The following is a 115,343-nucleotide window of genomic DNA, read 5'->3' on the forward strand; positions in this document are numbered from 1 at the left end:
CGAGATTCAGGGTCTCTTCCATGGTCCGGTTTTCTTCCGGCCCCTGGCCGATATATCTTTCCTCAAATTCCTTTCCGAATTCCAGATATTTCTTATCAATCGGCGACAACTCATCTTCGCCGATGACGGAGGCCAGATTTCTGGCGTCGCCCACCTTTGCGTAGGCGGAGAAAAGCTGATTGGAAAGATCCTGATGATCTTCTCTTGTATACCCCTCTCCGATGCCGTCCTTCATGAGACGGGACAGCGACGGCAGGATATTGATAGGAGGGTAAATGGACTGGCCATTCAGCGGACGATCCAGAACGATCTGTCCCTCGGTGATATATCCGGTCAGGTCGGGAATCGGATGGGTGATATCATCGTTGGGCATGGTGAGAATCGGCAGCTGCGTCACAGAGCCTTCCACTCCCCGCACGATACCTGCACGCTCATAGATGGCCGCCAGCTCGCTGTAAAGATAACCCGGAAAACCTTTCCGGCTCGGGATTTCTCCCTTGGAGGAGGATACCTCACGCATGGCCTCAGCAAAGGAAGTCATATCCGTCAGAATAACAAGTATATGCATATGCTGCTCAAAGGCCAGATATTCCGCCACGGTCAGCGCCACCTTCGGAGTGATGAGACGCTCCACCACCGGATCGTTGGCCAGATTCAGGAACATGGCCACGTGGTCGGCCACGCCGCTCTCCTCAAAGGTATGCCGGAAGAAGTCCGCCACGTCATGCTTGACGCCCATGGCGGCAAAAACGATGGCAAACTCCTCATCAGAGTCCTCGCCCAGAGACGCCTGTTTTACGATCTGGGCGGCCAGTTGATCATGTGGCAGACCGTTGCCGGAGAAAATCGGCAGCTTCTGTCCGCGGATCAGCGTTGTCAATCCGTCGATGGCGGAGATTCCGGTGTGAATATAGTTTCTCGGGTACTCACGGCAGACCGGATTTAACGGCAGGCCGTTGACGTCCCGTTTCAATGTCGATACGATAGGACCCAGATCATCAATGGGCTGACCGATCCCGTTGAAGGTCCGTCCCAGCATATCCGGGGACAGGGCGATTTCCATGGGATGTCCGGTCAGCTTCGTGTGGGTGTTCATAAGCGACATGCTCTCCGTACCCTCAAACACCTGGATGACCGCCTTATCTTCATACAGCTCCACGATACGTCCTATTTTTCTCTCGGAGCCGTCTATGACGAACTCCACGATCTCATCAAAGAAGGCGTCCTGTACGCCTTCCAGAACAACCAGAGGGCCATTAACGCTGCTCAGGCCTAAATATTCAATTGACATATTTCCGGTCCCTCCTTATGCGTTTTTCTCCAGCACCCTCTGATAAAATGCATCGATATCCCGGCGGTACTGCGCAAACATTTCCAGTCGGTCGTTCGGCACATCATATTTGATGGCAATGATCTTATCAAATATTTTCTCTTCCTTAAGCACAGACATCGGGTGTCCCATGGACACAAGGGTGCGGGCAAGTTTATAAAGATACAATATGATATCCATCATCAGGAACTGCTTTTCCATGGATACGCAGGTATCCTCCTGATGAAAGGCATTCTGCTGTAAAAATCCCAGCCGGATGACACGGGCGATCTCAAGCACCAGCTTCTGGTCATCCGGAAGCACGTCGCTTCCGATGAGCTTGACGATTTCGAGAAGACTGCTCTCCTGATTGAGCAGCGCCATGAGGCGGTTGCGGTATTCCACAAACTGCGGGGAAACATTGTCTCTGTACCACGGGCTTAAATCGCCCAGATACTCGCTGTAACTGGTAAGCCAGTGAATAGCCGGAAAATGTCTCGCGTAGGCAAGGCTCTTATCCAGTCCCCAGAAACATCGAACAAAGCGCTTTGTATTCTGAGTGACTGGCTCGGAAAAGTCTCCGCCCTGCGGGGAAACCGCGCCGATGATGGTGACGGAACCGTTAGTTCCGTTGAGGTTATGCATCATGCCGGCTCTCTCATAAAAGGCTGACAGACGAGAAGCCAGATACGCCGGAAAACCTTCCTCTGCCGGCATCTCTTCCAGACGGCCGGACAACTCACGGAGCGCTTCCGCCCAGCGGGAAGTGGAATCCGCCATGATGGCCACATCGTAGCCCATATCCCGGTAATATTCAGCCAAGGTCAGTCCCGTGTATATGCTGGCCTCCCTGGCTGCCACCGGCATATTGGAAGTATTAGCAATGAGTGTCGTCCGGTCCATGAGCGGCTGTCCGCTTCTGGGATCCATCAGTTCACTGAACTCCTCCAGAACCTGCGTCATCTCATTGCCTCGCTCTCCGCATCCGATATAGATTATGATATCCGCATCCGCCCATTTGGCGATCTGGTGCTGCGTCATGGTCTTACCCGTTCCGAAACCTCCCGGAATAGCCGCCGTTCCGCCCTTCGCGATGGGAAACATCGTATCGATGATACGCTGTCCTGTGACCAGAGGCACAGAAACCGGGAACCGGTGATGGCAGGGTCTCGCTGTCCGGATCGGCCAGTGCTGCGTCATGGTCAGCTTCCTTTCCGTCCCGTCAGAGAGCTTCAGCACCACAAGGGGCTCATCAATGGTGTAAGTCCCGTCCGGCACTGTCTCCACGACCGTTCCTTCCACATCGGGAGGAATCATACATTTATGAATGATAGCCCGGGTTTCCGGAACCTCTGCAATAATATCCCCGCCATGGAGATATTGTCCTTTTTCAACCGTAATATGCGCTTTCCATTTTTTCTGGCGATCCAGAGAGTCTACACTGACTCCGCGGGTAATAAATGCTCCTGCCGACTCTGCGATCCGCTCCAGCGGCCGTTCGATACCATCAAAAATGTTGTTGAGAATCCCGGGGGCAAGGGTAACGGAAACGGCGCTGCCGCTTGCCACCACTTCTTCTCCCGGACGCAGGCCCGTAGTCTCTTCGTACACCTGCACGGTGGTTCTATCCTTATCGAGAGCAATGACCTCGCCCACCAGCTTCTGTCTGCCGACATAGACCATCTCCGCCATACGAAATCCTGTATTACCTTTCAGATAGACGACAGGGCCGTTAATTCCATAAATCTTTCCGGTTTTAAGCAACGCCGTCACCTCCTAAAAACAAAAACTTCTCATACTCATCCCGAAGCTGTGTCCGGAAGGAATGGTCGATGAGAATGTTGCGGCTTGAAATCACCGCGCGCACCCCGCCGATGAAGTCCTCCTCACTGACGGTCAGCGAAACGCCGGTCAATTCTTCCAGCTCTTCCCGCTTCGCCTCATCGGACCCGTTGATATATATGATAACCAGGTCATCGCCGGCGTACTCCTCGGCCTGCCTGATACATTTCACAAGAAATTCGTCATACGCTTCTGTCTTCATATACTCTCTGACCAGCTGCTTTGCCTCGTCAAAAATCTTATCCTTAAGCTCCTGCTGCACCTTGCCGCGGATGCGCTTCTGCTCCAGCTGAAACTTCGCTCTCGCCTGATTCAGCTCCAGCTTCGCCCTGGTCTTCTCCTCCATAATCCGAAGCTTGGACTGGTGCATGGATTCTGTCTTGTGATCCGCCAGCTCCTTCTCCAGTCTCTCCCGGTGAGAGTCAATGATGGCATTGCCCTCCGCCCGGGCCTGCTCCATGGACGAGCTCTGCAGGTGCGTGATTTTTTCTTCTAAAGTCAAGAGGAATCCCTCCTTTATGTCATAAAATGTACAGTGATTGTTACCGGTCACCGCATGAACAATGACCAGTGCTTACCTGTCTGCTCCCATCACAGCTTGAGCCCGATGGCCTCTGTGATATAGGAAGTGATAAAATCCTTCTGCCTGCCGGTTCCGTGCCGGTCCGGTATCTCCACCAGCAGGGGCATCTTCCGCTCCAGCCGGAAGGTATCGATGATATCCGGAAACTCCCTGCCGAACTTCTCCGTCAGCAGCACGATACCAATACTTTTATCTTTCAGAACCTTCTCCAGTTCTTCCCTAAGTTCCTCTCTCTCGTGGACGACCACGCCGTCCACCCCGGCCAGGCGCATCCCCGTATAGGTATCCACGTTATCACTGATGAGATACATTTTCATGGATATCGCCTCCTTCGCGTTCCCACTCCTGTATACGGTAACACCACGGATTGCTCCGCGCACTGCGCTCTCGCAATCCTTCCCACATTCGCATTCCCACACTATCGTGCTCCATGCTCATGTGGTGGCGGCTCCCAAAGCCATGCTTCTTCACGCTAGCGTGAAAGCCTGACTTTCTGGAGCCTGGTGTTACAGGTTTCCAAGAATCATGAAGGAGATGATCAATCCATACAGGCAGACACCCTCTGCCAGACCTACGAAGATCAGCGACTTACCAAGAATACTGGAATCTTCACTTAACGCTCCCAGTGCGGCGCTGGCCGCGCTGGCCACGGCGATACCGCCGCCGATACAGGACAGACCGGTTACAAGGGCTGCCGCCAGATAGCCAAGTCCTGTGGCGATGCCGGATGCCGACGCTGCGGCTGTCTCGGCTGCTTCCACATTCTGACCGCTGAACATCACCACGATGGCAACGAGCAATGTGCCGAAGAAAAATACGGTGTTGACGCCCAGTGTCTTTTTATAACGTTTTTTACATTTCTCTCCCAGATAAAAATAACAAAACGGAAGAATAATACTTAAAATTAATGCTGCCATTAAAAGAATCTTGGTTATTACTGTCATGATAGGACCTCCTACTTTTTATTGGTTTTCTTTTTCGTATATGGAGTAAAGGCATGTCCGCTGCCTTTATAAAAACGGCTGAACATTTCATAATATTCCAGTCGAAGCACCTGTATACCGACGATGAGCCCCTCAAATCCGCATACAAAAAGGTTGCCGAGTATCACGCCGATCCAGTTCGGATTTCCACTCTCCGCTCCGGCCAGCTGCAGCACCACTTCCATGATGGCCGCGTGGCTGACTGCAAAGGCTCCAATACGGATAAAGGAAATCGTATTGGAAAAGTAGCTGAGCAATGTCTCAAACATTTCAAAAAAACCTTCCACCAGAAACATCGCCTTGCTCTCCTCCATCTTTCCGCTCTGCTTCCGTATAAGCCTGGTCAGCGGCTCCTTAAACAAAATCAGAAGAAGAGGCACGCCAAACATCACCGCCATAACGATACCCGCAGGAAGCGGATTGCCGGTCAGGAACAAAACAATAGTAACGACAACCGCCGCATAGAACACAAGTCCCGCCGCGCCATTGGCATCAAACCACGCACTGCCGATATCTCTGTCCCGAAGCGCGTTGATGATGTGAAGCACCATGGCAACAATGATCAGGAACATTCCAAAAGCCACCGCAACTACAAAGACCGTATTTAGCTTTCCCAGAAACGGCAGAGTCGTCATATTGTCAATAGGCCGTATCCAAAGGGGTTCCAGTACATTTTCAAACCCAAACACACTTCCGAACACAAAACCAAAAATCGTTGAAAAGAAACCGGCTGTGGAAATGATTCCTGCCAGCGGAGCTTTCTTAAAGTGATAAATAAGCGCTCCTCCGATGAGAAGAAGCAATCCCTGTCCCACATCTCCGAACATGATACCGAAGATCAGGGAGTATGTGATTCCCACAAACAGAGTCGGATCAAGCTCATTATGTGCCGGCAGCCCGTACATCTGCACAAACATCTCAAATGGTTTGAAAAGCTTCGGATTCTCCAGCTTTGTCGGAGGCTCTCCAAAATACGCATCATGGTCATCTTCCACAACTACAAAGACCTTATCGTCATCCTGAATCTCTTTTACAAACTTATCCACATCGTCTTCTGCCATCCAGCCGCAGAGAATATAATAATCTTCTTTATTATCTTCCATTCGTGCGGCCAGCTTACGGACATCAAAGTTATTGGAGAGTTCTTCCAGACGATTTTTGGCTGCGACAAGCTGCGGCGCCCTGTCGGCAAGCATTTTCCCTGCCTCCTTATCCAAATCGCTGAGCTCCCCGGCGATCTTCGCGTCTTCCCGGTCCAGAGAACGATATGCCTGCTCTGGCGTTCCCTCAAACTCATCCTTGAGTTCGATTCTCTCAAAATGGAGAGACCGGAATACAGCGTCCACTTTCTGCGTTTCCGCCGGCGCAACAAAATACGCTCCGTACACGTAGCTTTCGTCCCGCTGCCCTTCCACAAAAATCGCTCCCAGGTCATCCATCAGATATTTCTGCATTTTCTGATAAAATTCAACGGCAATGCGCCCGAAGCGGTAGGTAATATATTTGTAGTGCAGCACCTTATGAAGATTGCAGTCCAGCGGACGGAACGGAGCGATAACGCGCTGTTTTGCGTGAATCTCCTCGCTGCGCTTCTTTAATTTTTCTTTTTTCTCCTGCAGAGACTGATAATCCTCTCCAGCCTGCCGCACCACTGCGAACATATCGTCAAGTCCGAGAGAAGTATCCGGCTCCACCTCATCCGCATCCGGCAGATAACCCACAAACTCCGACGCCTTATTTAAAACATCACGATAAGGATTAATCTCTACAAAAGGCCTCAGATTATCCACGGTCCTGAGTTCTGACAGCGCAGATTCAAGCTGTATCTCATATCTGGACAGATACAGATCCGTCACCCGGTCTATATCGTTCCGGGGTCCGGATATATTGACAAATTTCATTTTTACAATCATTGTGTTCTACCTCCAATGTATGCCAGCGTCTCGCCCGGAGTCAGACTGTACCGTACACATTCCATGGCAGTAGTCAGTTTCTTGATTTCCTCTTCTTTCAGAAAAAGATAGGTATTTACCGCCGCTATAGAATAAGGATTCCGCCGCCGGTCCACAGTGTACAGATAATGCAGACAATCCGCATACATCTGCTCTATGGTCATGTTCTGATGAAAGTCGTAATGACGGGCGTAAGTTGTCCTGTCCACCGCAGCCTGCAGCTCATCAAGTCCCGGCGCTTCCACCATATTTTTGATACTGTCCACAGACAGTTTGTAATGAATCGGAATCAGCAGCAGATAAATATCCGCAGGCTTCATATTATAATACTTTTTTGCCCGGTATATCCACTGCATATTAAGCAGATCGATCTTAGATCCGCAGTCTCTGGTAAACAGCTCCCGGTCCGCCTTCTTCAGTATCTTTCTCTGTTCCTTCCATATAGATGTAAAGTAATAGAGATTCAGTGTCAGGTCGTAATCATAGAGAGTAACATTCTGAGAATCCCTGAGTTTCTTCAGAGGTTCATAATATTCCGTGTCCCTAAGATTCTCCACCAGCTCATCTGTTGTCCGGGATGTAATCAGCCTTTCGATGGATATTTGTGAATAGCGATCAAAAAATGGCTGTTTATACGCCAGATCGAATGGCTGCTTATAATGATTAATGACAATCCGCAGACAGTAATTTATCAGATCTATCTCATAGGATTTCATGATCAGACGCATAAAACGCCGCTGCTTCTGCCCGCAGAATCGGTACAGTTTCGTATAATCATGATACAGCGACTGTATCAGCACCTTTTCAATATTTCCACGGTGAATCTGCTCTTCCTCCAGGGTATCCAGCACATCCACATATGCTGTATTTTTCTTCAGATACTCCACAATTTCCGGCACACTTCCAAGTCCCGCAATAATCTCAAACTGCTGACTGCTCAGCAGCTTCCCTTCCATTGCCCGCGCCTTGGTCACGATCCCGCTGTAAGCTAGTAAATTTCCCATAAGCTACACCTCGGTAATCCGTTTCAAAATATTTTTGACATATTCTGTATGACGTTCGGCGTAGTCCTCCTTCAGCGCCTGAATCTCTTTTCCGCCTGCGCCGTTTTGTCCGTCAAGAATCTCTGAGGTATCCTTATCCAATTTACTCTGGATTGTCTGAATCCGTGCCCGAGTCTTCTCTTCCAGTTCCTCGTCAAAGCGCCTGCGTTTTTCGTCATATTCTTTGTCCAGAACCGCCTTCTGCTCCTCGGCGTGTTCCACAATGGAAGAAGCAGTCTCCTCAATCTCTGTCAATCTATTGATAATTGAGTCCATATCAACCCTCCTGTTTATGACAATATTTTGTTTTTTCATACCCCATTCTATTCACATATAATTTAGAAGTATTTTGTGAATATAAGGTAAAAATAAACAAATTCAGACAAGAAAATATTCCAACTTTCGTTAGTATAGCACAGTCTTTTTGAAATCACAACAGAGGAAATTCTTTCATCACTAAAGATTCGGCTAAGAAAATTTATGGCTGTTCCACCGGAATTTCCTGTAAAAAAACAGGAGGCGTAAAACCTCCTGTTTCTGTTTAATAATTAATATGCTTTTCCGAAGTATACTTCACATTTTGCCGGCTTGCCGCAGTGTACGCACACATCACCGTGTTTCTCCTGCTCAAACGGCATACAGCGGGTAGTAGCGCCGGTCTCTTCTTTGATGGCTTCCTCGCAGGCTCTGTCGCCGCACCACATAGCGCGGATAAAGCCCTGTTTTGTATTTAAGAAATCCTGGAACTCATCCCAGTTATGAGCCACATGGGTGTTAGCGTCCAGATGCGCTTTGGCTCTGTCATACATATCTTTCTGCATTTCTTCCAGAACCTCACCCAGCCTTACCGGCAGCTCATCGATGGATACCACGATCTTCTCGCGGGTATCTCGGCGGACGATCACCGCCTGATTCTTCTCGATATCCTTCGGTCCGATCTCGATACGGGTCGGGATACCCTGAATCTCCTGTTCGCTGAACTTCCATCCCGGAGACTTGTCGGAATCATCTACTTTGACGGAGTAGTCGCCTTTCAGCATGTCGCGGATCTCAAATGCTTTGTCAAGCACACCTTCTTTCTTCTGCTGAATCGGAATGATCATGGTCTGCACCGGTGCAATTCTCGGCGGCAGTACCAGACCGCTGTCATCACCGTGTACCATGATGATGGCGCCGATGATACGGGTGGACATACCCCATGACGTCTCATAAACCGGAGACAGCTTATTCTCTTTATTGGCATACTGAATACCGAAGGCTTCCGCGAAACCGGAACCGAAGTTGTGGCTGGTACCAGACTGAAGAGCCTTTCCGTCGTGCATCAGCGCCTCGATGGTATAGGTAGCCTCTGCGCCGGCAAACTTTTCTTTGTCAGTCTTCTTTCCTTTTACCAGAGGGATTGCCAGAATCTCTTCGCAGAAATCTGCATATACATTGAGCATCTGCTCGGTTCTCTCTTCTGCCTCTTCCGGCGTTGCATGGAAAGTATGTCCTTCCTGCCATAAGAACTCCGCGGAACGAAGGAACGGACGGGTGGTCTTTTCCCAGCGAAGTACGGAACACCACTGATTATATACTACCGGCAGGTCTCTGTGGGAATGGACGATATCTTTCACATGATCGCAGAACAGAGTCTCGGATGTCGGACGGATACAGAGTCTCTCCGCCAGCTTTTCCTCGCCGCCCTGTGTTACCCATGCTACCTCCGGCGCAAATCCTTCCACATGGTCTTTCTCTTTCTGAAGAAGATTCTCCGGAATCAGCATCGGCAGATATACATTTTCCACGCCGGTCTCTTTAAATCTTCTGTCCAGTTCTTTCTGAATATTCTCCCAGATGGCGTAGCCTCTAGGACGGATGATCATACATCCTTTCACATTGGAGTAGGACACCAGCTCCGCCTTAGTCACCACATCGGTATACCACTGGGCGAAATCTTCATCCATTGGGGTAATTGCTTCCACAAGCTTCTTTTCTTTGGCCATAATTTTTTCCTTTCCTGCACTCTCTTTTATTGGTCTCTGCGAAACTGCCGCCGCAGGGCGCACCGCAGAAACCATGGTTAAAACATCTGTCAGATTATCGCATAAATATACCGGTTTATTTTAGAATACACATGGATTTTTGTCAACACAAACTCTGCACGCGCAAAAAAGGAGGCATCAATATGCCTCCACATCCATTTTTTCAAACGCCTCCCCCTGCGGTTCGGTTTTAAATACAAGCTCTTCGCCGGTCACAGGATGACGGAACGCCAGCCTGGTGGAATACAGTCCCAGCTGCATATATTTTTTCTTTGTATTCTGAAATTTCGGATTGTATTTAGTATCACCGTATAGACCAAGGCCACGGGAAGAGAACTGTACCCGGATTTGATGATGCCGTCCTGTATACAGAATGATCAGCACCCAGGACAGTATGCCGTCGCGAGTCTCGATCTGATCGATCAGCTCGTAATCCAGCACCGCATGTTTTCCGCCTTTTGTTCCTTCCGGGACTACCCTGGTGGTGTTGGTCTTTCCGTCCCGAAGCAGGGTATCCTCAAAAGTTCCGAACTCCTCCGGCAGATCGCCGCAGACCACAGCCTGATAGCATTTTTCAAATTCATGATCCTGAATCTGTCTGCTCAGCTCAGCCGCAGCTTCTCTGGTCTTTGCAAAAACCATCAGACCTCCCACCGGACGGTCCAGCCGATGTACGGCTGTAAGATACGGTTCTTCATTTCCCTCCTGCTTTTCAAAAAGATAATGCTTCAAATAGGTTTCCACATCTACATTTCCACTGGTATCCGGCTGTACCGGCATCCCCGCCGGCTTTTCGCATACCAGAACGCTGTCATCCTCGAATACAATCGGAATCTTTTTCTTCCCCAGCATCTTGTCACCTGCTTCCTGTCTTTTCGGCGGAAGCTTCCTTTCTTCTTTGATACATTTTAAAAGTTCTGTACTTTTAGTGTCCCGGACATTTGAAAACGGTATCCGGCTCCCCACACCGTCTCTATCAAACTGGCCGCACCCGCATATTTTTCAAGCTTTTGGCGAATCTTTTTGATATGTACGGTCACTGTCGCCACATCCCCGATGGAATGCATGCCCCATACTTCCCGGAAAAGTTCCTCTTTGGAGAAAACTCTGTTAGGATGGGACGCCAGAAAGACGAGCAGATCAAATTCCTTTGTGGTAAATGTAATCTCCTCGCCGCACACCGTAACCCGTCTCGCTGTTCTGTCAATTCGTACCTGGTCCAGAACGATACAATCATTTTTCTGGCTTCTCTTTTTTACCAGCCGATTATATTGATTCAGGTTTGCCTTCACCCTGGCAATCAGCTCATTGGGAGCAAAAGGTTTGGTCACGTAATCGTCGGCCCCTACTCCCAGCCCCCGCACTTTATCAACCTCGCTGCTTTTTGACGAAACAATAATAATCGGTATATCGCGTCGGCTTCTAAGCTCCCTGCACAGTTCAAATCCATTCAGATCATCCAGATTTAATTCTGTGATAACCAGGTTAATATCATCCTGCAAGGCTCTTTGAAACCCGGATACACCGCTTTTTTCAATTGTCACTTTATAGGAATTTATCTCCAGATAATCGCGCTCCAGCTCTGTTGCGGAAGTATCATTATCGATAACTAAAATATGTTCCATAATATTTCTCCATGCACCTTGCTTTCATTTTTTCATGCAATTCCCGGCAACACAGTATATTATAACATATCATTCTGCTTTTTTCTTCTAATTTTAATAATTTGTTTATGCATTTTCCGCATTAATTGTACTTTTTTGCTATATTTTCCGAAATCACTATATTTTTTTGTGAAATTAAATCAGTATATTTATAAAACAATAAAATTCTGCGCTACACCCTGTCTTTCCGGTACTCCAGAATGCAGGTCAGCAGCTCATGAGCCGCCTCGTCTTTTGACATTAACGGCAGCTGTTTCTCTTCCTTTTCCATAATAATCGTTATAAGATTAGTATCCGTGGCAAATCCGGCCCCGGCATCTTTCAGATTATTGGCTGCGATCATATCAAGATTTTTCTTTTTCAGTTTTTTCCGGGAATTTTCCAGCATATTCTGAGTTTCCATAGAAAAACCGCAGATGACCTGGTCATCCCGGCGGTGCTCAGCCACATATCCAAGAATGTCCTGTGTTCTCTCCAACGGAATGTTCATTTCACCGTCAGACTTCTTTACTTTCTCCTCACTGACCTGAGACGGACGGTAATCAGCCACAGCCGCAGATTTCACCAAAATATCCTGACTCCCCAGATGATCTCTGACCGCCTCAAACATATCCTGCGCGGTGGTCACCGGAACCATATGGACAAACGGAACAGCCGGAAGGGCAACCGGCCCCGACACCAGCGTCACCTCCGCTCCCCGGAGCATGGCATCTCTGGCGATGGCGTATCCCATCTTGCCGGAAGAATGATTGGTGATATAGCGCACCGGATCAATGGCCTCCTGGGTCGGTCCCGCAGTCACAAGAACATGCAGCCCTTTCATATCCTTCTCGCAGGCAAGCTCCCGTAAAATGTACTGATACAGCGTCTCCGGCTCCGGCATCTTTCCGGCTCCCGTATCTCCGCAGGCAAGATAACCCACAGCCGGATCCACAATCTCATATCCATATCTTCTCAGGGTCTCCAGGTTATCCTGAAGAATCGGATTCTCAAACATATGCGTATTCATGGCCGGAGAAAAAATCACCTTTCCGGGACAGGCCATGATCGTCGTGGTCAGCATATCGTCGGCAATGCCGTGAGCCACCTTTCCAATCACGTTGGCGGAGGCAGGCGCGATCATCATCAGATCGGCTTTCTGCGCCAGCGAAACATGTTCCACCTGAAATTCAAAATTCCGGTCAAAGGTATCTACCAGACATTTATGATTCGTCAGTGTTTCAAATGTGATCGGATTGATAAAGTTTGTTGCGTTCTTCGTCATAATAACATGAACATCACAATGTGCCTTCACAAGCATACTTGCCAGATTGGCAATTTTATAGGCGGCGATGCTCCCTGTCACTCCTAATACAACTGTTTTTCCTTTTAACATAGTCTCCACATTCCTTTTCTTCAGGGTCTTATATTCCCATGCGGATATCCCTACTCCATATCGCTGAGACGGCCATGTTTCTCATAGCTGGTAATGCGATGCACCGAGTTCTTATCATCGACAAAAACAACTGTTGGCCTGTGCTCTTTGGCCTCTTCCGGCGTCATATCCGCATAAGCCATAAGAATAATCTTATCGTGAACGCTGACGCATCTTGCTGCCGCTCCGTTTAAGCACATGACCCCGCTGCCCCGTTCTCCGGCAATGGTGTAAGTCTCGAAACGATTTCCATTATTAATATCCACAATCTGTACTTTTTCATATTCTAAAATTCCGGCGGCATCCAGTAAATCTTCATCCACCGTGATACTGCCCACGTAATCAAGTTCCGCCTGTGTTACCGTGGCGCGATGGATCTTTGCTTTTAACATATTGATCTGCATGAATATTCCTTTCCGCCATGCACCTCGATTCGCTCCGCTCATCTCGGTTAGGGCATTCGCCCTATAGTCAGACACAAAAGCGGCCATGGTTTCATGCAAGCATGACCATGTCCTCTTTTGCGCTGACTGCATGGCTCATTATACAATAAAGTTATCTATCAGTCTAGTTTTTCCGATGTAGACGGCAATGGCCGCGAGGGTCGGGGACTGTACGGTGTCCACCGGCTGCATGGAGAGCCCGTCCACGATTTCCACGTAGTCGATGCGGGCGAGGGGCTCGGACTGTATTTTCTCCACCATGGCTGCCTTGATTTTTGCAGCGTCAGTCTCGCCTTCCTGCACCATTTTTTGTCCGAGGAAGATGGACTGGCTGAGTATCAGCGCTGCTTTTCTTTCTTCTTCGTTCAGGTATGTATTTCTGGAGCTCTTGGCCAGTCCGTCTTCTTCCCGGACGATCGGACATCCTACGATCTCAATGTCCATATTGAGGTCGCGGACCATACGGCGTATGATCGCAAGCTGCTGGGCGTCCTTTTGTCCAAAGTAGGCTCTGTCCGGTGTGACAATGTGAAACAGCTTGCTCACCACGGTACAGACTCCCCGGAAATGTATCGGACGGCTTTTGCCGCAGAGGGTTTTGGATAAAACATCCATATCCACCCAGGTACAAAAATCCGGTGCGTACATTTCTTCCGGTTCCGGATGGAAGATCAAATCCACACCCAGGGTCTCACAAAGCTTGCTGTCTTTCTCCATATCTCTCGGATAGGCTTCCAGATCTTCTGTCGGCGCAAACTGCGTCGGATTCACAAATATGCTTGTCACCACCCGGTCGTTATCTTCCACTGCCTTTTTTATCAGGCTGGCGTGACCCTCGTGAAGATATCCCATGGTCGGCACCAGGCCAACGGAGAGTCCCTCTTTTCTCCAGGCTTTTACCTGTTCCCTCACTTCTTTCACTGTATAAGCAATCTGCATAACTTCCTCCTAGTATAATTTTTCAATCACTTCATCATCAATCTTATAGGTGTGCTCTTCCGCCGGGAAAGAGCCATCCTTGACCGCGGCGTCGTAGTCTTTAAACGCCTGGCTCATAATCTCGCCCACATTGGCAAACTTGCGCACAAACTTCGGACAGAAATCAGAAAACATGGCGAGCATGTCGGCATAGACCAGAACCTGTCCGTCACAGCCGTTGCCGGCGCCGATGCCGATGGTCGGGATGGAGACTGCCTCGGAAACCAGCTTGGCAAGCTTGGCCGGCACACACTCCAGCACCACCGCGAATGCTCCCGCGGCTTCCACCGCTTTGGCGTCGTCAATGAGCTTCTGCGCGGCTTCCACCGTCTTTCCCTGTACCTTGAAGCCGCCGAATGCATTGATGGACTGCGGCGTCAGACCCAGATGCGCGCACACCGGAATGGACGCGTCCACAATGGCCTTGATCTGCGGGCAGACCACCGCGCCTCCCTCCAGTTTGACGGCGCCGCAGTGGGTTTCTTTCATAATGCGTCCCGCATTGACCACTGCGTCGTAGACCGAAGTCTGATAGGACATGAACGGCATGTCCACAACAACCAAAGCATTTTTCGCCCCTTTTGCCACCGCCCTGCCGTGATGGATCATATCTTCCACCGTCACAGCGATGGTATCCTCATAGCCAAGCATTACATTTCCCAGAGAATCTCCCACCAGAATAGAGTTCACACCGGCCTCGTCCACCAGCTTCGCTGTGGAATAATCATAGGCCGTCAGCATGGAAATTTTTTCGCCTTTTTCTTTCATCTGCTGAAATGTTGTCACTGTGTTTTTCATGAATTGATACCTCCCAAATTCTTTTCCGCATGTCTCCGGCTCTTGCCGCAGCATTTTTCCTTCCAGTCTGCCGCCGTCACATTTCCCGCAGCAGCGCCTCAAGCCCTCCATAATCCCTGTCGGGATTTTTCCTGCCAGCCACGGAGAGCAGTTTTCGCGACAGAAGCGCATACAGCTTCCTGTCTTCCTCGTCCAGGCAGTCCAGATGTTTCTGCACGGTCCGCACATCGCCTCGTTCCACCGGCCCGGTGAGGCTGGCGGCGCAGCCACTGGCGAGAACCTTGTTTACATTTCCCGAGATCAGCGGCCGGAGGGCTGCAAGAGCGCTCTCCTCATCAAAGCCACAGTCTCCCAGAAGATCAAGGCTCTCCTGGATCAGGGCAATGACCTGGTTGCTGCAGATGGACGCGGCACAATGGTATTTGACCTTATCCTCCGCCTCGATGAGACGGACCGGATTCCCGAAAGACTGAAAAAGGTCTTTCACCTCTTCGAGATGCCGCTTATCTCCTTCAATTGTGAAATATGCGTCTGAAAGCTCTTTGTACGAATGAAACCGGTCGCTGACCGCAAAGAGCGGATGGATAGAATATCCGAAGGCTCCTCTGTCCGCTATGCCCGGAAAGGCATCCTCCGCAGACAGAGCACCGCTGCAATGACAAATATATTTACCTTCAATGGGAAGTTCCCTGATCTGATTCCACACCGTGGTGATCAGACCGTCCGGGACTGTTAAAAACAGAGCATCACTTTTCCTTACCAAATCTTCAAGTTTCTCTTCAAAATCTGTTCCGGCAAAGTCCGCCGCTGTGCTGGCCGCTTTTTTATCGGCATCAAAAAAGCCTGATAAACTCAGGCCATGTAACACAAAATATTTGGCGAGGGAACATCCAACCTTCCCTGCGCCTATAATTCCTGTATGCATTCTTATCACCTTACTTTCGTAAAGTGACGCTCCGAGTCTCATTCCCATGGATATAAGCTCAATATTTATCCGTGCTGCACGCGGTATGGTTTCTTCCGAATACCATCCATGACGCTGCCTTTACACTATACCATCCCCGGAGCGTTTCGTAAATAAAAAGATTGGGATTTTTTGAAAATATTTACAGCAGATACTTCTCGATAGCTTCCGCGCATCCGTCGTGATCACAGTCCGCCACCACCACATCGGCCAGCGCCTTGATGTGATCCGCCGCATTGCCCATGGCAATGGCAAGGCCGGCTGTCTGCAGTACCTCTTTGTCGTTGTCCGCATCGCCCACCACGATGGTCTCTTCCGGAGAAATGTCCAGATGACGGCCGAGCGCTAAAAGGCCGGCTGCCTTGTTAACTCCTTCAGCCGTAATCTCAAGGGAGGTCTCCTCCGCGTGAACCATGACCACCGGAAGTCCTGCCGCCTTTATTTTCTCTTCGGTGACAGTCCGCTCCTCCGGCGTATGGTGATAGATATTGCATTTCTCCATAGGCACCGGATTATCGCTGTAAAACCTGAAGATATCCTCATAGTGATCCGCCTTCGTCTCAAACATCGTCTTATAAATCCCCATGTGATACTCTTCCATCTTCTCCACCTTGTCTTTCTGCACGATGGACCGTTCAGACAGGAAATGTACCATCACATCCTCCTGACTGGCTATCTCCATCAGCTTCTCCATATCGCTGACAGAAATCGTCTGGCGGGCTATCACCTTTTTCTCCTGACAGTCATACACAACGGCTCCGCTGGTACAATCCAGATAACGCACTTCCGGAACCTGTTCCAGATATTCATGCAGTTCCGCCAGCCCTCTCCCGGTGGAAAGCGCCACGATCTTGCCCTCTTCCGCCGCACGGCGGATCATTTTTTTCGTGCCGTCTGTTATCTGCTTTTTGGAATTCAGAAGAGTTCCATCCATATCCAAAGCTATCAATTTGTATTTTCCCATATTCTTAACTCCTGTGAATCTTTTTGCTGACTGGAATTCCCTCAGAATTCCCTCCAACAAAAAAGTACTTCCTGCCGCGGGATCTCTCCAACAGCAGGAAGTTCATTTTCATTGATCAAATTATAATATGTGCCCTCCGGCATCTGCCTTACGCCAGATATGCTTTCAGCATGTCCACCTTGTCCAGCTTCTCCCACGGAAGATCAAGATCATTACGTCCAAAATGTCCGTAAGCGGCTGTCTGTTTGTAGATCGGACGTCTGAGATCAAGCATCTTGATAATGCCTGCCGGACGCAGATCAAAATGCTCGCGAATGATATCCACCAGTTTCTCCTCAGATAATTTTCCGGTTCCAAAGGTATCTACCATGATGGACGTCGGCTGAGCAACGCCGATGGCGTAAGATAACTGAATCTCACATTTGTCAGCCAGACCGGCTGCCACGATGTTCTTTGCCACGTATCTTGCCGCGTACGCCGCGGAACGGTCTACCTTAGTGCAGTCCTTTCCGGAGAAAGCGCCGCCGCCGTGACGGGCGTATCCGCCATAAGTATCTACGATAATCTTACGTCCTGTCAGTCCGCTGTCACCGTGCGGTCCGCCGATAACGAAACGTCCTGTCGGATTAATGAAGTATTTGGTATCCTCGTCCACCATGTCCTGCGGAATGATGGCGTCGAACACATATTTCTTAATGTCCTCATGAATCTGCTCCTGCGTCACATCCGGGTCATGCTGTGTGGAAAGAACCACAGCGTCCAGGCGGGCAGGCTTGCCATTCTCGTCGTACTCAACGGTAACCTGCGTCTTACCGTCCGGACGAAGATATGGCAGAGTACCGTCTTTTCTTACCTTGGTAAGCTGAAGCGCCAGTTTATGGGCAAGAGCGATCGGGTAAGGCATATATTCTTCTGTCTCATTGGTAGCGTAACCAAACATCATACCCTGGTCGCCGGCTCCGATAGCTTCCAGCTCCTCATCGGACATCTTATTCTCCTTCGCCTCCAGCGCTTTGTCAACGCCCATGGCAATATCCGGAGACTGCTCATCAAGGGCAACGATCACGCCGCAGGTATCTGCGTCAAAACCGTATTTACCTCTGGTATATCCAATCTCTTTTACCGTATCACGAACAATCTTCTGAATGTCCACGTACGCATTGGTGGTCACCTCTCCCATGACAAGCACCAGACCTGTCGTCATAGCTGTCTCACAGGCCACACGGCTCATCGGGTCTTTCTCCATCAACGCATCTAAAATCGCATCTGAAACCTGGTCGCACATCTTATCCGGATGTCCTTCTGTCACGGATTCAGAAGTAAACAACACTCTTTCCATTTTCCTTCACTCCTTAGCTGACCGTTCCGGTCTTAAAAATAAACTTATTGGCGTCCTTCTCGGAATCCACTTTTTCAATCATGCCTCCGAGCGCGCGCAATTTCTCATCAAAGCGTTCGTAACCTCTCTGGATATAGCCAATCTGCGTCACCGTCGTATATCCCTCTGCTGCCAGTCCGGCAATCACGAGAGCCGCTCCTGCACGAAGGTCCGGCGTCTCCACAGTAGCTCCTGTGTACTTCTCCACGCCGGAAATAATAGCCGTATTACCGTCAACCACTTTAATGTTGGCGCCCATGCGGCGCATCTCCTCCACGTAGCGGAACCGGTTTTCAAAAATACTTTCCGTAATGATGCTGGTTCCCTTCGACAGTCCCAGAGTCACCGCAATCTGCGGCTGCATATCTGTCGGGAATCCCGGATACGGCAGCGTCTTGATCTGGGTGTGTTTCAGCCTGCGGGTTGCCACAACCCGCACAGCGTCATCAGATTCCTCCACCTCTGCACCGATCTCGCTGAGCTTGGCAGAAATCGCTTCCAGATGTTTCGGAATGACATTCTTGATAAGAACATCTCCTCTTGTCGCCGCTGCTGCCATCATAAAGGTTCCCGCCTCAATCTGGTCCGGGATGATCGAATACTCCGTATCGTGGAACTTCTCCACACCTTTGATACGAATCACATCGGTTCCCGCACCTTTGATGCTGGCGCCCATGCTGTTCAGGAAATTGGCAACATCCACAATATGCGGCTCCTTGGCCGCGTTCTCAATGATGGTGTTGCCATGAGCCAGCGATGCCGCCATCATGATATTGATGGTCGCACCGACAGATACCACATCAAGATAGATGTGGCTGCCCCGCAGCTCCTCCGCGTCAACCATAATGATGCCGTGCTCAATCTTTACCTCGGCGCCCAGCGCACGGAATCCCTTAATATGCTGGTCGATCGGCCGGCTTCCAATCTCACATCCGCCCGGCAGAACGACCTTCGCCTTCTTATACTTGCCCAGAAGGGCACCTATTAAGTAGTAGGACGCCCGGATCTTTCTTATATATTCATTATCCACCAGCAGTTCCCCGCTGGAATCGATATATTTACCGCTGATCAAAACTTCATTGTCACCTTTGCGGACCACTGTGGCCCCGATCTGCTCCATGGCCTGAAGCAGAACATTCGTATCTCTGACATTCGGCATATTGTCGATGAGACACTGCCCGTCTGTCATGATGGCTGCCGCCAAAATTCCCAGTGCTGCGTTCTTGGCACCTCCGATCACCACTTCACCAACTAACGGAGTACCACCCTTAATAATATACTGTTCCATTCTTGCACCTCTATATCTATATCAAACCAAAACTAATTATCAAACTCAAAAAACGCCGGGTAAACCGGCACTGCTCTGCTGCACTCCGGATATGACAATCTGCCCAAACTATGCAGTCAATCCATCAATTCAAAACTCGTCATACGGTCTCTGAGACCGTGGTCATATCCTTCGGCTCTCCTCAGAATAATAAAGCGCTGCTTTATCCTGATCTCTGTACGAATACAGATACAATCAATAACTCATTATATCAAGAATGTTTCTTTTTGTAAATTCATAATTTAGATTTTGTAAAAACAATACATTTATCTTTTTTTCTTTTTTCTCTTTCTGACAGAATATCCAAAAGTACCGATAAAATTGCCAATATCACAATAAATACCATGTGAATAGACCAGCGGATTCGCCCTCTCCAAATGAAACGTACCTTTTTCATCCATATAGCGATCGTCAACGGTCACATGTACCACGTCAGCCAGAAACATATGATGTGATCCCAGCTCCAATACATCTCTGACTCTGCATTCTATGTTCACGGGGCTGTCCTCTATGACCGGCACATTTACTTTGGCAGCGTCTCTCCGGGTCAATCCTGTGACTTCAAACTTATCCACATCTTTTCCGGAACGGACACCGCAGTAATCCACCGCTCTTGCCATATCCGCAGTGGTCAGGTTCACCACAAACTCCCCGCTGTCCTTCAGCGCGTGATAAGAATATCTCTCCGGACGCACAGAAATATAGAGCATGGGCGGATTGGTACACACCGTGCCCACCCAAGCGATGGTGAGCATGTTATCCCTTCCTTCGGCATCCCTCACTGTTACCAGTACCGCCGGAAGCGGGTACAACATATTTCCCGGTTTAAAATCAATCTTTCCCATGCTCTCTTCCTTCTTTCCTTAATTATATGGCTTTTCTGATCGCTGCGCGGATCTCTTCCAGCTGCGCTTCTTCAGATTCATGCGGCGTCCACGCAAGCTGCACTCCGTCATCCTTATAACGAGGAATCAGATGCAGGTGGAAATGAAATACAGTCTGTCCCGCAATCTCCCCGTTATTCTGAACAATATTCAGTCCCTCACATCCCAGCGCGTCTCTCATGGCGCGGGCGATGCAGGTTGCCAGTGAAAACAGTTTTCCGGCTGTTTCCGCATCCAGATCGTAAATGTTATCGAAGTGCTCCTTTGGAATAATCAAACAGTGGCCTTTTGTTGCCGGATTCACATCGAGAATCACTCTGAAATGACTATCCTCATAAACTGTTGCCGACGATATTTTCCCTCTGGCTATTTTGCAAAATAAACAATCATCTTTCATCGTTTCTCACACCTTTCCTTTTTGTCTCACTAAACACTGTGAAATGCAGGACCAAAGCCAAAAATCAACGCGGATTCCGGCGGCAGGGAAACCGTCATGGAATATGGCCTGAAATCGCACGGCTGCCGTGTGACAACCGGCTGCTGACTTACAAAACGTCCTTTGCCCCCGAACTCTGCGGCATCACTGCTGATCAGCAGACTATATCTGCCAAAGGACGGAACGCCAATACGATACGACGGCAGAGTCTCCTTATTAAAATTACAGATGAACAGAAAATGTTCCTCGCTGGAAGAACTCTTTCTGATAAAACTGATCACAGAGGAAACTGCATCCATACCATTGACCCACTCAAAAATCTGCTCCTCCGCGCCGCAGCTATGCAAAGCCGGATATGTACGGTACATTTCCAACAGGCGGTACAGGTACTCTTTTATCTTTACGTCCCTGACAGCGTCCGAGAGAATTTTCTTTCCCGGTATACCCGTCAAAAATGCATAAGACAATTTCGCCTCTGATAACATATCATAATAAACCTCCTCCGACTTGTCAATCGAAGTTTGATGCAGATCGTCCTTATTTTTATAATCCAGCAAAAGCAGCGAGCGTTCCAGTCCCGGTTTCTGCAGCGGCAGCGTCAGCTTAAAATGCGCCCGTTTCCTCCCTGTCTGATCCCTGGACAAATAATGATCCAGACTCCATTTTATATGGTAATTCCAGTAAAAATCAAAAACTTCATCTTTCATGTCCGTGACATCAGAACCCGGCTTACGAAGATTCTGCTCATCAGAAATAATGATCACTCCCGGAGCTTCCTCCCGGATCATTATCATGGCCTGCCTGAGAATTGCCCTGCGGCTCTCATCATCCAGTCCGAACTCTCCGTCTTCCCCGCCCTCTCTCACTTCTATATCATTGAATATGTTATCCCACGGACGGCAGTCGCCGGCAAGGCCGTCAAAAGCAAAACCGTCAATATGGTATTCCTTTGTCCAGAAAAGCAGATTGGACAGCACAAAATCTGCCACCTGCGGCTTCTCAAAAGGAATCGATTCCAGCGAAACCTCCATCAGCACTCCAATCCCTTTTTTATGCGCCCGCTGCACCATTCTCCGGAATTCGTCCGGTTCTCCACCATACGCCGGGGGCACAAAAAAATCTCCGCCGTCTGAATATGGATTATATTGCTGCACTGCGTTTTTTCTTTTCCTGCTCATCAGTACATGCGTAAAAACATCCTCATATACTTCTTCCATCTCTGCCGGATCTCTGTCAGAAATATTATAAATAACCATCGGGCTGTTCCTGACATCTGCCTGACCTCTTTTTTCCATCCAGAGATCATCTTCCCACCGAAAACCATATATATCTAATATTTTCGATATCTTTTCCGACTGACGCGCCGTCCCATAAGGATCCGCCACGCGCATTATCTCTCCCTGCATCGTTTTCACTTCGTACTGATATCCGGTTCCTTCTGTGACCTCAGGAAGAAAAATCTCATAAATATCTGAGTGGCCCATGCGGTTCATATAGCAAAGTCTTCCATCCCAGTGATTAAAATCTCCCACCAGACTGACACGCTGCGCGCGCGGCGCCCAGACCGCGAAATAAATTCCTCTCACGCCGTCAATCTCCATAGGATGGCATCCCATTTTCCGATAAGCGTTTCTCCACCTGCCGCGAAGAAATTCCTGTTCCTCTTCCTCCGTGATCTGACAGGAAAAACTATACGGATCATAGTGGGTAATCTTTTTCCCTCCGCGCAGATATATCTCAAGCTGATAAGAAAATATTTCCCTGTGGGGTAAAAATAATGCAAAAACCGGCTGCCTTTCAACCATATCCATCTCATAGATCTTTCCGCCGCCAGCCAGCAGCCTCATGCGTACCGCATCGGGATGATACGCAGCAATCACTTGCCCTCCGGCAATCAAATGTCTTCCAAGCAGATGCCTGGGCATGGAATATTTCCCGAAAACCAGTTTCATGACCTTGTCCTGTTTTAATACCTGCCCAATCTCATATCTCATTTTTTCACCCCCCGGATCTGTTTCCATGCAAAACAAAGAAAAGCCATGGACAGACTACCTCTCCGGCAGACATCCTGGCTTTTCTCTGTTCGTATTTTATGATCTCAGATACAGCGTCTTCAATCTCACAATATTATCCACATGCAGTTCGACTGCCTTCTGCAGATAGTTATCCACACTGATATAATCCTTTTCAATAGCATCAAAAAATGCTTCTATATAACAGTTCTTCACTCCGAAGATCTTCCGGGCAAGTTCCTGATACTCCCGATTGCCCGGAACCTTTTCCGGGAACAGCTTCTCCAGAATATAATCTACCGTATCCTCCGAGGATTCCTCCACGGACGCATAATAATCAACGATCTGTTCTTTTGGAACACCCAGCGCATATAACAACAGCGCACAGCAAATACCGCTTCTGTCCTTACCTGCCCCGCAATGCCAGAGCACCGCGCCGCCTCTACGGTTCACCAGCAGTGAGAAAAACTGCTTGATCTGTTTCTGAATCACCTGGTTATTCACAAACTTATGATAAATCCTTGCCATGTAAGCATCGGGATCAAACTTCTCCTTCTGAATCATCTCCCGAACCGCTTCCACAGCTGCATTCTCCGTCTCTCCCATCTTCTCCCAGCGATGGTTCAAAATAAACAACGCCTTAAGATGCTTCTCCAGAATCTCCTTCTCTCCAGGAGTAAATACACCGGCCCCCTGAATGTCTTCCTTAAAAATAGGATTCCATATGTTCGCAATCCCTTTTATCTCGGGATCCGGAAACTTTATCCTCTCCATCTGCGTACGCAGATCCACAATCAGCTTCACTCCGTACTGATCCCGCAGAACCTCGATATCCTGCTGCGTCGCCCCGCAAAGCTGTCCGCATTTAATCAGACATCTGTTCCGGATACGCTTTCCATCCGCCGTCTCAATGCCTCCCAGATCTCTGGCATTCTTCACTCCCTGTAAAGGTATCTTTCCCATAATGACCCCCGTTTCTTCTGTCATACAATCTCCGGTAATCCTTCAAACATGTTGTCATGCCAAACCGAAATAACTACAAAATCTATATTGATATTATAGTAATATATTCCTCTAAAGTCAATGAAAAAAGGGTGGAGACATACTCTCAAAAAACGCACCCCAGACTTGCCATTTTCCTCCGTTTGTTATACTATATCAGTATAGGACTTTATTAACACATTGTTTACTGTGATTTTACTTATACACCTCATAAGTCTGCTCCGGTATTCAAATTCATAAGCATAAGACTCCCTTCCGAAAGGAGGATATCCATTGCATAAAAGAAAAAAGAACATCCTAATCGCAGCAACCGCAGCGACGTCCATCGGTTTACTCTGCCTGCTGTCAAAAACACATACTAAACATCCTTCACCGTCATCACAGAACAACGATGAGATTCACTCTCATTTATACGGTACATATCAGAAAAATGCTTTTGATGACGCAGAATACCTTGCCGTAATACCTTCATCTCCTGATGAAGACTCCTCCGGCAAATTTCAATGGTACACCATTGAAGATATTATCCTTAACGAAGGAACCTATCATATTCACGAAAATAAATATGTTGTTTTTTATACAAACGGCAGAAAAATCGCTGTTATCGAAAACAAGGACGGACATTATTTTCTGTCCGACGGCTCTGCTCCGCCGCAGGAGCTCCTGAAAATATCTCCTGAGGCCATAGTCTGTCACCCGGTGAACTGAACATATTTTTCTGCTGCCCTTCCGCACATTGCTGTAGAACTCAAATATCAATGACAGAAACGCCCTGCAGCTTCCGGACAGAAACTGCAGGGCATTCGTCAGACTCTTATCTTATTTTTGCTTTACCGGATAATCCTCTTTTCTTTAAAATCTTCGGATAAGTTTTTTTACATTTCTTAGGAACTTTCACTGTCAGCTTACTGTAGTTTTTGCTTCCAGCTTTTGTAAATGCCTTGGCTCCTACAGTTTTTGTCTTGAGCTTTGTGGTCTTTATGGTGACCTTTTTCAGTTTCTGACAACCGAAGAATGCTTTCTTTCCTATCTTTGTAACATTTCTTCCAATGACCACAGAGGTCAGTTTTTTATTATTTTTAAATGCATTGTTTGCTATGGAAGTCACCTGATAACGAACTCCATCGACCACTACCGTATCCGGAACATTTACGGTCTTTTTATTTGAATTGGCGCTTCCGCGGTACTCTACAGTACGTCCCTGACTGATCACTTTATACGTGTCTCCCGTGGATGGATTTTCAATAACCGCGCCGGCCGGGGCAGCTCCGGATGAAGCCTGCTGTTTACTGTCAGACGTCTGGGACGATCCGCCCGCTGTATTTCCTGATGAAGAGCCGTTTGTTCCGCCATTCACCTGATTACCAGAATCAGATGGACCTGTATTACCTCCCTGCCCTGGATTATTACCCTGTCCGGTATCATCCGTCGGTTTTCCTGTGGCAGGTATACGCTCTGTTCTTTCTGCACCACAATTCTGACAGGTATACGTCATCACACCGTCCGAATCCGCAGTAGCCTCTTTGGTAACTTCTCCATCATCCCACCGGTGCCCGGTGGCAGGAATGACCGTTCCATCTTCCACTTTCTCACCACATACGGTACAATACACATCTCCCGTATATCCATTTTCCGTACATTTCGCTTCTTTCGTATTTCTGATTTCACGCTTACTCTCATCGGTATGCTTGCAGATTATGGAAATAGAAATATACTTCTCCGCTTTATTGTAAGCGGCTGTTTCGGAAGCAGTCACAACAATATTCGTCTTACCGATTCCAACAATGGTGACCTTACCGTCTCCTGATACTGTGACTACATTTTCATCTTCGGAACGATAGCTGAGACTGCCGTCTCCCTGGGTCAGCTGTGCATCCAGGATAAAGTTTTCATCGCCGTACGTTTTCTCATAGGAAGCTGTTCCCGAAATAACCTGCGGCAATTTCTGCGTTCCATCTGCTGTTATGCTGCTGACTTTGAATCCCCATGCAGTTCCTGCATCATCAGAAACAAGCTGGAGCTTCACAGTATTTCCCGGCACATGGATAGTCTGCCCTGCCAGCTTTGTTCCAGTATATTGACCGATTTCTTCACCTGTGGCATTGAAAATATACAGATAATCAAACTTGTCTTCCATCTCCGTCTGTGCATCAAATGTTACACTTAAGCCATCTGCTCCATTCAGTGTATATACCCAGAAATCCGAGCAGTTATTCGCATACGGATGCGTACTTTCCATCTCAGAAACATCTGCTGCCACATGGGCGGTGTTTTTGACGGTCACAGAACAGGTACTGCTCACTCCGCTGCCATCCTGCGCCTTCACAGTGATAGTAGCATTTCCTTTCTTCAATGCAGTAACCAGTCCGTTTTCATCCACAGATGCAATCTTTTCATCGGAAGAACTCCACCGCACACTCTTATCCGCCGCATCAGACGGTGATACTCTTGCCGTCAGCTGATAAGTATCCAGTGCGTCCATTTCCAACGTTTTTTTATCTAAAGATATCGATGTGACTGGCTGCACCACCGTCACGCTGCAGCTGGCAGAAACGTTTCCCACCTGCACTTTCACTGTCGCTTCACCGACAGACTTTGCACTGATTTGTCCGCTGTCATCCACAGTCACCACATCTGGGTCGGATGATTTCCACGTAACTTCGTCTGTAAAATCAGCCGGGGTCACAGTCATGACCAGCTTTCCTTTATCACCCTTGTTCAATTTTAACTCTGACTGGCTCAGAGTAACTTCCTCTGCATTGACCTCCTTATTCACAAACTTCATACCCTGCTCATTGGCAAAGGTCTCCGCATAACTTCCCGCCACGCCGTATACCGTCATCTTTGACGGATAGCTGAAGGCGGTGGCGTCAATGCTCGTTGTGGCACGAGGAATCGTAATCTCCATCAACGCCACACAGTTTTTAAATGCGTTAGCTCCCACTGTGGCTGTTCGATATGGAAGGACAATGGATTGCAGCACATCGCAGTGTTCAAAGGCCGAAGACGGAATGGATGTGATTCCTGTTCCCAGAGTAACATCGGTAAGGGCATCGCAGTCGTAGAAAACTTTTGTTTCAAAAGTCGTTACTGCATTCGGCAAAATTATGTTTGTTAATCCATCACAGTTGGCAAATGCTCCCTCTCTCAATATTGAAATTGTCACTGGCAGTTCAACATCAGCTAATACTTTACAATTTTCAAATGCATAATCATCAATTTCTACTAACTGATTACTTAACGTTATCTTTTTTAAATTCGTACAATCTTTAAATGCACGATTCTGAATTATTGTTACTGTATCTGGTAATACTATTTCTTCTAACGCAGAACAACCGCTAAATATATATGGTGTAATTTTTATAACATTCTTTGGTATATTAATTTTATTCAAAGATGCACAATTAGAAAAGCAATATTTACCTAGATTGTTTGTAGCCGCTGGTATCTTTATTTCTGTAAGTATACTGCACTCTGCAAATGCATATTCTCCTATTTCCAATACATTTTGAGGTATTATAATTTTTGTAAGTCCTGAACATTTTTGAAATGCGGCTGCTTCTATTGTGGTAATACTTTCTGGCAAATCAACTTCCTCTAATGCACTATTTTCATAGAAAAGACGTGCCAAAACTGTAGTCGTTCCTTCTTCCAATGTTGCTTTCTGAATATTACTTCCGTTAAATGGTCCTTCCCGGTCTCCCGGTTGTTCCCACGTATACCCCACCTCCTCTAATGATTTAGGTATTTCTATTTCTGTCACTCCCGTATTTTTATCTAAAATACAGCGTCCGATATATGTTAAACTATTTGGCAATTCTAATGAATCCAGACCTGTATTAGCAAAAGCTGCATCTTCTATTCTTTTCACTGAATCAGGTATTTCTAACTTTCTTAAATTTGTACAGTCTGCAAATGCATTTTCTCCCAACTTTACTACGTCCCGTGGTATTGTTATTTTGATAATACCTGAACACTTTTGAAATGCAGCCCCTTCTATTGTGGTTATACTTTCTGGCAAACTGATTTCTTCTAACGCTCTATTTTCATAGAAAAGGTGCGCTAAAACTGATGTTGCTCCTTCTTCTATTGACGCTTTTTGAATGTTACTTCCGTTAAATGGCCCTTCCCGGTCTCCCGGTTGTTCCCACGTATACCCCACCTCCTCTAATGATTTAGGTATTTCTATTTCTGTCACTCCTGTATTTCCATCTAAAATACAACGTCCAATATATGTTAAGCTATTTGGCAATTTTAATGAATCCAGATTTGTATTAGCAAAAGCTGCATCTTCTATTCTTTTCACCGAATCTGGTATTTCCAACTTTATTAAATTCGTACAGCCTGCAAATGCATATTCACCAAAACTTATCACGTTTGGGGGTATCATTATTTCCGTAACTCCTGTGCATTTCTCAAATGCTGAACCTTCTATCGTAGTAATACTTTCCGGTAAATTAATTTCTTTTAATGCACTATTTTCATAGAAAAGGTGCGCTAAAACTGATGTTGCTCCTTCTTCTATTGACGCTTTTTGAATATTACTTCCATTAAATGGCCCTTCCCGGTCTCCCGGTTGCGCCCAAGTATATCCCACTTCTTCTAATGATTTAGGTATTTCTATTTCTGTTACTCCTATATTTCCATCTAAAATGCAACGTCCAATATATGTCAATTCATCTGATAAATCTAAAAATTGCAAACTTGTCCCTGCAAATGCATAATCACCTATCCTCGTCACCGTATCCGGAATCACCACGGAATACAACTCACCTCTGTTCTCAAAAGCTCTGTTTCCTATCGCCACCACTGTATGTCCATCAATCTCCGATGGTATTACTAACGCTGACGCACACCCGGTGTAACCGGTAATCGTCGCGTTGCCGTCGTCGTCGGTGGTATAGGTGAAGACCGGAACGAGAGTTCCGCTGTCGTCCAGGCCGTAGCCACCCCAGGCGCTTCCGTAGCGGGAATTCCATCTGGTGAAGTAGCCGTTGGCATATTCCCAGTTTCTGGTACATGGATAAGTCAGTTTTCCATCCTCGAAGTGGTAGACCACTCGTACAGGACTGTTCTGCAGATTGTAGATATCGTAGGACTGACTGAACGTTTTCTTCGTAAAACCGAAGTCTAGTCCTGCATTTGCACCAACAGATGCGTACATCCACGAGGAGACAGTCATGCAGGTATTTGGTGTTTTTCCGTCGTTGAAAGTTTTGGATAACATTTGCGTTTTTGCGCCCATTTTGGCGTACAGGTTCCCGCTGACCACCGGAAGTTTGGTGAGACCTACAGATGCGGTGACTCCGGCGGATAATTCTGCCCGAGATTGGATGGTAAAGCTCTTTTTCTGGAAGTTTTTCACCAGGCGGAATCCTCCGCTGTTGGAGTATTGAATTCCGGTTCGAAATCCAGTGGTGTAGGATAACGTCACTTCTCCGCTCACGCTGTAATCGACAGATACTTTAATAACACCAACATAAGCCACAGGGATGTTAACGAGATCTATTGATCCATTTCCCATGGAACCGGTGGACACTGTGCCAGTGAAAGTGGCATCTCCATTGGCTTTTACGTAAGCTTCCCCGTCCGCTATGCTCACCTTATAATCTACAGATACCTCAGACAACGTACAGGTTATTGTAAAGGAAGCGCCAGAACTTAATTTAATGGTTTTGGAAGCTTTTATTGCGTCGATATTTTTTGTTCCTGCGATGCGGGCGCTTTTGTACATTTTCCCGTCTTCGTAGGCCTGTGCTTCTGTACCTCCTTCGATGTAGATGATCTCTGTGTCTCCGATGGCTTCCGCTTCTGACAGATCGCCCTCTTCAGTTCCCTGCGCATCCACATTTTCTACAGCTTCGCTGAAATCCGCTTCCTGTGTGACGATGACTGTATCCGCTCCGCTGACAGTAACTTCCTTCGCTGTATATACCTGTGCGGTTCCATCCACATAGACAGCAAATGTATTTCCCTGAACGATTGTCACCGGACAATCGACGATTGTAACATTTTCTTGTTCATCGATTGCAACCTCTGTTCCTTCCGATACTTCGATTACATTTTCTGCAAATGTATACTCGTTATCATAATCTGCATCAATTACTGTGGAAGCCTGTACACGCTGCACATCCGCTTCCATAGCCTTAATTTCTTCCCCGGTCACAGCCTTATCCGGCACAAAATTGCCGTTTTCCAGAACAAACCAGCCGCGATTGACCGCGATCTGCGCGTCTTCCTGCCAGGTTACTTCGGCAACGTCACCATATGTATAAGTCGTGTCATCCAACTTGTAACCAAGACAATAATTCAGCGTGTGCGCCGCAAATTCTCTCGTGGTCACGGCGTCCGGCTCCACATTTTCTCCCGCTTCAATATCAATGATACCGAACTCCGCCGCCATCATAATATCTTTATAGTAAGCATGATCCGGCGTAACATCGGTAAAATAATCATCGGGCATGTTGTCCTCTTCCACAGTGATATCAAACATCACTGTCAGATTATGCAGCCACTGGGCGCGGGTCAAATTTCCATTGCCGTAAATGACGCCTGCTTCTTCGGTATTTTCCGCCATGACATTTTCATGCGGTACTAAAAACAGCAGCAGAGCGAACATTACTACCCATAAAAAATATTTTCTTTTCATATCTTTTTCTCCTATTTGTTATGTTTTTTCACTGCAAATGTTATATTATTTTTCTTTTTCCCCATTCACCTCCCTGCGATTCACCGTTATTCGATTCTATGCATTTCCTGTTCACATCTCCCCTTTTTGTATCAATTTCTGCTTTTGGCTTATAGCTTTATTATAATTTTTTCTCAATTTATATCAATTCCGTCCGCATAATCACCGGGTTTTGTGTAAGAATTTGCACATTTATTCTAAATAATATTTAGAATAAATGTATACCGGGTTTCATTTGAAAGAGACGCCACCGATATTTTGTCAATTTTCATGGGGTCTGTTGTATTTTAATACAAAATATAGTATACTAAAAGCACTTACCACAAAGGGTTGACCTTTTAACGAAGTTAGAATTACCACTCCGTATTGTGCCAAAGTTTCGGGGTGGTTTTTCTATACTTTCAGAACATTATCGTTTTTGATCATGTCATAAATATATTATCTAGTACATCAAACAACACCGAAAAACGACACATAAAAAAATAAAATATGGTATACTCATAAAATAACAGCAGACAATATTTCCTGAAAGGAGTTATCAATGTATTTAAACACTATCGCTCTTCATAACTTCAGATGCTTCGAAGAATTAAATATACATTTCAATCCTCGTTTATCCGTTATTGTAGGAAATAATGGTTCTGGTAAGTCAACTGTTCTGGAAGCTGCTGCCATCGCCGCCGGCACTTTGACAGCCGCAATGGATGGACTAACAAATTACGGCATAAAAAAAAGCGATGCTCATTATAAATATTTTAATATGGGAAGTGTGATCGACGTCCAGCCTCAATTTCCTGTAAGTATTGAGGCAAACGGCATTATAGATAATAAAAGTATCAGTTGGACAAGGACACTGAATTCCGCCAAAGGCCGCGGCAGTCTGTCCAATGCAAAAGAATTAACTTCCATCGCATTGGAATATCAACAGAGAATGAGGCAGGGTGATTCCCAGTTAATACTTCCTGTTATCTCCTATTATGGAACAGGGCGACTGTGGAACCAGCATCGGGAAAAGAAAAATGATACATTTGAAAAAAATACCCGCACAAACGGATACATTAACAGTCTTGATGGAGCGGCCAATGATAAATTGATGATAAAGTGGTTTCAGAAAATGACCATTCAGCAATACCAACGCCAAACGCCCATACCAGAATTGAATGCCGTCTGCCATGCTATGGAACAATGTTTTCAGGCCATCACCGGATATTCTGATATAAAAATCCAGTTTAATCTAGATACCAATGAAATTGATGTTATCTACACAGATAATATCCAGCAGCCTGTGCGTATCCCATTACTTCAATTGAGCGATGGTTATAAATGTACCATCAGCTTAATTGCTGATATCGCTTATCGCATGGCCATATTGAATCCGCAATTACTGGATAATGTTGTATCAGAAACACCAGGCGTCATCCTGATTGATGAAATTGACCTTCATCTTCATCCCTCATGGCAGCGTAGAATTCTGAACGACCTTACTACTATTTTCCCAAAGGTGCAATTTATTGTCAGTACTCACGCACCTGCGGTCATCAGCTCTATTAAAAGTGAGAGCCTGATTATTTTAAAAGATAACGAAGCAATCAGTGCATCTGATGAGACCTATGGAAAAGACGTGAATACTATTTTTCGTGAAATTATGGAGGTTTCCGAAAGGCCACAACAGATAAAAGTAATGTTTGACCAATTCTATAGTTTCCTTGATGAAAACAGGTATGAAGAAGCCTCAGCAATATTAAATTCTTTAGAATTGGAATTAGGCAGCAATGACGCCGAACTGAATTCCTGCCGTGTAAGACTGGCATTGGAACAATTGTGAGGTGACTGGCATGATTAAAATTACCAAGAAGAGAGAGCCGCGAAAGCTTCTGGAATATCGTCGCTTACCAGGCGCTTCTTATGAAAATATGGACGGACATTTAAAACAGATAATCTTAGAACATTTACTGGAAGAACAAGGTCATCTCTGCGCCTATTGTATGCGACGAATTCCGGAAACAAGAAAACTTCCTGCCGGAGTATCCGGAGCTACAATAGAACATTGGTTTCCGAGAAATCCTGAAAGTAAGGAAGACCACGGACAAGGTCTTGATTATAAAAATATGCTGGCGGTCTGTTCTGGAAATCGTGGTTGCGGAGATAAACGCAATCTCACTTGTGATGCGAAAAGAGGCAATCAACAATTAACTGTCAATCCGTGTAATACCGAAACACTCCGCAGTATTACCTATACATCCAATGGATACATTAAATCTTCCAATCCAATCATTGATCGGGATTTAAATACATATCTTAATCTAAACTGTGAAGCAATTTCATTACCGGAGACTCGAAAACAGGTTTTAAATGCATTAATACAAGACATTAGAAAACATCATCCTACTGGAGATATTAAACAATATTGCCAGCGAAAACTTAACCAAATAAATAATATGGATGATATAAAAATCCCTTTTTCCGGTATCCTAATCTGGTGGCTGGAAAAACATGCTAAAGGCTGAATTTTTACATTCAGCCTTTAGCATATTTTACTTCCAGTTTTAAAACTTCTCCCCCACCCGAAGTCCCAGCTCAAACACAAAATGTTCCGCATCCAGCCGGTATTTCTCCAGCAGTTCCGGACCACAGCTGTTGGAACCGATGCCGCTCTGGGCGTAGTCCAGGCAGAGGACGGTATACGGAGATTTCTCCAGCTCATAATTGTGAGCTTTCGCTGTCAGTTCCTCCTGGGTGTATTCCGATACCTGGAAGGAAAATGTATCTTTTCGCTCGGCGGATTTTCCAGCGATGGCCGGAGCCACAGCCGCAAAGGAGAGACTGTCATTCTCCACGATCACATAGTCGCAGTCATCGTGGGCGCCGTTTTCCTGCGGACGGATATAGTCTTCGTGGAGCGCCTGAACGCTGGTCCCGAAGCGACCGTGCCATCCGGACTGCCGCTTGTCGGCGTAGCTTTCGTTTGGCCCGATACCGCAGTAGGTAACTGCCGTCATGGATTTTGGCAGGAAGAGCCGCAGGCCGAATCGCGGCAGGAACGGGAAGCCCGGTGTGCGTGTCACGTCCAGTCGAACATCAATGCCTCCATCCGGCATGATTGTCCATGTAGCCTGTATATTAAGAATCCGCTGTAAATAGACAGCCGACAGGGAAAGCCGGCTCTCCAGCACGACAGTTCCCGCCGGGAGTTCTTCGTTCATCTGTCCTGCACCATTTAGTTTCTGTCCCGCGCTATTTAGTTTCTGTCCCGCGCCATCTGCCTTTTGGCCCACACAGTATATCTTTGTCTCGTAGGCCCGGCTGACAGTCCGGTCGTATCCCGCCCTGATCCACTGCTTTTTGATGTTGCGGTCGTTGTCCGTCGGCGCCCGCCAGATGTTATATTCCATCGGCTTTTCCAGAAGATTCTGGTTGTGGTATATCATTTCTGAAAATGTACCGGTTCTCTTGTCGTAAACATAGCGCCAGTCCGCCCCCCGAAGAATCACACCTTTGTCGTTTTCTTTGACAGCCACCGGGACAGCCGGATGGATTTGCCGCAATTTTTTCAGAGGGGCTTCCAATGTTCCTGCCGTGATTCCTTCCCGCAGCGCCCGGGCGGTCTGATTCACATTGTCCGCAGTTTCCAGGCAAATCTCATCAAACCCAAGACAGTAATCTGCCGGAAGAATCTCCTGTCGGGAGGCCGCCTCTTCTGTCAGATGGTAAGACAGGAGCAGCGTCGCCTTGCCCCTTTCCGGAACACGCACAGGCAGATACAGGCTGCCGTCGCTGTGAGGAGGAATGTTCAGATCAGCACAGGTTTCCGCCGCTTTCAGTCTGCCAACAGTCCCTTCTTCCACTTCCACTCCGTCGCAGAGCAGTTTCCAGGAAAGGTACAGGTAATCTTTGAGATTCGTAAAATCCATATAATTATGAAGGCACAGCTGACCGCTGCTCTGGTCGTAGGAAACAACCCGTGCCGGACGGTATACGTTTTTGTATTCCAAAAGACCAGTGTGCACCCGGCGGTCCGGATAGACCAGCCCGTCCATGCAGAAGTTTCCGTCGTGCGGGAACTCGCCGCTGTCGCCGCCGTAAGCGTAGACTTTCCGGCCGTCCGGCGTGGTTCCCCGGTCGATGGCATGGTCGCACCACTCCCAGACAAAGCCGCCGCAGACGCCGTCGTACTGCTCCATGAACTGGAAATAATCTTCCAGATCGCCCGGGCCGTTGCCCATGGCGTGACAGTATTCGCATAAAATGTACGGCTTGCGGCCGTCTTCTTCCAGATACTCTTTCATCTCGGCAAGAGACGGGTACATGCGGCTGTACAGATCCAGATTGTCATAATCATATTTTCGGATGCCGGAAACATACCGTGCGCTCTCATAATGCGTCAGCCGTGTATCGTCAAACTGCTTCGTCCAGGCCAGAGCTGCCTCAAAGGTACAGCCATAGGCACATTCGTTGCCCATGGACCAGATGACCACCGAAGGGCGGTTTTTATCCCTCTCCACACAGAGCTGCGCCCGGTCCACCGTTGCCCCGATAAAATCCGGGTTATCGGCGATCACTTCGTTCCAGTGCAAACTCTGGGTATCCCAGTCTTCCGCCTCCATATAGCGTGCGCTGGTGCCATGGCTTTCGTTGTCAGCTTCGTCGATGATATAAAATCCCAGCCGGTCATACAGTTCATAAAAATGCGGTGCATTTGGATAATGGCTGGTACGGATAGCATTTATATTATGTTCCTTCATGAGCCTCAGATCTTTCATGATCTGTTCCTCGCTGATGACAAATCCCGTCACCGGATCACTGTCATGGCGATTGACGCCGCGGAACTTCACCTTCTGTCCGTTGATATACAATACATTTCCTTCTATGTGAATCTCCCGGAAACCGATGTGATCGGTGATCACCTCCCGGGCATTTCCGCAGGCAGTCTCATACACCATGGTATACAGGTACGGCTGCTCGGCGTTCCAGAGGTGCGGATGCTCTACTTCCATGTGCAGGCGTCCATCTTCCGTCTGCTGCTCCGTCACCAGATCGCCAGCAGCATCCAGCAGCCGGCAGCTAACCGGAATTATCTTATCGAAAAATTTGAATGTGATATCAATCTGACCTGCATAATGCTTTTGGCCAGCCGTTGTCTCAGTTGACCCATTACCTTCACCGGCCGATGCCGTCCGCCCGGTTTCTCCCGGCGCCGCTTTCACAAAGTAATCAAAGATTCCCTGCTGCGGCCGCAGCAGCAGATACACATCCCGGAAGATTCCGCTCATGCGGAATTTGTCCTGAGACTCCAGATAGCTGCCGTCGCACCATTTCATCACCAGAACTGCCAGCACATTTTCTCCGTCGCGAAGCTGCTCCGTCACCCGGAACTCGCTGGTACTATGGGACACCTGACTGTAGCCGATGAACTCTCCGTTCATCCACACGTAAAAACAGGAATCCACCCCTTCAAAGTTCAGAAAAGCTTCCGGAGCGTCCGCCTGCCGATGATATTCAAACCGGTAAATGTACGCGCCACAGGGATTATCGTGGGGCACGTACGGCGGGTCCATCGGAAACGGATAGCGGATATTGCTGTACTGATGCCGGTCACATCCATAGTTCTGCCATACGCCGGGCACCGGAACCATTTCAAAGTCCTCCGCCTGGAAACCTTCCTCATAAAATTTTTCTTTCAGATCATAAATGCTCTCGTAATACCTGAACTTCCAGTTTCCGTTCAGCAACAGGAACCGGTCGGAGTTTTGCCTCTTTTCCCCGACCGTATCCACGGAAACCGAAGCCGGGATATAATAAGCCCGGTTCGGCATGGTATTCAGATGAAGCGTCTTCAAATCTTCGTAATAGTTTGGAACAAGCATTTGTCTTCTCCTTCCCCAGTAATATTTTATAAATATATATGAAACACCGTGATTTCCGGCGTCACGCCGAAGCGGGCAGAAATGTGCGTCGTTCCGATGCCGGTGTTGACATACAACTTTGAACTGCCGTCCTCGCTCAGCTCATACATGCCGCCGCTGTACTCGGACGCCAGATTAGTGGCGGATACCGCCATTTTATTGACAAAAGGCAGAAACGGCACATTGATCTGGCCGCCGTGACTGTGTCCGCCCAGTGCGGCCTCATATCCATCATCCGCATAATCCTTTACCGTGTCTGGCTCATGCATCAGCAGAACCTCAAAGTCAGACTCGTATATCTTCGTGTCTTCCGGCATGGACGGCTCACCGAAAATAGAATCGTCCAGACCGGTGAACAACACCTTTCTGCCGTTGTCAGCGGTCACATACCAGTTCTCATTCCTTAGCAGAGTAAATCCCGCCTGTTCCATGATGTTTTCATACTGTCTGGCCGCTCCGCCGCCGTAATCGCGGTTGCCCCAGACGGCAAGCTTGGCTCTGCCCGCTTTTATGTCCGACAATCGCTGGATAACAGCCGCATCGTCATGATACACTGCATAATTATCATACAGATCCCCGGTAAATATCACCACATCCGGGGTCTGTGCATTGATTTTATCCACAACCTTTTTCAGATTTTTCTCCGTGAAATCCTCCTTGATGTGCAGATCAGAAAACTGTACGACCTTTAATTCCGAAGCTTCTTCCTTATCCTCACCAAAGGCATACTCCTTCACCGCCAGCCGAAACGGCTCTATTCTGAATGCATAAAAAATGCACCCGGCCGCCGCCAGAATGAGAATGATTACAAATATAAAAAAACCTTTTATAAATTTCATCAAAACTGCGTCTCCTTACTCTGTATTTCTGTCTGCAAATGTATCACGCCTGCGGCTCTGCAAATGTATTGCGCCTCTGCGTCTCTTCCTCTCCTGCAAACGTATCTCCTACAGCTCGCCCGCCATCATTTTGTCAAGAGCCGCCGCCACCCCGTCCTCTTCATTGGAAAGAGTAATGTAATCGGCGACTGCCTTTAACTCATCCACGGCGTTTTCCATGGCGACGCCAAGACCTGCCGTCCGAATCATCGGGATATCCATCTCCTGGTCGCCGAAGGCGGCTGCCTCTGCCGGAGGAATTCCCAGAGACTTGCAGACTGTTTCCAGGACAGTTCCTTTGTCAATGCCTCTCGGGAAGATCTCCAGAAAAAACGGCGCGGATTTTGCCAAGGAGATATCTTCCCATGCACCCTGCCGGAGTTTTGTCTCCATCTCTTCCTGAATCTCCGTGATGACAGCCGGCTCCGCAGATATGAGAAGCTTGCTGGGGCCGGTATTTTCCTGTTTCCAGCATGCCGCCAATTTCTCTATGTCCACTGTCTGCGGGCGGCAGCCGATGACTTTAATCTCCCTCTCCGCCCGGACATCCATCCCCGTGACATACCAGTCATAATTCCAGTAAATCCACAGATGAAGCCGCCGGGGCTTCATGCACTGTTCATAGATTTCTTCCATGGTTCCGGCGCTGAAATGCTTCTCGCTGATACATTTGCCGCCGTCCAGGATGAATGCGCCACCGTTGCATATCTTAATGCATGGCACGCCCAGTTCCTGCTCGATTGGCTCCACTCCGGCAGGCATTCGGGCAGAATTCAGCACAATACGTGCTCCGCTGTCCACCGCCCGTCCAATGGATTCGCGTACTTTCGGATGGAGTACTTTTCTGTTATCCAGAAGAGTTCCGTCAATGTCCAGACAAATAACTTTATATTTCATGATGATAGTTTCCTTTATCCTGCTTATTGTTTTTCCCGTCTTCGATTTGTACTATGTTTCATTCTTTTTGTCAAGAGCCGGAATACGGAGGTACTTACCTTTCAGGGCCGCCCTGATCTACTGTCCCTTTTCTTCCCCCAGAAACCGGTTAATCTCCCGGTTCCACACAATCAGCTCCATACTGATATTACCGTCGCCTCCGATAATTTCGCTGACCGCCTGACTGACCCGTTCCTCAGCTTCCGGATATCCCGGAAATCGCAGGGAAACGAGAGACTTTTCCACCACCTGACTTAAGATAGATAAGTTCAGGCTTTCCTCACTGCCGGAATCCTCAATAAGGCTCTGCAGAGTCTGCTCCGATTCGGTCACGGAACGCAGCACGGACACACCTTCCGAATAGTCAAAAATCTCCGCCTGAATGGCCGGATCGCTGGTCATGGTCTTAATAAAATCCCAGGCGTTCTCTTCGTTTGCTGTCTTCCTGTTCATGCCGATGAGCAGGCTGTCCAGAGTGGAAATGTTGTCTCCCTGGCTGCCGGCAGGCATGGGAATACAGCCCCACTGAAAACCAGAATATTTTTTCACGCTCAAAGGATATGGCTGGTATGCACGGAATTCAGAAAAAGACATAGGCTGAAAAGCCACATTTCCCAGATCAAAGTCTCTCTCCGAGACGTTATACCCGTCTGACAGCACATCGAGTTTCTCTATGAAATTGATGGACTCCTCCACGCCGGAAGCAGTCAGCCGGCACTCGGTTCCTTCCTGGTCAAAAAGCTGCACTCCATTTGATTCAAATGCTTCTTTCCAGGTATATCCGATCTCTCCAAACTGATCCGTAAGTCCATCGCCATCGGTATCCTTTGTCACCGCCTGACAGATATTATAGAAATCCTCCCAGCTCCAGTCGTTGTCCGGCATGGCAATTCCTTCGTTATCAAGAATCGTCCGGTTGACAAACATCAGCTTCGGCGCACATTCAAAAGGAAGGGCATACTGCTTTCCATCATAGGTACCACAGGCCAGAGCGGAGGAATAAAACGCATCTTTGCGGAAGTCCTCATCCGCTTCCATGAGCGGCGTCAGATTTTTAAGCGCCCCGGCGTCCACAAAACTGCTGAAATCATCTCCCAGAACGAAAAAAACGTCCGGCGCTGTTTCCGCCATAAGCTCTTCCGCCAGCCATTCCGAATAATCCTCTTTCAGGATTCCGCTGGTGTACTCCACGGTCACCCCGGGATGTTCTTCCTCAAAAACTTTGATGGCGTCGTCCACGATACGGTAGGCGTAGCCGTTCTGCACATTCCAGTAGCTGTCCGAGAAGACGCCGATAGTCAGCGTATCTCTGCTCCCGACGCCCAGGAAACGGTCAAAACCGCCCCACAAAACCCACACGACCAAACAGAGCAGGACGCAGAAAATCCCCGGAATCAGATTTCTTCTGCCGTTTACATTTTTATTTCGTCCGTTATCCTTCATACGTTTCCCTTTCTCCCGGTTCGTTTATCTTTCTTCCCGGTTGACCGCCCCCGTCTGTACCGCCCAGATGGCAAGCTGGGTGCGGTCCCGCAGATCAAGCTTGCTCAAAATGGCGCTCAGACTGTTTCGCACACTTCCGTCGGAAAGGCCCAGCTTCCCGGCGATTTCCTTATTGGACATCCCTCTGCCTACCAGGGCGATGATGTTCCACTCCGTGGGTTTGAGACCCGCCGTCTGACGCTCATCCACCTGAATGGCCAGATTGGTCTGAGCCATTCTGGAGAAAAGCTTCAGCACCTTGGAAGCGATATCTTCGTTGATCATGGCTGTGCCATGATACACCTTCCGTATGGCTTCCGCCAGCTCCTGGGTGGAGATCCCCTTAAGCAGATAACCGCTGGCGCCGTATTTGAGCGCATTGAATACGTATTCATCATCATCAAAGGTTGTCAGTATGATAATCCGGATATCCGGGTAATTTTCCTTGATGATCTGGGTGCAGACCACGCCGTCCATCTCCGGCATTCGGATATCCATGAGAATCACATCCGGCTTCTCTCTGCGCACCGCCCGGATCACTTCCGTTCCATTTTCCACGGCGGCAATAACCTCGATATCAGCCTCCATTCCCAGAATAATCTGGAGACTCTTCCTCATAAGCTCCTGGTCGTCTGCGATCAATACTTTAATCATTTCTTTCTCCTTCCTCCCCGCTCTCGCCCCACCGGATCGGAATGCGGGCTTCTATAGTAAATCCCCGATCTCCGCTGTAATGAAGAGATCCCTGAAGAAGATTCAGCCGTTCCTCCATGTGATGAAGGCCAAATCCTTTCTTCACATCCGCGCAGCCTACGCCGTTGTCCGCGATGCGGACGATGAGCGTGCCGTATCTGCGGCTGATATCAATGCTTATGGCTGTAGCGTGGCCATGACGGATGGCGTTTGTGATGCTCTCCTGCACGATCCTGTAAATAATCTCTTCCTCGTCGTTGTTAAATCCATTGAGCGATGTGTGACACTGGTAATCAATATCGATGTTCGACACATTTCGCATATCCTCCACGATATTGTAAATGGCCTTTTCCAGATCATATTTCTCCAGAGCGTCCGGCCGAAGCGCCTTCACAGAACGGCGCACATCGGTGATGCCCTGTCTCGCCACCTCGGCGATCACTTTGAGCTGCTCCTTCGCCATGTCCGGCGCCACATCCATCAAAGCAATACTTGCCTCAGTGCCTGTGATAATACCGGTAAGAGCATGCCCGAGCGTATCGTGAATCTCTCTGGCCAGACGGTTCCTCTCCCTGGTCGCCACCATCTGTTCTTTTTCCTCCGCATATTTTTCCAGCTGCAGATTGGCTTTCTGCAGCTCGCTGTTAGCTTCATTCAACTGCCGGTTCAGACTGAGGATCCTTTCCTTCTCATCAAGCTGCGCCCATAGGAGGAAAATCATGTATACGAGGAAAACAAATGTATTGAGAGATGTGAGCGCATTCTGCAGCCCCGCCATAAGCGCGCGGGCGTCACTCTGGAAATAATCCAGATACACAGACAGCGGAATCACGTCAAAGTACACAGACATAAACTCATAATTGATGAACAGATAAATGAAGCTTATGACCACAGCCACGGGAAATTTGAGCTTAGATTTCGGAAAGTATTTCATGGTGTCCGCCAGTATCAAAAGAATCACACCCATGTAACCGAAGCCAAGCACATAGCTCACCAGGAATCCCAGGATAATCTCCACCGAGATTTTTATGATCAGCCCTGCGGCGCTGTCACTCTGCATACTCATGACCAGCAGACAGGCTGCGTACAGTCCCGCCGCCATCACGATGATCTTCCAGCCCGCCCAGGTGAATCCGCGGGCCGTCATCATAAAATCCATGGAGGTTCCTGCCTGTATATGCCCGTGAATGCTTGCAGCCATGACGCCCGCCAGAAATAAAACTGCCAGCAAATTTAAATTTTTCATGATAATAAGAACATAGTCGGACATTTGCCGTTGTGTCATTGTACTCTCCTCCTTATCAGGGATGGCCGGCGGCAACGCTTTTTCACCTCTGCCGGCGCGGCGGCCGTCACTGCCAGCGATCCATTCCAAATTCCTCCACGTTGTCCGGCGTGATAAGCTGTACCGGCGTCAGCGTCATCTTCTCGACGCTTTCTCCACTCAGCAGCCGGTAAATGGCGTCTGCCGCCCGGCTTCCGATCTCAGACGGGAACTGGGCTGCCGTGGCGCTCATCATTCCTTCATGGATCATTGCTTTCGCATCCGGGGAACCGTCCACGCCGTACACGTCCACCTGGTCAAGCATATCGTTCTCTTCCAAAGCCGCCACCACGCCTACAGCCGCCAGATCATTAAGACAGAATACCGTATCAAAGTCTGTCCCCTCCGCGATGGCTTCCTGCATACCGGGCATGGCGATCTCTGTCTGTCCTTCACACTCAATGGTTTTTACCACTTCGATGCCCTCCTGACCAGACACCACGTCCAGAAAGCCCTGTACCCGGTCTCTGCCGGACTGAGCCACCTGATGGGTCATGATAACAACACGGGCCGTCTCATGCTGCTGCAGGAAATACTCTCCCACAGCGGCTCCCGCTCCGTAATTATCTGATGTTATGGTACAGTCGGCTACCTCCTGGTCCGATACTCCCGTATCCAGCACCACGATGGAAACGCCTTTCTCTCTGGCCTTTTTCAGCACATCTCCGATTTTCTCCGAGTCCACCGGAGTGACCACCAGAACATCAATCCCCATATCGAGCATCTCTTCGATCTGCGTGATCTGCCGCTCCACGTCCAGAGCCGGGTCCCGCATGACCATACGATCTCCCTCGGCTTCAATTCTCGCGTTGATCTCCTCACTGATGATCTTATAAAACTCGTTATTCATAGTCATGTAGCTCAATCCAATAAAATGTGCACGTTCTTTCTGGCTGACTGAATAATCTTTCCCTGACGTATACAGGTAAAAAGCAGTTCCTGCCGCCGTGAGATTGACGGCGATCAGCAGCATCCAGAACAACCTCCGGTATCTCCTGTTCATCCTCAGCATCTTTTTCCCCTTATCTTTTCCATCATTTGCAACATCCGATTTTTTTCATTATAAAATCCAACGCCCGGGCGGTCAATTCCCTAATGGCTGAACCACCGCTTTTTTAACGAAAAAAGGGCCGCACAATCCTGATACGAACTGTGCTGCCCCTTTCGGTCCGGATTCTGTCTGATTCACAGCCCGGGCGTATTAAAGTTTTATCGGTTAATTATGGAGAAGATATGGTTAGCAGGTTTCCTGTTTAATACGGCTTTTATTTCGCCGCCGGTTTTCTTAAAAGTCCCAGCATGACCGCGCCGACCACGGAGCCGACCAGCAGCGCCACGATATACATCAGCGCGTTTCCTACTACCGGGAATACGAAGATTCCGCCGTGCGGCGCCATGAGCGTACATCCAAATGCCATGGACAGCGCGCCGGCTGCCGCAGAGCCGATGACGCAGGAAGGAATCACATGAAGCGGGTCGCCGGCTGCGTAAGGGATGGCTGCCTCAGAGATGAAACAGAGACCCATGATAGCGTTGACCGGAGCTGCCTTGCGGTCGTTGTCCGTGAATTTATTTTTAAATGCCCAGGAGGCAATGGCAATGGCAATCGGAGGAACCATACCGCCGACCATAACGGCCGCCATGATCATGTATCCGCTGTCTGTCTGTGCCGCCAGCGCCGCATTACCAAATACGTAAGCTGCTTTGTTGAACGGGCCGCCCATGTCGATGGACATCATACCTGCAACAACCAGACCCAGCACAATGGAGTTCGCTCCGCCCAGAGATCCCAGCCCATTGTACAGAAGCTGATTGAGCCAGGAGAAGAACGGATTAACCGCAAACATGATCACCGAGATTCCAAACAATCCCAGCACCGGATAAATGAGCATCGGACGGATACCGTCCATGGACGCCGGAAGCTTTTCTGTGGCTTTCTTGAGAAGAAGCACCAGGTATCCTGCCACGAAACCGGCAAACAGTGCGCCGAGGAATCCGCCGGATATCACTTCCACACTGGAATCAAAGGCCGAAGCAAATGTGATTCCCTGGTTGGCGATGTAGCCGCCCACGAAACCGGCAAGCAGTCCCGGCCGATCCGCGATACTCATGGCGATGTATCCTGCAAGAATCGGCAGCATAAATCCAAAGGCCGCGTCGCCGGCGGTCTTAAAGAACGCCGCGATCATTGTATTCTTTCCAAAGTTTGACGGGTCAATACTGTAATCGTCCAGCAGAAAGGCGATAGCGATAAGAATACCTCCGCCGATGACAAACGGGAGCATATGAGACACGCCGTTCATCAGATGTTTGTAAATCTGATGTCCGAGACCTTCGCCGTCTCCTTCTGCGTCTTCCGCTCCTGCGCCGCCCTGATGATGGTAAACCGGAGCTTCTCCGTTTACTACCTTTTCAATCAGTTCCTGCGACCTGTGGATACCGTCGGAAACTTTTACCTTGATGACAGGCTTTCCGTCAAAACGTGCCATCTCTACATTTTTATCCGCCGCGATGATGATACCGTCGCAGGCGGCAATCTCTTCTTTTGTCAGTACATTTTTTGCTCCGGAAGAACCGTTGGTCTCCGCCTTCACCGGAATTCCCAGTTCTTTTCCTTTTTCTTCCAGAGCTTCCGCAGCCATGTACGTGTGGGCGATACCGGTCGGGCAGGCAGTTACCGCCAGAACCCGGTAACCGGAAGCCGGCTGTGCTGCTTCCGGCGCTTTTTCTGAACCTTCGGCCTCCTCCGGATATTTTTCTGCCTCTTTCTCATCGATAGCCTTCAAAAATGCGTCCACATTTTCTGCTGTGAGAAGTCTTTCTCTGAACGCCGCGTCCATCAGAATGGTGGACAGTCTGGATAGCGCCTCCAAATGTACGTCAGACCCCTCTGCCGGAGCCGCGATCATGAAAAACAGGTTGGACGGCTGTCCGTCGAGAGCCTCACAGTCCACGCCCTGCGGCACAGTGATGGCCGCGATACCCGGCTGTTTTACCGCACTGTTTTTGGAGTGCGGAATACAAATTCCGTCTGCAATGGCGGTCGGTCCCTCGGATTCCCTTTTCAAAATCCCCTTTTTAAACTCTGCCTCGTCAGCGACATTTCCCACCTTGCCGTGGAGGGAAATGAGCAGATCAAGCATCTGTTCTTTTGTGGAGACATCTGCGTTTAATACAACCGCTTCTTTTTTCAGTAAGTCAACGATCCTCATAACTATTCTCCTTCATTATCATGATTTTGTGTTTGCTATTATAGTTCTGTGTGCGCGCCGGTATTTCTAAAGCTGCGCCAGCATTTTCTCAAACATCTCCCGGGACGCTAATCCTTCGGAAAATGCTGTGGCGCTGCCTGCTGCCGTTCCTGTTTTCAGCGCTTCCTCGTAGTTTCCGTTTTTCAGATATCCGGCAAGAAATCCCGCTACCATGGAATCTCCCGCTCCGACAGAATTCACCACTTTTCCCTTTGGCGTTCCCATCCGGATACTTCCGCCGTCCTCGGTGATAAGGATGGCTCCGTCGCCGGCCATGGATATCAGCACGTTCCGCGCTCCCATTTTCTGAAGCTCTCTGGCATAATGTTCGATATCTTCTCTGGTCTCACAGACGGTATGAAACATTTCTCCCAGTTCATGATTATTCGGCTTGATCAAAAACGGATGATACTTCAGTACGTTCAGCAGCAGATCCTTGGTGGCATCCACTGCGATCCGGATTCCTTTTCCGGAAAGCGCCGCCAGAATCCTCTCATAAATGTCTTCCGGCAGTGTATTTGGAATACTGCCCGCCAGAACCAGCACATCCTCTTCTCTCAAAGCATTCAGTTTCTCAAAAAGAGCATCTATGGCTTCCTGCGTTATGACCGGCCCCTGACCGTTAATCTCTGTCTCGTCTCCGTGTTTGACCTTTACATTGATTCTTGAATTTCCTTCCGGCAGATGAATAAAATCCGTGTGCATCCCCTGAGCAGTCAGACCGTCCTCAATGGCCTTGCCCGTAAATCCGGCTACAAATCCAAGGGCCGTTGTCTCCATGCCAAGAGTATTTAAAATAGTGGAAACGTTGATTCCCTTTCCTCCGTAATAAATGGACTCTCTTGTGGTTCTGTTGATGTCTCCCAGCTTCAGTCCGTCCAGAAACACAACATAGTCAAGCGCCGGATTAAATGTAACTGTGTAAATCATACCTGCAGCCCTCCTTTTTACTTTGCCCAGAACCTTTTTGTTTCACTCACAAAAATGTCCGTTCCTTTCGAAAAATATCATAGCAAATCACCCATAATAATGCACATCACAAACGTCACGACTTCCAGCCGAAAAATGTCATATCTTTCTTATGACAAATGTCATATCTCATGTCTCCACCATTTTATTTTACCCGGCTCCTCTCGTTTTATCATCTCTTTTTTTATCTGGTAAAATTACAAAAAAAGACGCTTCTTGACATCAGCGCCTTTTTTCTCTATACTTTCCATACCCCATACCGGCTTTTTCCGCCGGTTCACAGCAACACCCATAAGGAGGTTTTATTTATGAAATGTCCATATTGCGGTACGTCTTACAATGCGGAGGATACTATTTGTCCGTCCTGCGGGCAGCCTCTGAGCAACGCTCATTACACGCCGGTCAATGACAACGAACCATCCGGCAGCAAACACGCCGGCAGACAAGGGAGCGCCAAAAAAAGGAAACGCAGATTCCTGATTATTCTTCTGATTCTCCTGCTTCTTACCGGCGGCTGCATCGGCGGTTACTTTTTCTATATACATGCGATAACAAGACGATGCGAAGACGCGGTACATCAGATCTTTTCCCTGGCAAAAAGCATGGATTTTTCTTCTGTGAATCCGTCCTATCTGCCGGAAGCACTGCAGGAGAATCCGAACATCCGGGATTATGTCAGGAACTATGTCAACGATTCTCTGGAAGAATACGGAGTTGACGGGATACTGGAGCGCGCCGGCATTACCATTGATACCGACGAACTCTGTAACGAGGTACTTCAGTCCGCCGCTTACGAGATTACCGATGTGCAGACCAGCTACAATCGCTGCACTGTCTTTGTACACACAGAAAATACCGATTTTTCCACACTTCCGGAGGCCATTTCCCAGGAGATTGAAGATAATATCTCAAGTTCTTCTTTCTGGGATAGTCTGCAGGATATATTCTCCTCGATTTTTTCCGGTCACGGACATGACGGCACCGATGAAGAGGAATCGAACAGCGATATTCTCGCTTCTCTCTATGACGATTTTCGGGAGTCCGCTCCGACAACGGAAACCGACGGAACCATCGTTTTCGGAATTGCCGACGGGCAATGGACCTTTCTTTCTCTGGATGAGGATCTCTTCTACAGCTATTACGGGCTGTCCGCGCTGGCGGAGTAAGACAGCGCCGGCGAAAGGCATCGGCTGCTCAGGACGTCGGCTGTCCGATGAAAGCTTCGCCGAAAGACGCCTGAAACAAAAAGACGGCAGAGTCACAAAACAAAATGACTCTGCCGTCTTTTTCATTATATACTTTTTTGCAATGGAGATATCTCCAAACACACAGCACATTTATTGAGCTTTTATCTCATTATTAAGATATCTCTCTATATGTTCAATCGCCTGCTGCTCGTCATCACCGGCCGCTGACACAGTGATTTCCTCGCCGGCCGCCAAGCCCAGCGTCATCATTCCCATAATGCTTTTGGCATTGACCTTTTTGTTCTCCACCTCCACATATACCCGGCTGTCATACTGACTTGCCGTCTGTATAAATAAAGCAATGGTACTAGGGTCCAGACCTGTTGGAATTTTTATTTCCATCCTTTTCGTAATCATTATTTACCTCCTACTTTATAAAATATGCTGTCTGCGTGGCTTCAGCATATGCAGCGAAATGTCTCTCCCCATGCTGTCTCTCTTAAAACTGCCGCTGAAAGCCGTTTATGTCAGTACCTCTGTCATGGAATGACACTAAATATGGCCACTCTCTTTTAGCTGCTGCGCCATCTGGCTCAGCTTTCTCAATCTATGATTCACACCGGATTTGCCCACAGGCGGATGAAGCATCTCCCCCAGCTCTTTTAATGCCGCATCCGGCTCCTCCAGCCTGGCGTAAGCAACATCCCGCAGGTTCTCCGGTAATTTATCCAGTCCGACAGTCTTCCTGATATATTCGATTTCCTCTATCTGCCTGCGCGCGGCGGAAACCGTTTTGTTGATATTAGCCGCCTCGCAGTTGACTCTCCGATTTACAGAATTGCGCACATCTTTTACGATACGTATATTTTCAAACTTCATCATAGCGACATGCGCTTCCATGATATTCAGAGCATCTGAAATCATCGAGCCCTCTTTTAAATATACTACATAATATTTCTTTCGGAGCACGATCTTGGCGTCCAAGCCAAAAAACTGCATAAAATCTCTGAGCTGTTCCGCTTCCCTCCCGTCCACACAGGTAATCTCGAAATGATAATTTCTCTCCGGATCAGTCACAGAGCCTGCCGCAAGAAATGCTCCCCGCAGGAACGCTCTCCGGCAGCATGTTCTTTGCAGAACCGGATTATCCGTCAGATACTCGTCTTCATCCACCTGCCCCCGGTTATTCATGAGTCCGGCAGTCTTCAGCACCTGAAGAACATTTGCCGCACCTTCTGCCGAGATCGTAAAAAAATGACTTTTCTTTCCGCTCTCATGCTGCGACACAACCACTCTGGGCTGAAAACAAAATGCCTTCTTCAGAAGCAGGTAAAAACGCTTCGCCACGGCAATATTCTCCGTCTCGAGGATGATATGGTATCCGCTGCTCTCCGAGCAGCTCACTTTGGCGCTGAAACAGATAATCGCTGCCAGCTCCGCCACAACACAATGCAGTTCGTGTCCCGACAGATGAACCAGTTCCTCCTTCACATCTGAAGAAAATGACATTGCCCCAACTTCCTCTCTGTCAGTATTTCTGCCGTATCATCCGCTCGTTATATCACGATGTTCCATGCGGATGCTGTACGGCAGCTTCCGAAGCCGCTCATAAATAGCGTTGGTCATGGTGACGGAACGGTGCTTACCTCCGGTACATCCGATACCCACAACCAGATGATACTTTCCCTCATCCAGATAAAGCGGAATGAGGAACTTGAGCATATCTTCCAGCTTATCAAGAAAAATATGGGCTTCCTTGCATCCGAGGACATATGCCTGAACCTCTCTGTCGTTGCCTGTCAGCGCTCTCAGATCAGGATCGTAGTAAGGGTTCGGAAGGAAACGGACATCAAATACCAGATCCGTATCTGCGGGAATCCCGTATTTGAAGCCAAAGGACAAAAGGGTCACAATAAAGTTTCCATAATTCTCTTCCCTGACATAGATCTTCTCCAGCTCCTGTTTCAGCTCCCGGGTAAGCAGAGAAGAAGTATCAATGATATAATCTGCCTGCTCTTTTATGAAAGATATGAGAGCTCTCTCTTTTTGAAGGCCGCTTTCAACACGTCCCTCTCCTGCCAGCGGATGCGTTCTTCTCGTCTCCTTGTACCGCATGACAAGGGTGGCATCGTCGGCGTCCAGGAAGAGGATCTCATAACGGATGCCAAGTTCCCTGAGAACTTCCAGCTGCTCAGACAAGTCTTTCAGCCCGTCACCGCTGCGGATATCCACTGTAACGGCAACCTGGTTGACCGCAACCTTCCGGTCAAAAGCAATCTGCCCGAAATTAGGGAGAAGCGCCACCGGAAGATTATCCACACAGAAGAACCCCATATCTTCCAGCATGTGAAGAGCTGTACTTTTTCCTGCACCGGACATTCCGGAAACAATTACAAATCTCACTTTTTCACCTCTGTATCTGTAAATCCAAGCATACGGACCTCAGGCTCCATCTCTACACCAAACTGCTGTTTTACTTTTTTGCGTACCTGTCTGATAAGAAAGAGGACCTCCTCCGCCGTGGCGTTGCCCCGGTTGATGACGAAACCGCTGTGCTTCTCAGAAACCTGAGCCCCGCCAACGGTATATCCCTTCAAACCGGCGTCCTGGATCAGCTTGCCGGCGAAGTATCCTTCCGGACGCTTAAATGTGCTTCCTGCGCTCGGGTAATCCAAAGGCTGTTTGGCCTTTCGTGCCCCTGCCAATTCATTCATTTTGTCTCTGATCTGCGTTTTATCCCCCCTTGAAAGACGGATATGCGCTGCCAACACAACGTAATCCTTCTCAAAAATAACACTGTGCCTGTAGGATAAATCCAATTCCTCCACCGGGAGCACCAAACGTTCTCCTTCCCGGGTCAAAACTTCCGCATCCACGAGAATATCCTTCATCTCCCCGCCGTATGCGCCGGCATTCATACATACCGCGCCGCCAAGAGTTCCCGGTATCCCTGCGGCAAATTCCATTCCGGTCAGTCCATGCTCCAGCGCTGACCTGGCAACACTGCTGAGCAGCGCTCCTGCCTGGGCGTAAATCACATCGCCCTCTGCGGAAATATCGCGAAGACCTCCCGTATGAAGAATCATCCCACGGAAGCCCTCGTCTGATACGAGTAAATTACTTCCATTGCCCACAATAAAAAACGGAACCTTCTCTTCCCGGGCAAGGCAGAGTACATCCCAGAGTTCCTCGACTGTGGCCGGCTGTACAAAAATATCCGCCGGGCCCCCAATCCGAAAACTGGTATGTCTACTCATTGGTTCCTGTTCCAAAAGGGTTCCTGCTGTGAGCTTTTCTTTAATTTTGTGACAGAATTCCTGTTGTATCATAGTATCTCCTATTTATAAATACATTTGGCAGTCTTCCCTGATGGAAGCCGATTCGGTTGAGGAAAATGATATTTTCCATACCATATGTAGTTATATACTATATCATACTCTAATTCCATGGGAAGTACAATGTTGAAAAAACACAAAATAAAAGCAGACTTTATGCCTGCCTTTATATAAATCGCCAAATTACTTTTCGGTTCCGATGATTAATTTTGCACAGCCGTAAATTCCTGCATCATTTCCGAGGGTTGCCAGACCAAATTTTGTATCTTTCTGACTTCCGAAAACATAGCCGTCAAAATATTTTTTTACAGTCTCTGTGATGATGCTTCCCGCTTTGGACACACCGCCGCCGATGACAAAAATATCCGGGTCCGTCACGCAGGATACGAAGGACAATCCTCTCGCCAGTCTCCGGCAGAAATCTTCCGTCAGCTTTACAGCGAAAGCGTCGCCGAACTTTGCAGCATCCAGCACATCTTTAGCCGTGAGGGAATCCGCCTTGCGCAGCACACTGTCTTCCTCCGATGCTTCCAGCGCTTTTTTCGCCATACGGACAATACCCGTGGCGGAGGCATACTGTTCCAGACATCCCCTCTTCCCACAGTTGCAGTACTCTGTCTCATGGGTATTGATGCACATATGTCCGATCTCTCCGCCGTAGCCGTGAGCGCCGGAAATCATTTTTCCGCCAACGATGATTCCTCCGCCTACTCCGGTTCCCAGCGTCACCATGGCTACATTTTCATAGCCCTTTCCGCCGCCCTGCCACATTTCTCCGAGCGCCGCCACATTGGCGTCATTACCTACCGCTACCGGCATGCCGAGGGCCGCTTCCATCTCGTCTCTGACCTGCTTTTTACCCCATCCCAGATTGACGCAGACGTCCACAGAGCCGTCATCTCTCACCGGGCCGGGCACACCGATGCCGATGCCTGCAAATTCCTCCTTGCCGAGTTTTTTCTGTTCCATCATTCCCCGGCAGGAATCTGCCACATCCTGCAGAATATCAAACTCCTCGCCGGTCCTTGTGGTGATCTCCCATTTTTCCAGAAGTTCTCCTTCTGTGGTAAACAGACCTAATTTTACTGTGGTTCCTCCAATGTCTGCACCAAATGCATATTTTTTCATATTAACTCTCCTCCCTTATTCCTGTGCGCCGTCATCATCCTGCGCTTTCTTCAGGCTGCCGGTAACGCGGTTGTAAAGCTCCTGCGCAGCGTTGTAACCCATCTTCTTGGCACGGAAATTGATGGCTGCAGATTCCACGATAACCGCCAGGTTCCGTCCCGGACGAATCGGGATAGAATAACACACAACCTTATTGCCCAGGAACTCGATGTAATCTTCTTCCAGCCCAAGACGGTCATAATTGCCCTCCCGGTTCCAGTCTTCCAGGCGGATGACCATATCGATGGATGAATTGAGCATCACGCTCTCCACTCCGAACAGGCTCTTGACATCCACAATGCCGATTCCCCGCAGCTCAATAAAATGTCTGGTGATATCCGGGGAGGTTCCGATAAGCGTATCATTGCTGACCTTGCGAATCTCCACCACATCGTCCGACACCAGACGATGGCCTCTGCGGATAAGCTCCAGAGCTGCCTCGCTCTTTCCGATACCACTTTCGCCCATGATCAGCACACCTTCGCCGTAGACATCCACCAGCACGCCGTGAATGGAAATACGCGGCGCCAGCTGCTCGCTGAGCCACCGAACGGCGCTGGCGATAAAATCCGAAGTGGTCATGGAAGTGATCAGAATCGGCACGCCGGCTCTCTCTGCCACATCCAGCATAGTATCGCTCGGCTCCAGCCCCCGACAAAATACGATACACGGAATCTTGCTCTCAAAAATCTTCTCGTAAATCGGTTTCATATGTTTTTCGTCAAACTGCTCCAGATAGGCGTATTCCACCTTTCCGATCACCTGGATACGTTCTGAATCAAAATGCTCAAAAAAACCTGCCAGCTGCAGCGCGATCCGGTTGACGCCAGACTGATTAACGTTGATGCTGTCCGTGTCAATGTCCGGCAGAAGATTCTTCAGTTCCATTTTTTCAATAATCTGTGTCAGTGTTACTTTGTACATGCCATACTCCTTTATAGATTATTCTTCTTTATTTATCCTTTCCCCGCGATTATAATTCCGTCAGTCCTGCTTTTTCATACGAGCGTGAAAGCATGACTTTATGAACCTTTGGTATCATTCTATCACAGGCTGTTCTTCTTTTACAACGTCACTTTCATGAAAAAACGAAAAGATTTCATCCGCGACCCTGGCGGTGATCCCCTCGGCCTTCATAAGTTCATCCGGAGACGCCTGACGGATTTTATCAATATCTTTAAAATAACGCATGAGCGCTTTCCTTCTCGCCGGGCCGACGCCCTTGATGTCGTCAAGAACCGAATGTACCTGTCCCTTGCTCCTCAGACTCTTATGATATTCTATGGCAAAGCGATGGGCTTCATCCTGCAGGCGGGTAATCATCCGGAACGCCTCGGAATTCTTTGGAAACTGGATGATCTCATTATTGTAATACAGCCCTCTTGTCCGATGATAATCGTCCTTCACCATACCGCAGACCGGAATGGAAAGTCCCAGATCATCAAGCACCTTGAGCGCCACATTGACCTGCCCCTTTCCGCCATCCATCATGAGAATATCCGGAAAACGGGTGAAGCTTCCCAGCGTCGGGTCAAGCCCCTTCTCCGATCGCTCTGCCGTCTCTCGGATGCCGTGGGAGAACCGGCGCGTGAGCGCCTCCTCCATACAGCGGTAGTCGTCAGGCCCCGCCACCGTGCGGATTTTAAACTTACGATAATCGCTCCGGCGCGCCTTGCCCTTCTCAAAAACAACCATGGACGCCACATTCTCATAACCATTGGTATTGGAGATATCAAAGGCCTCCATCCGGTTTAGGCCCCGGATGCCCAGAAGCTGTTCCAGCTCATGGACAGCGCCGATGGTCCGGTGTTCCTCTCTCTTCAATTTTTCGCTGTCCTTGATAAGAACATTCTGCGCATTTTTGTAGGCAAGCTCCATCATCTTATGTTTCGTTCCCCTCTTCGGCGTGAGGAAGGAAACCTTGCCGCCCCGCTTATCTGACAGCCATTTTTCGAGAATCTCCGTGTCCGGCACCTCTTCCTGCAGAAGAATCTCCCTCGGGATAAACGGCGTTCCCATGTAAAACTGCTTCACGAAATCCATGAGAATCTCGCTTTTCTCGCTGTCCCCGATGCCGCCCATGTGGAAATGGTCTCTTCCCAGCAGCTTGCCGTTGCGGATAAAAAAGATGGCAACTACCGCCTCGTCGCCAGCCTTCGCCAGCGCGATGATGTCCCGGTCGTCGCCGCCGGTATCGTTGATCTTCTGTTTCTCCCCGATGCGCTTCACGCTGTTCATCAGGTCCCGGTACTCCGCCGCATCCTCAAACTCCATGGCTGCCGACGCCGCCAGCATCTTTTCCTCCAGATCTTTCAGAATCTTTTTATCGTCGCCGTTCAAAAAACGCAGCGCCTGCTCCACATTTTCCCGGTACTGTTCCTTGGAAATGTATCCCTGGCAGGGCGCGTCGCACTGCCTGATCTGATGATAAAGACATGGCCGCTCTTTGCCGATATCTCTTGGCAGAACCCGGCTGCAATTCCGTATCTTATAGACCTTGTGCATCAGTTCTATGGTCTCCTTCACAGCCCCCGCGCTGGTATACGGACCGAAATACTTCGATTTATCCCTCTTTACATTTCTGCAGAATAAAATCCTTGGATAATCTTCCTGCACCGTCACCCGGATGTATGGATAGCTCTTGTCATCCTTGAGCATGGTGTTGTAGTGAGGTCTGTGCTCTTTGATGAGGTTGCACTCGAGAACCAGCGCTTCCAGCTCCGAGTCCGTGATAATATATTCAAAATATGCGATATGTGAAACCATGTGCTCAATCTTCACACTTCGCTTATAGCTGCTCTGAAAATACTGCCGCACCCGGTTTTTGAGAATCCGCGCCTTGCCCACATAAATAATCTCGTCCTGGGCGTTGTGCATCAGATACACCCCCGGCTTGGCAGGGAGCTTTTTCAGCTCTTCCTGTATATCAAACATGGCAGCCTCCTTTCCCGTCTTTGTTTCTGTATCATAACACAAAAATTCCCGGAAATCCACGAAGGGATTCCCGGGAGCATGATTCCTTATCAATCAGTTTTTAATTTATTTTTCTTCCGGAGAAGACTGTGTGGTCTCCTGAGCGGCAGTTTCAACTGCCGGAACCTCTGCTTCCTGCGCAGGGGCTGCCGCCGCCGAAGTCTCAACTTCAGGGGCCGCAGCTGAGACTTCCACAGCACCATTCGCGGCGTCTGACGTTTGGCTTTCCGCTCCTGCCGGAACTGCTTCCTGTGCAGGGGCTTCGATTGCCGGTGCTTCCTCAGCCTTTTTAGCTTCTTCCGGTTCTTCTTTCTTATATTTGTTGAAGATATTCATGAACTCCTTGCCGGTGATCGTCTCCTTTTCCAGAAGGAAGGCGGCGATCTCGTCCATGGCATCCCGGTATTCGCGGATGATGGACACGGCTCTGTCGTAGGCGTTCTTGAGAATACCCTGTACTTCTTTATCGATGAGGGCTCCGGTAGCGTCGGAACAGTTCATCACCGGACGTCCGTCCAGATAACGGCTCTGAACAGATTCCAGGCCCATGAGCCCGAAGGTATCGGACATACCGTACTGGGTTACCATGGCGCGAGCAATCTGTGTAGCCCGCTCGATATCGTTGGATGCGCCGGTGGTCACGGAATTAAACACTACTTCCTCCGCCGCACGACCGCCGAACAGTCCCACCAGCTCGCTGAGCATCTGCTCTTTACTCATGAGGTAACGCTCCTCCTCCGGCATCTGCATGGTGTAGCCGAGGGCGCCCATGGTTCTAGGTACGATGGTAATCTTCTGCACCGGCTCAGAATGTTTCTGCACGGCGATGGTCACCGCATGACCCACCTCATGGTAAGCCACGATCCGTTTCTCCTCGTCACCGAGGATCCGGTCTTTCTTCTCCTTACCGGCGATGACAACCTCAACGGCCTCCATGAGATCCTGCTGGGTCACTACGGAACGTCCCGCTTTGACCGCACCGAGGGCCGCCTCATTGACCATGTTGGCAAGATCGGAACCCACGGCTCCGGAGGTCGCCAGGGCGATCTCCTCAAAGTCAACGGAATCATCCATGAGTACGTTCTTCGCATGTACTTTCAGAGTCTCGATTCGTCCTTTCAGATCCGGGCGCTCCACGATAACTCTCCGGTCAAAACGTCCCGGACGAAGCAGCGCCTTGTCAAGGACTTCCGGACGGTTGGTCGCCGCCAGGATGACCAGACCTTTGGAAGAATCGAAACCGTCCATCTCTGCCAGAAGGGCGTTCAGCGTCTGTTCCCGCTCGTCGTTTCCTCCGCCGTAGGCGGTATCACGGCTCTTACCGATGGCGTCCACCTCGTCGATAAAGATAATACAAGGCGCCATGGACTGGGCCTGCTTGAACAGGTCACGCACACGGGACGCGCCGACGCCGACAAACATTTCGACGAAGTCAGAACCGCTCAGAGAGAAGAACGGTACATTTGCCTCGCCGGCCACCGCCTTGGCAAGCAGCGTCTTACCGGTTCCCGGAGGGCCCACAAGGAGAGCTCCCTTCGGCAGCTTCGCGCCGATTTTTGTATATTTACCCGGATTATGAAGGAAGTCCACCATCTCCGTGAGCGTCTCCTTCGCTTCATCCTGTCCCGCCACATCCGCAAATGTAACGCCGGTTTTTTTCTCCACATACACTTTGGCGTTGCTCTTGCCAACGCCTCCCATCATGCCGCCGCCTTTGCCGATGCCTCTCATCACAAAGAACATCATGGCATAGATCAGAGCGAACGGAAGAATCCATCCCACCAGCACCTGGGTCAATAACGATGAACTGGAATCATCTTCTTTCTCAAACTGTACATCCTCTGCCGCCAGCAGGCGATTTGTCAACTCCGCATCCGGGAAAATCACCGTGTAATATACGGTCTTCACCAGTGGATTCTCCTGCTCTCTCGGCTCGATGAGCACCCGGCTGTCCGTCAGCGTAACGCTCTTGACTTCATTGTTATCCAGCATGTCAATAAATTCATCATAGGTGATTTTTTCCTGTTCTCCGTTGCGGTATCGGTTCATCACAGTAGAAAAAAGCACCGTAAGCCCCAGACAGATGACCAGCATAATCAATGCCGACTTGATATTTTTCTTCTTGTTGGGGTCGTTATTCTGATTATTATTATTCATTTATTCCTCTTCATTCCTCCATGATGCGGCTGCTTACAGCTTCTCAAGGAGCTCCACCGCATCCTTCATATAATCTCTTTCTGTAAATTCTATCTTTCCTGCGTCACAGGCGGCCGCCAGCTCCGAATCCATCGGAATCTTAGCAAGCACAGGCACCTGATACTGAGACGCAATCTCGTCAATATGGCTCTCGCCGAAGACATAGATCTTTTTGCCGCAGTCCGGACATTCCACATAGCTCATGTTCTCTACCAGACCAAGAATCGGAATATTCATCATTCTTGCCATGTTGGCCGCCTTTTCCACGATCATACCTACCAGTTCCTGCGGAGACGCCACGATGATGATGCCGTCCAGCGGCAGAGACTGGAAGATGGTCAGCGGCACGTCGCCGGTTCCCGGAGGCATATCCACGAACATATAATCAATATTCTGCCACAGGGTCTCTCCCCAGAACTGCTTGATCACTCCGCCAAGGACCGGTCCTCTCCAGATAACCGGGTCTGTCTCGTTGGCAAGAAGCAGATTTACGGAAACCATGTCGATACCCATGGCTGTGGAGCCCGGCACGATCAGTCCGTCAATATTTCCCACCAGATTCTGATGAACGCCGAACGCCTTCGGAATGGAAGGACCCGTGATATCGCCATCAAGAATGGCCGTCTTATACCCTTCCCGCATGGTCGCGCATGCCAGCAGGGATGTCACCATAGACTTACCCACGCCGCCTTTGCCGGATACGACGCCAATTACCTTTTTTACAGAGCTTCCTTCGCTCAATTTTACACGGAAATCCTCCGGGCTGCTCTGTCTTTCTGAACAATTCTCTCCACAGGAACTGCAATCATGTGTACATTCACTCATTTTTCTTACCTCTCTTTCTATGCGGGCGGATACGCCGTCCACTCCTTCGACACAGCTTTTCTCCTGATCTTTCAGGCAAGCTGCTCCATGATTTTCTTCATATTTTCTGTGATATTTCCTTCAAAAACGGCCGATCCGCAGACCACGATATCAACGCCGCATTCTGCCAGTCTCTTTACGTTGGACGCATTCACTCCTCCGTCCACCTCAATTTTCACGGGCAGTCTCTTCTCATCGATCATCGCACGCAGCGCGCGAATCTTCTCATCGCAATAGGAAATGTATTTCTGTCCTCCGAATCCCGGATTCACCGTCATGAGAAGAACCATATCCAGTTCTTCCAGCACATATTCAAGCACGCCCAGCGGGGTGGACGGATTCAGAGATACCGCCGCTTTTTTACCGCAGGCCCTGATCTGCTGAATGACCCGGTCAAGATGTGTGCACGCTTCTGCATGCACCGTGATAATATCCGCTCCCAGACGGGCGTATTCTTCCACATATCTTCCCGGATCCTCGACCATCATATGCACGTCAAAAACCGCGTCGGTGAGCGGCCGCAGCGCTTTGATCACCGGCGTTCCGAAAGAAATCTGAGGGACAAACATTCCGTCCATCACGTCAATGTGTATATATTTTGCCCCCGCCTGAACGGCAGTAATCACATCTCTTCCCAGATTAGTAAAATCTGCGGACAAAATGGACGGCGCCAGAATTATTTCTCTTGTTTTCATATTGATACCCCTTTTTACAAATGTGCCTTCCTCATATTCATCAGCTCCAAAGCCATGTTTCCATGCAGGCATGAAACATGACTTTCTGGACCCTGTATCATCATAACATAAATCATCGATACTGCAAGTCGAAAATGGGAAAAACACGGAAAGTTCACGAATGAACTATTACTGTTTTCCTGAAAAATCCTTTCTGCGTCTGCCGTACTTGGCCGGGATATGTTATAATGATACCAATTACTTATATTAATTCACAATATCACTGATTAATTCACAATATCACTGAGAAAGGAAGAATCATTTATGCAATTTTTTGCCCCAACCCATATTTATCTGGAAAAAAACTGCGTTGACAATCATAAACAGGAACTGCTCTCCTACGGAAAGCGGGCTTTTATCATCACCGGAAAACATTCCTCTGCGGTCAACGGTTCTCTGGCGGATGTCTTTGCTGTTCTTGACGAGGCGTCTGTTCCGTATCTCATCTATAATGACATTGAAGAAAATCCTTCCGTGGAGACCGTGGCGAAAGCCGCTGCCGAGGGAAAAGAATTCCAGGCGGACTTTGTCATCGGCATCGGCGGGGGATCGCCGCTGGACGCCGCCAAGGCCATCGCCCTGCTCATCGCCAATCCGCAGGAAGACGCCGGCTGCCTTTATGAGCCGAAAGACTTAAAGGCTCTTCCGGTCATCGCCATTCCAACTACCTGCGGCACCGGCTCCGAGGTCACGCCGAATGCGGTGCTGACCCGCCATGCGTTTAAGACCAAAAAGAGCATCAGCTACAACATTTATCCGGAACTGGCTCTGGTTGACGGCAAATACCTGGCCTCCGCCAATGGACGTCTGCTCATTCACACTGCTGTGGATGCTCTGGCTCACTGTGTGGAGAGCCGCCTGCACGCGAAAGCAAACGTATATAATCACATGTTTTCCGAGTACGGGCTCAGTCTCTGGGGCAAGCTCGCCCCGGTTCTGGAGCAGATTGCCGCCGGGCCGGACGCTGTTCCTTCTTCGCTATCCGACGAAGACCTGGAGTCCTTCATGCTGGCGTCCACGGTGGCGGGCATGGCCATCGCCCAGACAACCACGTCCCTGCCGCACGCCATCAGTTACGAGATCACCTACAACCACGGCGTCCCTCACGGAAAAGCCTGCGGCATCTTTCTTGCCGCCTATATGGATGAATACGCCCGCAACAATCCGGAAGATGTAAACCGGGTGCTTTCTCTGCTGGGTTTTGATTCCACGGAAAGCTTTGGAGAATATCTCCGCCGGCTTCTTGGGTCTGTGGCCATCACAGAAGAGGAAAGCAATCTCTATGCGGACAATATCATGGCAAATGCATCGAAATTGTCCACCTATCCGTTCCCGATTGACCGGGAGGCCATCCTGAGAATACTTACCTGTTCCCTTGATGTGACAGCATAACCACCCGGACGCAGAACGCTGACCCCGGCGCGGCGTCCGCACACAGAGATACCAAAGAGGCTGTCTCGCCATATCGCTCTCCGGAACCCCGGCCGCGATGATGCAGACAGCCTCTTTTCAAGTACTATTTATATAACGAACGCCTCCATTTTGGAAACAGATACCTATCTTCCCAGCACCTGTGCAATCTGGAATTCGTATTCATCCACGTCTTTCTGCATACCTAATGCATCCTCGATATCGTAATCAATATACTGACCATTTCTGTATCCAACTACACGGTTTGTTGCTCCGGCACATAATAAATCCACAGCCAGCGCGCCCATGTAAGAAGCGTATACACGGTCTTTTGCTGTCGGGCTTCCGCCTCTCTGCATATATCCGAGGATTGTTGCTCTTGTCTCAACACCGGTACCCTGCTCGATACGTTTTGCCATACCGTAAGAATGTCCGATACCCTCTGCGTTGATGATCAGGTGATGTTTCTTTCCGAGAGCCTTCTTCTCCAGAATGCTGTCGATCAGCTTTGCCTCCAGCTTCGGACGGTTACCGTCAAAACGCTCCGGAATGATGATATCTTCCGCACCTGCAGCGATTCCACACCACAGAGCGATATATCCTGCATTTCTTCCCATAACCTCAACGATGGAACATCTCTCATGGGAAGTGGATGTGTCACGAATCTTGTCGATGGCTTCCATAGCCACGTTTACTGCTGTATCAAATCCAATCGTATATTCAGTACAAGGAATATCCAGGTCGATGGTTCCCGGAAGAGCTACTGTGTTGATTCCCTGTGCGGCCAGCTTCTGTGCTCCGCGGAAGGAACCGTCTCCGCCGATAACTACCAGACCGTCAATGCCTTCTTCACGGCAGATATCCGCTGCTTTCTTCTGATATTCTTCCTGTTTAAACTCCTCACATCTTGCGGTAAAGAGTACGGTACCACCTCTGGAGATGATATCCCCTGTAAAAGTTCTGTCCATGTCAAAAATCTCACGGTTGAGCAGACCGCTGTATCCACGTTTAATGCCCTTTACTTTCACGCCTCTGTCCCATGCGGTTCTCGCAACAGCTCTGATCGCCGCATTCATACCGGATGCGTCTCCTCCACTTGTTAAAATACCGATTGTGTCCACTGCACTTGTCTTACTCATAGACTACCTCCATAATTTCGTGTATTCCCTAAATTAAATTCTGTAGAAAAACCGGACGGCTGGAAAATTCATCCGGCTTTTCACTTGTCATATTATCGCTTTTTCTGGAATTTTTCAATACTCTTCTCAACAAGCTTTATATTTTTTTCACCAAACAGATTCTGAAGCTCTTCAAGAACCGGCGCTTCACCGGAAATGTTTTCATAGGACGGCAGGCGTTTTACCGCCTTTTCCTCCCGGGAATAAATGATGATCTCCCGGTCTCCCGGCGCCCGCCGTATGATATTATACAGCATGTCCCGTTTTTCCTGAAAACATCCGATATTCTCCACCTGAATCCAGATTTCCGTTGGAACAGCATCCATGGAGATGACCGTTTCCGCCACCAGCTTTCCGTTTTCCTCGGAAACAGAGGCTCTTCCCCGCACGTACACGCCAGTGTCCATGACCAGCAGATCTCTGTATTTTTGATAATCTCTCGGAAAAAGAATCACTTCCACCGTTCCATATAAGTCTTCCAGAGTTACAAACGCCATATTCTGATTAGTTTTGGTAAGTTTTACCGTTACATTTGAAATCAAACCGCCCACAATATAATTGCGCCCGTCTTTGACCACCGCCAGGCCGCTTTCCTCATCCGGCTCAAAATCCGTGGATTTCGCAGTGATCTGCTTCTCCATGGACGCCATATAATCCTGCAGCGGATGGCCGCTCACGTAAATCCCCAGCACTTCTTTCTCAAAGGCAAGCTTCTGGGCCATCTCAAACTCACCCACATCCGGATATTGAATTTCATATTCCTTTTTTTCTTCTTCGGAAAAGAAATCAAACAGCGACATCTGACCGGTAACATTTTCTTTCTTTTCTCTGGTGACCTCATCGAGAACGTAAGCGTACACCATCATAAGCTGCCGTCTGGTGGCCCCCAGACTGTCCAGCGCGCCCGACTTGATCAGGTTTTCAATGGTACGTTTATTGATTTCCTTCGAAGTCAGCCGTTCCATGAAATCCTTGAGATTCTTGTATCTGCCATGAGCCTCCCGCTCCTCGATCATTACGTCGATAACATTTTTACCGAGACTCTTGATGGCGCTCAGTCCATAGCGGATAGCATCGCCGGAAACAGAGAATCCGCTCTCTCCCTCATTGATATCCGGCTGCAGAATCCGGATGCCCATGCTCCGGCAGGTGTTAATATATTCCGTGATCTTCTTAGGATTGGTAATCACTGAAGTCAGCAGCGCCGCCATAAATTCCATCGGATAGTGGCAGCGGAGCCATGCGGTCTGGTAAGCGACCACCGCATAGGCGGCGGCGTGGGACTTATTAAATGCATATTTGGCAAAGTCGATCATCTCGTCAAAGACATGGTTTGCCACATCCTCCGGGATGCCCCGCCTGATACAGCCTTCCACGCCTTCTTCCTCATTGCCGTAGACGAAGTTTGCCCGCTCCTTCGCCATGACATCGGCCTTTTTCTTGGACATGGCACGGCGCACCAGGTCGCTTCGCCCCAGGGTATAACCGGCCAGCTTCATAACAATCTGCATGACCTGTTCCTGATAGACGATACATCCGTAGGTCGGCTCCAGAATCTCTTCCAGTTCCGGACAGCTGTAGCGGATGCTGTCTCTGTTATTCTTTCCTTTGATATATTTCGGAATAAAATCCATCGGGCCCGGACGGTACAGAGAGATTCCGGCGATAATATCCTCCAGATTGCCCGGCTTTAACTCCCGCATGAAGGACTTCATACCGGCGCTCTCCAGCTGGAACACGCCGTCGGTCTTCGCCTGACCGATCATCTCATAGACCTCCGGATCATCATAGTCGATGGCATTGATATCCAGCGGCTGTCCGGTCTTTTTCTCCACCATGCGGACGGCGTCCTGAATGACCGTCAGCGTCCTCAGCCCCAGGAAATCCATCTTTAAAAGTCCCAGCTCCTCGATGGTCGTCATGGTAAACTGGGTGGTGATGACATTATCCGCGCCCCGGGAGAGCGGAACGAACTCATCAAGGGGTTCCGAGCCGATCACCACGCCTGCCGCATGGATGGACGTATGCCGCGGCAGTCCTTCCAGCCGCATGGACATATCGATAAGATTCTTTGTGACCTCGTCCGCTTCATAGGCCTGACGCAGCTCCGGATTATGATTCAGCGCCTTTTCAATGGTGATGCCCAGCTCCATTGGAATCATTTTCGCCACCTTATCCACCTGAGCATACGGGATATTCATTACCCGTCCCACATCCCGCACCGCCATGCGGGCGGCCATGGTACCGAAAGTGATGATCTGAACTACTTTATCCTTGCCGTACTTCTCATACACATAGTCGATGACCTCCTGCCGTCTCTCATAGCAGAAGTCAATATCAATATCCGGCATAGATACACGCTCCGGATTCAGGAAACGTTCAAAAATCAGCTGATATCGGATCGGATCAATGTCCGTGATCTTCAGGCAATAAGAAACGATACTTCCCGCGGCGGAACCCCGGCCCGGTCCCACGGCAATACCCTGGCTTTTGGCAAAGCGGATAAAATCCCATACAATAAGGAAGTAATCCACATAGCCCATGTTCCGGATGGTATCAAGCTCGTAGGCAAGTCTCTCCTTCAGATCCTCCGGCGGCGGGTCTCCGTAACGCTTCACGAGCCCTTCCTCGCACAGTTCTTTCAGATAAGAAAATGCATCGTATCCTTCCGGCACATCAAACTTCGGCACCTTCTGCTCACCGAAAACGATCTCCACGTTGCAGCGTTCCGCGATCTTGTGAGTGTTCTCCAGCGCTTCCCTGGCATAAGGAAAAACCTTTTGCATTTCTTCTTCTGATTTCAGGAAGAACTGCCCTCCCTCGTAGCGCATCCGGTCCTCATCGGTGACCAGCTTGCCGGTCTGGATGCAGAGAAGAAGATCGTGCGGCACCGCATCCTCTTCCTTAATATAATGCACATCGTTAGTCACCACCAGCGGAATGTCCAGCTCCTTGGACATTCGCATGATCACTGAATTCACCTGGGTCTGCTGACGCAGCCCGTGATCCTGCAGCTCCAGAAAGAAATTGCCCGGACCGAACAGCTCATTCATTCTTCTCGCCGCAGCCCTGGCGCCCTCGTAATCCTCTTTTAATATCTTGTTTGGAATCTCTCCCGCCAGGCAGGCGCTCAGCGCTATGATTCCCTCATGATACCGTTCCAGTATCTCATAATCCACCCGCGGCTTATAATAATAACCTTCCGTAAATCCCCGGGTCACGATCTTCATGAGATTCTTGTAGCCCTGATTATTCTCCGCCAGCAGGACAAGGTGGTAATATCTGTCCTCCCCACGGCTCTGCTCCCTGTCAAACCGGGAACCCGGAGCCACATAGATCTCGCAGCCGAGAATCGGCTTCACTCCCACTTCTTTTGCTTTTTTATAAAAATCTATTACACCGTACATGACCCCGTGATCCGTGATGGCCAGACTGTCCATGCCCAGCTCCCTGGCCCGGGGCAGCAGCTCGCTGATCTTGCTGGATCCGTCCAGCAGACTGTACTCCGTATGCACGTGCAGATGCGTAAACGCCAAATGGCTTCACCTCCTGTGTTATGTGTATCTTCCTGTGGTTTCTTTTGTACATTTGCAAAATGCCGGCCGCTCGCCGCGGCAAATCCCGCTATTGAAAAAGAATCCGCCCTGAACTTCACAATTCAGAACGGATATCTCCTCAGGCTCATTCCAATAATCCGGCGCAAAATAATCACCAGACAGAAACTTCTCCCGCACGGTAAAGACTATTCTGACAATGACGGCTGAAGAATACCATAGCTGTCTGTCGCAATCAGATTATAAAAGGCGCTGGTATTCTCTTCCGGCGCCGGATTGAACTTCTGATAAAAAGAAAAGCCAACACCGCCGATTATGCAGACCAGACACAAGTACCCAATCCATTTGAGCACTCTGCTTTTTCTTTTTTCTTTTGCAAGAATCTTTTTGCGGTTCTTCTTATATTCTTTCTGCTTATCAACCTTTGCCTGACTCATCTGCCTCATCTCGCTTTCTGCTTATTATCTCTGATTATTATACCGAATTATCCGTCTATGAGCAAGAATTATGTGGATTGTTCACAAATTCCTCTGGTCAGGCGTCTCCAGGATAACGCCCCAGCAGATCCACAAAACGTTTTGCTGTCAGATGCGGTCTCGTGATGGCGCTTCCTACCACCACCGCGTGGGCGCCCAGATAGATACATTTCATGGCGTCCTCCGGCGTGTTCAGATGGCCTTCCATCATCATATGGACGTCCTCTCCGAGATCCCGGCACATCCGGGCGAACTCCCGGTAATCCGGACACGGACGGTCCGCCGTATACTCCGTATAACCGCACAGAGTCGGCGCCACGATATCCGCTCCCAGCTCTGCGGCCCGCTTCGCCTCCTCATAATTGGACACGTCTGCAAATGTAATGGCCTCCGGTATGGCTTCCTTCACCTTCGGCAGCAGCTCCCATGCTTTGGTTCCCTCCAGCGTCATCCTGTCGGTACAGTCCATAGCAATGATCTCCGCCCCCGCTTCCCAGACTGCTTTCGCCGCCTCCAGAGTCGGCGTGATATAGACATCGGTATTTTCTCTCCATATTTTATACAGGCCGATGACCGGCAGATGCACCGCCTCCTTGATCTGACGTATCTGCTCCGGCGTGTTGGCGCGGATGCCCACAGCTCCCGCCCAGCTGGCCGCCTCCGCCATCTTAACTACCATATTATCCGTATATATCGGGTCTTCCGGCTGCACCTGGCAGGATACTACCAGACCGCCCCGCAAAGACTCCAGAATCTCTTTTTTTCTCGTGTCTGTTGTTTTCATAAGGTTCTCCTTCCGTAGATAAAAAATAAAATAAATATCTCTTTTCCTTTTTGATTCGATATGCTATACTTCTGTTAGAAAGAAAGAGGTGTTTCAAATGACAGAACGACAGTCCAAACTCATAAAACTGGTAAATATTTATCATAAGATCGAAGTCAGCCGCCTGGCTGAGCTGCTTGACGTATCTCAGGTCACCATCCGCAAGGACCTCGACCATCTGGAAGAGGAAGGACTGCTGGCCCGCGAACATGGTTACGCCCTCATTAAAAATGCCAATGATATCAACACCCGCCTGACCATCAACTACGATACGAAACTGAAGATTGCCACCAAAGCGGCAGAAATGGTTTCAAACGGAGAGACTGTCATGCTGGAATCCGGTTCCACCTGCGCGCTGCTGGCAGAGCAGCTGGCGAAGCTGAAAAAGGATATTACCATTGTTACCAATTCCGCTTTTATCGCCATCAGGATCCGGGAACTGCCAATCCGCAAAGTTATCCTCCTGGGCGGTGAATATCAGAAAGAATATCAGGGAATGGTAGGACCGCTCGTGCGCAAATGCGCCAAAGAGTTTTTTGTTGATAAGTTTTTCGTCGGTACGGACGGATTCATTCCAAACGCCGGCTTTACCTGCGACGACCTTATGCGGGTGGAAACCATGAAATATATGGCAAATTCCGCCAACCGGACCATCATTCTTGCCGATTCCAGCAAGTTTTCCCAGAAGGGCGTTGTCATTCAGTCCACCTTTTCCGATATAGACACCCTCTGCACCGACTCCGGCATCTCCCCGGAGATCACCGATATCCTGACACGGAATAACATTCATGTTGAGATAGCAGAATAATGTTCTGTCATTTTATCTGAATTATGAATTACTGCATCTGCGGCGGTTCCACGGAAGACGGAATCTGCCGCAGTATTTTCATTACGCCGTCCTCATCGTTAGACGCCGTGACATGCTTTGCGATTCCCTTCAGTTTCGGGTGAGCATTCTCCATGGCATAACTCTCTCCACAGCTTAAAAGCAGATCATAATCGTTCAGATAATCGCCAAAGGCCATGGACTCTTCTCTGCTCACACCAAGGCTCTGCTGAATCGCTTCCATGGCGGAACCTTTGCTGACAGACTTGTTGGCCACATCAATCCAGCTGTCGCCGGAAAGCACCGGCGCAATGGTCTCCGGAATACCCGACAGGCTGTCATACACTTCTTCGGCCCTGTACTCTTCTATAAAAATCGCAATCTTCGCGATGATATCTTTTCCGATGCAGTTCTCCAGATTCTCCACAAACTCCAGACTATGATAATACATATGTCCGTTGGACTCCACCAGCTCAGACGCGTGCTTCATATAAGCAGCCCGTGCGCCGCAGAGAATCAGATGCAGCCCCGGCATCGCACCAAAGTACTCAATACACCAGCGTATGTCCTCATCGGACATGGCGTTGCTGTAGATCATCTCTCCCTGCTTAAACACAAAGCTCCCGTTATCAGCCACATACATCAGGCACTCGCTCAGAGACGGAAACATATCGCTGAGCGTCGCATACTGTCTGCCGCTGGCCAGCACAGTCTGAATCTCCGGGTGTGCCAGCACCCAACTCTCAAAATCCTCCGGCGCATTCTTCTCGCTGTCCAGAAGAGTTCCGTCCATATCCACTGCCACCAGCTTTACATTTTTATTTATCATTTCTGTTCTCCTCTTTTATCTTTTCTGTTATGCTTTTCATCTTTTTTACAAAAATCCCTCCATGCACCGCATCGAAACCGGGATCCGGAAAATATTTTCCATACAAAGAAGAAGCGGGCAAAAACCCGCTTCCCATTATATAAATATTTGTGGCTGATGGCAACAAAATATTAATCTTCCCTTCAGAAAACTTTCTTTTGCTTTCCCGGCGCACTCAGGAGATTTTCTCCATACCGCCCATCATGTTCAGCACTTCCATGCAGATGAACAACAGCATCCATACCGCCGTAAAAGCGTACACATAGTATTTCCGCTGTGTATTATTTCTTTTGAAATATGACACTATCTCTTTTCTGTGACGGAACGCCACTACGCATCCCGCTGCGGCTAAACCGCCTACTACAATAATATATACCAGATTCTGACCGCCTACAGGCAATCTCTCGATCAGTTTGGTCAATACATCTCCAAACAGCAGATTGTTCAGCACATGAAGAAGGATGGAGAAATAGATGGAATATTCCATCGCTGCATAACCGAACACCAGCCCCACCATAAATGCAAAGATACTCTGCAGCGGATTTCCATGCATCAGCCCGAATACTGCCGCTGATACAAGAATGGCAAATGTTTTTCCATATTTCTGGAGACTTTTCATGAGAAAGCCTCTATAGATGATTTCTTCAATGACCGGACCGAAAATACCGGCATATAAGAACATGGAAAGCGTTTTGCTGGTTCCTGTGGCAGCTTCAATGGAACTCATAAAGCTGTATCCCAGCTGATTGGCCGCCGCCTCGGCTCCCGCTGCTATCGCGGAAAACAAAATCTGGGCCAGCATCATAAGGCAGATGCATCCGGCAAACATTCCTGCCGATGGTCTTTTTCCCAGCGCCAGCATCGGCTCAAGCAGGCTGTCTTTCCGATAATACACCAGAAGGAATGCTGTTCCTATGAGTACCGCCACAATACTGGAGCTGCCATTACTGATCAGTTTACCCAACAGAGCGTCAATAGCAGCATTTTGCTCCGGACCTCCCGGATGCTCCAGCATTACGCCCACTGTTTTTATAACCATATCCGCTACCACAACTAACAAAATAATGATGTTATAAAATAAAATGCCGCGCATCACATGGTTGATATGTTTTTTTACGCTTCTTTTTTCTGATATATTATTTATATTTGTACTATTGATATCTTTCATATACTACCTCCAACTTTTATTTCTGTCTGCAGTATATGACAGTTTCCCTGCTCACAGGTAAAAAATGTTGTGAACGCAGCCTATTTTGTTGTAAACAACACCGCTTCCAGACAGTAAACGCCTTCTTTGATTTCTCTTCTAATATGCCCCATGTATTTTTCCGCCGTTCTTTCCATATTCATAACTCCAAAACCATGCCAGCCGCCATCGGCTTTTCCGGTAGTCCCCGTCGGCTGTATAACCACTTTGCTTTCCACCGGATTTTCAAACTGAAACAGCCACATATTCCCCTGCCCGCTCATCTTTATCTGAATCCATTTTTCCGGCAGCTGCGCTCCTTCCAGATATTCCAGAGCATTATCCAGAGCGTTGGAAAAAATCGTGCAGATATCAAGCATATCGATACCGCAGTCCTGCGGCAGTCTTCCTTCCACCTCTACTACTGTTCCCTGCTCCTTTGCTCTTCTGTTTTTCTCATTTACAATCGCATCGGCAATATCATTGCCGCACTGAATTCCCACTTCGCTGCGCGCCACCTCTTCGCCCAGCTGCGCCAGGTAAGCACGAATTTCAGCATTTTTTTCTTCTTCAGCCAGCACAGAGAGTACCGCATAATGGTTTTTCATATCATGGCGAATCCGTCTCACTTCCTGCTGCGCCTGCCGGTACGCCTTAAAATGCTCAAGCTCCGTCTTCAGATATCTTTCTCTGAGCTCAGACTCCCTCTGATAGTATTCTTTCCTGCTGCCCTGCATGACGAAAGCGATCATCACCACCGCCAAAAGGGCGATGCTGATGCTTCCTGTCATCAAAAACAAAATGCGCCAGCCGCTGTCAATCTCATATCCCTGTACATTTTCCATGATACCGATCATGATCACCGCCATGACAAAGATAAAAATCCCTCCCAGATTCAGCAGCCAGCGTTCGCCGCGGCTCAGACTGCGGTATCCCTGCTCACCTTTTATCCGTCTGCGGAATCGTCCGCCTTTTCTCCAGAATACCAGTAAAACCAGACAGAACACCGCGTCCATGGCATATGTAAATCCCTCACTGCTTTTTGCTCCGGTAAACACGACATAGAACGCTGTGCTGGCTGCCACCATCATAAACAGATATCCGGATATAGGCAAAAACAGAAACATTCCCCGAATCCGCTTTTTCTTCCGTGTCAACAATACATACAGACAGAAAAACACTACGGGGCACAGGAAATCCGCCCACTCCGGCCTGTCCGGAATCAGCTTCAGCCCGAGAATTACCGCCAGATAGCTTCCGGAAAACAGATATAAGCTCCGCTTCCCGGAAAACCCCGGTTCCATATAAATGTAATGATAAAACAAAATCATGCAGAGCAGCATGATGCTCTCGCTAAGTATGTCATAAATATCCATCGCAACCATGTCATTTCTCCCGCAGATACCGTGTCATTTTTTCCCGGAACAACTCCCTGCGGCGGCCGCTGACCGGCAGCTGTCCGCCGTCCTCCATTATCAGTTTTTTCCCGTCAAAAGAGCGGATATGTGACAGATTCACAATATAACTCCGGTGAATCTGAAAAAACAAATCTTCCGGCAAAGAAGTATACAGTTCTTTCAGTTTGCCCCGCATGAGAAATGTCTGTTCTGTCGTCACGATATTCAGATATACATTTTCACTCTTCACATAAAAAATATCCCGACAATCCACATAGATTTCCCGTTCTCCGGTCACAACCCTCAGTTTATGCTGTTCCTGTTTCCCTGCAGTCCGCTCCACCGCCCGGAGAGCCTCCACAAGTTTCTCCTGCCGGAGAGGCTTCGCCAGGAAACGAAATGCCTGTACCTCATACCCTTCCATGGCCAGTTCTGTATGACTGGTCAGCAGGAGAACCGGAATTCCGGGATACTTTTTCCGCAGCTGACGGGCCGTTTCCAGTCCGTCCATCCCCTGCATCTCAATGTCCAGAAATACACAGAAAATACCTTCCGGCTCTCTGTCCGCCATTTTCAGCAGCTCCTCGCCGGAGGAGACAGAAAGAATCAGTACGTCAAGGCTGCTGTAATAATCTTTCAGGCGCTGCTTCAAGTCATCACGAATGTGCATTTCATCATCACAGATAATGATTTTCATTTCCTCTCCTCCTGTTTTTCTCCTCTGCCGCTGCTATGCAGCCCTGGCAAATGTATCTTCCAGGCCCGGCGGGTATCCGCTTACTATTCCGCCGGGTGAGACGCCGGGTGAGAAAGCCCTTCTGCTTCCAACGCTGCGCAAAACTCATCCAGACTCATCATACCCAGATCTTGTTTGTCGTTTTCGGCGTCACGTTTTCTGACGGAAACCATTCCCTGCTCTTCTTCTTTACCGCCGACGATGAGCATGTAAGGAACCTTCGCCAGCCTTGCTTCCCGGATCTTGTATCCCAGCTTCTCATTGCGCCCGTCCAGTTCCACACGGATATTTTTCGCCTTCAGGGCTCTCTGCACCTCTCTGGCGTAATCCGCATGTTTATCGGATACCGGAAGAAGCTTAACCTGCACCGGAGACAGCCACAGCGGGAATTTACCGGCGTAATGTTCGATAAGGATTCCGATGAACCGCTCGATGGAACCGAAGACCACCCGGTGAATCATGATTGGGCGGTACTTCTGTCCGTCTGCCCCGATGTATTCCGCCTCAAACCGCTGCGGCAGCTGAAAGTCGAGCTGAATGGTTCCGCACTGCCATGTCCGTCCGATGGAATCTTTCAGATGGAAATCCAGCTTTGGTCCATAGAAGGCGCCGTCCCCCTCGTTGACCACATAGTCCATGCCCATATTTTCAATGGCCCGGCGCAGGGCGTCCGTTGCCATCTCCCAGTCCTTGTCGCTTCCCATACTGTCTTCCGGTCTTGTAGACAATTCTACATGATATTCAAAACCAAATCCAGTATAAACTTCGTCAATAAGCCGCACCACATTCTGGATTTCAGATAGCATCTGATCCGGCGTCATGAAAATATGCGCGTCATCCTGAGTAAAACATCTGGCCCGCATAAGTCCGTGGAGCTGTCCGGATTTCTCATGGCGATGCACTGTGCCCAGCTCGCCCAGACGCAGCGGCAGTTCCCGGTAAGAGTGCGGCTCCATCTTGTAGACAAGCATGCCTCCCGGGCAGTTCATCGGCTTCACCGCAAAGTCCACATCATCGATCTGCGTGGTGTACATATTTTCCCGGTAGTGTTCCCAGTGACCGGAAGTCTCCCAGAGACTCCTCTCCAGAATCATAGGCGTGGAGATTTCCTGATAGCCTTCCCGCTCATGGATATTTCTCCAGTAATCAATGAGCAGATTTTTGAGGATCATTCCTTTCGGCAGGAAGAACGGAAATCCCGGCCCCTTATCGGAAAAGAAGAACAGTCCCTGCTCTTTTCCCAGCTTCCGGTGATCTCTGCGCTTCGCTTCCTCCAGCATAAACAGGTACTCATCCAGCATGGACGCCTTCGGGAAAGAAATCCCGTAAATGCGGGTCAGCATCTTATTATGCTCATCGCCCCGCCAGTATGCACCCGCCAGAGACAGCAGCCGGAACGCCTTTACATTTCCTGTGTTTGTAATGTGCGGGCCGCTGCAGAACTCCTCGTACTCTCCCTGCTGATAAAATGTGATGGTCTCCCCGTCCGGCAGCTCCCGGATCATTTCCTCTTTGTAATCCTCCTGCTGCCGCGCCATATAGGCAAGAGCGTCCTCCTTACTCACCTCCCGCACGGAAAGCGAAAGATTCTCCTTCACAATGCGGCGCATCTCCTCTTCCACCGCCTTCAAATGCTCCTCCGCAAACGGGAAAGAAAACTCAAAATCATAATAAAATCCATTTTCAATGGCCGGCCCAATGGCGCACTTCGTATCCGGATACAGCCGTTTTACCGCCTGCGCCATGATGTGGGAGCTGGTGTGCCAGAACGCCTTCTTCACTTCTTCCTGCTCAAATTTGCCATCCATTACTTTTCCATCTCTCAGTAATACTTTCATTTTCTGCATCTCCTTTTGATATTTATTTTTTTCGATACAACAGAACTGATTTTCAATTTTGCCGAAATCCTCTGCGGAACGTTTTTCCGCCCGGAGAGCTTTTATATTATAGGAATTCCAGCGGAATTTCCCATAATATAAAAAAACACCCTCGCAAGACATATGTTCATATATCTTCCAAGGGTGCGTATCGCACGGTTCCACCTTCACTTTTCACTTCAGATTCCATCAAATCCTAACCTTTAACGCAGGTGTACGTCGGCGCTTACCAATGGCAATTCATCTTCGGCGCCGCGGCTGGGGAATGGTTTTCGTAAACGTTTCACATAAACGGCTTCCACCAAACGCCGTTCTCTCTGGATGCTTCCCGCAAACTACTTTTTTCCGTCATCGCTTTTTCTGTTGTTCTTTTGCCGTGATAATAGCACCGGAGGATGGGATTTGTCAATATGGAAATTGGATTTGCGAAGTTCCGGTTATGCCACGCAGGCTGTTGTTATGTCCAAGTGATGAAAAACAGATACTTTTACACCATACAGATAACGCTTTTCGCTACCTACCGCCTCATGGACAAAAAGGCGTCGTAAATATTCACCATCCCGTAGCCCCACTCCCGGTTCGGGTAGTCATAAGCGCCGGGACGGTCTGCTCCCTGGATGAGATAAAACCGCATATTCTGTCCGTTTAGAGACAAATCATTGCCCTGCACGATGGCCCACTCCTGCATGAGAGCGCCGATGCCTGCCCCGAAGGCAGCGGCAACGCTGCTCCCGCTGCGGCTGATCTCCCGGCGGCCGTCGCCGGAAGCGGCCGCCGGGGACGGTATATGCACATCTACTCCCGGAGCTGCCAGGTCGGGTTTCACCCGGCCGTCGCGGGTGTATCCCTGGCTGGCGCGGACATACAGGCTCTGCGATGCGGCGTCATAAGGCACATAGGTAATGCCGTAAATGGCGTCCCCCGGCGAGGTCAGTGTGTCCGTGGCCTCCGGACTCACGAAAAATGTATCTTCTTTCAGGAAGTTGGTGATGGGCATCCACAGGTTAAAGGTGCGGTTTCCCTGCCCTTCGGCATAAACCCGCAGCCGCCAGAGACCGGCGGCGGGACTCCGGAAGTTCATGCGGATCACCTGTTCGCCGCCCACTGTCTCTCCCACAAAGGAGCGGATCTGGAGTACGGTGTTTTCCGGAAAGAAACGGATGCTCCGGAATTCATTTAATTTGAGTTGAATCCGCTCCACAGTTTCTCCGCCCGGAGAGATCAGACCCACGGAAAACGTCACCGGCGCATCGCCCCACAGCTCCATGATGAACCCGTTCTCTCCTTCCGCCACGTTAAACTCCACCGTCTCATATTCCTCCCCTGCCGGTACATTTCCCCGAAAATGGTGCCCGCTGATACCTTCGTTTCCAGAGGCGATGTGGAAAGAAACGCCCGGCAGCAGAGAGTTCTGGGAGATATACCGTTCCAGACTGCCGTTCCCGCTGTGGCCGCCCAGATTAGTACCAATACCGATACAGATAGATACCGGCCGCTGCAGCGCCGTCGAGATACCCAGCACATACCGGATGGCGAGTATCACATCATCTTCCTGACACGCCCACACATCGTCCCGCACAGAATAAAAATCCAGAAGATATTTTTTCGGCCGTTTCAGTTTCACAACCACCAGCTCACTATCCGGAGCCGCTCCGGAGAAATCCGCTTCCTCATCTTCCCGGCCGGCTGCTATGCCCGCCAGAAATGTACCATGTCCGTTTTCGTCCCGCGGAAGCTCTCTTGGATTGTCGGTCAGCGCCCCATCGATTGCCTCCCGGCTCCATTCTCTTCCAAAAGAGTAGCCTTCCGGCCGCTGTCCTTCCTGATCTCCCTGATCCCAGTAAGCGGCAACTTTCGTGCTGCCGTCTTCATAGCGAAACATCCCGCTGGTCAGATCAATTCCCGTATCGATAATACCCACAAGCGTCCCGATTCCCCGCAGCCCAAGCTGAGGCGAACGCCGGACACGAATGACACCTGTCTCCTCCAGTTCCCTGGAAGTCATCAGTCCATACAGCCGAGGTACCTTATTATAATTGATATCCGGCCGCTCTCCGGTAAAAGCTCCCGGCTGATATATGTATACGATTGCCTGATTATTGCCTGCCGGCTCCAGACAGAGAGACGGATAATTTTCCAGAAAGGTTGCACCGTCCAGAAGATAGTCAATCAGATAATTCTGATAGCTTTCATCTATGGCCGCATCATTAAAGCAATGCATTTTGCCCGTCTGCTGATATTGCATATTTCCCATATATTCGTCCTCAACTCTCGTCAATTTTCCTATTTATATTATGCCCCGCAAAAAAAATTATGTTATTTTTTCCATCTTGATTTTTTTCTTCGAAGTGATAACATAAAATCGTTCCTTAAAGAACAACCGATGTGAGCAGTGCCAACTGCATTGCCATGACATTTAAAAACATTCCGTTAGAAAACACATAGAACAGATTTTGAGGATTGCAGCACACGGAGGGAAGAAACAATGACTACAGCTACCGTCAACATTGATTCTTTGGACAAAATTCAGGCTTTCGTTAAAATCATCAATGAGTACAACGGCCGTTTCGACTTGGTATCTGGCTGTTCCAGAGTAAATGCCAAGTCTGTTATGGGCATTTTCAGTCTGGATATATCACGTCCTTTGCACCTGAATATTTATAATGACGAGAACGCCGATTATGTCACAAATGCTATATCCGCATTTATTATCTGAATTTCATACAATAACAAGATCGCAGGCCCCGACAGCATCTCATTCTTCCATTAATCACCCGCTGCCCCACCGCCGGATCTTCATATAAATCCAAAACAGGACAGGAAAATCATTCCCTGCCCCGTTTTTTATATTATAGGAAATTCCGCTGGAATTCCTATAATATAAAAGCCCTCCGGGCGGGATGCGCACTCGCGATCAGACGCCGACATCTATCTGGCAAATGGCTGCCGTTTACCGCCGGCCACGGATACATTTCTTAGCGGTCAAGTTTCTCCGGTTCCGGATATTCCTCTCCAAATGTATCTACTGTGACAGTCTTCATCACCTGTTTATGATATGGGGAATCCCCGAAAGTCTTCTCACAGGCGATTCTGTCCACCACATCCATACCTTCGATGATCTTTCCGAAAGCAGCATACTCGCCGTCCAGATGCGGCGCCGGCTTATGCATGATGAAGAACTGAGAACCAGCGGAGTCCGGCATCATCGCTCTCGCCATGGAAAGAACGCCTTCTTCATGTTTCAGCTGATTATCGAAGCCGTTGCTTCTGAATTCTCCTTTGATACTGTAGCCCGGATTGCCCGTACCATTTCCCAGAGGACATCCGCCCTGAATCATAAAGCCTTTGATGATCCGGTGGAATGTGAGCCCGTCATAAAATCCCTTCTTTACCAGAGAGATAAAGTTATTAACAGTATTCGGAGCAATCTCCGGATACAGCTCCGCTTTCATCACGTCGCCGTTTTCCATTGTAATCGTTACGATTGGATTTGCCATAACTACTCTTCCTTTCTGTGCATTTTTTGCATAATATTTTACGTTTTAGCCGCATACAGCGGCGTCGGAATATATCATAGCACATTTGTTATCGTCCGCCAAGGCGGGGATTGGCGGATGAGGGGCTTTCCGCTTGCATTTTCCGCGGTTCTTTCTTATAATAAATGACCGTAAGATTTTATTTTTGTATACAAAGGAGTTTAAAATGGATAGAAAATTATTGTTTTTTGATATTGACGGCACGCTGCTTGCGGGCGGGATTCCCGGCTATATTCCTGAGAGTGCCATCAAAGGTCTTATGCAGGCGCAGGCCAACGGACATTATCTGTTTATCAACAGCGGCCGTACCTTTTCTTTCATGCCGGAGGCCATTAAAGAGTTTCCTTTTGACGGGTACATATGCGGCTGCGGAACGGAGGTGATCTTTAAAGGAGAGAGCCTTTTTCACAATAAACTGCCGGACAGCGTTCGCTTTGGTCTGAAAGATATCCTTCGTGCAACAAATGTACAGGGCGCATTTGAAGGACATTCTTCCTGCTTTTTTGACGAGAGCGTCGAACTGATTCCTCCTCTGGCAGATATACGCGGCGTTTACGCTTCTTCCAGCAGCCCGGATGCTGTCCGCAGCTTTGATGATCCGGATATGGATTTTGATAAGTTCGTCGCATTCACCGATGAAAACAGCGATTTTGATCGTTTCTTAAAAGCTGTGGAGAACGATTTCACCTGCGTCCAGCGGGAACCTGCGGGCAAATATCATTTCAATGAGATGATTCCGAAAAACTGTTCCAAAGCAACAGGAATTGATTTCATGGTAAAACATCTGGGTGCTTCTCTGGACGACTGCTATGTATTCGGCGACAGCTCCAACGATCTGTCCATGCTGCGCCATGTCAAAAACAGCATCGCCATGGGGAATTCTTTCCCGGAGGTGCTGGGACAGACTTCCTATGTGACGACGCGGGTAGACCGCGACGGCATCTATCTGGCACTGAAGCATTTTCATTTAATCTGACGCTGTGCAGAACTGCCCGTAAATATATTCTGCTCAAAGAAGTATAATTGCTAAAAAAAGGAGGAGTCCGCTTTTTCTCAGCGGATCTCCTCCTTTAATAATATCAGTTTTTCCGGCGGAAAATAGATTGCTTCCGGAATCTTTTCCTGCATCTCCTCCCATTCTTTCTTGGAGAGTTTCCACCAAATTGGCTGTAAGTCCGGTTTTGCCGACAGATTCTCCGAAGAAACATTTCTCAAGATAAGATATATCTCAAATGGCGCCTCTGTGATGCGCTCGAGAGTACACCGCATCACATTACTTTTTCTCTCGTTTTCCAGCCAAAAATCATTGTCACGCTCCACCTCGCCAATCTCACGCATCACCGCAAAATCATGGGCGCGCAGCCCCACGTGGGTGACGCCCTCCGCGATGACGTCTGCCACATGCAGGCGGACTCCCCAGTCTATGGCATACAGCTCGTGGTCGCTGAGAATCTCTGCCCGGGACAGGTTTTTGCAGCCGGTGAGTCTGGCTGCTCCCACGGTGACCGGATTGCGGAAAAGTTCCTTTGTGCTGCCGGCTATTTCTATACCTCCCGGGCACATAACCGCCATCCTCGGGCACATCTGATAGATTTCGTCCCGGCTGTGGGACACCATCAGCACATCTTTCTGATAGTTGCTGCCAAGCATGCCTTTCATCTCCTGCAGAAGCTGCTCCCGAAGATAGCTGTCCAGGGCGGAAAATGGCTCATCCAGAAGCAGGATATCCGGATCGGAAGCGATGATTCTCGCCAGGGCGACCCGCTGCTGCTGACCGCCGGACAATCGTCCTGGCAGTGCGTCTGCCAGCTCCGGTATATGGAACTGTTCCAGCAGGCCGGTAATGTACTCGTTCTTCTCCTGTCTGGAGGAGAATTTTTTTCCGGCGCCGGACAGCCCCGCCTCCACATTCTGCCGCACCGTCATGTGCGGAAACAGCGCGTACTGCTGGAAGAGATAGCCCACCTTTCTCTTCTGCGGCGATACATTTATTTTTCGCCCGGAGTCAAACAGCACACGGCCGTTGAGTGTGATCCGGCCGGAATCCGGCGTCTCGATTCCCGCGATACATTTGAGGGTCATGCTCTTTCCGCAGCCCGACGCGCCAAGAAGTCCCATACAGCCGCTTTCCAGCTCAAAATCCACCTTCAATTCAAAATCTTTCAATTGTTTTCTGATGTGCACTGTTATCGCCATCTCTTTTACCTGCTTTCCTATTTATTCTCGGTGAATCCGGCGGCACGTTTTCCTCGGCGTCCGCGCCTGCCCGCTCTGTCGCTTCCCGGCGTCTTCATAGAAAAATAATTCATCATGATCACAACCAGAAATGAGATGCCGACCAGAACCGCCACATATCCCGAAGCTTCCCGCGTATCTCCGGACGCCACCGCCGCGTAGACCGCCAGCGGAAGAGTTCTCGTCTTGCCGCTGATGTTTCCGGCGATCATCGCCGTGGCGCCGAATTCGCCGAGACCTCTGGCGAAGGCCAGCACCGTGCCGGACACCACGCCGGGTCTTGCCACAGGAAACTGTATTTTCCAGAAAATGTTCCACTCGGACATTCCTAGGGTTCTTCCCGCCGAAAGCAGATCGGGATTCACCTGTTCGAAGGCTCCTCTCGCCGCCCGGTACATGAGAGGAAATGAAATGAGTACCGCCGCCAGCACTGTGGCTTCCCAGGAAAAGGCAATCTTCACCGAGAAATAATCCACCAGAAACTTTCCGACCGGTCTCCGGATTCCAAAAATGTACAGTAAAAAAAATCCGGCCACCGTCGGCGGCAGAACAAGCGGAAGGGTGAACAGCCCATCCAGAATCATTTTCAGTTTTTTATTTTTGATGCAGAATACCAGCTCCGCCATGGCAGCTCCCAGAAAAAATGTAATGATGATGCTGGCGGTCGCTGTCTTTAACGAGATAAGTACCGGTGACCAGTCCATAATGATTCCTTTCCATCCCGGTCTTGTGACACAGAGAACGTCCGGGGACGCGCCATGCGCCGCCCGGACTGCTGTTTCAAAAGACCTGTAATTTAAAACTGTTTATTTATTAGCGGTAAATCCTGCTTCCACAAATACATTCATGGCTTCTTCGCTCTGCAGGAAGTCCTCCAGGGTCTGAGCCGCTTCTTTTTTGTTGGTGGAAGTGGTGATACCCACCGGATAGATGACCGGTGTTTCCATCATGGAATTGTCTGCCGTTGCCAGAACGGTCACCTTCTTGTCATCGCCGTTGCTGTTTTCTGTGAGCGCGTCCGTAGAATATACGATGCCTGCGTCGGCGCTTCCCTCTGCCACCCAGGTGAGTACCTCGGTCACGCTGTTGCCGAAGCTTGCCTTCTCTGCCACCTGGTCATAGATGCCAAGACCTGTAAGAATCTCCTGGGCGTATTTTCCTGCCGGAACGCTTTCCGGATCGCCGATGGCAACCACATCTGCGTTGGCCAGATCCTCAAAACCGGTAACGTTGGACTCTACGCCTTCCGGCACGATCAGAACAACATCGTTTTTCAGCAGATTCACAACGGAGGCCTGATCAACAAGGCCTTCCTCCACCAGGGTATCCATATTGGAGGTTGCCGCTGACATAAACAGATCCGCCTCCAGTCCCGATTCAATCTGCTGCTGCAGATCACCGGAGCTTGCGTAAGTTCCTTCCATCTGAATGCCCGGATTAGCTTCCTCAAACATCGGAATCAGCTGATCCTCAAATACCGCTTCCAGACTGGCTGCAGCCGCGATCAAAAGCGTCGTCTCCTCTCCCGCTGCCGCCTGCGCCGCAGTGGCCCCCTCCCGGGCCGCTTCTGTTCCGGACGTCTCGTTGGCATCCTGTCCGCTGCCGCTGTCAGAACCGGCCGGGCCGCAGCCTGCCATGCCCATAATCAGCGCCGCTCCCAGCGCAAAAGTCATACATTTCTTTACCAAACCGTGTTTTTTCATGTTTTTCTCCTTCTTTTTTGCTTATTTTATTGTGTTTTGTATTGTTTTATTTCTTTTTTATTATACTCATACCACCATAAAAATCCAACAAAAAAGGACAAACATAATTATAAAAACTAACGCGGTATCTTCCTGACATGTAAAAAATATCTAATCCGAATAAATAACTTCTCCCATACCTGTCACATCATACCCTCCTAAAGCGAAAACCTCTTCCTGGTATTCTGAAGACTGCAGGATATGGAGCAGCGCCTGATACGGCGGCTTCCAAAAGTCCTCCTTACGAAAGACCATATCATAGGATTCCTCCTGCTGAAAGATAAAATCAATACCAGATACCTGAAGGCTGTGCTTCTCTGTTCCCAGCGCCACGTCGGCTTCACCTCTTGAGACAGCGGCGGCAGCTTCCAGATGGGAATTGACGATATTATGATACCCCCGCACCTCTGCCGGAGAAATGTGATGCTGCCGCAGTTTTTCATCCATCAGCACCCTTGCCCCGCTTCCTGCCTCGCGGCTCACAATCCGGACATCTTCTCTTTTCAGATCATCGAAGGTCTGAATATTCTTCGGATTCCCCTTCTTCACATAAAAGCCCTCCTTCCGCTTGAGCATATGGACGACCACCAGATCTGTCCCCGGCAGCATACTGCTCACATAAGGCAGATTATAGCTATCCGTCGCCCCATGCCAAAGATGCGCCGTCGCCACATCCACCTGTCCCTGATACATGGCATAGAGCGCATTATAGCTCCCCTTATAAGATCGCACTGCCGGACATCCTTCCGGATGGCGGCTCAGCCGGTCCGCCAGAATATCAAGCACCACATCCTGCCCGCAGATGATCAGAGGCCCGTTATCGTTTCTCCTTCCTTCTGCCAATCCGCTCCGCAGCCAGCCCGCTCCTGCCGATGAACTTCCCTCTTCTCCGGCTGCCTCCTTCGGCGTCCGGCCTCCGTACCGGATATATTCATCCAGATCCTCCTGCCGGATACGAAGCTGTTTACCCAGCTTGGACGCCTTCAGATCCCCACGTTTTATCATATCGTAAACGGTATTTTTCTTTACCTTCAGAACTTCTGCCGCTTCCACCACAGTCAATAAATTCTCACGCATGGTCTTCCCCTTTCCGCTGCCTGTATATTTTCATGATCAGCAGTCGTCATGTGCTGTTTCTTCACATTCAAAACAGGGAGCAGACACTCGCTGCTCCCTGTTTATCATATCATATTTACCACTCATTATGAAGAAGCTTATGCTCTTTTCCTTTCAGCAGTCCATCGTAAAGAGTCTGGATAATAGGGTTCTCGTTGGAACGCTTGATCTGCGCCACACTGTCAATCCTATAGATACCCTCAAATCTGGCTGCCTTGGTGCGCGGGCCGATTGGAACCGGCTGACCGCCGCCAGCCATACATCCTCGTTTGCAGGCCATGACTTCCACAAAGTCATAGTATACCTCTCCGGACTGGATCTTCTTCATCACTTCGTCGGCATTGCGCAGGCCGTTGACCACCGCCAGTTTCAGCTCACGCCCGTGAAAATCTACCACAGCTTCTTTAATTCCTTCGGTACCGCGGATTCCGGTAAAGCTGATATTCTCCAGATCCTCCGCCGCGCTGCTGTCAACGAGCCGACGGAGCACCGCCTCTGTAACGCCGCCGGTAACGCCGAAGATAGCTCCGGCTCCGGAGGACAGGCCAAACGGCATATCGAGAGCTTCGGACGGCATTTGAGACAGATCAATGCCGGCCTCCTTGATCATACGTGTGATCTCCGTGGTAGTCAGCACCAGATCCACGTTCTGCTCGCCGTCGGTATAATGCTCCGGACGAAGAATCTCCGCTTTCTTTGCAGTACAAGGCATGATGGAAACCACCATAGTCTTTCTCGTATCTTCTTTATTCATACGGGCTTCTTCCTTGATGATAGCCCCGAACATCTCCTGCGGAGAACGGCAGGTTGAAATGTGTTTCCGCAGATCAGGGTATTTATTCTCACAGAACTTCACCCATGCCGGACAGCAGGAAGTAAAAAGCGGAAGATTTTCTCCGGACTCCAGCCGCTCCACAAATTCCTTGGCCTCTTCCATGACTGTCAGGTCTGCGCCAAAATTGGTATCATAAATCTCGTCAAATCCCATGCGCCGCAGAGCCGCCACCAGCTGTCCCAGTGCATTTTCTCCCTTAGGGATACCGAATTTATCGCCCACAGCTACTCTTACGGCCGGCGCGATCTGCGCCACCACCCGGGTATTCTTATCTGACAAAGCCATCCATACCGGATGGATATTCTGCTTGATGGTGATGGCACCGGTCGGACATACCACCCGGCACTGGCCACAGCCCACACAGTCTGTTTCCGCCATGGTTCTGTTAAACGCCGGCATTACCTGCATGTTTGAACCCCGGTAGGCAAAGTCCAGAATGCCCAGTCCCTGAATCTCATCACAGGTACGCACGCAGTCGCCGCAGAGAATACATTTATTCGGATCACGGACAATACAGTCCGAACTCTCATCCAGCGGCAGCGTCGGTTTATTGTTCTCAAATCTTATATAACTTACGCCCAGCTGTTTGGCCAGGTTCTGCAGGGTACAGACGCCGTTCTTCTTACAAGTGGTACAATCCCGGCAATGTGAAGACAAAAGCAGCTCAAGTATCATTTTTCTGTGATGCTGCAGCCGCGGCGTATTTGTATAGATCACCATTCCGTCCCTTGGCACCTCGGAACAGGAGGCAAAGATCTTGCCCCGGTCATCCTCCACCACGCACATGCGACAGGCGCCGTAGGTGGACAATTCCGAATGATAACAGAAGGTAGGAAGATCAATACCGGATTTACGGATGACAGAAAGTACATTTTTCTCGTCATCAAAAGCAACTTTTCGATTGTTGATGGTCATATATTTCATAGTCTCTCAGCCTCCTACGCTTCAATGTGGATGGCTCCAAATGCACAGGCACTCTCGCAGGCGCCGCACTTGATACATCTGGAATTATCGATCACATATGGTTCCTTAATCTTTCCGCTGATAGCGCCCACCGGACAGTTTCTCGCACACTTGGAACAGCCCTTGCACCGGGTTGGACTGATGACGAACCGCCGCAGCGCCGTACAGTTCTTCGCCGCACATTTCTTATCCACCACATGCTGCACATACTCATCCCGGAACAATTTCAGCGTACTCATCACCGGCAGCGCCGCGCTCTTTCCAAGACCGCACAGAGCGGTGTCTGTAATAGTCGTCGCCAGTTCTTCCAGCAGATCCAGATCTTCCAGCGTTCCATTTCCTGCCACGATCCGCTCTAGAATCTCCAGCATCCGCTTCGTACCCTCCCGGCACGGCACACATTTACCGCAGCTCTCATTCTGGGTAAAATTCATGAAGAATCTCGCCACCTCTACCATACATGTGTTGCTGTCCATGACAACGAGGCCGCCGGAACCGATCATAGCGCCCATCTTTTTCAGAGAATCAAAGTCCAGACTCACATCAAGATGCGGGGTGATGAGACAGCCGCCGGACGGCCCGCCGATCTGCACCGCCTTAAATTCCGCATCTCCCTTGATGCCGCCGCCGATATCAAAGATAACTTCCTTCAGTGTCGTTCCCATCGGCACTTCAATGAGACCGGTGTTCTTCACACTTCCGGTCAGGGCAAACGCCTTGGTTCCCGGACTCTTCTCCGGCCCGATGGTCTTGTACCAGGCCGCTCCATTGGTAATGATCATCGGCACATTGGCAAAGGTCTCCACGTTATTGAGTACCGTCGGTTTCGCGAAAAGCCCCTGCTCCACAGTCCGCGGCGGCTTCACTCTAGGCATGCCCCGCTTTCCTTCAATAGATGCGGTCAGCGCGCTTCCCTCGCCGCAGACAAAGGCTCCCGCACCCCGGTTAATATGTAAATGAAATGAAAAGTCTGTTCCTAAAATATTGTCCCCCAGAAGCCCCTTTTCTTCTGCCTGCTGGATAGCCAGCTTCAGACGGCTGATGGCCAGCGGATACTCTGCGCGCACATAAATATATCCTTCCTGAGCGCCGACAGCGTACGCCGCGATCATCATACCCTCGATCATCTTGTGCGGATCGCCCTCCATGATACTTCTGTCCATGAAGGCTCCCGGGTCTCCCTCGTCGCCGTTACAGACAACGTAACGAATCTTCTCTTTCTGTCCGGCCACCTGCTTCCATTTGTAACCGGTCTGGAAGCCTCCGCCTCCGCGGCCCCTCAGATTGGAATCCATAATTTCCTGCACGACTTCCTCCGGCGTCATGTCAAACAACGCCTTGGCAAACGCCTGGTAGCCGCCGCAGGCAATGTATTCCTCGATATGTTCCGCATCAATATGCCCGCAGTTTTTCAGTACCAGACGGGTCTGTTTCTTATAGAAAGGAATCTCCTCCTGTTTCTGATATTCAATGCCGTCCTGTTTGTAGAGGAGATGACGTATCACATCTCCTTTTTTGATGGTTCTCTCAAAAATAGCCTCACAGTCATCCACGGACACCTTCGTATATAAGATACCCATCGGCTCAATACGCATCAGCGGGCCCATCTCACAAAATCCGTGACATCCGCTCTTCTTCACCGTCACCGGGCCATTTCCATGGGCAATCTCCGGACCAAATTCCACAGACACATCCGGATATCCTTTGACAAGCTCGCACATTTTCTCATAAATCTGCCCGGAACCGCCGGCCAGACATCCCGTTCCGGCACAGATCAATATTCTGCATTTGCTGACCCCAATCACCTGCTTCGCGTATTCTTCCAGCTGATTAAGCGCTTCTCTGTTCTCAATCCTCATTTTTTAATCTCCTTTATACCTGACCTAACCTTCTGAACGCAGTTCCTGAATCAGCTCCGCCGCCGCATCCGGCGTCATGGCCGGATACACCTTGTCATTTACTGTCAGCACCGGCGCAAGCCCGCAGGCGCCCAGGCACGAAACCGTCTCAATCGTGAACATCATATCGTCTGTCGTCACTTTCTCCTTGGAAAGCCCCAGCTCCGTATACAGTCTTTCCAGAATTGTCAGAGACTTCCGCACATGGCAGGCCGTACCGTCACAAACTTTGATAACATATTTTCCCTTCGGTTCAAAGGAAAAATTCTCATAAAAAGTTGCGACACTGTACGCTTTTGCATCAGTAATTCCGATTTTCCCTGCCACATAAGAAAGCAGTTCCGGCGGAAGATAACGGTACTCACTCTGAATATCCTGTATAATAGGAATCAGCGAGGATTCTCTCGCCCCGTGGGACGCGATTATCTCATCCGTTTTGTCATAGTAACTTTGCTCCAGCATAAAACCCTCCTTTTGCTGTCCGACGACAGCTTGCTCTTTCAAGGTTAATATAGTTCTCTCAGCACCTCTTTGCTGTAGATTTCATATATACATGCATAATACACATCTATTATAGTGTAGAATTATACAAATTACAACAGGATTTTGTTATCATATTAACAAACTGCAGTATTTCTGCCTTTTTACATAAATCTCAGTATTTTTTTTTGTGTTTTTTTAACAACAAATCTTTTATTATTATCATCTTAATACCATTCGTCTCTCCGAAAAGAAAATATATTAATATCTTATAGACATTTTTTAAGGTATATGTTATAGTACTCTTACCCACACAAAATGAAAGCGAGGTGATATAATGTCCGAACGGGAACTCTTGCAAATGATTTTATCCGAAGTACAAAACGCAAACACTGGCCTTAATGATGTCAAGTCCGAAATCGCCGACCTTAAAACCGATGTTAGTGCTCTGAAAACCGACGTAAGCGCTCTGAAAACTGACGTAAGCGCTCTGAAAATTGACGTAAGTGCTCTGAAAACCGACGTAAGTGCTCTGAAAACCGACGTAAGCGCTCTGAAAACTGACGTAAGCGCTCTGAAAACCGATGTTGACGATCTGAAACTCCGGACAGCATTAATTGAAACTACTCTGGAAAATGAAACAAACAGAAACATAAAAATAATTGCTGAAGGTCATACCGATTTATCACGCAAATTAGATCATGTACTGCAAATGGAAAGTGAAAAAGAAATGTTTCTGATCCGGTTCAATGTCCTGGAATCAGAAGTACAGAAAATGAAACAGCATTTTGACTCAATCGCATAATTTACTACCGACACCTAAAGTTACCATTTTGATAAATTATATTTCATAAACAAAAACGATAACCATAGAATCAGAATATATTCAGGGGAAAAATCTACTATCCGATTTTTCCCCTTTTGCGCAATACGCACCAATCGGAAGGGAACCAATTTTCCCTTCTGAAGGAGCATCCCAAAATCTTTACTCAATTATTCTAAAAATCAAATCCTTCAATCGTCGCGAAATAATCCTCCGGTGTCTCCGCACGACGGATCATTCTGGTGCTTCCATCCTCCTGCAGGAGAATCTCCGCACTTTTTAATTTGCCGTTATAATTATATCCCATGGCAAAACCGTGAGCGCCGGTATCGTGGATGACCAGCAGATCTCCCATATCAATCTTCGGCAGCTTACGGTCAATGGCAAATTTGTCATTATTCTCACAAAGAGAACCTACCACATCATAGGTATGATCACACGGCTCATTTTCCTTGCCCATAACCGTGATATGGTGATATGCGCCATACATGGCCGGACGCATCAGATTGCAGGCGCAGGCATCCACACCGATGTATTCCTTATAGGTATGTTTCTCATGAATGGCCTTTACCACCAGATGACCGTGCGGCCCAAGCATATAGCGGCCAAGTTCTGTGAATATCTTCACATCTCCCATTCCCGCCGGCACAAGAATCTCCTCATAAGCGGCGCGAACACCCTCGCCAATGGCGAAAATATCGTTTGGCTCCTTATCCGGTGTATAAGGGATACCGATTCCGCCGGAAAGATTAATAAACCCGATGTGCACATCAAGATTCTCTTTCAGCTCTACAGCCAGATTAAAGAGAATCGCCGCCAGCGTCGGATAGTATTCATTGGATACTGTATTGCTGGCCAGGAAGGAATGAATACCGAACTCTTTCACGCCCTCTCTCTTGAGTCGTTTAAACGCCTCAAAAATCTGCGGCTTAGTCATGCCGTATTTGGCGTCGCCCGGATTATCCATAATATCCGTCCCCAGAGAAAAGATTCCGCCCGGGTTAAAACGGCAGCAGATTCTCTCCGGAATACCGCAGGCTTCTTTCAGAAAATCAATATGAGTGATATCATCAAGGTTAATGATGGCACCCAGCTTCTTTGCCAGCACAAATTCCTCCGCCGGAGTCTCATTGGAAGAAAACATAATGGATTCTCCGTCCGCAAAACCGCAGCGGTCGCTCATCATAAGCTCTGTCAGAGAAGAGCAGTCCACGCCGCAGCCTTCCTCCTTGAGTATCTTTAAAATCGCCGGGGTCGGCGTTGCTTTCACCGCGAAATACTCCCGGAACCCTTCATTCCAGGAAAACGCCTTGTATAGATTCCGTGCCGTCTCCCGGATTCCTTTCTCATCATAAAGATGAAACGGCGTCGGATATTCTTTTACAATCTCCTCCAACTGCTCTTTTGTCACAAAAGGTTTTTTCTCCATCTTATCCTTATCCTTTCTGTCAATATTGCTTTATTTACCGTTCGAAATGAACATTTTACTGTTGTTTTATAACATTTAACTGAATCTCATTGGCCAGGGCGTCCTTCAGCAGCTGCACCAGATTGGGATTCGCGGAATACAGACACGCCGTGCGCGCCTCCTCTCCCAGCTCTCCGGTCAGGGCATAGCTGGAATCTGTGATCAGCCGGACAGAACTTCCTCTTTGCGCCGTGCAGTACATAATCGCGCCCGCAAGTTCACAGGACTCCTCCGTCAGCAGAACGACCTTCCTCCCTGCCTGAACCAGCTCATTAAGCTCACTTTCAAAAAGCGTCAGGGTAGCCGCCGAACCAAACAGATAGACCCTCTCCTTCGTCTGGCGCAGCATATTTCTGATCTTATCTTCCACATTCCTCCTGCCCCGGATGGTGACATAATGCTCCTCCTGGTGCATCTCTTTCGGAATCTTCTCCTCCAGCGTCTTCGCCGCCTCTTTCAGAAAATGTATCTTATTATCACAGAACTCCTGCACCGGCACCGCCTCATAGCGCACGGGCTGCTCCTCCAGAACATAAGCGGCGCCCTTGTCCACCAGCCCCGCCAGCGCCCCGTAGGCATTAGAACGGGAGATACCGGCTCTTTTTGCCGCCTCGTAGCCGCTCAGACATCCCTCTGTCAGCAAAAGCAGATAGACCTTCGCCTCCTGCCTGGTCAATCCGAACTGCTGCAGCAATACAATATTATCGGAAACTCTTCCATCTTCCAGCATATTTCCCGCCTCTTTTCCATACGTGGTACCAGTCGGTACTACTATATAATGCCGCGTTTTTTTTGTCAACTATTTCACCACAAAATAACCCCCTTTTTTCAAAAGGAATTCCATTGACACTTTGCAGGAAAATGTTAAGATAAAAATAAAAAATGACAGACTCTACGAAGAAACAGGTGACAGCAATGGGAAGAAAATGTATCGGGCTGATTGAGGCAAGAGGTCTTGCCGCCGCCATCCAGGCCGCGGACACCGCCGCAAAATCCGCCAACGTTAAATTATTAGGATATGAATACTCCGGGCACAGCGGTATGATCGTAGTCAAGATCGAAGGCACTGCCAGTGCGGTGGAGTCTGCCATGAAGGCCGCCGCCCTGTCTGTCGAAAAGATTCATGGCTCTTTTGCCATTGTAAATATGCTCGTTCAGAAATCAGCTCTGGACGAATCCGTATACAATAAGCTGATTCACAACGCTCAGACCGTAGGCGACCCGCTGCAGATTGCTTCCGGCAAACGCCCGCAGGGAACCAGCCGCCAGGCCAAATGGGTTGGTCACTGGGAACAGAAAGGCGCCTATATACGCGAATAGTCAGAAATGTAAGAAAAGTAATAACATAAATATAAATAAGCCGCCCGCCGGGCGGTTTTTGTTACCTCCGACGGACGGCTTCTCTGCAAAGAAAAGCTGTTAGGAATATCAAAATGTCACTGTTACGTTATAGTTTTCATCGCCGCTATGCCGCGGCATTTTTTATTGAATGGCAATGTATTTATTTTCTTCTACTTTTTTCGCCTCTTTTTTCGGAACTGCCAGCTTCAGAACACCATTCTCAAACTTAGCCTGAATATCTGCTTCTGTCACATTGTCGCCAACATAGAAACTCCTGCTCATAGTTCCTGCATAACGCTCTCTTCTGATATAAGCACCTTCTTCGTTCTTCGTATCATTATTTACATTTTTCACTGCCTGTACGGTCAGATAACCATCTTTCAGCTGTGCCTTCACATCTTCTTTCTGATAACCCGGAAGTTCAATGTCAAGTTCATATCCTTTATCTGTCTCCTTGACATCTGTCTTCATTACACTGCGGGAACTATTTCCATAAAAATCTCTGTCAAAAGACGGAAATGAAAAATCCATCCAGTCATCAAATAAATTTTCTCCAAAAATACTAGGCATCAACATAAATCATCGCTCCTTTTCCATTTAAAAAGTGGATACTCAGAATCCTCTTTTATATAGTGTATATCTATCTCTTATTTATTGTGTATCTATCTATATTAATTATTTATACATTATTCTGTGTATCTATGTGAACGCTTTAAAAGCTGTTATTTTTATCATATGCTGTCACGCTGTGCTTTCTTCCAGGCAGCTGCCATCATCACGCTGCGCTTCCTCTTCCGAAGCTGCTGCTTCCCGTTTTTTTACATGCCTGCTCAAATTCTTTGAGCTTACGCTGCGCCTCCCGGCTCAAATTGGTCGGCACCTGAATCTGTACGGTGACATACTGGTCGCCGCGCTCTGATGTTCTCCCCATCTTCACGACGCCCTTGCCGCGAAGCCTGATCTTCGTTCCTGACTGAGTTCCCGGACGAATCCTGCACACAACTCTTCCATCAATGGTCTGAACGGAAACCTCGCCGCCAAAGACCGCAGTGGTAAACGGTACATTTGCTGTGGTATAAACATCGGCTCCTTCCCGGTGAAATCCCGGCTTATCCTGTACATTTACTTTCAGGATCAAATCACCCGGTTCACCGCCGCCAGCACCCGGCTGTCCCTTGCCGCGAAGCCGGATACTCTTGCCGGACTCAATACCGGCAGGAATATTTACCTCGTAGGACTGTACACGCCCATCGCTGCCCTGCAGGCGAATCACCTTTTTGCCGCCGAAAGCCGCCTCATCAAATGTGACGTCCACGTCGGCATTCAAATCGGCTCCTTTTCCGGAATATCCACCACCAAAATGACTGCCGAATCCGGAACTTCCTCCGAAGTCTGTAAAACCGGAACTTCCATAGCCAGACCCACGCGAGCCCGTACCGTGAAAAGCTGCTCCGCCGAAGCCGCCGTTCTTAAAGGCCCCGCCGAACAGATCGCTGAAAAAATCATCCATGTTCATATTGCCATCGCCGGTGTGAAAATGAAACTCCTGGTATCCGTTCCCATTGTTCCGGCTGTAGCTGTAACCATTGCCGCCGGCGCCAAAACCTCCGGAACCGCCCTCCGAGAAAGCCGCATGCCCGAACTGATTGTACATTTTCCGTTTCTCCTCATCACTGAGGATATCGTAAGCCTCAGAAACTTCTTTAAACCTTTCCTCCGCATGCCTGTCATTGGGATTCGTATCCGGGTGATATTTCTTTGCCAACTTACGATACGCCTTCTTAATCTCGGCGGCGCTGGCATTCTTTGCAACGCCAAGCACTTCATAATAATCTCTTTTTGCTGCCATTTCATCACCTTCCTTTATCAATCAACAGAACACGCGGCCGCACAACGGCGTCTATCCGGCCCCTCTATTCTGCGTCTTCCTCCGCAGTCTCCTCAGCATCGGCTTCCTTCTTCACAGCCGTCACTGTCACGACCTGCGCCTCCGGATCAGAGAGAACGTCTACCGCTTCATTTTTAAAGATATCCAGATCTTTGACTCTCAAAATATCTCCGACCTTCATATCGCCGACATCAAGAATGATTTTCTCCACCAGATTCTCTGGCAATGCCCGGTACTCAATCTCTTCCAGCTGTTCCTGAACGACTCCGCCGTCCACCTTGTCTCTGTTCTCCAGAACAATCTCAGCGACAGACTGTACCTTCTGGTTCTTCACCAGAGCCTGAAATTCAATCTCCTCCACAATATTATCGAGGGCATTATAATGAATCTCTTTAATCAGTACATTGTGCGTCTCTCCGTCAACCTCCAGAAGAATCTGACTTCCTTTGCTGTTATCCTTCAAAATGTGATTCACATCTTTTTTATCCATCTTCACGGGAATAGAACCTTCAATATCCTTTCCACATACATTTCCCGTCACAAAGCCTTCTCTTCTCAACCGCCGGGCCTTCACACTCATATCTCTTTTTTCCGCTTTTAAAACATCCATCTCTGATACCTCCACTATCTGCGTCAAAGCTTGAATTCCGGGCGGCTCCATAAGCCGCCCGCACCGCATTTCATAATTTAATTAATGAAATTATCCTTCAATATTAATGTATTTATTTTCTTCTACCACAGGTTTTGCTTCTTTTTTCGGAACAAACAGGTTCAAGATACCATGTTTAAACTCTGCCTTGATATCTTCCTGCGTTACATCTTCCCCTACGTAGAAGCTTCTCTGGCAGGCGCCGGCATAACGTTCTCTTCGAATATAACGTCCGGTCTCTTTCTCCTGCTCATCCTGATCGAGTCCTTTGGCTGCCTCAATAGTCAGATAACCATTCTCCAGAGAAACCTTAATCTCATCTTTCTTAAATCCCGGCAGGTCAACTTCAAGCTGATAGCCGTCCTTCATCTCTTTAATATCTGTCTTCATTAAATGATTAGCCTTCCGGCCATACAGCTTCTTCTGTGCTCTCTTCATATCTCTGTCATCATAGAACGGAAAATCATTAAAAAAGTCATCAAATAAATTTTCTCCAAAAATACTAGGCATCAACATAAATCATCGCTCCTTTTCCATTTGAAAAGTGGACACTCAGAATCCGCTTTTATACATTTATGAACCATCCGCTTCACAGCCGCCCACGGCATCATCACCATGCCGATTCCGGCTATTCCGCTTCAAGGTTCAACCATTACGTTTCCTGGAACTCCGGTTAGGAATTATCATGTACAGCTTCCTGTCTTTTTATCCCTCTTCCTTTGTTCTAGATGTAATATAACACTCATTATTAGCCATGTCAAGCATCGAGTGCTAATTATTTTGTGAAGATTTTGTGAACAAAAAAGCGTACTAATCTAATCATTCCATTTCACAATATCAAAATCCGGCCTTGCGAAGCTCATCCATCATAGCAGACCGCCTTTTATATCTCGTCCTCCAATCCTCTGCAATTTTCTCAGTCAGCTTTGCCCCTCCCGGATATCTCTTCACTTTTTTCATATAATGCATCAGTTCTCGGTAAGCATTTCGATTGGATGTAGTCTGCACCTTCTGTTTCACATATTCTGCATACATGTCTCTTACTTGCTCCGGAAACTCTTTTTTCAATATTTTCTCATAAATATCCAAATAAGAAATGTGACCATTCTGTCGAATCTCCTGCATCAAGCTTCCGTACATTTTCTCTTTTCTTAAAAACTCATACTTCATATGTTCCGGCAGTCCGGATTCCAGCAGCTTATTCTTATATTGCTCCCATTCCATCTCAGCACAACATTTTTTCAATTTGTAAATATAAATAAAATCCCTCTGCACACAATGAAACACCTGATAAAGCAATTCTTCTTTAAGAGCCGATAAATTTCCCGTCTTCTCATAAATCTCTATCAACCAACGGCTGTACTCTGCAGTCAGACGGGCATTCGCCTTATCCATCTTCTTACTTTCTTCTATGACATTTACCGCCTCTGTATATTGTCTGTTTTCCAAATATTCCCGAATCGCAGCTCTGCGAATTTCCGGAAAATTCCAGTACCGTCTGCAAAAGTCCTGAATCTCCTGCTCCGGATATTCCAGCTTTTCCATGATATCAATACAATCCAACAACGGCGAAGCATACGGACAGTAATATCCCCCTGATCCATTTTCATTTTCTGCCGCTGTTTCCTCCAAATGTGCCACATACTGCAGATTCCGCGCCAGATTTTCCTGCAAAGTTTCTTTATCCTGCAGGCGCTCCACCAGGAAATTCTCCGGATAATCTTCCAGAAAATCTACCACATACCCTGACCGATGCTCCCGAAACCACTGTCGCATTTTCTCCTTCTGCGCTGAATTACATTTCTCAAGAATCTCTTCCCATATTCTATAACATTCATCGGCCACCCAATTATGCTCTCCATTCGAGCCATCCAAGCCACGGGTTCCCACCTCATGAAAAACGTAATTGACCAGATCAAAAGCTTCCATTAAATGATTCTCCCGAACCAACGTCCCCACCTCTCTGTCCAGAAAATCACATAGTTCTTGCGCATAATCCATACCATCAAAATAGTCCACAAAGCCATTTCTGTCCGAATACCGCCAGGCGATCTCGTCCACTCGTTCTTTTATCCGCATCACCTGCACCGGCGTCACCGTCCCATACCGAATCATAATCCAATTATATAGTCCGGTATCTTCTCTCGCCTTTTTTTCCACAATCTCACGAAGCTCCGGCTCCGGAATCGTTGCAACTGCTTCCCGCAACTCATCCTGCTTCTTTTCTGCTTTCTCCTCACCGGTCGCACACTGATCCGTTACACTGTTCTTCCCAGGTTGAAATATTTCTTCTTCGATTGTATACAAAACTGCCGCCATGTGCTTACAGTAATATCCATCAGCCGCATAAGGGCAATCACAACCCATATCGTAAACTTTTTCATCCCGGATGCTGATCTCTACTTCATAATTCTCCGTCCCCGCCACCAACGCACGATATCCCTCTTGCGTTCTGGCAAGTTCCATAACATTTCCTTCTTCAAAATAATCAAAACCACGTTTTAAAATCTGGCTGCTGAACAGTGATTTCCATTCAAACATAATATTCCCTCCTGCTTGTATCCTTTTTTCCTTTTTATCCCGACTTTGATCTTAGAGCTTCATTAAAAAATTGCCATAGTCATCTGTCACGCTCGTTTGCATCACTGCACAGATTATTTTTCTTCAAAAGTAGTTTTCCTACTTCGGCAGCTCTTATTTTTTATTTCATTATCAGGATAACACATCTCGAGACTATGGTGTTTGTTTTTTCTTTGACTTTTACTGCGGTCAACTGGCAGCCACGGAGATAAAGGAGATAAAGGATGGGAGATAATACCTTATTATCCGGTATCTTTTTTAGAAACAGGCCTTCTCTAAATCCATATCAATACACAAGAGGGAAGAATAATGACTTTGGAAGAATTAAAAAAAGCCTTTTGTCAACTTAAAGAGAAAACTATTGCTTTGGTTTACACATTTCAAGGGGACACATCTGATGGATTCGAACATTTTTTTATATGGAAAAGTAAAATATTATCAAAATGGATGCTTCTCTAATTACCCAATACATTTATTTGTAATATGAGTATATTTTTTTATTTTCGGCATGAAATAATCCCCGCAGATTCTCTCTCTGCCAGGTTCAGATACATATGTTATAAATTTTTCAATCTTTTTTCTGATCAATAATTCGGATAAAACATTATTTTAATTCAGCAAACAGTATTATTATTCAATATTTCTATTAAAATACTCTTTTATTTATTATATTTATTTTATAGCCCATGTTATTTCATATTTTTTATTTATATTATTGGCATATTTTACCGTTTATCTAAAATACCTGTTTTTACAAATATTTTGGATAATTAGCGACTGTCGTTTTGCTGTGATACTGAACGATCTTATCTGACCAATTCGCGGCATTCGTCATGCTGCACGCCCTGGTATTTTCATTTTCTTTCTTGGATGAAATTCCTTCAGTATCTCTGCTTGTTTTTGGGCGGCTATATGTATGTATATTTGCGTAGTTTTGATAGAAGTATGGCCCAATATCTGCTGTACACAGCTTACATCAACACCTTCCTCTATTAAATATGTTGCAAAAGAATGCCGAAACATATGCGGAGTGATATTCCGTTTGATACCGGCGTTTCTAGTATATTTATGAAGCATCAGCCGGATTGATTGTTCGCTGAATCTTCGTCCTCGGATATTAATAAAGAAATTTCCACATTTTTCTATCGCTGTTTTATTGGCTTCATAATATTCTCGCAGCAGTTTAAGAATTTCCGGCTCTCCGATTTGAATGTATCGTTCTTTTTTCCCTTTTCCCATAAAACGTATCAAACCTGAATTCAGGTCTATGCTGTCAACACGGAGATTTGAGATTTCATAGACTCTTGCTCCTGTGGCAAAGCATGTCTCAACGACCGCCATGTCTCTCAACCAAATCTTTTTCTCTTTTCCAATCGGTTCCTGCGCGTACATGTAATTTAAAAGCTGTTCGATTTCCTGACGGGGAATAACTCTTGGAAGAACTACTGCTTCCTTGAATTTTACCTTTATCTTCCGAAATGGATTATTCTGAATCAGCTCTTCTTCTTCAAGATAATTAAAAAAAGCCTTGAGACTCGCAATTTTGCGTTTGATAGTTTTTTGTTTATATTTTTTATGCAATTTTGTAATATATTGTTCTATCTTTTCTTTTCCAGGAATTTTTCCATCCATGAAATTAAAAAACTGTTTCAAATCAATTCTATAGGCTTTGATAGTTTTTTGATCTAATTCCTTAGGTTTGAAAATTGACAAGCATGGTTTACTTTTTCTGCGATCTAAACAAGATATATCGCTTATCATTCGATATATCTGTTTTAAAATATTTAAAGACGATGAAACGAAAGATCTTTTAGAAGCTACCAATGTAAGTAAAATTACTCTTTAAATCTATTTTTATTTTTACAATATAAAATACCGGCAATCCACTCCTTCCAATAGCCAGACTGAAAGTCAACTACCAAAAGTTTGTTTAGATATCCTGCCGGTATTTTTCTTCTATATAATATATCGTCCTATCTTTCTTCTCATATGTCTGATATATCTTTTATATAATATTCTCTTTTTTATAATTCCTCCAGAACCGCCGCCACGCTTCCCAGATACGAACGCCCAAACAGATTCAGGTGATTCAGCAAATGATACAGCTGGTATATCTTTTTTCTCTGCCGATATCCGCTTTCCACAGGATTCACCTCGTGGTAAGCCTCATAAAATGTCTGAGGAAATCTTCCGAACAGCTCCGTCATGGCCAGATCCGTCTCGAAGTCTCCCACATAGGCCGCCGGATCAATGAGCCACGCCCGGCCGTCATTGCCGCACAGCACATTGCCTCCCCACAAATCTCCGTGAATCAGAGAAGGAAATTCCGGTTCCCGGATGTAGCTGTCCAGATGACTGAGCAGTCTGTCCAGCTTCTTCCGAAAGCCTGAATCAAAATACCTGTCCGCCATTTTTATCTGCGGCAGCAGACGGCAGTCCCGGTAAAACTCAATCCAGCTGCCTTTTAGCGTATTCTTCTGCACCGTGGAGCCGATATAATTATCTTCCACAAAACCGTATCTGGCTTCTCCCCCGGCAGATGCCTTCCCTTCCGGCAGATGCGTCCGTACAAAGTCCATGCAGTCCACCCGGTGCATCTGCGCCAGCTGCTGCCCGAACACTTCCCAGTAATCCTTTATCGGAGACGCGCTCTCCATATATTCCAGCAGCAAAAATGAGAATCCCCGCTGCCGGTCCGTACCGATGCCCAGTAGCTGCGGCACACCGATGGCGCAGGCAGAACGCAGGGCTTCCAGCCCCCGCGCTTCTGTCTCGAAAAACCGATAATTATTTATCTGATTGGTCTTCATAAAAATCCGTTGGCCGCCAGACAAATGCAGTTCATAGGCGTCGTTAATATCCCCGCCGTATACGCGCTTTTGTTCCGTGACTTTCGTCTCTCCACCGAATACTGCCCGCAGGGCGTCCACAAGAGAAGAGTACGCTGCGACCGCTGCCAGATCATTAATTTCTGCCATCTCTTCCTCACTTCACTGTTCTTTATTCCACCGTTACAGACTTCGCCAGGTTCCGCGGCTTATCCACGTCCAGCCCACGGGCCACGCTCACATAGTACCCCATCAGCTGCAGAGGGATGATCGCCAGAGTCGTGGCAAAACACTCATCTGTCTTCGGCACATAAACCGTAAAGTCTGCTGTATCTTCAATGCTGTAGTTGCCATAGGTGGTCACCGCCATCAGATAAGCGCCGCGGCTGCCCACTTCTACCAGATTGCTGATGGTCTTCTCATACAGGTCGCTCTGCGTCAGCACGCCAACTACCAGGGTACCATCCTCGATCAGACTGATCGTGCCATGCTTCAGCTCGCCGGCAGCATACGCCTCGGAATGTACATAGCTGACCTCCTTCATCTTCAGGCTGCCCTCCTGGCAGATGGCATAATCCAAACCACGGCCGATGAAGAAAACGTCCTTTGCATTGGAGTATTTGCTGGCAAACCACTGGATCCGCTCTTTGTCATCCAGCACCTTCTGGATCTTATCCGGCAGGGTCGCCAGTTCCTTCAGGTAAGCCGCATACTGCTCATCCGTGAGAACACCCTGTACATGACCTGCCTGCACCGCCAGCAGGTACACCGCAATCAGCTGCGTGCTGTACGCCTTGGTCGTTGCCACGGCAATCTCCGGTCCGGCATACGTATAGAGCACATAATCACTCTCCCGGGCAATGCTGGAACCCACCACATTGACAATACCAAGGACAGGCACACCCTTTTCCTTAGACAGACGCAGGGCAGCGATGCTGTCCGCAGTCTCTCCGGACTGGGAAATGATGATGACGATGGAATTCTTCGCCAGCTTCGGATCCCGGTACCGGAACTCGGACCCCAGATCCACCTCCACGGAGATATCACTCATGGACTCGATGACATATTTTGCCGCCATACCCACATGATAAGCAGAACCACAAGCTACGATGTACACTCTCTCCAGATCCCGGATGATCTCATCGTCCAGGCCCACAGAAGAAAAGTCGATGCGGCCATCCTTGATATAGGCGTTCATGGTATCACGGACTGCCTTCGGCTGCTCAAAGATCTCCTTCAGCATGAAATGCTCATAACCGCCTTTTTCTGCGGCTTCCTCATTCCATTTGATCTCCACCAGCTCTTTCTCGATCTCATTCCGGTCGATATCGTAGAAATGGACTTCCTCCCGGGACAGCTCCGCGATCTCCAGATTATCGATATAGTAAACATTCCGCACACTGTCCAGGATTGCCGGCACATCCGACGCGATGAAATGTCCCGTCTCATTTTTTCCAATGATCAGCGGGCTGTCCTTGCGGGCCGCAAAAACTTTGCCCGGATAATCCGCGAACAGGATACCAAACGCATAGGAACCCCGGATACGCAGCATGGCACGGCTCAGCGCCTCCAGCGGAGCCTCAGTCTTCTTATAATAATAGTCGATCAGTTTCGTAGCGATCTCCGTATCTGTCTCCGAATAAAATGTATAGCCGGCCTTCAGCAGCTTCTCCCGGATCTCCTGGTAATTCTCAATGATACCGTTATGCACCAGCACAATGGACTTATCCTCCGTACAATGCGGATGCGCGTTCACCTCCGACGGCTCCCCATGGGTCGCCCAGCGGGTATGGCCGATTCCGCAGGTGCCAGTCACTGCGTGACCGTCATCGGTCTTCTCCGACAGCGCGTGCAGCCGACCCTTTGCCTTGATAATCTGGATATCTCCGGTACTCTCATTCCGTACCGCGATACCGGCCGAATCATATCCCCGGTATTCCAGCTTAGACAATCCATGCAAAAGCAGCGGCGCCGCCTGACTCTCTCCCACGTATCCTACAATTCCACACATAATATTTTCTCCTTTACAAAATAAGCATTTCTCTAATATTACAAAGCCCTGTATCTTATGCCATGCATCACTGCATAATAACTAAAAACTGCTCCACGCCAGAGTTCAGGGCTTAAAACCATAGTATCGCAATATTTTACCACAAAACAGCCAAAAAATATACCCCAACATCATTCCAATGGTATTATTAAACACATCATCCGTCTCACAAAGACCTGCCTTTAACACAAACTGCATACCTTCAATAAACGCCGACGCTCCCGCTCCCAGCAGCAACGCTCTCCACCAGGTCCTCTTTCTGCTGAGTTCCCCATACAGAACACCCATGGGCACAAAAAGAATAATATTATTGAGAATCTGCAGCACCCAGGACATACTTCCTGCCAGCGCCAGCCGATACTCCCAGAGAAAACTCAGCATTATATGCCTCTCCGCAAACGGCTCCCGGCTGAATATCGTCACATACAGTAAAATCAACACATAAATAACAAAAGAGAGTCCTATAAAACATCGGTACATTTGCCGTGACATCCGAAAGCCTTCGCCCTTCCCTGCCGCTGCCCGCTTGCAAAAGACAAACAAAACCAGCCACACCAACAGCATACTATAACAATTATCTCTTATGAACTCCCACAAAAATTGAAATCTCAAACAATAATCCTTTCAGCCTGTCTGTACATTCTCTTCCCATAATTTTCTTCTTATAAGCCTTTGCCAGTAACCTTTTGGCCCCATTGATTATACCAAACATTACCCCAATGCACAAATGCATTTTATGTAGCAAACCATGTCACAATATGAAATTTTATCATTATATTGAATTTCTGTTGCTTATTTTGTCAAGAAATTTCAATCCGCTATTACTTGCTGCAAGTCTCCATCTCTTCTTGCACGATACATCCCCCCATAAATATCATTCAAAACAAACTCTATCGGTACATTTTCCCTTTTATCGGAACCGTCTTTAAATATCCATACTTTCACATGAGTTTGTGGATTTTTCCTATCCAGACACCAACGCACAAAACTCTGGAAGAACGGTTCTACCTCTTCCTTCATTTTCCCCATCAAGCAAAGCTTGAGAAATACACTCAAAATACTGATACAAGGTATTTGCGTACCATTGGCAAACCCTTGTCTTGCCCCAAAATCATCGGAACAAAATATATATGCTTCTGTATCATATAAAAACTTAATAGTCTGTGCCAGAACATATGCCTTTATCTCGCCGTAACTTTTTTGGTGACCAATTTGATTTTCACAGGTACGCAAAACAGATAAAAATATTTCTCGATTGCATCCACCAGTTTCTATCATCTCATCCAAAGGCAGAAAATATCTGTTGTAAAACTCAGCATCAAAAAGATCACATCCCTGTTTCAAAAAATCTCGATAATATACAAAACAATAATTTGAAAGATATCTGCTTATTTCAAACAAAATTTTCTCATCTGAATAGCAGATAATTTCCCCTGATTCAATTTTATTTTGAAGCCACGACTGTGCAACTCTGCTCCCATGGTCTCCAAGTTCTTCTTTCATCTTCTGGTGACAGAAAAAAGAATATCCAGGAAATGCAAGCACTTCATCAGCCAGCATACGATTCTCTGTTTTTATGATATTCGCTTTAGATACAAAATCCGTATCCAGGATTGCATATTTCCGTTGTTCTGTCATAGTCTCTCACTTAATTCCATACAACTGTTTTATTCTGTCCAGTTCCTTCCAATCACTTTCCAATCTACTCTTGGGCAAAACTTCCTGTTCAGTATTTATCGTAAGATTTTCCAGAAGACTTCCAAATTTTTCATATCCGGACGGAATCATATCCCATCGCTTTGCTTTACCTGTCACTTTCATTATTTTTTGTATTTCTGAAAAAGGAATATCTATCATCTCCCTTGCCCGGTCATCAGATATCATCTTTTCTTCCAGTAACCGAAGAATCATAGCTTTATAAGGGACAGCAAAAATGTCCATAAGAGTAAGAATATCTTTCATTTCTATTGCTTTCTCTTTGATTTGATAAATTCCCATCTGCTGTTTGAGCGCATTAACCGGCACCAAAAGAATACCTGCAAATGCATTTGCTTCCATTTCCTCTTCTTCCGTTGTTCCTGTTTCAATTGTGGATGCATTTAAAATGGAGCCACTTTTTGCTAACTCAAGATCATCCTCTTCCAAAAAACAGCGTATATGATATAATTCATGCGCTGCGGCAAATATCTGCTTTGACATTGGAATTCCAGAATTAACCATAACAAAAATGCGCCCACTACGAATAAAAGTGCAGGCGCATAATTCCGGGTCACGAATCGGAAAACGCAACCATTCCAAAGGCATATTTTCTGTTCTCACATAATTTTCAATCATGTTAAAAATATCATCCTGAATAATATTCTGACCGATATAATACTCTGAAAAACCTGCGGCAATTTCCCGAATCTGTTCAAATCTTTTCGGATTTTTCTTGTATAAAATTCCCTCAAAAAGTAAAGCCATTCTTACATCTCCCATGTTTCTGACATAACTTTCACGTTTTCACGTACGTTAGCATGAAAAATAATCATATCTGCCAGTTTATCCACTGTATGCAAAGCTTCCCTAGCTGCGTCTGATTCAACTTTTCCCATAAAAGCTCTCATAACATCCACTTCTGTGGATTCTACAGGAGCTTTCAGTAAATCATCCATTGTAACACAAAAATAATCTCCAATTTTATGAAGCTCAGCAATACTAATTAATCTGGAACCATTCAACATTTTACTCATAATTTGTTTAGATACGCCAATTGCATTCGCCAGATCAATCTGTTTCATATTATGCTTTTTCATCTGATCCATAATATTGTTGGCCACTACAACATTAATATCTATCATCATTCCACCTCCATAATCCTTTTTTATTATATGCCAATGTGTTTCAACGGTCAATATTTTCGAAATTATTTTGCTCTAAAATTTATTAAATCATTTATTTGTCTCTAATTTCAAGACTTCTTCATGATTTTTTCTTTTCTTTACGACATCTCTTCTATTGATAAACAATCTACGTATACATATCCTATCTTCAAAAAAATTCCTTATCGCAGAAGAATCACTTCACCACCGTCATCCCTTCTGCAATCCATGTCTGCACAATACTCACTCTTTCCTTCACTCCCCGGGCTATCTGCTCCACCGGCAGCCCCATCTCCGCCAGAGATATGGCTGTTGCCTTCTTGGCTTTTTTCTCTCCGCGCTCTTCGCCGATTGTAATTCCGCGTTCTTCGCCACGCTTTTCTCCGATTTTTTCGCCACGCAGTATTCCTTCGTTATAAATCTCATCCATCTCCTGACACATACTATACACCCCTTCCTCTGTCTCCTTTAATTCCCGTACTCTCTTCGCCAGCACTTCGCTGTACATCTCACTGGCATCTTTACAGTGGAAATCATGCATCAAACGCCCCAATTCCGTCTCCTCATCCTGCATCGCTGCATTCACATATATGATATGAGAGCCGTCTCCGAAATCTTGATCGACTTCCTCTATCTTTCTGCCAATATGACCAACCGGAAGTCCAAGTCCCAAAACATCTCCCCGGGTAATAAATATCACGTAACTGTCCGGCAGTTCTTCAAATTCATGTCCTGCTTCCAGTGTGTTCATATCAACAAGGCCACTATGATACCGTGACCTCTTCGGTGATGCCCCTTCGTTCTTCTGCTGAACCTCAACATCATATCTTTTGTTCTCAATATCCAGGGCTACGCAATCCAGTATGGCTGACCGTCCCTGCAGGTTCTTATAATCTTTCTGTACAACGCTGTCCACCACATGCAGGTCTTTTCTGCCCATGATAACCTGAAGGACATACTCTACACACTCTATGTGTTTAAATATATTTCTCATAAAGGTATCGGACATTAAGGTAAACTTCTTAATTATCTCCCTGTATCGCTGATAACGTTTTTCCAGTTCTTCATCAGGAAATGTCTCCCCAGCGTATTGGTCAATTCCTTTCACCCCGACAGCCTCCTTCCGTATCCTCTCTTCTGCCTGCTCCTGCTGTCTGTGGAAGGATACTGCCCTTTCCTGACTCTCTCTATCTTATGTATTACTTTTATAGCAATAATAATCTTCAACAAAACATGATATACGTTTACTGTTTCTTCACACTATCTTATCACCAAAAGATTATTTCACCACCGTCATCGCCTCTGCAATCCACGCCTGCACAATGCTCACTCTTTCCCTTACTCCCTGAGCTATCTGCTCCACCGGCAGCCCCATCTCTGCCAGAGATATTGCCGTTGCTTTTTTTGCCTTTTTCTCTCCGAGTAGCATTCCTTCGTTATAGATCTCATCCATCTCCTGACACATACTATACACCCCTTCCTCCGTCTCCTTTAATTCCCGTACTCGTCTCGCCAGCACTTCACTGTACATCTCACTAGCATCTTTACAGTGGAAATCATGCATCAGACGTCCCAATTCCGTTTTTTCATTCTGCATCGCTGCGTTCACATATACGATATGAGAACCGTCTTCGAAAGCTTGATCGACTTCCTCTATCTTTCTGCCAATATGACCAACCGGAAGTCCAAGCCCCAAAACATCTCCCCGGGTAATAAATATCACATAGCTGTCCGGCAGTTCATCAAAATCATGTCCCGCTTCCAAAGTGTTCATATCAACAAGACCGCTGTGATACCGCGACCGCTTCGGTGATGCCCCTTCGTTCTTCTGCTGAACCTCAACATCATATCGTTTATCTTCAACATCCCGGGCTACGCAGTCCAATATAGCCGACCGTCCCTGCAGGTTCTTATAATCTTTCTGTACAACGCTGTCCACCACACGCAGGTCTTTTTTACCCATGATAACCTGAAGGACATACTCTACACACTCTATGTGCTTGAATACATTTCTCATAAAGGTATCGGACATTAGTGTAAAATTCTTAATTATCTCCCTGTATCGCTGATAACGATTTTCCAGTTCTTCATCAGGAAATGTCTCCCCAGCGTATTGGTCAATTTCTTTCATCCCGACAGCCTCCTTCCGTGTCCTCTCTTCTGCCTGCTCCTGCTTTCTGTGGAAGGATACTGCCCAAACCCCAGTACTGTCCTTTCCTGACTTTCTCTATCTTATGTATTACTTTTATAACAATAATAATCTTCAACAAAACATGATATACGTTTACTGTTTTCCCATACTATCTTATCACCAAAAGATTATTTCACCACCGTCTTCGCCTCTGTAATCCACGCCTGCACAATACTCACACTTTCTTTCACTCCCCGGGCTATCTGCTCCACCGGCAGTCCCATCTCTGCCAGAGATATCGCCGTTGCCTTTTTAGCTTTTTTCTCTCCGCGTTTTTCGCCGATTGTAATTCCACGTTCTTCTCCACGCTTTTCGCCGATTTTTTCGCCACGCAGTATTCCTTCGTTATATATCTCATCCATCTCCTGGCACATACTATACACCCCTTCCTCTGTCTCCTTTAATTCCCGTACTCGTCTTGCCAACACTTCACTATACATCTCATCGGCGTCTTTACAATGGAAATCATGCATCAGACGCCCCAATTCCGTCTCCTCATCCTGCATTGCCGCATTCACATATATGATATAAGAACCGTCTCCGAAATCTGCTCTTATCTCACCAATCGTCCGTTCAATTTTACTAATAGGAAGTCCATATCCTAAAACATCTTCTCTGGTAATAAATATCACATAGCTATCTGGCAGTTCTTCAAACTTCTGTCCTGCTTCCAGTGTGTTCATATCAACAAGGCCACTATGATACCGCGACCGCTTCGGTGATGCCCCTTCGTTCTTCTGCTGAACCTCAACATCATATCTTTTGTTCTCAACATCCCGGGCTACACAATCCAGTATAGCCGACCGCCCTTGCAGGTTCTTATAATCCTTCTGTACAACACTGTCCACCACATGCAGGTCTTTTCTACCCATGATAACCTGAAGAACATACTCCACACACTCTACGTGCTTGAATACATTTCTCATAAAGGTATCGGACATTAAGGTAAAATTCTTGATGATACCTCTATACCGTTCATATCGCTCCGCTATCTCATTTTCAGATGATACATCTGCAATCAAAGCATTCCTCTTGTTTTCCGTCCTGATGGCCTCCTTCCCTTGCTCTGCGGTCTTCTGTTTCTGCCCGTGGAAAGGTGCACTCACCAGCTATACTATACCAGCATCCTTTCCTGACTCCTTAAATGTAATGTATCATCTTTTCCCATTTAGCGCAGCGCGCGAACAGGAAATTCTTTTCTAAAAGTGTAATATTTTTACTATTATTATACTTTTTGTGTCATTCTCTGTCAATACGACAAAACGTACTTTAGACAAAAAAATTTGCCGGCAGCCGAAGCTGCCGACAAATAAAATGTTTTAATCTCTCCTGAAAATATCTCTGGTATATACTTTTTCCTTCACATCATCCAGGCAGCTGTCATAGCGGTTGGCGATGATGGCCGCGCTCTGCTCTTTGAAAGCTTCCAGGTCGTTGACAATGCGACTGCCAAAAAATGTACTGCCGTCTTTCAGAGTCGGTTCGTAGATAATGACGGTGGCACCTTTGGCTTTGATCCGTTTCATGACACCCTGGATGCTGCTCTGGCGGAAATTATCAGAGTTGCTCTTCATGGTGAGACGGTATACGCCGATGACAACTTCTTTTTCCATGTTGGCATCGTACTCACTGTTGGCGCCGTAGCCGCCAGCCAGTTCCAGCACACGCTCTGCGATAAAGTCCTTTCTGGTCCGGTTGCTTTCCACGATGGCAGTCATCATGTTCTGCGGCACATCCTGATAATTTGCCAGCAGCTGCTTAGTGTCTTTCGGCAGACAGTAACCGCCGTAGCCGAAGGACGGATTGTTATAATGAGAACCGATACGCGGGTCCAGGCAGACCCCGTCGATAATCTGCTGCGTATTCAGCCCTTTCATCTCCGCATAGGTGTCCAGCTCATTGAAATAGCTGACTCTAAGGGCAAGGTATGTATTGGCAAAGAGCTTAACCGCCTCCGCTTCGGTAAATCCCATGATGAGAGTGTCGATATTTTCTTTGATGGCTCCCTCCTGCAACAAGCCGGCAAATGTATTGGCTGCCTTCACCAGTCTGGCGTTCTGTACGTCAGTACCGACAATAATACGGGAAGGATACAGGTTGTCGTACAGCGCTTTAGACTCCCGCAGAAACTCCGGGCTGAAAATAATGTTATCACAATGGTATTTCTCTCGGACAGAAGCGGTAAATCCAACAGGAATAGTGGATTTTATCACCATGATGGCATCAGGATTATTCTTGATGACCAGCTGAATGACCGCTTCCACAGCAGAAGTATCGAAGAAATTCTTTTTGCTGTCGTAATTGGTCGGGGTAGCAATGACCACGATATCCGCATCCTTATAAGCTTTCTCCACGTCTAAAGTCGCTGTGAGATTCAGTTCCTTCTCCGCCAGATATTTCTCAATATACTCATCCTGAATTGGAGATTTACGCTGATTAATCAGATCCACTTTCTCCGGAACAATATCCACTGCCATAACCTGATTATGTTGGTCAGTAACACGGCGATGGAAAAACTAACATAACCCGTACCGGGCACTGCAATTTTCTTATTCATTTACTCTCACCTGTTTCTCAGATTTTATAAATCTCCTTGTACCACTCCGCGAACTTTCTCAGTCCGTCCCGAAGACTGATACTGAGCTTAAAACCGTAATCTCTCAATAAAGCTGCACAATCCGCATAGATAATCGGAACATCTCTAACTTACATCGGGACCAGTTCTTTATGGGCTTCAAAATCATAATCTTTCGGCAACACCGCTCATGACCCGAATAACTCCTTCCTCAATGTCACCGTTTGCATCTCAAAAGAATTCGACAAATTCTGTCCACATCTTCTAAATCTAAATCTGCATATAACGGTAGTGTTAATACTCTTTTACTTATATGTAAAGCAACCGGTGTCTCTAATACATTGAATTGTCCATGAAAAGCAGAAAATGTATTTGTTAATGGATAGAAATATTTTCGTGCTCCAATTCCGTTTTCTGCCAGCTTTTCAAATATTTCCTCCCGACTAGAGCCAAATTGCTTTTCCTCAATAATTACTGGAAAATATGCATAATTAGATTTCACATCTTTCTGTATTGCATTTAATTGCAATCCATCTATCCCTTCCAAATGTTTTCTATAACGCTCAACTACTTTCTTTCTCTTTTCAATTTCTTCATCCACGTGACGAAGATTACAAAGCCCCATAGCAGCGCAAAATTCATTCATTTTTGCATTGGCTCCCACAGCACTCACTTCTTCCGGACCATGGATACCAAAATTTTTTAGTTCATATAAGATATCTCCCAAATGTTCATCCTTAAAACAAACTGCTCCACCTTCAATAGTATTAAAAACTTTTGTAGCATGGAAACTAAAGCAAGACGCATCCCCAAAAGAACCAATCCCCTTTTCCTTGTAAGTTTCCCCAAATGTATGAGCTGCATCATAAATTACTTTCAACTCATACTTATGTGCAATTCGCTCTATTTCCTCTATATTGCAGACATTTCCATATACATGGACTGGCAAAATAGCACATGTCCGATCTGTAATTAAGTCCTCTAATTTATTCACATCCATAGTAAATGTTACCGGGTCAATATCACAAAAAACTGGTGTCAAACCATTTCTGACAATTGCATGAGTAGTCGAAGCAAATGTAAATGGCGTAGTTATTACTTCTCCTTGCAAATTCATTGCTTGAATAGTTAATTCCAATGCCATATGACCATTTGTTAGGAGGTCAATATTTTCAACTCTCATATATTCTTGTAATTTCTGCTGAAATTGTTTATGCTTTGGCCCCATATTTGTGAGCCAATGAGACTCCCACATATCAGATATTTCATCTATATACTCATTTAATTCTGGCATGGAAGATTGCGTCACTAATATTTTTTTCATATTTGTACTTTCCTTTGTTTTCAATCGTTTTTATCCATTTCTTATAATGTATTTTCGCCCTTTACACACGTTACATATTCATTGTATTTTCTAGCTATATATTGTGGAACAATTTTAATTTTTTCGTCAATTTCTTTTCCCTGGAAACAATGAAGATGATTCATAACACAATCGTATCCTGACATACAAGTAAATTTTACTCCACCAGAAAATCTTGGATTACACTCCAAAAAAAACTTTTTACCTTTTGATTCAATAAATTCAAAATTCACACAACCATGGATGTTCAATACCTTTGCTATTTTTTTGCAGATTTTTTCCAATTCAAAATCTCTAAATACATATACTGAAGTTCCTGCTCCATTCAATGTTCGTAACAACTCCTTTCTTGGAACCGCTACACATTTATCATTCTTAGAATCTCTGATCACATCTACTGTGAGAATATTCCCTTCAACAAACGGTTGTATAATATACTCACCAAAATCATGATTCTTAGAAAAAAACAAAAATTCTTCAATACTATGAATTTTTTTCAATCCCTGACTACTTCTTCCGTTAATTTTCTTACATATAATAGGAAAATCTACACTTCCATACTTTACTTGATTTTCCTTATATTCTGGAATAATTTGAACTTCCGGTACTTTTAGTTTCAATATTTCACTAGTCTTTCTTTTATCTCTGCAAATTAAGATAGTATCATATGGCGATAGGCATAAAATAATACCATTGTTCACAAACACTTCTCGATATCTATTGAATACATCAATTTCCACATCCGTAAGCGGAAAAATATACCCGATATTTTCTTTTTGACAAATATCTAAAATTACTCTTACATACTCTTTTTCCTCACTCGCCAGCGGCACCTGATAAAAGGTATCAACAATCATCGCATTGGCAATCCACGGCATCGGATATATATTTGTTCCAATCACCTTATAATTATGTTCTCGAAGTATTGATATAACAACATCTGCAGAAAATGACCCAATCGCTGTAACTAAGATATTTTGCTCTTGCATACTATGTCCTCTTTTTGTTAATATTTTAAAATCGATAAATCAAATGAACATCTTTAGGCCTAAGTTCATTTTTTAAATACCATCTTCTAAATCCAAGCGCCTCATACATTTTCATAGCGGGCTTATTATTCTCGACTGCATATACATGTACCCCATCTAAAGATTTTTTTTTGGCAATATCTAAGAATTCTTTTACAAGTTTTTTTCCATAACCTCGTCCTTGTGATTCCGGTAAAGTTGCGACAAGTGAAATATATGCTTGTGCATTAATTGTATTGTCCGTATATCCTGCACACATCGATAATATATTTCCATTCTCGTCTTCTTCAACACAAATAGTTGCTTTATCTTTAAGTTTTCTAGCATACACAGGTATATTTGTTTTCTCTGATAATGGTACGGGAAAATATTTATCTACGATAGACAAAAATTTTTCTATTTGTTCTATCGTTATTTTTTTACTATTTTCAATCATTTATTACAATCTCCTTTTGAAAAAACATTTTTAATCATTTTCCAAAGATAAATGAAACTTTCTAACTTAAATAACGCCGAACCACTTATATAGATAATTGCCCCTAAAATTATTTGAAGTATTAATGTTACAATATCATTTAATCCGATAAATTGTACTATGTAGACAATTCCTCCCATGATACAAGACAATACAATCTGTGGACACATATCTTGAATTTGATTTAGATAACTGTAATTTAAAAGCTTCCGATTAGGGAAAGCATTAATTATACTACTAATTACTGCTGTAAATAATAGGCTATAAGCCATCCAAATTACTCCAAACCACATTGTACTAATTAGCGCAATTAAACCAACAATTTTTTTAATAATTTCTAATTTTAAAAACATATCACTACGTCCCATCGCCTTAATAGCATTAAGATTAGCAGTATGAATTGGATAAAGCGCAAATGTAAAACAAAAAATACGCAAATAGGGCACACAAGGAAGCCATACTTCCGTCAATAATATTCTAACTATCGGTTCAGCACATATTGCCAACCCCATCATAAGTGGCATCATAATATATGTACTCGTTTTAATAGCTCTTCTGGTCATAGCACGCACACGATCTTGATGATCCTGCTCAGCGGACATCGTCGGAAGTAAAACACTATCAATTGATGTATTGATATTTGTTACAATCACATTCGGAAATTGATTTCCCCTATTATAATATGCTAAATCGGTTGCAGAATACATTTTCCCGATAATTAGCGAACGCAGTTCATTATATACTCTATCAATAAGTGATGCGGCCAACAATTTCCATCCGTAAGAAAATAGCCCCCTTAATCTTTGAAATGAAAATTGCTTTTGAGGTCTCCATTTTACTGTAATCCAGAGGATTAGTGTTCCTACTCCTATATTTAATATCTGTTGAGCCACTAGAGCCCATACACCAAATCCCATATAGGCCATTATAATTCCCACTACCGCAGCAACCAGAGTTCCCCCGATTGTAGCAAAGAAAAATCTTTTAAACTGCATAGTTTTCGATACATAGGCTTGCTGCACATTTCTTATCCCTGATATAATAACCGTCAAACAAAGCACACGAACAACTGCTGTTAATTCTGGTTGTTGATAAAATAATGCAATAAATGGTGCTACTAAAAAAATCAATGTATATAAAACACAACATGCTACAATATTAAAAAAGAATACTGTAGAAAAGTCCAAATTATCAGCATTTTTCTTTTGAATTAATGCATTTGCCATTCCACTATCTACAAACACCTGAAGAATAGTAGAAAATACAGTTACAAGGGCAATCGTACCATACGCTTCCGGAGCAACTAAACGGGCAAGAACAATAGAAACTATAAAAGATACTCCTTGCGCTCCGCATCTCTCAAGAAAACGCCAAAGAAGATTACTTACTATTTTATTAGAATTTTTTTCTTGCCTATTCATAAATCAGTATCTCCTCTATCAAAACAATTGCACATAATATTTATGCAACATTGCTTAAATCTTTCTATTTTTTTCGACAAACAATATAATATATTTTTCTCATTTCCTTATAAAACCACGGCCAATCCCCTTTTATTTTTATTAGTATCCGGTATTTTATGGATTGTTTTCTATATATATTTATATACGATTTCTTTTTAAGTTCATGATAATTGCCTTTGAGTTCTTCAATATGGTACTTTCTCTTTATTATATTAGCCTCTAAAATATTGTGATATTGATAATTGTTATATTGATCAAGATCCGTCAGAGAACAAATTGCCTTTTCCTCGTGCTCAATTAATTTATTACTATTATTTCCAACTCTTTCTGTCCATGACCCGACAGAACATACACGATATACCGACATAGTTTTAGGAATAACATAGACTGTCCCCTCAAACGCAAGCATTATCTTTAATAAATAATCGAAGGTTTGATGTTGTTTTAAAAACTTCTCATTTTTTCTATAAAATTCAGAACGAAAAAACATTGAATTAAACGGAAATAATGCTAAATTATCTACAATCTCTTCTACTGTAATGCAACTATTTTCTATAAATCGATAATTTGTATACTTCACTTTTTTTCCATTTGAATATTGTTTTAAAGCCTTATGGGCAACCAATGAACATTCCGGATGAGTTTCCATATAATCATATTGACTCTGAAGTTTATTAGGGTCACACCAATAATCATCTCCCTCACAAAAAGCTATATATTTTCCATGTGTCCTAGGAAGCATGTATTCATACGTCCGATTTATGTTTTTTGAATAAATATTCTCATCCTGATAAATTCCTTTAATTATTGTTGGATATTTTTTTTCATATTCCTTAATAATAGAAGCGGTCTCATCAGTAGACGCATCATCATGAACCAACACTTCAAAAAGAAAATTTGTTTTTTGAGAAATAAACCCTTCTAATGCATCTCTTATATATCGTGCATGATTATAAGTTGTACAATAAACAGTAACAATCACATTATCCATCATATCACCTTCAACTCACCAGCTACGAAGCATGGTAATCATAATTTAATACATCCAAATTACTTTCTTTAACTTCTATATTTAAGGCTAATTCTGTTATTACCATATTCAACAAACCACCAAGCTCAGCATATACTTGAAAACTAAATTTTTTATTCAATACCATCTTTAATCAAACACGACATCTTAACTAAAAACCTCTTCTCTCAAACATATTCTTTTTTCTAAATAAGATGGTAAATTATTTAGCACACCAAAGCATATATTCTTTTCCCTCTAATATATCAGCTATTCTCTCACAGGCATGACCATCGCCATAGGGATTACATGCATGAGACATTTTTTCATATTCTTCTTTATTTTCAAGAAGAAGTTTAAAATTATTATAAATTGTCTCTTCTTCTGTTCCAACAAGTTTCAAGGTCCCTACCTCTACACCTTCCGGACGTTCTGTTGTATCTCTCATAACCAGAACTGGAACACCATAGCTAGGGCATTCTTCTTGTATCCCCCCCGAATCAGTCAGACAAAGATAACTCCGTGCTTCAAAATTATGACAATCAAACACTTCAAGCGGCTCAATGATATGAATCCTATTACAATTTCCTAATTCTTCTGCTGCTGCTTGTCTCACCACAGGGTTCATATGTATCGGATAAACAGCCTTACATTCCGGATATTCATCCAAAACACGCCGAATAGCCCGAAACATATGATGCATTGGCTCCCCTAAATTCTCTCGTCTGTGAGCAGTGATAAAAATCAGCTTGGAATCCCCAACCCATTCAAGTTCTGGATGGGTATAATCTTCCTTCACTGTATGCTGCATAGCATCAATGACAGTGTTGCCAGTGATATAAATTGTGTCTGGATTTTTGCCCTCTTTAATGAGATGATCAGCCGCAAGTTGCGTAGGTGCAAAATTATATTGACTAATTATTCCCACAGCCTGTCTATTAAACTCTTCTGGGTAAGGAGAATATATATTATAAGTACGAAGTCCGGCTTCCACATGACCCACAGGTATCTGTAGATAAAAACAGGCCAAAGCTGTTACGAATGTCGTAGATGTATCTCCGTGAACGAGTACAACATCCGGTTTTACTTCCTCAAGGACATCTTTAATACCATTCAAAATATTTGTAGTGATATCAAACAAAGTCTGTCTGTCCTTCATAATATTCAAATCATAATCCGGAACAACTCCGAATGTTTCAAGCACTTGATCCAGCATCTGACGATGTTGTGCTGTCACGCAGACAACTGTCTGAATACCCGGACGTCTTTTTAATTCATTTACTAATGGACATATTTTTATTGCCTCCGGTCGAGTGCCAAAAACTAACATTACCTTTTTCATTTTATATACTTCCCCTCTATATTCAATTCTCCGACGTCAAATATGATACACTCCTGGCAATCCAATAATATTATGACAATCCAAAATCACTTTATCTTTCAACTTATCAACGTTTTCTTTAATTTCATCATGTTTAACCATCACAACAACCATATCAATATCATCCAGAAACTCATCCAAATTATGATACTGGTTAGCCACAACGTCTTTTGCAACAAACGGATCATATACTTTCAAGCCTGTAGCAAGATGTCGTTCCTGACTTTCCAGCAACTGGAGAGTAGGACTTTCGCGCATATCATCTACATTCTCTTTATAGGTCAGACCATATAGGCCAACACGTTTAACATCAGACATCCCTTTTTCTTTCATAATCTCGTAAATCCGATTCAGCACAAAATCCGGCTGTGAATCATTCGTTTTCATAGATTCATCAATAACTTTCGCCAGCGATGGATAATCACCTACAAGAAACCACGGATCAACAGAAATACAATGACCACCAACACCGGGACCTGGCTGAAGAATATTTACACGAGGATGCATATTACAAATTCTGATAATCTCATAAACATCCATATTATCGTGCCTGCAAATCCTTGCGAGTTCGTTGGCAAACGCAATATTAACAGCCCGAAATGTATTCTCTACCACTTTTGTCATTTCTGCCGTTCGAATATCCGTAACAACAATCTCACCCTGACAAAAAGATGCATATAACTCCTTGACTTTCTCACCTACTACTTTATCATCAGCACCGATAGTTCGGTTATTATGAAAAAGCTCATAAACCATATTACCTGGAATAATGCGCTCTGGCGCATGAACTAGATTGATATCTTCACCAATCACAAACCCCTTCTCTTCAATTACAGGACGCACATACTTATCAATAGTGCCCGGCGATACAGTAGATTCAATTACTACCGTCGCACTCTTCGGGCAAACATCCATCATATCCTTGATCGCCTCTACTACATAACAGGCGTCTACCTTCTTACTGAATTTGTCATAGGGTGTCGGAACGGAAATGATATATGTATCTGTATGCTGATATTCCGTTGTAAATTTAATTCCCGCATTTAATGCATTCTGGAATAATTCATCCAACCCATCTTCTTTGAATGTTGTTTCCCCTGCATTTAAAGTTTCCACAAGTTTCTTATTATAATCTGTTCCAATAACTTCTACTCCATGAGAAGCCATCATAAGTGCTGTGGGCAATCCAATATAACCTAATCCAATTACATTAACCATTGTTCTTTTCTCCTTATTATCATGTCTTTTTAATGCATATTCTCTGGCAACAGAATCGAAGATACAACTTATATCTTCTTATTCCCATTTTCCTTCTTCAGTTTCTCTACTTCTCTGCCTCTTTTTCAAGTGATTTTTTCAAAAACTTCAGAAAATATAACGAGAATAATGTTGTAAAGCCAATCACATCTTTCTCCGTTTTTCATTTCTCATACCTTCAAAACACACCCCAATGCATAACCAAAAACCAGGTTCGATTAAGAATGAACTACTCATGAATAATTTTCCCATATAACTAATTACAAATATAAGAAAAATCACTTTAAAATTTATATTTGTTTTATGTTTTTTCAATGTCTTCAATATACCAAACGCAATAATCACTAATAAGGCAGTACCCAAGATATAACCAAAGTCACACCAAAATTCATAAATA

96 protein-coding genes, 2 pseudogenes and 1 other annotated feature (2 of these 99 only partly in view) are annotated in these 115,343 nt (G+C 47.1%); of the genes and pseudogenes, 10 read left to right on the forward strand and 88 right to left on the reverse strand.

What is annotated here, in order from left to right; all coding sequences use genetic code 11:
• The 23 genes from B5F87_RS06075 to B5F87_RS06185 all read right to left on the reverse strand — a co-directional run.
• A protein-coding gene (locus B5F87_RS06075; protein ID WP_087278295.1) for a V-type ATP synthase subunit B crosses the window boundary here: on the reverse strand, positions 1-1,291 show its 5' portion. 95 nt of this gene lie to the left of the window's left edge; only the first 1,291 of its 1,386 coding nucleotides appear in the window; its start codon is at positions 1,289-1,291; its stop codon lies beyond the left edge, outside the window.
• Positions 1,292-1,306: 15 nt separating this feature from the next.
• Positions 1,307-3,073, reverse strand: a complete 1,767-nt coding sequence (locus tag B5F87_RS06080; protein WP_087278298.1) for a V-type ATP synthase subunit A — start codon at positions 3,071-3,073, stop codon at positions 1,307-1,309.
• Positions 3,066-3,653: a V-type ATP synthase subunit E gene (locus B5F87_RS06085; RefSeq protein WP_242964282.1), complete on the reverse strand. Its 588-nt coding sequence runs from the start codon at positions 3,651-3,653 to the stop codon at positions 3,066-3,068. The genes B5F87_RS06080 and B5F87_RS06085 overlap by 8 nt, the downstream gene beginning before the upstream one ends.
• A gap of 89 nt (positions 3,654-3,742) precedes the next feature.
• Positions 3,743-4,051 (reverse strand): V-type ATP synthase subunit F, encoded by a 309-nt coding sequence (locus tag B5F87_RS06090; RefSeq protein ID WP_087278301.1) that lies wholly within the window; start codon positions 4,049-4,051, stop codon positions 3,743-3,745.
• A gap of 189 nt (positions 4,052-4,240) precedes the next feature.
• On the reverse strand, positions 4,241-4,678 hold the full coding sequence (locus tag B5F87_RS06095) for an ATP synthase subunit C (RefSeq protein ID WP_087278303.1): 438 nt from the start codon (positions 4,676-4,678) through the stop codon (positions 4,241-4,243).
• A gap of 11 nt (positions 4,679-4,689) precedes the next feature.
• A complete protein-coding gene (locus tag B5F87_RS06100; RefSeq protein ID WP_087278306.1) occupies positions 4,690-6,630 on the reverse strand; it encodes a V-type ATPase 116kDa subunit family protein in 1,941 nt (646 codons plus the stop codon).
• Positions 6,627-7,673 carry a V-type ATPase subunit gene (locus tag B5F87_RS06105; protein ID WP_087278309.1) on the reverse strand — a complete coding sequence of 349 codons (1,047 nt, stop codon included), beginning with the start codon at positions 7,671-7,673 and terminating at the stop codon, positions 6,627-6,629. The genes B5F87_RS06100 and B5F87_RS06105 overlap by 4 nt, the downstream gene beginning before the upstream one ends.
• 3 nt (positions 7,674-7,676) lie before the next feature.
• The gene (locus tag B5F87_RS06110; RefSeq protein WP_087278312.1) at positions 7,677-7,988 is read right to left on the reverse strand and encodes a hypothetical protein; all 312 of its coding nucleotides are present in this window, start codon (positions 7,986-7,988) and stop codon (positions 7,677-7,679) included.
• 272 nt (positions 7,989-8,260) lie between these two features.
• Positions 8,261-9,697 (reverse strand): proline--tRNA ligase, encoded by a 1,437-nt coding sequence (gene proS / locus B5F87_RS06115; protein WP_087278595.1) that lies wholly within the window; start codon positions 9,695-9,697, stop codon positions 8,261-8,263.
• Between the two features lie 177 nt (positions 9,698-9,874).
• Positions 9,875-10,588: an RluA family pseudouridine synthase gene (locus B5F87_RS06120; protein WP_087278314.1), complete on the reverse strand. Its 714-nt coding sequence runs from the start codon at positions 10,586-10,588 to the stop codon at positions 9,875-9,877.
• A gap of 56 nt (positions 10,589-10,644) precedes the next feature.
• The gene (locus B5F87_RS06125; protein ID WP_087278317.1) at positions 10,645-11,361 is read right to left on the reverse strand and encodes a response regulator transcription factor; all 717 of its coding nucleotides are present in this window, start codon (positions 11,359-11,361) and stop codon (positions 10,645-10,647) included.
• Between the two features lie 211 nt (positions 11,362-11,572).
• A complete protein-coding gene (coaBC, locus tag B5F87_RS06130; protein WP_087278320.1) occupies positions 11,573-12,775 on the reverse strand; it encodes a bifunctional phosphopantothenoylcysteine decarboxylase/phosphopantothenate--cysteine ligase CoaBC in 1,203 nt (400 codons plus the stop codon).
• Positions 12,776-12,825: 50 nt separating this feature from the next.
• On the reverse strand, positions 12,826-13,218 hold the full coding sequence (gene panD / locus B5F87_RS06135) for an aspartate 1-decarboxylase (protein ID WP_087278323.1): 393 nt from the start codon (positions 13,216-13,218) through the stop codon (positions 12,826-12,828).
• Between the two features lie 138 nt (positions 13,219-13,356).
• A complete protein-coding gene (panC, locus tag B5F87_RS06140; RefSeq protein WP_087278326.1) occupies positions 13,357-14,196 on the reverse strand; it encodes a pantoate--beta-alanine ligase in 840 nt (279 codons plus the stop codon).
• Between the two features lie 9 nt (positions 14,197-14,205).
• Entirely contained in the window at positions 14,206-15,033 is an 828-nt protein-coding gene (gene panB, locus B5F87_RS06145; RefSeq protein ID WP_087278329.1) for a 3-methyl-2-oxobutanoate hydroxymethyltransferase, read from the reverse strand.
• A gap of 76 nt (positions 15,034-15,109) precedes the next feature.
• On the reverse strand, positions 15,110-15,958 hold the full coding sequence (locus B5F87_RS06150) for a Rossmann-like and DUF2520 domain-containing protein (protein WP_087278332.1): 849 nt from the start codon (positions 15,956-15,958) through the stop codon (positions 15,110-15,112).
• 181 nt (positions 15,959-16,139) lie between these two features.
• Positions 16,140-16,961 (reverse strand): Cof-type HAD-IIB family hydrolase, encoded by an 822-nt coding sequence (locus B5F87_RS06155; RefSeq protein ID WP_087278598.1) that lies wholly within the window; start codon positions 16,959-16,961, stop codon positions 16,140-16,142.
• Positions 16,962-17,109: 148 nt separating this feature from the next.
• Complete coding sequence (gene metK, locus B5F87_RS06160; protein WP_087278335.1) at positions 17,110-18,300, reverse strand: methionine adenosyltransferase; 1,191 nt, start codon at positions 18,298-18,300, stop codon at positions 17,110-17,112.
• Positions 18,301-18,313: 13 nt separating this feature from the next.
• Positions 18,314-19,627: a UDP-N-acetylglucosamine 1-carboxyvinyltransferase gene (locus B5F87_RS06165; protein WP_087278337.1), complete on the reverse strand. Its 1,314-nt coding sequence runs from the start codon at positions 19,625-19,627 to the stop codon at positions 18,314-18,316.
• Positions 19,628-19,932: 305 nt separating this feature from the next.
• Positions 19,933-20,511 (reverse strand): flavin reductase family protein, encoded by a 579-nt coding sequence (locus tag B5F87_RS06170; protein WP_087278340.1) that lies wholly within the window; start codon positions 20,509-20,511, stop codon positions 19,933-19,935.
• Positions 20,512-20,533: 22 nt separating this feature from the next.
• Positions 20,534-20,947 carry an HIT family protein gene (locus B5F87_RS06175; RefSeq protein WP_087278343.1) on the reverse strand — a complete coding sequence of 138 codons (414 nt, stop codon included), beginning with the start codon at positions 20,945-20,947 and terminating at the stop codon, positions 20,534-20,536.
• 29 nt (positions 20,948-20,976) lie between these two features.
• Positions 20,977-22,980 (reverse strand): alpha amylase C-terminal domain-containing protein, encoded by a 2,004-nt coding sequence (locus B5F87_RS06180; protein ID WP_158096977.1) that lies wholly within the window; start codon positions 22,978-22,980, stop codon positions 20,977-20,979.
• 96 nt (positions 22,981-23,076) lie between these two features.
• Positions 23,077-23,985 (reverse strand): tyrosine-protein phosphatase, encoded by a 909-nt coding sequence (locus B5F87_RS06185; protein ID WP_087278350.1) that lies wholly within the window; start codon positions 23,983-23,985, stop codon positions 23,077-23,079.
• 288 nt (positions 23,986-24,273) lie between these two features.
• On the opposite strand from B5F87_RS06185, the gene B5F87_RS06190 reads away from it, so the two are divergent.
• Entirely contained in the window at positions 24,274-24,708 is a 435-nt protein-coding gene (locus B5F87_RS06190; RefSeq protein ID WP_087278354.1) for a hypothetical protein, read from the forward strand.
• A gap of 106 nt (positions 24,709-24,814) precedes the next feature.
• On the opposite strand, the gene B5F87_RS06195 is transcribed toward B5F87_RS06190, so the two are convergent.
• A complete protein-coding gene (locus B5F87_RS06195; RefSeq protein ID WP_087278357.1) occupies positions 24,815-30,649 on the reverse strand; it encodes a leucine-rich repeat protein in 5,835 nt (1,944 codons plus the stop codon).
• A 580-nt stretch (positions 30,650-31,229) separates the two neighbouring features.
• Between B5F87_RS06195 and B5F87_RS06200 the strand changes: the two genes are divergently transcribed.
• Positions 31,230-32,513, forward strand: coding sequence for an AAA family ATPase (locus tag B5F87_RS06200; RefSeq protein ID WP_087278359.1), 1,284 nt, complete (start codon positions 31,230-31,232; stop codon positions 32,511-32,513).
• A 10-nt stretch (positions 32,514-32,523) separates the two neighbouring features.
• Complete coding sequence (locus B5F87_RS06205) at positions 32,524-33,195, forward strand: hypothetical protein (RefSeq protein WP_087278362.1); 672 nt, start codon at positions 32,524-32,526, stop codon at positions 33,193-33,195.
• 39 nt (positions 33,196-33,234) lie between these two features.
• Here the strand turns inward: B5F87_RS06205 and B5F87_RS06210 are convergent, their stop codons facing one another.
• From B5F87_RS06210 to pfkB, 9 genes are all read right to left on the reverse strand, one after another.
• Positions 33,235-36,552 (reverse strand): glycoside hydrolase family 2 TIM barrel-domain containing protein, encoded by a 3,318-nt coding sequence (locus B5F87_RS06210; RefSeq protein ID WP_087278365.1) that lies wholly within the window; start codon positions 36,550-36,552, stop codon positions 33,235-33,237.
• Positions 36,553-36,578: 26 nt separating this feature from the next.
• Positions 36,579-37,430: a metallophosphoesterase gene (locus tag B5F87_RS06215; RefSeq protein WP_087278368.1), complete on the reverse strand. Its 852-nt coding sequence runs from the start codon at positions 37,428-37,430 to the stop codon at positions 36,579-36,581.
• Positions 37,431-37,538: 108 nt separating this feature from the next.
• Positions 37,539-38,366 carry a Cof-type HAD-IIB family hydrolase gene (locus B5F87_RS06220; RefSeq protein WP_087278371.1) on the reverse strand — a complete coding sequence of 276 codons (828 nt, stop codon included), beginning with the start codon at positions 38,364-38,366 and terminating at the stop codon, positions 37,539-37,541.
• 117 nt (positions 38,367-38,483) lie between these two features.
• Positions 38,484-39,848 (reverse strand): extracellular solute-binding protein, encoded by a 1,365-nt coding sequence (locus B5F87_RS06225; RefSeq protein ID WP_087278374.1) that lies wholly within the window; start codon positions 39,846-39,848, stop codon positions 38,484-38,486.
• 24 nt (positions 39,849-39,872) lie between these two features.
• Entirely contained in the window at positions 39,873-40,541 is a 669-nt protein-coding gene (locus B5F87_RS06230; RefSeq protein ID WP_087278377.1) for a response regulator transcription factor, read from the reverse strand.
• Complete coding sequence (locus B5F87_RS21380) at positions 40,534-41,865, reverse strand: sensor histidine kinase (RefSeq protein WP_143405214.1); 1,332 nt, start codon at positions 41,863-41,865, stop codon at positions 40,534-40,536. Before B5F87_RS21380 ends, B5F87_RS06230 begins: the two co-directional genes overlap by 8 nt.
• Positions 41,866-41,932: 67 nt before the next feature.
• Positions 41,933-42,916 carry a sugar ABC transporter substrate-binding protein gene (locus B5F87_RS06240; RefSeq protein WP_087278383.1) on the reverse strand — a complete coding sequence of 328 codons (984 nt, stop codon included), beginning with the start codon at positions 42,914-42,916 and terminating at the stop codon, positions 41,933-41,935.
• A gap of 253 nt (positions 42,917-43,169) precedes the next feature.
• Entirely contained in the window at positions 43,170-45,116 is a 1,947-nt protein-coding gene (locus tag B5F87_RS06245) for a fructose-specific PTS transporter subunit EIIC (RefSeq protein WP_087278385.1), read from the reverse strand.
• A 66-nt stretch (positions 45,117-45,182) separates the two neighbouring features.
• Entirely contained in the window at positions 45,183-46,085 is a 903-nt protein-coding gene (gene pfkB / locus B5F87_RS06250; RefSeq protein WP_087278389.1) for a 1-phosphofructokinase, read from the reverse strand.
• A gap of 347 nt (positions 46,086-46,432) precedes the next feature.
• On the opposite strand from pfkB, the gene B5F87_RS06255 reads away from it, so the two are divergent.
• A complete protein-coding gene (locus B5F87_RS06255) occupies positions 46,433-47,290 on the forward strand; it encodes a zinc ribbon domain-containing protein (RefSeq protein WP_087278391.1) in 858 nt (285 codons plus the stop codon).
• A gap of 171 nt (positions 47,291-47,461) precedes the next feature.
• Here the strand turns inward: B5F87_RS06255 and B5F87_RS06260 are convergent, their stop codons facing one another.
• The 10 genes from B5F87_RS06260 to rpe form a co-directional block, all read right to left on the reverse strand.
• Complete coding sequence (locus B5F87_RS06260; RefSeq protein ID WP_087278394.1) at positions 47,462-47,728, reverse strand: HPr family phosphocarrier protein; 267 nt, start codon at positions 47,726-47,728, stop codon at positions 47,462-47,464.
• 135 nt (positions 47,729-47,863) lie between these two features.
• The gene (whiA, locus tag B5F87_RS06265; protein WP_087278396.1) at positions 47,864-48,820 is read right to left on the reverse strand and encodes a DNA-binding protein WhiA; all 957 of its coding nucleotides are present in this window, start codon (positions 48,818-48,820) and stop codon (positions 47,864-47,866) included.
• 36 nt (positions 48,821-48,856) lie between these two features.
• Complete coding sequence (rapZ, locus tag B5F87_RS06270) at positions 48,857-49,714, reverse strand: RNase adapter RapZ (protein WP_087278399.1); 858 nt, start codon at positions 49,712-49,714, stop codon at positions 48,857-48,859.
• The gene (murB, locus tag B5F87_RS06275) at positions 49,711-50,640 is read right to left on the reverse strand and encodes a UDP-N-acetylmuramate dehydrogenase (protein WP_087278403.1); all 930 of its coding nucleotides are present in this window, start codon (positions 50,638-50,640) and stop codon (positions 49,711-49,713) included. Before murB ends, rapZ begins: the two co-directional genes overlap by 4 nt.
• Positions 50,641-50,829: 189 nt before the next feature.
• Entirely contained in the window at positions 50,830-51,774 is a 945-nt protein-coding gene (locus B5F87_RS06280) for an ROK family glucokinase (protein ID WP_087278406.1), read from the reverse strand.
• 15 nt (positions 51,775-51,789) lie between these two features.
• The gene (gene hprK, locus B5F87_RS06285) at positions 51,790-52,737 is read right to left on the reverse strand and encodes an HPr(Ser) kinase/phosphatase (protein ID WP_087278409.1); all 948 of its coding nucleotides are present in this window, start codon (positions 52,735-52,737) and stop codon (positions 51,790-51,792) included.
• A 114-nt stretch (positions 52,738-52,851) separates the two neighbouring features.
• Positions 52,852-54,747 carry an excinuclease ABC subunit UvrC gene (gene uvrC, locus B5F87_RS06290; RefSeq protein WP_087278601.1) on the reverse strand — a complete coding sequence of 632 codons (1,896 nt, stop codon included), beginning with the start codon at positions 54,745-54,747 and terminating at the stop codon, positions 52,852-52,854.
• A 105-nt stretch (positions 54,748-54,852) separates the two neighbouring features.
• Complete coding sequence (ftsH, locus tag B5F87_RS06295) at positions 54,853-56,943, reverse strand: ATP-dependent zinc metalloprotease FtsH (RefSeq protein ID WP_087278411.1); 2,091 nt, start codon at positions 56,941-56,943, stop codon at positions 54,853-54,855.
• Between the two features lie 33 nt (positions 56,944-56,976).
• Entirely contained in the window at positions 56,977-57,807 is an 831-nt protein-coding gene (locus tag B5F87_RS06300; protein WP_087278604.1) for an Mrp/NBP35 family ATP-binding protein, read from the reverse strand.
• 71 nt (positions 57,808-57,878) lie between these two features.
• Entirely contained in the window at positions 57,879-58,541 is a 663-nt protein-coding gene (rpe, locus tag B5F87_RS06305; protein ID WP_087278607.1) for a ribulose-phosphate 3-epimerase, read from the reverse strand.
• Between the two features lie 303 nt (positions 58,542-58,844).
• On the opposite strand from rpe, the gene B5F87_RS06310 reads away from it, so the two are divergent.
• Entirely contained in the window at positions 58,845-59,972 is a 1,128-nt protein-coding gene (locus B5F87_RS06310) for an iron-containing alcohol dehydrogenase family protein (RefSeq protein WP_087278414.1), read from the forward strand.
• Between the two features lie 164 nt (positions 59,973-60,136).
• Here the strand turns inward: B5F87_RS06310 and pfkA are convergent, their stop codons facing one another.
• The 4 genes from pfkA to B5F87_RS06335 form a co-directional block, all read right to left on the reverse strand.
• Positions 60,137-61,129, reverse strand: coding sequence for a 6-phosphofructokinase (gene pfkA / locus B5F87_RS06315; RefSeq protein ID WP_087278417.1), 993 nt, complete (start codon positions 61,127-61,129; stop codon positions 60,137-60,139).
• Between the two features lie 92 nt (positions 61,130-61,221).
• Positions 61,222-64,704 (reverse strand): DNA polymerase III subunit alpha, encoded by a 3,483-nt coding sequence (locus B5F87_RS06320; RefSeq protein ID WP_087278422.1) that lies wholly within the window; start codon positions 64,702-64,704, stop codon positions 61,222-61,224.
• A 206-nt stretch (positions 64,705-64,910) separates the two neighbouring features.
• Positions 64,911-65,168, reverse strand: a complete 258-nt coding sequence (locus tag B5F87_RS06330; RefSeq protein WP_087278428.1) for a hypothetical protein — start codon at positions 65,166-65,168, stop codon at positions 64,911-64,913.
• Positions 65,169-65,256: 88 nt separating this feature from the next.
• The gene (locus tag B5F87_RS06335; protein WP_087278431.1) at positions 65,257-65,982 is read right to left on the reverse strand and encodes an N-acetylmannosamine-6-phosphate 2-epimerase; all 726 of its coding nucleotides are present in this window, start codon (positions 65,980-65,982) and stop codon (positions 65,257-65,259) included.
• Positions 65,983-66,079: 97 nt separating this feature from the next.
• Between B5F87_RS06335 and B5F87_RS06340 the strand changes: the two genes are divergently transcribed.
• Positions 66,080-66,829 (forward strand): DeoR/GlpR family DNA-binding transcription regulator, encoded by a 750-nt coding sequence (locus B5F87_RS06340; protein WP_087278434.1) that lies wholly within the window; start codon positions 66,080-66,082, stop codon positions 66,827-66,829.
• Positions 66,830-66,857: 28 nt separating this feature from the next.
• On the opposite strand, the gene B5F87_RS06345 is transcribed toward B5F87_RS06340, so the two are convergent.
• The 6 genes from B5F87_RS06345 to B5F87_RS06375 form a co-directional block, all read right to left on the reverse strand.
• Positions 66,858-67,676 carry a Cof-type HAD-IIB family hydrolase gene (locus tag B5F87_RS06345; RefSeq protein ID WP_087278437.1) on the reverse strand — a complete coding sequence of 273 codons (819 nt, stop codon included), beginning with the start codon at positions 67,674-67,676 and terminating at the stop codon, positions 66,858-66,860.
• 214 nt (positions 67,677-67,890) lie between these two features.
• Positions 67,891-68,883 carry a type II CAAX endopeptidase family protein gene (locus B5F87_RS06355; protein WP_087278444.1) on the reverse strand — a complete coding sequence of 331 codons (993 nt, stop codon included), beginning with the start codon at positions 68,881-68,883 and terminating at the stop codon, positions 67,891-67,893.
• An 80-nt stretch (positions 68,884-68,963) separates the two neighbouring features.
• Positions 68,964-70,286: a sensor histidine kinase gene (locus B5F87_RS06360; RefSeq protein ID WP_087278446.1), complete on the reverse strand. Its 1,323-nt coding sequence runs from the start codon at positions 70,284-70,286 to the stop codon at positions 68,964-68,966.
• A 1-nt stretch (position 70,287) separates the two neighbouring features.
• Entirely contained in the window at positions 70,288-70,995 is a 708-nt protein-coding gene (locus B5F87_RS06365) for a LytTR family DNA-binding domain-containing protein (RefSeq protein WP_087278449.1), read from the reverse strand.
• A gap of 83 nt (positions 70,996-71,078) precedes the next feature.
• Positions 71,079-72,872, reverse strand: coding sequence for a threonine--tRNA ligase (gene thrS / locus B5F87_RS06370; RefSeq protein ID WP_087278610.1), 1,794 nt, complete (start codon positions 72,870-72,872; stop codon positions 71,079-71,081).
• A 176-nt stretch (positions 72,873-73,048) separates the two neighbouring features.
• Positions 73,049-73,272: a binding site (T-box leader), on the reverse strand.
• A 156-nt stretch (positions 73,273-73,428) separates the two neighbouring features.
• The gene (locus tag B5F87_RS06375) at positions 73,429-75,165 is read right to left on the reverse strand and encodes a S8 family peptidase (RefSeq protein ID WP_087278452.1); all 1,737 of its coding nucleotides are present in this window, start codon (positions 75,163-75,165) and stop codon (positions 73,429-73,431) included.
• A gap of 231 nt (positions 75,166-75,396) precedes the next feature.
• On the opposite strand from B5F87_RS06375, the gene B5F87_RS06380 reads away from it, so the two are divergent.
• Positions 75,397-75,627, forward strand: a complete 231-nt coding sequence (locus tag B5F87_RS06380; RefSeq protein ID WP_087278455.1) for an HPr family phosphocarrier protein — start codon at positions 75,397-75,399, stop codon at positions 75,625-75,627.
• 259 nt (positions 75,628-75,886) lie between these two features.
• Here B5F87_RS06380 and B5F87_RS06385 read toward each other — a convergent pair whose 3' ends face one another.
• Positions 75,887-76,408: a peptidylprolyl isomerase gene (locus B5F87_RS06385; protein ID WP_087278457.1), complete on the reverse strand. Its 522-nt coding sequence runs from the start codon at positions 76,406-76,408 to the stop codon at positions 75,887-75,889.
• A gap of 205 nt (positions 76,409-76,613) precedes the next feature.
• Between B5F87_RS06385 and B5F87_RS06390 the strand changes: the two genes are divergently transcribed.
• The gene (locus B5F87_RS06390) at positions 76,614-77,423 is read left to right on the forward strand and encodes an HAD family hydrolase (protein WP_087278460.1); all 810 of its coding nucleotides are present in this window, start codon (positions 76,614-76,616) and stop codon (positions 77,421-77,423) included.
• A gap of 77 nt (positions 77,424-77,500) precedes the next feature.
• Here the strand turns inward: B5F87_RS06390 and B5F87_RS06395 are convergent, their stop codons facing one another.
• From B5F87_RS06395 to B5F87_RS06425, 7 genes are all read right to left on the reverse strand, one after another.
• Positions 77,501-78,643 (reverse strand): ATP-binding cassette domain-containing protein, encoded by a 1,143-nt coding sequence (locus B5F87_RS06395; RefSeq protein WP_087278463.1) that lies wholly within the window; start codon positions 78,641-78,643, stop codon positions 77,501-77,503.
• 17 nt (positions 78,644-78,660) lie between these two features.
• Positions 78,661-79,386, reverse strand: a complete 726-nt coding sequence (gene modB, locus B5F87_RS06400; protein ID WP_087278466.1) for a molybdate ABC transporter permease subunit — start codon at positions 79,384-79,386, stop codon at positions 78,661-78,663.
• 102 nt (positions 79,387-79,488) lie between these two features.
• Positions 79,489-80,385 (reverse strand): molybdate ABC transporter substrate-binding protein, encoded by an 897-nt coding sequence (gene modA, locus B5F87_RS06405; RefSeq protein WP_087278469.1) that lies wholly within the window; start codon positions 80,383-80,385, stop codon positions 79,489-79,491.
• A gap of 150 nt (positions 80,386-80,535) precedes the next feature.
• Positions 80,536-81,501 carry a helix-turn-helix transcriptional regulator gene (locus tag B5F87_RS06410; protein ID WP_087278472.1) on the reverse strand — a complete coding sequence of 322 codons (966 nt, stop codon included), beginning with the start codon at positions 81,499-81,501 and terminating at the stop codon, positions 80,536-80,538.
• A gap of 115 nt (positions 81,502-81,616) precedes the next feature.
• Positions 81,617-83,299: a [FeFe] hydrogenase, group A gene (locus B5F87_RS06415; RefSeq protein WP_087278474.1), complete on the reverse strand. Its 1,683-nt coding sequence runs from the start codon at positions 83,297-83,299 to the stop codon at positions 81,617-81,619.
• Positions 83,300-83,313: 14 nt separating this feature from the next.
• The gene (locus B5F87_RS06420) at positions 83,314-85,197 is read right to left on the reverse strand and encodes an NADH-quinone oxidoreductase subunit NuoF (RefSeq protein ID WP_087278477.1); all 1,884 of its coding nucleotides are present in this window, start codon (positions 85,195-85,197) and stop codon (positions 83,314-83,316) included.
• Positions 85,198-85,221: 24 nt separating this feature from the next.
• Positions 85,222-85,698 carry an NAD(P)H-dependent oxidoreductase subunit E gene (locus B5F87_RS06425; protein ID WP_087278480.1) on the reverse strand — a complete coding sequence of 159 codons (477 nt, stop codon included), beginning with the start codon at positions 85,696-85,698 and terminating at the stop codon, positions 85,222-85,224.
• A 355-nt stretch (positions 85,699-86,053) separates the two neighbouring features.
• Between B5F87_RS06425 and B5F87_RS06430 the strand changes: the two genes are divergently transcribed.
• Positions 86,054-86,521, forward strand: a complete 468-nt coding sequence (locus tag B5F87_RS06430) for a hypothetical protein (protein ID WP_087278483.1) — start codon at positions 86,054-86,056, stop codon at positions 86,519-86,521.
• Positions 86,522-86,714: 193 nt separating this feature from the next.
• Here the strand turns inward: B5F87_RS06430 and B5F87_RS06435 are convergent, their stop codons facing one another.
• Together B5F87_RS06435 and B5F87_RS06440 are read right to left on the reverse strand one after the other, a co-directional pair.
• Positions 86,715-87,968 carry a diaminopimelate decarboxylase gene (locus tag B5F87_RS06435; protein WP_087278486.1) on the reverse strand — a complete coding sequence of 418 codons (1,254 nt, stop codon included), beginning with the start codon at positions 87,966-87,968 and terminating at the stop codon, positions 86,715-86,717.
• Positions 87,969-88,023: 55 nt separating this feature from the next.
• A complete protein-coding gene (locus B5F87_RS06440; RefSeq protein ID WP_242964283.1) occupies positions 88,024-88,806 on the reverse strand; it encodes a TrmB family transcriptional regulator in 783 nt (260 codons plus the stop codon).
• A gap of 116 nt (positions 88,807-88,922) precedes the next feature.
• Between B5F87_RS06440 and B5F87_RS06445 the strand changes: the two genes are divergently transcribed.
• Positions 88,923-89,327, forward strand: coding sequence for a BMC domain-containing protein (locus B5F87_RS06445; RefSeq protein ID WP_158096978.1), 405 nt, complete (start codon positions 88,923-88,925; stop codon positions 89,325-89,327).
• Positions 89,328-89,489: 162 nt separating this feature from the next.
• Here B5F87_RS06445 and B5F87_RS06450 read toward each other — a convergent pair whose 3' ends face one another.
• The 25 genes and pseudogenes from B5F87_RS06450 to B5F87_RS06570 all read right to left on the reverse strand — a co-directional run.
• Positions 89,490-89,924, reverse strand: coding sequence for an Hsp20/alpha crystallin family protein (locus B5F87_RS06450; protein WP_087278494.1), 435 nt, complete (start codon positions 89,922-89,924; stop codon positions 89,490-89,492).
• Positions 89,925-90,123: 199 nt separating this feature from the next.
• A complete protein-coding gene (locus B5F87_RS06455) occupies positions 90,124-91,197 on the reverse strand; it encodes a J domain-containing protein (protein WP_087278497.1) in 1,074 nt (357 codons plus the stop codon).
• A 64-nt stretch (positions 91,198-91,261) separates the two neighbouring features.
• Entirely contained in the window at positions 91,262-91,846 is a 585-nt protein-coding gene (locus B5F87_RS06460; RefSeq protein ID WP_087278499.1) for a 50S ribosomal protein L25, read from the reverse strand.
• Between the two features lie 90 nt (positions 91,847-91,936).
• Positions 91,937-92,401 (reverse strand): Hsp20/alpha crystallin family protein, encoded by a 465-nt coding sequence (locus B5F87_RS06465; protein ID WP_087278502.1) that lies wholly within the window; start codon positions 92,399-92,401, stop codon positions 91,937-91,939.
• Between the two features lie 321 nt (positions 92,402-92,722).
• Entirely contained in the window at positions 92,723-94,426 is a 1,704-nt protein-coding gene (locus B5F87_RS06470) for an SWIM zinc finger family protein (RefSeq protein WP_087278505.1), read from the reverse strand.
• An 870-nt stretch (positions 94,427-95,296) separates the two neighbouring features.
• Entirely contained in the window at positions 95,297-96,226 is a 930-nt protein-coding gene (locus B5F87_RS06475) for a tyrosine-type recombinase/integrase (protein ID WP_087278508.1), read from the reverse strand.
• Positions 96,227-96,489: 263 nt separating this feature from the next.
• On the reverse strand, positions 96,490-97,443 hold the full coding sequence (locus tag B5F87_RS06480; RefSeq protein ID WP_087278510.1) for a fructosamine kinase family protein: 954 nt from the start codon (positions 97,441-97,443) through the stop codon (positions 96,490-96,492).
• A 22-nt stretch (positions 97,444-97,465) separates the two neighbouring features.
• Positions 97,466-99,304, reverse strand: coding sequence for a glutamine--fructose-6-phosphate transaminase (isomerizing) (gene glmS / locus B5F87_RS06485; protein ID WP_087278513.1), 1,839 nt, complete (start codon positions 99,302-99,304; stop codon positions 97,466-97,468).
• Positions 99,305-99,409: 105 nt separating this feature from the next.
• Positions 99,410-99,907, reverse strand: coding sequence for a VanZ family protein (locus B5F87_RS06490; RefSeq protein ID WP_087278515.1), 498 nt, complete (start codon positions 99,905-99,907; stop codon positions 99,410-99,412).
• Positions 99,908-100,153: 246 nt separating this feature from the next.
• Positions 100,154-100,981 (reverse strand): hypothetical protein, encoded by an 828-nt coding sequence (locus B5F87_RS06495; RefSeq protein ID WP_087278518.1) that lies wholly within the window; start codon positions 100,979-100,981, stop codon positions 100,154-100,156.
• Positions 100,982-100,987: 6 nt separating this feature from the next.
• Positions 100,988-101,806 (reverse strand): ImmA/IrrE family metallo-endopeptidase, encoded by an 819-nt coding sequence (locus tag B5F87_RS06500; protein ID WP_158096980.1) that lies wholly within the window; start codon positions 101,804-101,806, stop codon positions 100,988-100,990.
• A gap of 2 nt (positions 101,807-101,808) precedes the next feature.
• Positions 101,809-102,186, reverse strand: coding sequence for a helix-turn-helix transcriptional regulator (locus tag B5F87_RS06505; RefSeq protein ID WP_242964284.1), 378 nt, complete (start codon positions 102,184-102,186; stop codon positions 101,809-101,811).
• Positions 102,187-102,400: 214 nt separating this feature from the next.
• Positions 102,401-103,312 carry a hypothetical protein gene (locus B5F87_RS06510; RefSeq protein WP_242964285.1) on the reverse strand — a complete coding sequence of 304 codons (912 nt, stop codon included), beginning with the start codon at positions 103,310-103,312 and terminating at the stop codon, positions 102,401-102,403.
• 171 nt (positions 103,313-103,483) lie between these two features.
• Positions 103,484-104,335 (reverse strand): hypothetical protein, encoded by an 852-nt coding sequence (locus B5F87_RS06515; RefSeq protein WP_087278527.1) that lies wholly within the window; start codon positions 104,333-104,335, stop codon positions 103,484-103,486.
• Positions 104,336-104,523: 188 nt separating this feature from the next.
• Positions 104,524-105,417, reverse strand: coding sequence for a PD-(D/E)XK nuclease family transposase (locus tag B5F87_RS06520; RefSeq protein WP_087278616.1), 894 nt, complete (start codon positions 105,415-105,417; stop codon positions 104,524-104,526).
• A 297-nt stretch (positions 105,418-105,714) separates the two neighbouring features.
• Positions 105,715-106,952, reverse strand: a pseudogene (locus B5F87_RS06525) (nucleotide sugar dehydrogenase).
• Positions 106,953-106,969: 17 nt separating this feature from the next.
• A pseudogene (locus B5F87_RS21385) lies at positions 106,970-107,185 on the reverse strand (protein CapI); the annotation flags it as partial.
• 2 nt (positions 107,186-107,187) lie between these two features.
• Positions 107,188-108,294, reverse strand: a complete 1,107-nt coding sequence (locus B5F87_RS06535; protein WP_204246051.1) for a DegT/DnrJ/EryC1/StrS family aminotransferase — start codon at positions 108,292-108,294, stop codon at positions 107,188-107,190.
• A 41-nt stretch (positions 108,295-108,335) separates the two neighbouring features.
• Entirely contained in the window at positions 108,336-109,322 is a 987-nt protein-coding gene (locus B5F87_RS06540; RefSeq protein ID WP_087278529.1) for an ATP-grasp domain-containing protein, read from the reverse strand.
• A 25-nt stretch (positions 109,323-109,347) separates the two neighbouring features.
• Positions 109,348-109,797: a GNAT family N-acetyltransferase gene (locus tag B5F87_RS06545; RefSeq protein ID WP_087278532.1), complete on the reverse strand. Its 450-nt coding sequence runs from the start codon at positions 109,795-109,797 to the stop codon at positions 109,348-109,350.
• Positions 109,794-111,257, reverse strand: coding sequence for a lipopolysaccharide biosynthesis protein (locus B5F87_RS06550; RefSeq protein WP_087278535.1), 1,464 nt, complete (start codon positions 111,255-111,257; stop codon positions 109,794-109,796). The genes B5F87_RS06545 and B5F87_RS06550 overlap by 4 nt, the downstream gene beginning before the upstream one ends.
• A 64-nt stretch (positions 111,258-111,321) precedes the next feature.
• Positions 111,322-112,293, reverse strand: coding sequence for a glycosyltransferase (locus tag B5F87_RS06555; RefSeq protein WP_087278538.1), 972 nt, complete (start codon positions 112,291-112,293; stop codon positions 111,322-111,324).
• A 238-nt stretch (positions 112,294-112,531) separates the two neighbouring features.
• Complete coding sequence (wecB, locus tag B5F87_RS06560; protein ID WP_087278541.1) at positions 112,532-113,650, reverse strand: UDP-N-acetylglucosamine 2-epimerase (non-hydrolyzing); 1,119 nt, start codon at positions 113,648-113,650, stop codon at positions 112,532-112,534.
• 36 nt (positions 113,651-113,686) lie between these two features.
• A complete protein-coding gene (locus B5F87_RS06565) occupies positions 113,687-114,907 on the reverse strand; it encodes a nucleotide sugar dehydrogenase (protein ID WP_087278544.1) in 1,221 nt (406 codons plus the stop codon).
• 183 nt (positions 114,908-115,090) lie between these two features.
• Positions 115,091-115,343, reverse strand: the 3' portion of a protein-coding gene (locus tag B5F87_RS06570) for an O-antigen ligase family protein (protein ID WP_143405219.1). The gene runs 668 nt beyond the window's last position; the window shows 253 of its 921 coding nt (coding positions 669-921); its start codon lies beyond the right edge, outside the window; it ends in the stop codon at positions 115,091-115,093.

The sequence above is a fragment of the Eubacterium sp. An3 genome, assembly GCF_002159465.1.
In the GTDB taxonomy this organism is placed as follows: Bacteria; Bacillota; Clostridia; order Lachnospirales; family Lachnospiraceae; genus Anaerobutyricum; species Anaerobutyricum stercoris.

Excerpts from the sequence above, each read along its gene's own strand:
- B5F87_RS06090 (WP_087278301.1), bottom strand. The coding sequence starts at position 4,051 with ATGAAAATGTATCTCATCAGTGATAACGTGGATACCTATACGGGGATG.
- B5F87_RS06095 (WP_087278303.1), bottom strand. The coding sequence starts at position 4,678 with ATGACAGTAATAACCAAGATTCTTTTAATGGCAGCATTAATTTTAAGT.
- B5F87_RS06100 (WP_087278306.1), bottom strand. The coding sequence starts at position 6,630 with ATGATTGTAAAAATGAAATTTGTCAATATATCCGGACCCCGGAACGAT.
- B5F87_RS06105 (WP_087278309.1), bottom strand. The coding sequence starts at position 7,673 with ATGGGAAATTTACTAGCTTACAGCGGGATCGTGACCAAGGCGCGGGCA.
- B5F87_RS06110 (WP_087278312.1), bottom strand. The coding sequence starts at position 7,988 with ATGGACTCAATTATCAATAGATTGACAGAGATTGAGGAGACTGCTTCT.
- proS (WP_087278595.1), bottom strand. The coding sequence starts at position 9,697 with ATGGCCAAAGAAAAGAAGCTTGTGGAAGCAATTACCCCAATGGATGAA.
- B5F87_RS06120 (WP_087278314.1), bottom strand. The coding sequence starts at position 10,588 with ATGCTGGGGAAGAAAAAGATTCCGATTGTATTCGAGGATGACAGCGTT.
- B5F87_RS06125 (WP_087278317.1), bottom strand. The coding sequence starts at position 11,361 with ATGGAACATATTTTAGTTATCGATAATGATACTTCCGCAACAGAGCTG.
- coaBC (WP_087278320.1), bottom strand. The coding sequence starts at position 12,775 with ATGTTAAAAGGAAAAACAGTTGTATTAGGAGTGACAGGGAGCATCGCC.
- panD (WP_087278323.1), bottom strand. The coding sequence starts at position 13,218 with ATGCAGATCAATATGTTAAAAGCAAAGATCCATCGCGCCACGGTAACA.
- panC (WP_087278326.1), bottom strand. The coding sequence starts at position 14,196 with ATGCAGATTGCTTATACAGTGAAAGAAGTGAGGGAACAGGTAAAAGCC.
- panB (WP_087278329.1), bottom strand. The coding sequence starts at position 15,033 with ATGAAAAACACAGTGACAACATTTCAGCAGATGAAAGAAAAAGGCGAA.
- B5F87_RS06150 (WP_087278332.1), bottom strand. The coding sequence starts at position 15,958 with ATGCATACAGGAATTATAGGCGCAGGGAAGGTTGGATGTTCCCTCGCC.
- B5F87_RS06155 (WP_087278598.1), bottom strand. The coding sequence starts at position 16,961 with ATGGGAAAATACAAATTGATAGCTTTGGATATGGATGGAACTCTTCTG.
- metK (WP_087278335.1), bottom strand. The coding sequence starts at position 18,300 with ATGGAAAGAGTGTTGTTTACTTCTGAATCCGTGACAGAAGGACATCCG.
- B5F87_RS06165 (WP_087278337.1), bottom strand. The coding sequence starts at position 19,627 with ATGGAACAGTATATTATTAAGGGTGGTACTCCGTTAGTTGGTGAAGTG.
- B5F87_RS06170 (WP_087278340.1), bottom strand. The coding sequence starts at position 20,511 with ATGGGAAAGATTGATTTTAAACCGGGAAATATGTTGTACCCGCTTCCG.
- B5F87_RS06175 (WP_087278343.1), bottom strand. The coding sequence starts at position 20,947 with ATGAAAGATGATTGTTTATTTTGCAAAATAGCCAGAGGGAAAATATCG.
- B5F87_RS06180 (WP_158096977.1), bottom strand. The coding sequence starts at position 22,980 with ATGAGATATGAGATTGGGCAGGTATTAAAACAGGACAAGGTCATGAAA.
- B5F87_RS06185 (WP_087278350.1), bottom strand. The coding sequence starts at position 23,985 with ATGACAGAAGAAACGGGGGTCATTATGGGAAAGATACCTTTACAGGGA.
- B5F87_RS06195 (WP_087278357.1), bottom strand. The coding sequence starts at position 30,649 with ATGAAAAGAAAATATTTTTTATGGGTAGTAATGTTCGCTCTGCTGCTG.
- B5F87_RS06200 (WP_087278359.1), top strand. The coding sequence starts at position 31,230 with ATGTATTTAAACACTATCGCTCTTCATAACTTCAGATGCTTCGAAGAA.
- B5F87_RS06205 (WP_087278362.1), top strand. The coding sequence starts at position 32,524 with ATGATTAAAATTACCAAGAAGAGAGAGCCGCGAAAGCTTCTGGAATAT.
- B5F87_RS06210 (WP_087278365.1), bottom strand. The coding sequence starts at position 36,552 with ATGCTTGTTCCAAACTATTACGAAGATTTGAAGACGCTTCATCTGAAT.
- B5F87_RS06215 (WP_087278368.1), bottom strand. The coding sequence starts at position 37,430 with ATGAAATTTATAAAAGGTTTTTTTATATTTGTAATCATTCTCATTCTG.
- B5F87_RS06220 (WP_087278371.1), bottom strand. The coding sequence starts at position 38,366 with ATGAAATATAAAGTTATTTGTCTGGACATTGACGGAACTCTTCTGGAT.
- B5F87_RS06225 (WP_087278374.1), bottom strand. The coding sequence starts at position 39,848 with ATGAAGGATAACGGACGAAATAAAAATGTAAACGGCAGAAGAAATCTG.
- B5F87_RS06230 (WP_087278377.1), bottom strand. The coding sequence starts at position 40,541 with ATGATTAAAGTATTGATCGCAGACGACCAGGAGCTTATGAGGAAGAGT.
- B5F87_RS21380 (WP_143405214.1), bottom strand. The coding sequence starts at position 41,865 with ATGACACAACGGCAAATGTCCGACTATGTTCTTATTATCATGAAAAAT.
- B5F87_RS06240 (WP_087278383.1), bottom strand. The coding sequence starts at position 42,916 with ATGCTGAGGATGAACAGGAGATACCGGAGGTTGTTCTGGATGCTGCTG.
- B5F87_RS06245 (WP_087278385.1), bottom strand. The coding sequence starts at position 45,116 with ATGAGGATCGTTGACTTACTGAAAAAAGAAGCGGTTGTATTAAACGCA.
- pfkB (WP_087278389.1), bottom strand. The coding sequence starts at position 46,085 with ATGATTTACACAGTTACATTTAATCCGGCGCTTGACTATGTTGTGTTT.
- B5F87_RS06255 (WP_087278391.1), top strand. The coding sequence starts at position 46,433 with ATGAAATGTCCATATTGCGGTACGTCTTACAATGCGGAGGATACTATT.
- B5F87_RS06260 (WP_087278394.1), bottom strand. The coding sequence starts at position 47,728 with ATGATTACGAAAAGGATGGAAATAAAAATTCCAACAGGTCTGGACCCT.
- whiA (WP_087278396.1), bottom strand. The coding sequence starts at position 48,820 with ATGTCATTTTCTTCAGATGTGAAGGAGGAACTGGTTCATCTGTCGGGA.
- murB (WP_087278403.1), bottom strand. The coding sequence starts at position 50,640 with ATGATACAACAGGAATTCTGTCACAAAATTAAAGAAAAGCTCACAGCA.
- B5F87_RS06280 (WP_087278406.1), bottom strand. The coding sequence starts at position 51,774 with ATGAAAAAATATGCATTTGGTGCAGACATTGGAGGAACCACAGTAAAA.
- hprK (WP_087278409.1), bottom strand. The coding sequence starts at position 52,737 with ATGTACAAAGTAACACTGACACAGATTATTGAAAAAATGGAACTGAAG.
- uvrC (WP_087278601.1), bottom strand. The coding sequence starts at position 54,747 with ATGTTTGATATACAGGAAGAGCTGAAAAAGCTCCCTGCCAAGCCGGGG.
- ftsH (WP_087278411.1), bottom strand. The coding sequence starts at position 56,943 with ATGAATAATAATAATCAGAATAACGACCCCAACAAGAAGAAAAATATC.
- B5F87_RS06300 (WP_087278604.1), bottom strand. The coding sequence starts at position 57,807 with ATGAGTGAATGTACACATGATTGCAGTTCCTGTGGAGAGAATTGTTCA.
- rpe (WP_087278607.1), bottom strand. The coding sequence starts at position 58,541 with ATGAAAACAAGAGAAATAATTCTGGCGCCGTCCATTTTGTCCGCAGAT.
- B5F87_RS06310 (WP_087278414.1), top strand. The coding sequence starts at position 58,845 with ATGCAATTTTTTGCCCCAACCCATATTTATCTGGAAAAAAACTGCGTT.
- pfkA (WP_087278417.1), bottom strand. The coding sequence starts at position 61,129 with ATGAGTAAGACAAGTGCAGTGGACACAATCGGTATTTTAACAAGTGGA.
- B5F87_RS06330 (WP_087278428.1), bottom strand. The coding sequence starts at position 65,168 with ATGAGGCAGATGAGTCAGGCAAAGGTTGATAAGCAGAAAGAATATAAG.
- B5F87_RS06335 (WP_087278431.1), bottom strand. The coding sequence starts at position 65,982 with ATGAAAACAACAGACACGAGAAAAAAAGAGATTCTGGAGTCTTTGCGG.
- B5F87_RS06340 (WP_087278434.1), top strand. The coding sequence starts at position 66,080 with ATGACAGAACGACAGTCCAAACTCATAAAACTGGTAAATATTTATCAT.
- B5F87_RS06345 (WP_087278437.1), bottom strand. The coding sequence starts at position 67,676 with ATGATAAATAAAAATGTAAAGCTGGTGGCAGTGGATATGGACGGAACT.
- B5F87_RS06355 (WP_087278444.1), bottom strand. The coding sequence starts at position 68,883 with ATGAAAGATATCAATAGTACAAATATAAATAATATATCAGAAAAAAGA.
- B5F87_RS06360 (WP_087278446.1), bottom strand. The coding sequence starts at position 70,286 with ATGGTTGCGATGGATATTTATGACATACTTAGCGAGAGCATCATGCTG.
- B5F87_RS06365 (WP_087278449.1), bottom strand. The coding sequence starts at position 70,995 with ATGAAAATCATTATCTGTGATGATGAAATGCACATTCGTGATGACTTG.
- thrS (WP_087278610.1), bottom strand. The coding sequence starts at position 72,872 with ATGAAAGTATTACTGAGAGATGGAAAAGTAATGGATGGCAAATTTGAG.
- B5F87_RS06375 (WP_087278452.1), bottom strand. The coding sequence starts at position 75,165 with ATGGGAAATATGCAATATCAGCAGACGGGCAAAATGCATTGCTTTAAT.
- B5F87_RS06380 (WP_087278455.1), top strand. The coding sequence starts at position 75,397 with ATGACTACAGCTACCGTCAACATTGATTCTTTGGACAAAATTCAGGCT.
- B5F87_RS06385 (WP_087278457.1), bottom strand. The coding sequence starts at position 76,408 with ATGGCAAATCCAATCGTAACGATTACAATGGAAAACGGCGACGTGATG.
- B5F87_RS06390 (WP_087278460.1), top strand. The coding sequence starts at position 76,614 with ATGGATAGAAAATTATTGTTTTTTGATATTGACGGCACGCTGCTTGCG.
- B5F87_RS06395 (WP_087278463.1), bottom strand. The coding sequence starts at position 78,643 with ATGGCGATAACAGTGCACATCAGAAAACAATTGAAAGATTTTGAATTG.
- modB (WP_087278466.1), bottom strand. The coding sequence starts at position 79,386 with ATGGACTGGTCACCGGTACTTATCTCGTTAAAGACAGCGACCGCCAGC.
- modA (WP_087278469.1), bottom strand. The coding sequence starts at position 80,385 with ATGAAAAAACACGGTTTGGTAAAGAAATGTATGACTTTTGCGCTGGGA.
- B5F87_RS06410 (WP_087278472.1), bottom strand. The coding sequence starts at position 81,501 with ATGCGTGAGAATTTATTGACTGTGGTGGAAGCGGCAGAAGTTCTGAAG.
- B5F87_RS06415 (WP_087278474.1), bottom strand. The coding sequence starts at position 83,299 with ATGAAATATATGACCATCAACAATCGAAAAGTTGCTTTTGATGACGAG.
- B5F87_RS06420 (WP_087278477.1), bottom strand. The coding sequence starts at position 85,197 with ATGAGGATTGAGAACAGAGAAGCGCTTAATCAGCTGGAAGAATACGCG.
- B5F87_RS06425 (WP_087278480.1), bottom strand. The coding sequence starts at position 85,698 with ATGCTGGAGCAAAGTTACTATGACAAAACGGATGAGATAATCGCGTCC.
- B5F87_RS06430 (WP_087278483.1), top strand. The coding sequence starts at position 86,054 with ATGTCCGAACGGGAACTCTTGCAAATGATTTTATCCGAAGTACAAAAC.
- B5F87_RS06435 (WP_087278486.1), bottom strand. The coding sequence starts at position 87,968 with ATGGAGAAAAAACCTTTTGTGACAAAAGAGCAGTTGGAGGAGATTGTA.
- B5F87_RS06445 (WP_158096978.1), top strand. The coding sequence starts at position 88,923 with ATGGGAAGAAAATGTATCGGGCTGATTGAGGCAAGAGGTCTTGCCGCC.
- B5F87_RS06450 (WP_087278494.1), bottom strand. The coding sequence starts at position 89,924 with ATGTTGATGCCTAGTATTTTTGGAGAAAATTTATTTGATGACTGGATG.
- B5F87_RS06455 (WP_087278497.1), bottom strand. The coding sequence starts at position 91,197 with ATGGCAGCAAAAAGAGATTATTATGAAGTGCTTGGCGTTGCAAAGAAT.
- B5F87_RS06460 (WP_087278499.1), bottom strand. The coding sequence starts at position 91,846 with ATGGATGTTTTAAAAGCGGAAAAAAGAGATATGAGTGTGAAGGCCCGG.
- B5F87_RS06465 (WP_087278502.1), bottom strand. The coding sequence starts at position 92,401 with ATGTTGATGCCTAGTATTTTTGGAGAAAATTTATTTGATGACTTTTTT.
- B5F87_RS06470 (WP_087278505.1), bottom strand. The coding sequence starts at position 94,426 with ATGTTTGAATGGAAATCACTGTTCAGCAGCCAGATTTTAAAACGTGGT.
- B5F87_RS06475 (WP_087278508.1), bottom strand. The coding sequence starts at position 96,226 with ATGATAAGCGATATATCTTGTTTAGATCGCAGAAAAAGTAAACCATGC.
- B5F87_RS06480 (WP_087278510.1), bottom strand. The coding sequence starts at position 97,443 with ATGGCAGAAATTAATGATCTGGCAGCGGTCGCAGCGTACTCTTCTCTT.
- glmS (WP_087278513.1), bottom strand. The coding sequence starts at position 99,304 with ATGTGTGGAATTGTAGGATACGTGGGAGAGAGTCAGGCGGCGCCGCTG.
- B5F87_RS06490 (WP_087278515.1), bottom strand. The coding sequence starts at position 99,907 with ATGCTGTTGGTGTGGCTGGTTTTGTTTGTCTTTTGCAAGCGGGCAGCG.
- B5F87_RS06495 (WP_087278518.1), bottom strand. The coding sequence starts at position 100,981 with ATGACAGAACAACGGAAATATGCAATCCTGGATACGGATTTTGTATCT.
- B5F87_RS06500 (WP_158096980.1), bottom strand. The coding sequence starts at position 101,806 with ATGGCTTTACTTTTTGAGGGAATTTTATACAAGAAAAATCCGAAAAGA.
- B5F87_RS06505 (WP_242964284.1), bottom strand. The coding sequence starts at position 102,186 with ATGATGATAGATATTAATGTTGTAGTGGCCAACAATATTATGGATCAG.
- B5F87_RS06515 (WP_087278527.1), bottom strand. The coding sequence starts at position 104,335 with ATGAAAGAAATTGACCAATACGCTGGGGAGACATTTCCTGATGAAGAA.
- B5F87_RS06535 (WP_204246051.1), bottom strand. The coding sequence starts at position 108,294 with ATGAAAAAAATATTAGTGACGCAATCTTCCATGCCAGAATTAAATGAG.
- B5F87_RS06540 (WP_087278529.1), bottom strand. The coding sequence starts at position 109,322 with ATGCAAGAGCAAAATATCTTAGTTACAGCGATTGGGTCATTTTCTGCA.
- B5F87_RS06545 (WP_087278532.1), bottom strand. The coding sequence starts at position 109,797 with ATGATTGAAAATAGTAAAAAAATAACGATAGAACAAATAGAAAAATTT.
- B5F87_RS06550 (WP_087278535.1), bottom strand. The coding sequence starts at position 111,257 with ATGAATAGGCAAGAAAAAAATTCTAATAAAATAGTAAGTAATCTTCTT.
- B5F87_RS06555 (WP_087278538.1), bottom strand. The coding sequence starts at position 112,293 with ATGATGGATAATGTGATTGTTACTGTTTATTGTACAACTTATAATCAT.
- wecB (WP_087278541.1), bottom strand. The coding sequence starts at position 113,650 with ATGAAAAAGGTAATGTTAGTTTTTGGCACTCGACCGGAGGCAATAAAA.
- B5F87_RS06565 (WP_087278544.1), bottom strand. The coding sequence starts at position 114,907 with ATGGTTAATGTAATTGGATTAGGTTATATTGGATTGCCCACAGCACTT.